Here is a 100,427-nt window from a genome sequence, read left to right as displayed (position 1 = left end):
CACGCCAAGCCGCTGCACCTGACCCGGGGCGCTCGTTTCGAAACATGTTTCGAAATCAATTTCATCACTCACTGGTAACCTCGCCGTTCAATGCGACGAAACTACCAACCTCAGAGCTTCTGAAAATGTGGGGGATTTTGACCGCTTACAGTGAACCATGCGAGCAAATCGACGTCGTTGAGACGTCCGGTGCCGAAGAGTCTGAACTTGATCGGAGCGCGCTGGTCGCCACGATCGGACCTGACGGACAACCAGGCTTTTCTGCCCCAGGCCTCGCTGCGCAGTTGGCGCGTCTCGTTCATCGCACCATTGCCAGATGTGCCTGTCAGGCGACGCATGACATTGTCGTCGCTCGCCAAATGCTAAGGCAAAGGGATTGGCCAGTCTTAAGATAACACACACGCACCTCAAAGCTCAAGTACTGCTCACCTGTCGAAAGCATTTCCGTTACGTATCAATCCGATATTATTATAACCAACAACAGAATGGCTGCTGGATGTTTGCGTGGAAACATTTCCAAAAACAGCTACAGCACCAGTGTTTCCTGTTACGTCTATCGGGTTGTAAGCAGCGTTAAAAGAATTACCCATTATCACCGAAGATAAAGACGAAGATATGAATATTCCTTTATAATTCTCCCCCACCTTCGCCGGTTCGATTAAATTTCCAATTACGGAAATCTTTAGGTTTGGGGTTTCTGTAGCCTTGATCCAGTGATAGGATTGCTTTTTATAAGACCGCCCGTAGGTCCCTGGTCCAGATAAATTGTTGATTGAGATCGCTTTCCAACCCGATCCCTTAACGACTAAGAAATCTCCTTGCGCTTGGGCCAATTGCCCGGAAATATCCACGCCTGCTGTGCAGTCCGCCGCAGGGGCCTCTAGGTTAAAGACTGGCGCATTGTCAAAGCCACCTGCCAGCCACTGATACGCGAAATACGTTCCGGTGAAGCGGACATTCGCAACACATGCTCCAGCCTTTATTTCGAATGCCGTACCTACACCATCCCAAAGAGCATCGAGCGAAGCCTCGTTAAATGTTGCGTTACCCTCAACCAGAAAGCCGTATCTATAACCAAAAACAGAACTTTTATTTAAAATTACACCTTGAACTTCAAATTTGCTTGAGCGCTTAGACCCATCGCCATTTCCCCATATGCGCATGAACGCACCATGGGCGGCCGTCCACTTTGCCAAAAATCTATCCTTAGTGTTAGCCCTGCCTTGAAAAAGGTTAACATCTGCAACAAACCCACTTATTGTCATCGTTTCAAGGTTGCTTGATAAATTGAAGCAATATCTAATACAGTATCCGTATGTACTTGTAATATGTATATTGCCAAAGACGTCATCACTTTCTGATGAACTTAAAAAATCATATGCGTTTACAATGCGAATACCATCTAGATCTACATTGACCATTTGCCTTCCCGTTACTTCCGTAAAAAGCGGGGGATAAGGGATAGGGATTTCAGCATCGCCCTTCTGATTAGGCCAATAAAAATTACAGTTCTTAATACGCACACCTCTTCCCAAGGTGAACGGCTGCACGGTTTTTGATGTTAGTAGAAAAGTGGTGCCTTGAGTACCGTAGGAGCTATCTGATGTGTTGCCATCTGCCGCCCCCCCCGCACAAGTCAGAGACGCTCGATCGAATGCTATTGTCTTCGTTCCAGTAATCGCAATTTGCCCGCCAGGAGCAAGCAACATGCCTTGATTGGCACTTGCCCATTCCAGCGCTTGCGATAGCGCCAAGTCGGCGCTCGCAACACCGTCCATCACAACGCCCCACTGTCGAATGTCTGCCCCGAGAGCCCCAAAACTTGCCAGCCAGCACTTGTTATCGGAAGTTGGAACCTGCGAGCCTTTGTCACCTAGACCGCGGTTGAGGGAGCACGCTCGATCTGAGGCGACATACATCAACGGCGGAGCATCTCCCGCCTTTGCAAATCCATCGCGAATTACGCGCCCCATATGTGACGGGATTGTGGATAGCACCTCAGCGTTGGCCGCGTGAAACAAAGCACCAGAGCCTGCTCCTTTACAATGATTTAGGGGTTCAGACTGCGAGCAAACGTCCTTATTTGCTTGCTTTGTCGCAAGCTCCCCGGAGCGCGCGTTAGCTCTTGGCGATATCAAAAACAAAGATGAAAAAAGAACGAGAAGAAGTTTCACCCTCATGACAGGTAGCTCCTGACCAAATCCATTAGAAGTGCTCCATGTTTAAATGCAAGCGTCTGATGTCAGGTCTATTAACGCGACCTTGAGGATAGGCATTTTCTTACGGGACGTTCGGAAAAATCGTGATCAGCGCGGTCATTTATCTTCGAGCATCCCCATCAGCGGGCATTTCTGATAGTTTCTTTCGCCATGAAATTTTGTGCCCACTTTTACTGATACGCCCAAGAGTGCTGAGATTGCATCTTCAGCCGCTGCGTAGGCGTATTAAACATCGCCAAAACCAGGCTCCCAAAGACAGCATCGGCGGATGCCACCACCCTGCAATCTATCACGTACATCGTGAGTTGAAGTGACAAAGCCACTCAATCCACGCGTAGGACAGAGCAGTTTATCGGGTGCGTCTGCCGGTGCGCTCGGACACATTGGCCAACCATTCTTGCGGATTAACGCTGTTGAGTTTTGCCGTCTCCCGCATCAAATACATGGCAGCAGCGCTGCTATCCACAGCAGCGGCACCTGCGAAAAGCGAATTTTACTGCCGAGGGAGATATTCGTCGAGCATTCTCCGCCGGAGTTTTATCGATATCCAGCCTGCCGTCATCAGTGTACCGTTGGTACAATGTCGTGTGAGTAGCGTATAGCCCGTAACTTTGGGTAAAACCCGAAGACTTACGCCTTCTCAAACGGTCCGTTTCTCCCGAGGTTACGGGCTTACAAGCAAGTCTTTGGCTGAAGCTAGTATCCGACTTAAAATCGGAGGGGGTGCCCCACCACAAGAGGACTCTAAGTGCCTGACTCGGAAGTTTCTCAACCGTAGCAATACCTTGCAGTTCTGCGGGTGAGCATGCGGATGGAGGCGATGGTGGCCCATGCCGTTGACGATGCGATGGTGGCTTCCCAGTCTTTGCGAAGCGGCGGCATCGGCCAAGCCAAGCGAAGGTGCGTTCGACGACCCATCGCCGAGGGAGAACCTGGAAGCCCTTTGCTTTGTCAGAGCGCTTGATGATCTCGATCGTCCAGGTTCCCGATCCAAGGAGGCCTGCACGGAGCTTGTCGCCGGCATAGCCTCCATCCGCAAAGACATGGCGTAGCCACGGCAAACGTTTGCGCACGGACTTGAGGACATCGACGGCACCATCGCGGTCCTGAATATCGGCGGTGTGGACGAGGATGAATATGAGAAAGCCGCAAGTGTCCGTCAGGATGTGGCGCTTGCGGCCCTTGATCTTCTTGCCCGCGTCATACCCGCAAGGGCCGCCGCTTTCGGTGGTTTTCATTGATTGGCTGTCGATCACACCGGCACTCGGCGAGGCGTCGCGCCCTTCGATCTCGCGCAGGTTCATTACCAGCACCGTGTTCATGGCTTCGAGCAGACCGGTGTTGCGCCACGCGTAGAAGTAGCGCTGCACCGTCGAGACCGGTGGAAAGCATTTGGGCAGAAGCCTCCAAGCGCAGCCGCTTGCCGCAATGTAAAGCAAGGCATTCATCACTTCGCGCATGTCCGTCGTGCGACGTCGACCTCCGCGCTTGGCTGGCGGGATAAACGGCGCCGCCAATTCCCACTCCCGCTCCGTCATATCGCTGGAGTAGCGCAATCCTTTCCGGCTATGCTCCTGCCGGGCAATACCAGTCCATGCCATTGATCACACCATCTCTCGCAGGACGGCGTGAATCATAAATGGCTGGTATTGCTCAACAACTTTCGGGGCGGGCTCTAAATCCGCGCAGGCTTGTAACGCGCCGGGCGAGGCTCATCTAGTCCGGATCATCTCCAGCACCGCACCGGCCACCGAGGCCGCCCGCTCCGGTATGCTGCTTTCGGTGTAGCAGCGCAATTCGGGAGCGTTGCCGCTGGGCCGCAGGTGGATGATGTCGCCACCGTCGAAGGTGATGCGCAGGCCGTCAGTGGTGTCGAAGGCGGTGGCTCTGCCCACCAGTTCACCGAACATTGCGGAGGTGCGCTTCAGCACATCTTCGCGGGTGCCGTCCTGAAGCCTGGCCAGCAGAGCTTGGCTCTCGGCGGTGGGATAGTTCTGCAGGCGTTCACTGAACGTGTATCGCGCAGGCAGTTGCGCCTGCAGTGCGCCGAGCGACACACCTTGGCGACGCGCGGTGACAAGCACGGCGAGCATGGGCAGCACGGCGTCGCGGGTTGGCAATGCGCCTAGTGTGGCGCCTTCGGACTGCACGGGCGTGGCAAGCAGAAAACCTCCGTTTGCCTCATAGCCGCAGACGCTCACGAAATCTGGCAGCAGTGCGTTAATCGCCTCGATCACGAAGGGCGAACCGATGCGGGTCCGACGCACTGCGGCAAAGGTGCCAGACAGTTCCACTGCTGAATTGCTGCTGACCGGCGTGGCCACGGCCTCGATCCCGAGCGCACGTGCGCACAGGATGCCTAGCACGTCGCCGCGCATCCATGCGCCGGTTTCGTCGGCCAGCAGCGGGCGATCGCTGTCGCCATCGGTCGAAAGGATCGCATCGAGACCGAGGTTGCGCGCCGAGTCGAATGCAAGCTTCTGATCTTCCGGCCGAACCGCTTCAGTATCGACAGGAATGAACTTTTCGGAACGACCGAGGCGCACGACTTCGGCTCCCAGTTCCCCAACGATAGAGGCGAGCACGTCGCGGCCGACCGCGGAATGTTCGTAGATGCCAAGTTTCAAGCCGCGCAATGCTTCTGCACCGAAGAAATCTACGTAACGCGCAGCATAGGGCACTGCCACGTCTATTACTGGGCCGCATTCCTCGGGCAGGGCGAGCATGCCCTCGGCGTTGAAAAGGTCGGGCAGCGTCACCGTCTGTGCACGCATCGCCAACTCGTCAGGCTTGAGCACCTCGCCGTCCACCCGGTTGAACTTGATACCGTTGCGATCGTCGGGGATGTGGCTTCCCGTCACCATCAGCGACGCCATTCCTTGCGCAAATCCGTAGGCTGCGACGGCGGGGGACGGCGCGAAACCGCAATAGGCAACTTGCCCGCCCATGTACCGGATCGCGGCGGCACACGCGGTCAATATGCGTGGGGTCGATGGACGGAGGTCTCCGGCGATTGCCACCGCGCTGCCCGAAGTGAATTGGCCGATGTCGCCCATGTGTTGCAGGAAACCGCACACATAGGCGAAACAGACTTCGTCTGTCATCGCTGTGACGAGCCCCCGCGCCCCACTAGTGCCAAAGGCGACGCCGGAATCCGCCATGATCGCGGCGATCGAAACGGTGCGCGTCATCGTTATTCCGCCGCTTGCGACATTTCAGCGTCGCGGATGGCTTCCGTTACCTTGCGGACCTTCTGGGAGTCGCCGCGGCGCAGGATCATCACTTCGCCTTGTGAAACGACGACGATCAGGTCGTCCACATCGACCAGAGTGACGCGCGGGCCGTCAGTGTGGATCAGGCAGTTGTTCACGCCGATCGGGAGTGCGTTGCCACGTACGGCGTTGCCGCCAGCATCCTTGACGCTGATAGCGTGCAGCGCATCCCAACTGCCAACGTCCGACCAGCCCATGTCCACCGGCACGCAAGCAACGAGCGGTTCGTGTTCCATGATGGCGTAATCGATGGATTCCGAAGGCGAGGCGGCGAATGCCTGCGGATCGGGGGCGACGTGCTTGTCCACGCGGACTGCGCCCTCGAGCGCGGCGGTGGCGGCCGCGAGCATGGCGGGCTGGTGGCGGCCGAGGGCGGCAAGATAGGCGTCGGAGCGGAACAGGAAGATGCCAGCGTTCCAGGCATGATCGCCCTGCTCCAGCATGACGGCGGCACGCTCGGCGTCCGGTTTCTCGACGAAACGCGCGACTTGGTGCACGCCATCGGCACAGATTTCGCCCATCTGGATGTAACCGTATCCGGTCTCTGGCGCATCAGGCGTAATGCCGAACGTGACCAGCCAGCCTTCGTTCACCAGCGGCAATGCTCGGGCAATTGCGGCGTGGAAGGCGGCGATGTCGGCGATGGTGTGATCACTCGGCATGACCAGCAGGGCGTCGTCAGGCCGGGCTTCGAGGGCCGCGAGTGCGATCGCCGGCGCCGTATTGCGACCAAAGGGTTCGAGGATGACGCGGTAATCGTCTATGCCTGCGGACTCCATCTGCGCCGCAATGATGTCGGCATGCGCCGCATTGGCGACAAGCACCGGGCGACCGATTGCCGCGGCGGCACATCCATCGGTGCGCGTTACGGTCAGCTGCAGCATGGTCTCTTCTGCAGTTAGGGACAAAAGCTGTTTGGGGCGCTCGGGTCTGGAAACAGGCCAAAGCCGAGTACCGGACCCGCCGGAAAGTATGACAGGAACGATCGTGGGGCTGCTGATCATGGGAACTCGCAATTGGATAAAAGGGATGCTTAGCTAAACTTTCTCGTCCATGCAAAGCGGCTTTGACACCATGGAAAAAGTGTATTTGCAAGGGTTTTCGGTTGATTTTTCAACTATAGTTTATGTTTAAAAAATAGATTTACAAAAATTTTAAGTTTAATTCGAAGTTTTCTGTGACTAGAGACGTCTAACGAAGACGGTCCGACAGACGTAAAGATGGGGCTTTGATCGGGCCACTTTGGCCATCTCGAGCATCATATCTATTCAGTCCGTACCGAGCGGATTACTGCCCGGAAACGCTAGTGGGACCTACGGTCAGGAAGGTTATAATACCGCCAATAAGGTCGGGCCAGCCGGCGGTGGCCAAACACGGAGTCGGTCAGACGACATCATGTGCAGTCAAAAGTCAGCCCTTAGGAACGTAGGGTCCTGCTGCAGACTCTCCACATCGAGTGCTAAAATCGCGTGGCCGCCGAAACTACGAATTCGCCACCCCGATAACCGATGCACCACAAGAGGTCACCACTGCTTTGGTGCACGTCAGGTTACGAAACAGCGTCTACCATTGGGCCCGCGTTGCCGTTCAACACGATCTACGCAGCAAAGCGAAATACGCTGCACTTCGTGCGCGCGGCCACGGCCACGGCCGGGCGCTGCGTTCAGTTGCCGATCGCCTTATCGCTGTTGCATGCACGATGCTGGAAAACCAAACTACTTTTGACCCGCTGCACACGGCCTGAGCCCGGCACCCAAAATCAACGGACTCCGCTACGGAGTATGCTCCGTAGCGTCGCTATTCTGCGCGCCTATCAGACAAACTGCCCTACGTTCGGCTCATCCCTTGCCAAACGGTGGGGAGTCCCCCCCGGATTTTAACTGTGAAAGAAGTGTTGTTCAGTCTTCAAGCGAAAAGTCGTCGACCGAGTAGGCGGCTGGATCGCGTATCCATTCCGTGATGGTGCTTTCCCGCCATCCGCAGCGGCGCTCGGAAATACGGACCTGTCCTGGAAAGGTGCCGGCCTCAATCTTGCGGTAGAGTGTCGCACGCGAGAGACTGGTGCGACTAACCACTTCGTTGATGCGCAGAAAGCGATCACGGGGCATGATGTTCATGTTGGATGTCCTTTCCAGTTTCCATTAAAATGAGACCGACGATAGGTTTATGAGGCCCAGCTATGCGCCATCCGTTCCTTTCCTTCGCTGCTTGAAACCGCGATCACTCTCCAGAAACGCCGACAGGATCGCAGGAACCAGATCGGCAACAGCAACTTCACGCCCGTAGGCGGCCGCGTAAGCCAGAGCGTACTCCTGAAGGTCCTGATGAAGATCCGGCGTGACGGAAACCGAAAGCTTCATCGGCGTCCTGTCCGGGAGCTGCGGAAGTTTGATCGAATTCATGGCCGCGCCTCCCATTCCTTCCAGGGTGCGAGCAACAGATCCTGCCGGACAATGAGACGTACAGGTGCGCCCGGACGAATCGTGATCGTCGGCCGGATGTCGAGGTTTCGCTGCGTGATCTGATCCCCTGCCCGGGACGTGCTGGTTTGCGCCGACTCCCGGATCGCCTGAACGAGATCACTTTCGCCGCTGATCGAGAGTTCGCTGCCCACCCCTAACAAGGTCGCGATCGCGACACCTTTCAGCTGTTGGCCGGAATGATAATCAACCTTGTCCACCAGTCCGGCCTGCCCGGACGGCCCGGTTGCGGGCATGTTATCCAGCCGAAGCGATCGCCCATCCGGCATGACGAGACGCTGCCACACGACCAAGGCCCGGCTTTGCCCATAGGCAACTACACTGTCGTAGTTTCCGATCAGCCGCGCTCCTTGCGGAATAAGCAGGACTTCACCTGTGGCGCTGTCGAACACCTGCTGCGTCACTTGCGCCACGACCATTCCCGGGACATCGGAATTTATCCCTGTGATCAAGCTGCCCGCGACGACGCTCCCGGCCATGAGCATGTTTGCCGAGGGCGCCGGCGAGAGAGCGTGCGGGTTGATATTCCCCAGCGTATCGAGACGCTCGGCAAACTGCGTTTTTCGGTCCTGTCCACCGCCTTCCGCGCTCTCGCTGTCCGATATCCCCGAAAGGGCCGCTTCGGTATTATTCGCTGGCGGGGCCGTTATCCCGACAGGGGCTTTTCCGCTCTGAACCATGAGCGCCGACTGAAAGGCAGTTCGAATCTCGCCCTCACGACGTTCTCGATCGACATCCCGAATGGGCGCCCCCTCGCTCGGCAAGATCGGGGGCGACAGGTTGCCCCTCTCTTGGGCTCGCAGGATCGGCCGCCCCAGATCGCCGGGCAGCGGCGGCCCGAGCTTCGGCACCTTTCCATAGCTCGTCGGAAGCGCTGCTATGGTCTCATTCGGCTTCCGGTTCGACTGAGACAGGTCGGTCGTCTCGAGGCCGCCCCGCCTGAAGGTTCCACCTAACGCAACCCAGACAATGCCGCCGACCACCAGCGCAGCGGCCGTAGATCCTGCAATGACGATGTCCTTGCGAAACCGGATCGCTCTGGGCACTCGGCCCCGGATTATGAGAGTTTCCGGATCGACCTTGGCGCCTCGGGGCGGAGCTGTATCCGCGGAGTTTCCACGGGATGCGTTAGCGCCGCGCCTCTCCGGTCCTTCACCGGTCAGGTCCTGAACGGTACGACCGGCGCCCTGACGATCGGACGGCTGCCGCCCCGCTGCCTTCGGTGCGGGGATTTCCGGCCCGCTCATGGGCGCACCCTTTTCGCCGGACCGCGTGTGATGCGAACCACCTGCTGCTTTCTGGTCCCAAGCCGCAATTCGGCCACACTGAAAACGCGATCGACCACATAGAAGCGATCCCGCATGCGGTAATTCACGAGCTCTGCAGCTCCCCCCTCCCCGATCAGGAACAGCGGCGGAGCCTCGTCGACGCCGATAGATGTCGGAAACTCGATGAAGGTCTGCCTGCCGTCATCGAACGCCCGTACAGGCCGCCAGGACGGCTGATCGCCAGTGATCCGGTAACCAAAATAGAGTCGTTCGATACCGAGCCCCGCCGCAACCGGCTCGGCTGCTTTCGCCGCGGCCCCCGACCTTTTGAGAGCGATCATCTCGTCGAGCGGATAATTCCAGGAGAGCGCCGCCATTCCGCCGCTAGCCGCGCTGGCCACGCTGACATGATAGACCCGCTTGTCGGTAGTAATGACGATGTTGGTGGCAAGACCTGCACTGAACGGTTTGACCAGGACATGGGTGCGCCGGTCCTCGCCGCTACCGCTGGTCGTGTCGCCGATGACCCAGCGCGCCGTATCGCCTGCCGCGACGGAAACCAGCGCTTCACCGGCCTGCAGCGCAATGTCGGTGATCATTCCCGGCTGGGTGTAGACCCGGTAGACTGCGCCGTCCGACCACAGGAACACCTGCCTCGCATTGATGTATGAACCGGTAGCAGGCTCCACCCAGCCGCGCCGCTCCGTGGCTACCTGCCTCGGCAGGCTCACGGCTAAGGCGCAGACAGGGTGCATCGCTGCAACGAGAGCCGCAGCGGCGGTGATGCGTGACCTCATGGCAATACCTCCTCGGTTTCGTGGGAAGAAGCACCTTCACCGATCTCAGGTGTCGGCAGTTTGGCCGGGCCCGGCTCGGGGCCGACGGAAGCGCCCTGCCCCGCGGGCTCCAGTTCCTGGCTCCAGTCGATCGCATCGACGTAAATCCCGAGCGGGTTGCGCCGCAGGGTTTCGGCATCGCGGGGCGGACGCTCGACAAGCGTCAGTATCGCCGTCCATCGGCTTGTCCCGATGGCGTTGCCGCGTTCGAACGCGCGTTCGGTCCACTTGACCTGAAAGCTGGCTTCAGACGCCCTTACTACACTGGTGACCTGCACGGACACGGTGCGCTCGCCGATCCGGGTCAGTGCGCCGGAAGCCCGAGCATACTCACTGAGCGCACGCCCCCCGCGTTCCGTCGAGAAATCGTAAGCCTCGAGCCAGTCTGCGCGCATGACGACGGGATCGAGCGAGACGCCGCGAACATGGGCAATGTACTTTGAAAGGGCCCACGCAATCTGCGGGTCGGTCGGCTTGTAGCCACGTTCCGCCTCACTGACTGAGCGTGCCGCGCCGAGGCGATCGACTTCGACCACGTAGGGCACGACGCGGCTCTGCGCGGAGAGCCAGACGAACCCCGACGTGACCGCGCATGTCAGGCCGAGACATCCGAACGCCATGATCCGCCATGCCCGGGCCTGGACCCGCGCGGATCCGATCCGCTCGTCCCATAGCTGCCCGGCACGCTGAAACGGGGTCTCCGGTTCGGGGGTGCGTCCATAGAGCGGGACACTGCGTTTGAAGCGCATGGTCAATCGTTCCTTTCGCTTATGTCAGGAGTGGTGGACCCACCGCCGCGATCACCCTGCTGGACGACGTGAACGGCAAGCTGCCTGCGGTGGCGTGCCTTCTCCTCGCTGCGCAGCGACTTCGCCCACGCAGGTTCCGTCTCTCCGCCGCCGGAAGCCGGCGACGGAGAGTTCGTGTCCGGTGTGTTCGGCGGGGCGGTATCAGCGTGGGACGCGGACGCGGGGGCCGCCGCCTGGCCGGGCGCACTCGCACGAGGCGCTGCGGAACCTGCCGGCGAATTCTCCCCATGGCCCGAAGCAGGTCCGCCCTGCGAGCCGGCATTTGTCGCGGCGCTGGAAACGCCGGATGAAGCTGCTGCTCCCATCGAGGTACCGGCCCGAATGCCGCCAAGTGCGGCGCCCCCAATCCGCACACCGGCAACGGCGCCTCCGCCGACCATCATCACCGTGCCGCCTGCCGCCATGGCGGTACCGGCCACCGCGCCTGCGCCGAGCTGCGGGGCGCCGGAGGCGAGGCCGCTGGCCACCGAAGGCGCGAAAATACCTAGCCCGAGGAGCGACAGGCTCGCGAGCACGAGACTCATGGCCTGGCCGATATCCGGCTCCTGCCCCTTCAGCGCCTGTGTCAGATCTTCGAAAAACGTGGAGCCGATGCCGACGATCATCGCCAGCACCATGACCTTGATGCCCGAACCGACAACGTGGCCGAGTATGCGCTCCGCCAGGAAACTGGTCCGGTTCCACAGCGCGAAAGGCACCAGGATGAAGCCCGCGAGGCTCACCAGCTTGAACTCGAGGATACAGACAAACATCTGCACAGCGAGGACGAAGAACGCGAGGATCACGATCAGCCAGGCGAGAAGCAGGATCGCGATTGTCAGGAAATTGTTGAAGAAGCTGGTGAAGCCCAGCATCTTGGAAGCTTGCAGGAGCAGCGGCCAGGACGCCGAAAAGCCGATACCGGCAAGCCTGCCGGGCTTCATCAGATCGTCCTGTCCGAGCGCTCCGCCGCCTGCCGTCAATCCCGCCTGGGAAAAGGAGCGGAAGAGGATGTCGGCAAGATCGGAGAAGTTGCCGATAATGAAGGCAAAGGCGCCCACGAACAGGATTTTGCGCACGAACCTGGCGAGAACATTGTCCTCTCCCAAAGTCCAGAACAGCGCGGCCAGGGTCACATCGATCGCGATCAACGTGCCGGTCAGGAAGCGTACATCGCCCCCGAGCAGCCCGAACCCGCTTTCTATGTAGCGGATGAACGTCGCCAGAAAGGCGTCGATGATGTTGAGATTAGCCATGCTTGCTGGCCTTCCTGCCGCAATGAAGAGGGGTGTCGCGGGGCGCGCCGCCGGAGGACGATAGGCACGCGCCCCGCGACGCGGCGGCGGGAGAGGCGGTCCGCCGCCGCTGGCTGGATCGAGCCGACCGGCTCGAAGCCGCTAGCTCGGCGTGTAGGCGCTGCCGGACCCAAGGAACTTCGTCGTCGCCGCCTGGGCCTCGGCCGCTTCCTGCGCCCGGTTGCTCTCGCGCACCGCGTCGGCGCGGTACTGCGCGGCCATCATCTGCTGGATCTGGAATTGCTGCTTGGCCGTAAGGGCGAGCAGCTGGTTGGCCGCCTGCTGGACCTGCAGGGCGCCTTCCGCACCCTGGCTGCGCTCGACGAGCATATTGAGCGTCGCGGCATCGGCGGCAACGTTTTCGGCGATCTGCGCCTGGAGCGTGACGGTCTTGCGGTAGGCCGCGACCTGCGCATCCATCCGTGCGCGTGACGCGGCGACCCTGCCGTCGAGCCTCAGCGATTGGCGATAGGCATCGGGATAGAGCTGCGTGAACTGCTGGTCCGCGGATATCACCTTGAACTCGATACCCTGCGCCTGCCCCATCAGCGCATCGATCTTGCGCAGGGTATCGGTGAGCGCCTGAAGCTCCGGAAAGCGTACGCTCGAGAGGTTCCGCGCCTGGTTAACGAGACTCTGGGCCTGATTCTGAAGTGACTGGATCTGATTGTTGACCTGCTGCAGCGCGCGGGCTGCCGTCAGGACGTTCTGTGCATGGTTGGTCGGGTCGTAGACAACCAGCGCATGCGCAGGGGCCTGATGCACTCCGATACCCGCGCCGACCGCCGAGACTGCGAGGAAAGCCTGAGCAATTGCGCAGCGGTGGCGGCGGAAAACGGACACCTTCAACATAGCGGTTCTCCTGGAGTTGGAACTTCGTCGTTAGATGAGAAGGGAATCTGCCTTTCCCGTCCTAATCCTGCGGCCTGGGAAACAGGCCGATCAGGTCGGCCGCCCACGCCGCTCTGGTCCCGGCAAGAAAACAGGAGAGAAAGGCGCTGGAACCGCTCTCGGCGAGCAGCGCATTGATCCGGGCCTGGACGGCAGGATCGGATGCGCCGCACAAGGTGAGCGCCAGCGGGCCGAGACCAAGCTCGAAGAGCCGGTTTCCCCGAGCCGATTGCAGGTAATAGTCCCGCTTCGGCGCGGCGCGGCTGATAAGCTCGATCTGCCGCGCATTGAGGCCGAAGCGCTCATAGATCTCGCGAGTCTGCGGTTCTTCCGCGCGGTCGTTGGGAAGAAGTATGCGCTGCGGGCAGCTTTCGAGAATTGCAGGCGCAATCGGCGAGCCCGCGATATCGGCAAGGCTCTGCGTCGCGAACAGGACCGAGACATTGCGCTTGCGCAGCACTTTCAGCCATTCGCGGATACGGGCGGCAAACAGCGGATGGTCGAGGAAGATCCAGGCCTCATCGAGCACGAGCAGTGTCGGCCTGCCGTCGAAGCGCTTTTCGAGGAGATGGAATAGATAGGTGAGGACCGGCGCAACCACACTGGCATGCCTCATCAGAGCCTCGGTCTCGAAGCACTGGACATCCGCAAAGCACAGCGTGTCCTCGGCCGCGTCCAGCATCCGGCCGTAAGGCCCTTCAACCGTGTACGGCGACAGCGCAGTACGCAGGGCATTGGATTGCAGCAGCAAAGTCAGCCCGGTGATGGTCCGCTCGGCGGCGGGCGCCGTTGAAAGGCTCGTCAGGGCCGACCAGACCTGGTCCTTCACCTCCGGTGTGACGGTCATGTTTTCCTGCGCCAGCACCGCGGCGATCCACTCTGCGGCCCAGGCGCGCTCCGCCGAATCGTCGATTTCGCGCAGCGGCTGAAACGCGAGTGCGGATGCGCCGTCCGTGCCGAGGCCGAGCGCATGATGGACACCGCCGCAGCCGAGCACCGCGGCCCGCGCAGAGAGGCCTTTGTCGAAAACGAAAATCTGCGCGTTCGCATAGCGCCGGAACTGCAGGATCATCAAAGCCAGGAGCACGGATTTGCCCGCGCCGGTCGGACCGGCCACGAACATATGCCCGACATCACCGACATGGGTCGAAAGGCGGAACGGCGTCGATCCGGATGTTCTGGCATGCAGCAGCGGCGCACCGCCAAGGTGATCGTTGGACGCAGGGCCTGCCCATATCGCGGAAAGCGGCATGAGGTGCGCCAGGTTGAGCGTATGCACCAGCGGCTGGCGCACATTCGCGTAGACATGCCCGGGCAGCGAGGAGAGCCAGGCCTCGACGGCATTCACCCGTTCGCGGATCGTCGTGAAACCGAGGCCGCCGAGAATGCGCTCCACCTGTCGCATGCGGCCTTCGACCACGTCCCGGCTTGGATCGCTGACCGTGATTGTCGTGGTGAGGTAGCCGAACGATACATGATCGCCCCCCAGGGCCTGAAGCGCGAGGTCGGCATCCGCGACCTTGTTGTCGGCATCGCTGTCGAGAAGCTGGGAAGGGCTGTTGTAGAGCACTTCGCGCAGCATGGCCGTCAGGGACTTGCGCTTGTTGAACCACTGGCGCCGCAGCGAGGTAAGCTCCTTCACCGCTTCGGCCTTGTCCATGGCAATGAACCGAGTGACCCAGCGATAAGGAAAATCCTGGCTGTTGAGCGCGTCGAGCATTCCGGGATGGCTCATGTTCGGGAAACCCAGGACCGAGATCGTGCGCAGGTGCCGGTCCCCGAGTTGCGGCTCGAGTCCCCCGGTCAGCGGCGTGTCGACGATGAGACCGTCGAGGTACATCGGCGTGTCGGGCACCCGGACCGGATGGCGGGAATCGGAGATGCTCGCATGCAGATAAGTCAGTAGCTCGTCGCTGGTGAGGCCCCGGACTTCCGGCATGAAACCGCTCATGAGATCGAGCGCGCGATCGGTCTCGGTCACAAAGCCGTCCAGCGCTTCTCGCCAGTCGCGCCCTTTCGCATCGTGCGCGCGCTCGACGAGACGGCGTCCTGCAGCGTCCTGGCTGTCGGCGGGCGGCAACCAGGTGAGGGTCAGGTAGAAGGCACTTTCGAAATGCATTCCTTCGGCCAGGAAAGCTTCGCGCCGCTCGCGCTCAACAAGCCAGCTGGCGGGATCGGGAAAAGCATCGTCCGGATAGGCCGTCGCCTCGCGGCGCTCCGCTTCAAAGAACAGCGCCCAGCCCGAGCCGAACCGCCGCAATACATTATTGGCCCGCGCCGCGATCGAGATCAGGCCGCCGGACGTCGAGGATTCGAGATCCGGCCCCCGGAAGGAAAGTACCCGGAGGAAAGAGCCGTCCTTGTTCAACATCACGCCGGGGGCGACCAGCGCCGCCCAAGGAAGGTGATCGGCAAGGCATGCAGGCTTCCTGTGATACTCGGCAAGATTCAGCATCCGTAGTATCCCTTCTGGCGGAGGTGGCGGAGAAGGACCGGCGCGAAATCGGGATCGCGCCGCGCGGCCAGAACGGCGAGGCTGTGCCCCGCCGCCCAAATAACGAGACCGGCCAGCCACTGCTGAAGTCCAAGACCCACAGCCACCGCAAGCGTACCATTGACGATAGCAATGCCGCGCGGCGCGCCGCCGAGCAGGATCGGGGCACTGAGGCTCGCGTGAATCGGCACCTCGAAACCATCGATGTGCTGGCCGGCCCCGCTCATGCGACCAGTGCTCCGCCGCCGAAGCTGAAGAAGGAGAGGAAGAAACTCGACGCGGCGAACGCGATCGAAAGACCGAACACGATCTGGATGAGCCGGCGGAATCCGCCCGCCGTTTCGCCGAACGCCAGGGTAAGCCCGGTCGAGATGATGATGATGACGGCGACGATCTTGGCGACCGGCCCCTGCACCGATTCAAGCACCTGTTCCAGCGGTTGCTCCCAGGGCATGCCCGAACCGGAAGCCGAAGCACGCGACGCAAGGGAAAGAGCTGCGGCGGTCCCCAATAGCGAAATCAATGTCGCAGGCGCGCGGAGCTGGCGAAAAGACAGTGACTTCATGGCGTCATTCTCCTTCTGGGGTTTTGGGGGTCAGCAGTTCCGTGAGCCGGTATTCGCCGCTTGTGCCGTCCAGCCCATCGAGCTGCGCGACAGCCGTCACCCGGCGCGCGAGGCCGCGCCCGGAGATGAACACGACGAGATCGATGGCCTCGGCGATGAGCCGGCGAGGCACGGTGACCACTGCTTCCTGGACGAGGCTTTCAATGCGATGGAGCGCCGCAGCAGCACCGTTTGCATGAACCGTTGCGATGCCGCCCGGATGCCCGGTGTTCCAGGCCTTCAGCATGTCGAGGGCCTCGGGTCCGCGCACTTCGCCGACGATGATGCGGTCGGGTCGCAGCCGCAGCGTCGATCGGACAAGGTCGCCAATGGTGACGTGCCCCGCCCTTGTGCGCAGGGCGACGGTATCGGCCGCCGGGCACTGGAGTTCGCGGGTATCTTCAATGATGACCACGCGCTCATCGATCTCGGCCAATTCATTGAGCAGGGCGTTGGCAAATGTGGTCTTGCCCGACGATGTGCCCCCGACGACCAGGATATTGGCGCGGTGGAGCACGGCTTGTCGGAGGATTTCCGCGACTTCCCGGCTCATGATCGCGTCGGCCACGTAATCGCCGAGCGAATGTATCCGAGCCGCCGGCTTTCGGATTGCAAAGCAGGGGGCCGTTGCCACGGGAGGGAGAATACCCTCGAAACGCTCGCCGGCCCCTTCGCCATGCGCTGGAAGCTCCGCCGAAACGATAGGCCGATCGACATTCACTTCGCCACGTACATGACTGGCGACGAGGCGAATGATCCGCTCGACCTGATCCGGCGCAATCCGCACCTCCGTATTCACTCTGCCTTCGCCCAGCAGATCGATGCGGAGCACGCCGTCCGGATTGACCATGATTTCGATGACGCGCGGATCGCCGAGCGCCGCTTCGATCGCGGGTCCCATGGCAGTGCGCAGCATGGCACGCTTGCGCAGGTTGGTTTCCGCGCCGGTCAACGAGCCTCTCCGCCCTCGAGCGTGCGCTTGCCCTTGCCGACCTGCCGTGCAACCTGATTGAGAAACGCTTCAAACCGCAGCGCTCCCGCCGCTCGGCCTGCCTGATCGCTTTCCGCGAGCGGGGGATGGATCGCGAGCTCGTAGCGGATGAACAGGGCCAGCGTTTCCAGTTCGATGTGGCTGTCGCGAACCAGCCGGTCGAGGCTGTTTGCGAGACGATCGAGCCGGCGCGCGAAACGTTCGTCGAGTTCGGACACCCCCTTGCGGTCCAGCCAATAGGCAAGCGCCTGCGCCAGGATATCGGACTTGGCCACGCCGCCCTTGCGCGCAAGCTCGACCAACCTGTCGCTCGTGGCCTTCGGCAGAAGGAATTGGTGACGGATCTTCGGCGCCATGGTCAAACCTCCAACTGGATCTGGTCGGGATGCTCGGGCGAGCCCATCGCGTAGGCCGCGCGTGCGAGCTTTTGCTGCGAGAGTTCCATAGCGCGCCTGTCCACAGCCGGATCTTCGGCTTCCGCTTCGAACCCGAGCTCATCGATACGGACCTGCGCCGCCGGCCCGGTGAGGGGAATGTTCAGTTCGAGTTGCTGGGCGTGCGCTCGGGCACCGCCGGTATCGTCGGACTGCTGCTTCTCTCCCTTGCCGGGCGTGCGCGGCAGCTCCGGTGCCGGTCCGGCGATCATCGATGCCAAGCGTAAGTCGCTGTCCCTGACCCGGTCCTGCCAGTCGTCGGGCCGCGGGGGAGGCGCGTCGTGATAGGCGCCCTTCGAAAGCTGCGGCGCCGGCAGCATGCGCTCGGAGAACACCGCCTCCTCGAAATAGCGAAGCTTGGCCGCGCGAACCGGGGGCATGCCGGAGGCAAGCACCAGTTCGTCACTCGCAGGCAGCTGCATGACTTCACCGGGCGTAAGCAGCGGCCGGGCCGTCTCCTGGCGGCTGACCATGACATGGGATAGCCAGGGAGCCAGGCGGTGGCCTGCGTAATTGCGCATCGAGCGTTGTTCGGTCGCAGTGCCGAGAGCGTCGGACAGCCGCTTGGCGGTCCGCTCATCGTTCGTCGCGAAGGCCACGCGGATATGACAATTATCCAGGATCGAATTGTGTTCGCCGTAGGCCTTCTCGATCTGGTTCAGACTCTGGGCGATGAGAAAGGCCCGCACTCCATAGCCTGCAAGGAAGGCTAGGCTGGTCTCGAAGAAGTCGAGCCGCCCAAGCGCCGGAAACTCATCGAGCATCATGAGTAGCTTGTGCCGCCGCGAACCGCCGTTTCCTCCGGCGCCGTGATCGTAAAGCTCCTCGGTCAACCGCCGACCGATCTGATTGAGAATGAGTCGGATCAGCGGCTTGGTCCGGCTGATGTCCGAAGGTGGAACGACCAGGTAAAGCGAAGCGGGATGCTTGCCCTCGACCAGATCGGCAATGCGCCAGTCGGAAACCGCCGTAACGGCGGAGACGGTGGGGTCACGGTAAAGCCCGAGAAACGACATGGCGGTCGAGAGCACGCCGGAGCGCTCATTGACCGACTTGTTAAGGACCTCCCGCGCGGCCGAGGCGACCACAGGGTGGACCATGGGGCATTCCGGCGTGCCGATGTGATTGACCGACATCATCGCATGCAGCGTCTTCTCGAAGTCTCGGCCCGGATCGGACAGGAACTTTGCGACACCGGACAGCGTCTTGTCCTCTTCCGCGTAGAGCACGTGAAGGATCGCGCCGACGAGCAGCGCATGGCTGGTCTTTTCCCAGTGGTTGCGGCGCTCCAGGGCTCCTTCGGGATCGACCAGGATGTCGGCAATGTTCTGGACATCGCGCACCTCATGCTCGCCGCGGCGCACTTCCAGGAGCGGATTGTAGCAGGCGGAGAGCGGGTCGGTCGGATTGAACAGCAGGCAGTGCGAAAAGCGGGAGCGCCAGCCGGCGGTCAAATTCCAGTTCTCTCCCTTGATGTCGTGTATTACGGCCGAGCCAAGCCAACTGAGCAGCGTCGGCACCACAAGGCCAACACCTTTGCCCGAGCGGGTCGGCGCAAAAGCCATGACGTGCTCCGGACCATCGTGCCGCAGATAGTCTCCGCCGACCCGGCCAAGGAATACACCGTGTCCGGCAAGGAGCCCCCCTTTGCGAAGATCGATCCGGTCGGCCCAGCGGGCCGAACCATAAGTGGTGACATTGCGCTGCTGTCGGGCGCGCCAGACCGATCCGAAGATCGCGGCGCCGCAACCGACCAGCCCGCTCGAGGCGGCCATACTCCCGGCTTCATCGAAGACGACAGGAGCGTAGGCATCGAACTGGAACCACCAGATGAACAGCGCCCAAGGTTCGTAGACCCGCCAGCTTCCAAGGTGAAACCACGGCTGGCCAAGTTCAGGCTGGTAGGAGAGCTCAGCCGCCGCCCATTGGGTCGCGGACCAAACGCCGAACAGGACAATACCGAACACCACCAGCATCTGGCTGACGAGAAGTTTGGTTGGGGTCATGAAAGCCTCCGCCCTTCGCGGCGATGGCCGCAGGAGCTGTGCTTACAATCCCGAAATTTCAAATCTGCGGACAGAGCCTGTCTGAGGCACCCAGGTACGTTTTTGCGGCAACTCAGGTTCGCTTTTCGTCTTCAAGGCGCGGGAATGATGCGAATCGATTCCCACCCATTCACGGCATCCACCAGCGAGATATTCGGGCAGCGATCGGCGCCGAGGCTGCGAAGGGCTGGATGAAAATGATCGCGAACAACGACTGGTCACCAAGGTCGTTCGAGCAATTCCGCCCTGGGTTTCGATCTTTCCTGTCCCCCAGGTGATGAACGCATCGACACGGCAGGCACCTCAAGGGCCGCCGGGCGTTTCCCACCGCGTGACATATCAATAAATAAGACAGAGGTTTGCAACCCAGCAATGCCGAAGGGAGCAGTCATGATACCCTCGCCCGTTCGCCGTCTCTGCGCTGCGTTCCTGGTCCTTTCCTTGTGTGCGAACGGCGGCCCGCCCACCCCCGCCGATCAATATGGCGACCTGTTCACCGCGGTCCAGGAGCAGCGGATCTTCGGCGACGGCAAGACCTTCGTCGACGCGGCGCCCCGGACGGCGCCGGCGGAGATCATGCGACTGTTCGCTACCGAGGCGCCGAAGACCAAAGCCGAGCTGCGGCGTTTCGTTCTGGGGCATTTCACCGTCCCCGGCGTGAACGACAAGGCGAACGCGTCGCTTCGTGTGCATGTCAGAGGACTGTGGCCGCAACTGATGCGCGATGATGCAACGTCCACACGGATCGAGAATTCCTCGTTGATCCGCGTTTCACACCCTTATGTGGTACCCGGCGGACGCTTTCGGGAATCCTACTATTGGGATTCCTACTTTACCATGCTCGGTCTGAAGGCGGACGGCCGCGCCGATCTTCTCGAGAGCATGCTCGAGAATTTCACCGACATCGTTGAGCGCTTCGGCCACATTCCGAATGGCACGCGAACCTATTATCTAAGCCGCTCGCAGCCGCCCTTTTTCGCTCTCATGCTCGACCTGTCCGAACAAAAGGATCCGGCGATCCGTGCGCGCCGCCTTGCCGCGCTGCGCCGTGAACATGCCTACTGGATGGCCGGCGAGACCTGCGTACGCGAAACGAAACAGCCCTGCGAACGCGTCGTGCCGATGCCGGACGGTAGTTTGCTGAACCGCTACTGGGACGATCGTGATACGCCGAGGGAAGAGTCTTTCGCCGAAGACCGTGACACAGCCGCCCAGGCTACCGCTCGCCCGGCTGAGACGATCTATCGTGACCTGCGCGCAGGTGCGGAAAGCGGGTGGGATTTCAGTTCACTTTTTCTGGCCGATCCGCAGGACCTGTCGACGATTCGGACGACCATGATAGTCCCGGTCGACCTCAACGCGCTGCTTTGGGTCATGGAAACCCGTATCGCCGATGGCTGCCGTCAGGTCGCGGATACGCGTTGCCGGATCGAATTCACCCGGCGGGCAGACCAGCGAAAGGCGTCCGTCGACCGCCACCTCTGGGTCAGCAGAGAGAGACGCTACGCCGATTGGTCGCTGATGGACCGCAAGCTCACGTGGGTGGTCTCCAGCGCAACTCTCTTCCCGCTGTTCGTCGGCATGGCATCTTCCGCTCAAGGCAAAGCGGTTGCCGACACGACGCGGGTCGAGCTGATTGCACCGGGCGGCCTGCGCACCACAAGGCTGCGGACGGGCCAGCAGTGGGATGCGCCGAACGGCTGGGCTCCGCTCCAGTGGGTCGCTATCGACGGCCTCGAACGCTACGACCAGAAGGATCTGGCGCACGATATTGCCAAACGCTGGATCCAGACAGTGGATGTGACCTACCGCGAGAACGGCAAGATGCTGGAAAAATACGATGTCGAGGAAAGACGGGCCGGCGGCGGCGGCGAATATCCCCTGCAAGACGGCTTCGGATGGACCAACGGCGTGACCAGTGCCATCCTGGAGCGGATGCCGGAGCTCGACCCGCGCTGAGGGGCTAAGTACTGCAGCCGCGTTCGCCGGTCTTCCTTTTCCCGTTCTGCCTGCCCGAACAGGCTCTAGGATATCTCCGGCCCTGCCCGGCCCCTCCCGAATTGCCAACTTATGCCGCTCTCGCGCATGATGCCGACCGCCTGCTGACCGAGCTGTTTCTCCAGCACCGGTCTCCAGGGGACAAGCGTAAATTCATGGCTCTTCTCGATCAGGGCATATGAGCCGGAGATCCCCCCGACCCGCCGCGCCACGCTGCCCTCGATCCAATCCCCGCGGCGTGTCTCTGCAAATCCCTTGCCCAGCTCATCCGAAAGCCCCGCCGCGATCCGCAGCAGCTCCCGTCGTTGAAGGGACGCCAAGGCGTTCTGCCTCAGCGCGAAGCTTTCTCCGTCCCCGTCGGCCAATCGCTGTTCGACCAGCCATTGCCGGCGCGCCGTCACGGCAGCACGCACTTCGCCGCCAAATCCGCCGTCCCGGACGTTGAGCCCGGATGGCGATGCCAATTCGCGATCGACCCAGCTGGCACCTTCGACGCCGATCAGCTTGTCGACAGGTAGAGCCGAGAGTACTTCGACGTCGACAGGACGATCCTGAACGAGCCGGTGCTCGAAGCGCTTCACCTGCTGCAAATGCTCCGGTGAAATGCGCCAGGTGCCGTCAGCCTCGCGCTCGATATCAACGCGCGCCCGCCGCATGGCCTCGAGACGCCTCACATGGGTCTCGGCGAACGCATCACTGACGCGGGGATCATGCCGCCTGTGCAAATCTGCGGAATAGCGCCCGGCATTCGCCTGCGCCACTTCCAGCACCGTTTGATCGATCGCCCTTACTGCAGGCAGACGAGGAACGATGCGGACCGTTGCCTTCGCGGGTACCGGATCGACAGCGGATGCAGCGCCGATATCCACATAATGCGCTCGGCCGTCGACGCCGTCGATCACCAGAAAATGACGGTCGCGGTGTTCGTCGGATAGGCCACGGGTCACGACCCTTCCCACAAGCGGTCCATTCTCCGGCAGGAAAATGCTCTGCTCGGGGCGATCAAGCCGGGCGCGGGACATTTCGCGCTGCATCTGGCGGATGATGTCCCCGCGCTCAGCCATAGTTCGGAGAGTTGCCTCGATGTCCTCGCCAAGCTGCCATCGGCCGCTCCCCCGATCATCCGCCAGCCCCATGCGCTGCAGGGTGCGAAGACGCCCGACTTCCAGAGAATGAAACACTGGGTCGGCAGCACTCGGCGCGAGGACATGCTCCTCGTTCATCCGGCTGATCAGTCGGCGATCAAGACTGGTGAGCCGTTCCTGCTCGACTTCCATGCGAAGCCGCGTTTGGATTTCGTGTTCGCTACGGGGACCAAGTTCAAGCGAAACGATCTCGGCAGCGCGCTCGCGAAATCCGTGGGCAATATACTCCCTGGCGATCACAAGATCGCGCGCCTGATCGTCGATGCCGCGCAGCACGACGTGGGTATGGGGATGGCCGGTATTGAAGTGATCGACGGCAACCCAGTCCAGCTTCGTACCGAGGTCATCGCCGACCTGCTCCATCAGGCGCCGAATGACCGGTTTGAGGTCCTCGAACCGGTCACCGTCTTCGGCCGAAACGATGAAGCGGAATTGATGCCGATCCCCCCTGCTGCGCTCGAGAAAATCCTTCCCGTCGACACGCTCGTTTTCGGGACCATAAAGCTCTCCGGGTTTCCCTTCCCGGGTCACCCCATCCCGCTGTATGTAATGAAGGTGGGCCCGGGCCGCTCCAAGCCCCTTGCCGCGCAGCGCCCCGAGCCGGGTCTTGACCACGACGCGCCGCGACCGATTGCCACCTAGCCTGTCACGTGCCGACAACAGCCGTCCTGTCGCTGCGCCGCGACCGATCCTGCTTCCATCGAAACCCCGCGACCTCGATCCCCGGCCCTTTCCGAGCACGCCGGCAGCCTGTGCGACACGCGTGGCATAGCGATCAGGCGCCTTCCCGCCGGTACCGCGCTGCCGGCCGAGCCTGGGCTCGAAATCGTCGTCTTTCGCCATTTCAACGCCTCCGAACCGGAATGCTCCGAACACGCTATGGGGGAGGCGCATGCCTCCGTCTAAGGTGATGTGCAGACACGAGAAAAGCAGTGCCGAGAGGCATTGCTTCTATCTTGCACTCCGCCCCCCGACCTGCCGAATTCCGCGCGACCCTGAAAAACGGGAGCTGCAAACACAACACAGCCCCTCTCGCTTCTTGCTTCCGCACCAGCAACACCACGCGTTACGCACTCAGGGCACATCCCGCCGGATGGCAAAGAGCGGGTCAATTCCGGTGTCTTCGACAGCCTCTCGCATTTCCCGAAGCTGCTCGAAGGCCAATCCATCTGCAGAAATCTGAGCGGGTTTTCGTTCTAACGGTTCAATCCTGGGACCGGTTATTTCCGCAAGATAGGCTACCGTTTCGCGGGGAAGTGGTCGCCCGGCGAGGTACTGTTCATAGCGCCTCGGACCGGCGTTATAGGCCGCGAAAAGGCCTGGATAACCAAAACGGTCGTACAGGAGGCGCAGGTAAAAGGTGCCCGCCAGAATGTTGTCGCGCGGATTGTCCGGATCGCTGCCGAGCGCAAGCCGATCGCGCATTTCTGCCCATGTCCCCGGCATAAGCTGCATGAGGCCGATCGCACCTTTCGGACTCCGGATCGGGCGGCCGGAAAGCCGGGTTCTGCCCCGGCTTTCCGCGCGCATCACCCGCTCGATCCAGCTGGCGGGCACACCGAAGCGATAAGAGGCCTCTGAAATCTGAGGCCGCCATCGCTCCACTTCGTCCGCCTGGAGCGGAACGGCGGCGAGCAGCGCGACAAGGGCCGCCCCCGCACCGATCATGTGCTTCAGCGGGCCCATATCAGCCTCGCAGGACCGATGATATCCGACGCCCTCGTCACCCCGAAATAGCGGCCATCGAACGATTTGGGGTGCTCAGCCATGAGCAGGAAATACTCATCGCCATGAAGCTGCCGGCACCCTTCCCACCATGGCAGGAGTCGACCGTTCCCATCCCGTTTCAGCCGTTGGACAAGCGGTTTGCCGTTCACAAAGAGACGCGGACCGAGCGCGCAGATTTCCTGACCCGGACCAGCAGCGATACGCTTCACGAGCGGAACCCGTTTGGGCAGATAGCGCCGGGCAGCGGCGAAGCCGCGCCAGGAGCCGGGCAGTCTCGCGATCACGGTTTCGCCGGGGCTGAATTGCCCTCCGGGCTCCACGAGATAGAGGCCTAACGGCGCGCTGGAACTTGCATTCCAGACAAGGCGTGGGTCCGCAGGAAAAGCCAGCGTGATACTGACCAAGCTGAGGGCTGCGCCTGCTGACACTAGAATTCGCCGGTTCCGATTGCGGCGCTGTCGAGCCTTGCGGAGTACGTCGCCGAAGGCGCGCAAGGGCGCCTCGGTTACAGAAGTCCGGTTCATGTTCATCGCCGGAACGCCGTGCCAGAATTGGCCTCGCTCCAGGCATCGAGATCGTCGATGTGGTACTGGACGAACCGGCAGTGGAACCTGAAGATCGGACCGCCACCGTTGCGGCGCAGCTGCCTCAAAAGGCGGTTCGATATCTTGAGGTACGCGGCCGCCTGATCGGTATTCAGGAAGGGCGAACCGCTCTTCGCGCGCTGCGCCCTGTCGATCTCGTGAGATCTTTCCATGATGTCCCTGTCTCTTTTTGCGGGGCGGCACCGTGCCGCCCGCGAGGGACATTCGATCTGAGGCAGAACCCGGCGGTCAGGCAGGGTCGGAAATGGCTATAGCCGATTCCGACCCCCATCCGGGAACACGCGGCAGGCGTGAAGCTGTTGGTGCTGTCGATCGGGCATTGCGTAGAGCGGATCGCGCGCATGAAAGCTCAGCCGAGCGCTGAATCGGCGGCGAAAAGGATCTTGTTTGGCGAGCATCACCGCCTCAGCGGACACATCATCTTGCCACCGGGCTACGCTTGATCACAGTCCTACAAGTGATCTCGTGATCAGCGCCCTACTTGCCGCCAAGCCGGCGCTCGGCGACCGCTTTAACCTCGGTCTGAAGCGCTTCGACCCGCTCCAGAAGCCACTCGAGCTCGACATCGCGCATCACGTAATGGGGAGAATAGCGGCCTTTCACATAGGCCTGTTGCAGCAACTCGTAGCACCGACGGGCAAACTTGGTATCGCGCGGCCATACGGTGATCAGATCACGTGAAATGTCCTCCGCGCGGTTGCGCAGAAAATTGATGTTGTGAGATTTGGGAGAGTACAGTTTTAGCACAAGCATGACCATGTGATAGAAATGCTCGGTCGCTTGATGCAGCTGAAAAGCAGCTTGATTATGCCAGCCCATTTCTGCACCCATTTTACCAAAAGCGAGGAACCGGCTTCCGCTTTCAAACCACTGCCTATAGTAATTCTCGGCCTCGACATGCGCGAGGCCGGTGTCGAGCGGCTTGGGGGCTTCGAACTGTTCGGCGGCAAGTTCGTAGAGCACGATGCCCTCGCGCACGACATCTACAAAGAAGGGACGCCCGCGCGACAGCTGGAAGTTCACGTCCTTCATCGAATGGACGACCAGACCGACCGGGGCGGACAGCCGTTTGGCGATATCGTATTCGCGGTTGAGGTGATCCTTGGCCCTGCCCCAATATTCTGCCTCGTCGGCGAGGCGCTTGTCGTTGACGACGACGAGAATGTCGTAGTCGGAGAAGTAGCCGCCGACCGGATCGGACACCCAGTCGCCGCGCGCATAGGAGCCGTATAGGATCACTTTCATGATCCGACCCTGGCGCTTCCACCCCTGGGTGGCGAGCGCCAGAACGTCCTCGAATTCGGCAAAGATGATCTCGACCACGCGCTTCAGATCGGCGCGTTTCTGCTCCGGCAAATGGTCGAGATCGGTCTTCATAATCAGCTGATTCTAGACTAGTTTCGGCAAGGAACAACCGTTCTGTCGACCCTGTCTCCAGATGACGGGGCGAGCGCTTGTCTTGCCGCCGAACGCCGCGAAACCCCGCGCCCGGAGGCGCGGGGGGCGGGACCTTCAGTCCGCTGGGTTCCAGATGATGGCGAAGCTGTCTTCATCGTCCCGGCCGGCGGCGCGGCCAAGGTTGGCGTAGAGCCGCCGGGGCCCGAATTCCGGAGCGGCAAGGCTCAGCGAAACGTAGTCGTTGCCGGAAGCTTCGCTGCGGCGGATCCAGCCTGCCCCGACTTCGGCGCCGCCGCAGGTGACGCGGTAATCGGGCTGGGTGTCGCCGGACTTGGCGGCGTTGGGGGTGATCTCGATCTCGGTGCGGATAGAGAGGGTGCGCAGCTGGCCCTTGAAGCTGCGGCCGTCGCGGGTGACATATCCGATTGCGGGCATCTTTCGTCTCCTTGAAGCATTCGCCGCAGAGCCATTTCCGGGCGATGGGCAGACCTTCGGGAACGGTCGCAGCGGGCATCCGAACCGCCAGGCCGCAGCGTCAGCGAAGGACCGGAAGACAAGGCCTTATTTGGAGCGAAGCGGCCGCGAGGAGCCTGCCGCAAGGCAGGCGGGGAAATAAGGACCGGGTCGATGGTTTTGGAAGACCGCGACCGTTCCAGGTCGATGCCCCTCCAGCCGGAAATGGCTCCGCAGTGATGTGCTTTTCTCAGGAGACGGACTTGTCCGCTTGGATATGTCAGCCGCGACGGCCGCAGCCTCGATGCCGGAACTGACGCTCACTCTCTGTCCGCACCGAGATGGAAATCGTCCTGTCACGCCAGGTCCGACGACAAGCTTGCCGCCCTACCCGGACCGCATGTCGCGCAAGACGTCTAAGGCAGGCTGGATCCACCGCAGCGACGCCTTGTCCCGACGGTTGCCAACTCGAGCCCTGCCGCCCCGGATTCGGGCATTGCGGTTCGTCCAGCTACTTCATGCGCCGCCGGACGGGACGATGAAGACGCGTTTGCCCGCACCGTCCGGTGGACCGAAGGTTCTTCTCCCGCGCCCTCGGGCACGGGGTTCCGCCGCGAAGACCGGGCGTTCAGTCGGCCAGCACTTCCTCGGGCGGCAGCGGATCGGGCGCGCCGTTCGCCAGGTAATCGCGCACGATGTCCGCGGCGGCGAGCGGCGTCAGCCGCTCGGGAGCGTGGGCGAGATCGCCCAGCGGCCACCATCGGAGTGCGGTCACGAACCGCGCCTCGCGGGGATCCAGCATCCGGGCATCGAACCGCCCGACCGGCACGATGCGGTACTCCTCGCGCTGGGAAAGCCGCCTGCCATCCCAGTCGAACGTATGGTGGCGCAGCCAGACCACCGGACCGGGCTGGCAACGCACGAGACCGAGTTCCTCGCGCAGTTCGCGCCGCAGGGCATCTACAGGGTCCTCGCCCGGCCCGATGCCGCCGCCCGGCATGACCCAGAACGCTGCGTCAACCGGCGGCTGGATCCGGATCAGCAGCACTTTTTGATCCGGGGTAAGCAGAACGGCGCGCACCGCACGCCGCTCCGTCACTGCACCAGGGAACGCATCGTCATCCATGTCCTGGTCCGTGTCACTTGAGGGCGTGCAGCGCAATCGGCAGATGAGCCCGGGCCGACCATCCGCGCCCGTGCGCCGCAAGCTGCGCGGGCGCGCGAAAAATCTCCCCCTTCCGCGCCGGGCAGTTGACCATCATCTGACTGCTGCAAGTGATCCGATCCACCGGCTCGCAATCGCTCAAACAAACCGGCTCCCCGCAATCGCAAAGCCCGGCAGGCCCTTAAAGGTCCTGCCGGGCTTTTGCCGGATTATGCGGCCCGTCGGGCGTTCAGCTGATCCGGAGCCGAGCTGTCATCACAAGCTACTCGGCTGGGCATGGGCACGCCCACCGGATCATCGCCCGGACTGAAGCTTTCGCCAGCAACAGTTTCCCCGGCTGCTTCTTCCGGTTCGCTCATCTGGGCCATGGCCCGGGCATGGGCGTCTACCGTGCCGACGCCGCCACGCGAGGTATAGGCAGTCGGCGGGAAGGCCATCCAGCGCGGCACCCAGCCCTCCTGTTTCGTCCGGCCGCCTTCGCCTGCGAGATGCGCGCGGATGATCGCCTTGAGCGTCTTGCCAGTCTCGCGGGCGTTCGCGGAGGCGACCTGTTCGCCCGCCACTTCCGCGACCATCGCGAGCAGCACCTCGCGGTCGCGCAAGCCCTCGAGGAAGGCATCGTCCGCCTCCCACCAGTCGGCCATCGATAGGCCAAGCATGGTGCCAAGCGCCTCGATTTCCGGAGTACCGGCGGCCAGGGTCTCGCCCATCACGAGAGCGAGGATATCGAGCACTTCGGCATCGGGAAGCGGTACGAGACGCGCGAGCAGGCCGCAGATATTCCGGCCTGGTGCGCCGTAACCATACCCGCTGGCGGTGACTGTCGCATCTTCGGCGTCCAGACCCAGCCTGGCGAGAACCTCGCGCCGCCGCGCGTCGAACACCGCCTCGGCGCGGCTTTCATCAAGGCTTTGCCGGACAGCATCGCTCTTCACCGCTTGCCGCTCGGGCCGTACGCGCCACAGCGCCGACCCGGCGATCACGTGCGCAGCGATCAACCGCAGGGCGAGAGCCGGACTGCCGAGCAATTCGGTCCGCACGGCGGCATGGCGGTGGAGGTCGACATAGGTCTGGGTGAGCGAGGTGAGTTCGGCGCGCATCGGGCCAGTACCGCCGCCGCTGACGCCCTCGCCTTCGCCCTCCGGTCCTGCGTTCCCGCCCTTGGCGAGACGGGCCGCTTCCTTGCGCGAGAGATAGCCCTCGTGGACGACGACTTCGCCGTTCCCGCGCACATCGAGATAGACCCGCCCGCCCTTGCGCTTGGCGGTCTTCTCGTATTCCCAGGCGTGGAAATGCTCGTCCGGCGCAACGACGACGGCATCGGCCCAGCCTGCCTCGATCAATGCCGCCCGGCGCTCCGCGATGGCGGCGTTCTGCAAGGGCCAGAAGGCTTCGCTTTCCGCGAAATAGGCATCCTCCGCGAACAAATCGGACACGGTCGCAAGGCCGCTGGCCGCGACATCGAACAGCGCATGACCGGTCGAAATCGAGGCTCCCCCCATCAGCCACGATTTCAGCTGATGCCCGCGCGGGGCATAAGCATCGGGATCGTCCACCAACATGAGCCAGCTCTTCTGCTGGCTCTTGGAGGCCAGCGTCAGATGCCGGATGGTCGCGGCATCGATTTCCACTTGGCGGTACATCTCGCGGATGCGCGGGAGCAGGTTGCCGAGCGCAAGCGCGCGGCGCACGGCGAGGTCTGGCAGGCCGAAGGTCGCGCCGATCTCGGCAATGCTGCGCCCTTCCTTCACCAGCCGGGTGAAACAGGCCCAGCGCGAGACCTCATCGGGATCGAGCCGGGCGATGTTCTCGATCAGCGAGGCCTCGATGGCGCTGGCATCGTCCGCATCGTCGAGCACCGCGCAGGGCAACAGGACGATTTCGGGATCGGGCTCACCGCTTTGCGCTGACGCCGCCTGCCGCTCGGCAGCGATGATGCAGGCGGCATGGAAGCGCCTGCTTCCGGCAACGATCTCGTAATGCTGCGCGTCCCGGCGGGCATGCGCCTGCGGATCGGCGGCCCCGGCGGCGAGAGGTTCTCCCGGCGGTGCACAGGGCCGCACGAGGACCGGCTGGAGGACGCCGCGCGCCCGGACAGTGGGCAGGATGTCCGACACGTCGGGAGCCTTGCGGGCATGGCGCATGTTGGACTTGCTGACGGCAAGGTTGCCAAGGGCAATCAATTCGAGTCTCATGGATAGCACTCCTGATGTGAGTGCCGGTCCGTCCTTCAGGTGGAATGGTCGGACGGACCGGCTTTCAGATGGGCAGGAAAACGCCTGCCCGCGTCATCGGCCCCTCAGCGGGGCAGAAGGCGGATGGCCGACGCGTCCTCGCGAACGAGACGGCTCAACAGTTCGGCGGCATCGGGGATCGATCCTGCAAGGCGCGATGCCTCGGCCCAGACCGACAGGCGGTGCCGGGTGGTGAAGACGAGGTCGCGGGCGATCTTCATGCCGAGCGGCAGGTCGATGGCCTCGATCTCGCGCAGCGAGAATATGCCGAGTTCAGCGCAGCCCAGACCGAGGTCCGCGAGCCCATAGAGGGTATCGTCGTCGGGATAGATTTCGCTGACCAGCCAGACTGCGCGGCCCGTGGGATTGAACAGCCGTACCAGGGGAAACGGATCGAAGCGGGGGTTGCGCGCGCAGTGCTCGAAGTTCGCGGCGAGCAGCGCGCCGATGCCGGGAGACAGCAGGGTCATGACACCGCCCTCCCCGCATCGGTTCGCGAAGCCGGCTTCGTTCGTGCATTCCTGTCCTCCGAAACGGAGCCGGGACCTGCCACGATATCCTCCGCAACCTCGCCATCCGCTGCGGCATGGCGCGCCAGCAGCCAGTCCGAGGCCTTGCTGGCCATCGAGGCGGCACGGAAGATCGCGCGGGCATCCTCGCGAAGGACTTCCAGCCATGCGCCGATGTAATCGGCATGGCGCACGGTCGGAACGATGCCAAGCGAGGCGCAGAGGAAGGCTGAACCCATTTCCGCAACGAGTTCCTCGCGGGCATAGTCCTTCGACCCGAAGCCGTTCGTAAGATCCCGCCCCAGCCGGGACTTGTGGCCGGTGGCATGGGTCAGCTCATGGAGACAGGTGCGGTAGTAATTGACCTGATCGTGAAAGGCCTGTTGCGGCGGAACCTGCACAAAGTCGGCGCCGGGAGCATAGAAGGCCTTGTCGCCTCCTATCCGGAAATCAACGCCGCTCGCGGCAATGAGCGCCTCGGCCACCGGCACGATCTCGCGCTCGGGCACGGCGACCGGCTGCGGCATGATATCGTCCGGCAAACCCTCGCACTGCGCAACATTGAAAACGGTGAAGCGCTTGAGGAAAGCAACCAACCGCCCTTCGCCGCCGCTCTCCCGCGCCCGTTCCTTCTCGGTCTCCGGCGTGAACCGGTCGGCATAGACCACCTGTGTGCCATGCTCGCCCTTGCGCACGTTGCCGCCCGCCGCGATGGCCTGCCGGAACGTCAGCCAGCCGGGACGCTCCCAGCGGGAGGCAAGCGCCGAAGCCCAGAGCAGGAGGATATTGATCCCCGAGTGACTGCGCGAAGTCAGGGCATTGCGCGGCAGGCACGGGATAGCCCCACTTCCCCCCGCCCCGCCGCAAGCCGCACTGCTCCATGGCTGGACCCAAGGAATGCGCCCCGCTTCCAGCTCGGCAATGATCCGCGCCGTGACCTCGTCGTAGAGCGAGAGCCGCTTCTCCTGCTTCCCGCGCCTGCTCCGGCCATCACCACGGATTTCATTCCCGCGCTGGCCTTCCTGACGCCCCGCCCGGACCTCTGCGAGGTCACAGGCCGAACTCCCGACCTGTCCGGGACATGAAGGAATGCCGCCGGAGTTACGCGCAGGATTATCCCCATCATTATCCCCACCGTTATCCCCACCGTTATCCGCAAGGTTGTGGACCGGATTATGAGCAGGGTTATCCACACCGCCCCGGCCTCCCCGCCCCGGCTTACCTCGCGTCCGGCCCTCGGGCCCGAGAGCATCGGCTCTGCCCCCTTCCCTGCACCGGTCTGAACCGACAAAGCGATGAACCTGATCCTGTGGCCCCGCGCATTGCGCGACCTTGCGATTGCTGCGCATGTCTCACCTCCTGCACCGCCCGAAAACCCATCATGGGCCTCCCCCGAAAAGGCGGGGGGTGGGCGGCCCGGACGACCGACAGGGCCCGCATCAAGCGGCGCCTGCACCTGAAAGGCCGGAACGGATGTGGAGGAGCCGCGACGAAGGAGCGGCTTGCAGGGGCCGATGGCGGGCCCAGACGGTTGTCGAGCCCACACCCCGACTTGATCGGGAGAGGCTCACAAATGATGCCGCGCGCGGGCGCAGCCTGCGCGCGTCATCATCGAGGCGGGGCATGCCCCGCCGACCACCACTTCCGCCTTTTCGCGCCAGCGATCGAAACCGACAGGCCGAGACCCTCAAGGGGCTCGGTGCCTGCGCGCGGGCATCATGGGCGATCACCCCGCCCGCGCGCGGCATGGAGCGCGGTCAGGCCGAAGGCTTGAGGCGCCGTGGTTCGCATCCATAACGAAATCGTGCTGTCGCTGTCTTGCTTCCGACAGCCTTCATCACCCGACTATAGCTAGAGCCGGAACGCCTGACTCGGGGCCAGGACAATCGAGCCATTACGTCGGATAAAGTTCTCAGCCCTACCGGGCGATCACATCTTACGATTAACCGGGCGGTTCCACCCGATCAGACCCGCCCTCAGGCCCCGCTCCAACCGATTGGCCAAAGACAGCCCAGCTCCTCCCCCGCCGCCGAATGCGCACTATCACAGGATCAGGGCAAATCTGTGCTCACGACACGAATGCCGCCGGTTCCGGACGCCCCGGAGCCGGCGCTTCCTGTGAGAGAGCCGGAAGCAGAAGCTACAAGCGCGTCATGCTCGGCAAAGACGCGTTCAATCTCCGCACGCTTGTCGAAGATCATGCGCGCCACGCCGCTGGTCATGCCGCCCTCATCGCCAACCCGGCCAAGCATGGCGGCCAGGTCCTCCAGCGTCGCCTTTTCCAGACTGCTGTGAAGCCCGCCTTTCGAATCGCGATAGGCTACGCATTCAAACGCTATGATTCTGCTCCCGCATTTGGCACGAGGGAACAATCTCGCGAGGATGGGCGATGTTCCGGCGGATGCGGCAGACGCTTGCCGGGAAAAGGTCGTGCGCACCCACTGGAAGTGATCGAACAGAGCGCTAGCCGAAAAGGGCCGCACTATTCTCGCCCGCGCATCACCCGCCAGCGACCCGATTGGTTTAGCAGGTAGATACGAAAAGGCCGCCTCGCAGGAGAAGCGGCCCTGAGATCGGCCCGGGGTGCGTACGCCATCAAACTTGCAGGTTTCCAATATCCAGCACAGCTGGGTGTTGCCGTCTCGCCAGAGAAGAGCGCGACCRCAAGCAGTTCCACATTCGGCCGTCTGCCGAACTTAGACTGCGAACCCGGGAAACGTACAAGGATGGCCGCGACCCGACCGACTCAGATGCGGTCTTGGCTGGCACAGTTCAGCGTCAAAGTCGCCGTTTCGCTCAATGGCTTGAGGATAAGCCGTCGCAACAGACGCTGCGCCGCCCGCTGGAAGCTCCGCAGCAAAGATTGAAGGCTGCCTCAGCAAACCGTCTGCCGGTTTCGTTCGGCCTGCTTGTCTTCGGTAATGAGCGGATTTTCCTGGCGCCCCATGGTCCAGTTCTTCCCGAGACGAACCGTTGCGTTGGGTGCGCACCAGATCTCGCCCGAGCTATCAAGCGCGGTGACCCAGATGAGATTATGCTCCTGACCGTAGTCGATCATTCCGATCGCGTAACCGTCGCCCTTGCCTACGACGTGGAGCGGGATTGTGGGGTTGAGCTGCGTGAACATTGAAAGCCTCTGGATGGCTACGAAAGCGCCGGCGCACCGAAGTGCGCCGGCTCCTGTTCGGCTTATTCGGGCTTTCCGGTGCCCGGTTCGGACGTCTTGGGCGCCTTGCCGTCTTCGATGCGGCCTTCGTTGCGCAGATCGCGGCCTTCCTGGGCCTTGCGCTGGCCTTCCGGAGACTTGTCGTGCTCGTTCAGCTCTTCCTTGATGTAGCCTGCGGCTTCCTTCGCTTCGCCCTTGATACTCATCGTTCTCTCCTTTGTCGTTGCCGCGATTGCCCGCGGCGACAAGGTCTAAATCCTCCAAACCGAATTTGGCTCCGAAGTTCAAAAGGCCCCGTTCCGCGGTGGTTTCGCCCGCCGTAAAGCGACCGGAACGGCTACGCCTGTTGCTCAGCGCCACTCCATCGAGCCCGCATTGCCGGACCACTGCGCGAAGGCGTCCGCCTTCATCCAGCCAGGGTGACATGGGCCTACTGCAAGTCGCCATGTCCGATCTTGCCATTCTGCGTTTGGGGACGTGGCTAAGCCGCCGATGCCCGGCAGGTTGGGATTAGCAATTGCAGGGGCTCAAATTGCCGCCTCGGCGTCTGCCGGCGACGCCTTGAGCGCCGATAAGTGAGCAACGTATCGATGAGGATGTTCAGCTTGGACGGCACCACAAGCACCTCGGCTATTGATAAAAGCCACGCAAAATTAAATTTCTAAAATGCAGCGGCACAATTCCGACAGCGGTAAATCAATATGCAAAGGAATGCAGCACCCCTACTTAATATAACTTAACAGCCATTTTAATAGATATGCCGGCCCGTCAATCTTGTACGCTGAGCGGACATCGATAAGGGATCCTCACCTAATCACCTCTGAATTCACGTATCGAGGACCTACATTGAAGAAACATATCTCAGCAATTGCACTCTCCCTGATCGCGGCGCCTGCCCTGGCGCAGGAAGAGAACACCGCAACCGGTATCAAGGCGGGTGTGATCGTCGGCTATGACAGCACAAACCTGAGCTATTATGATCTGGACGAGAGCAAGGGCGGCTTTCTGTATGGTGCGACCTTGGGCTACGACTATGATGCCGGTCCTGTGGTCGTAGGCATCGAAAGCGAGATTACGGGCGCTACGACCAAACAAAGCTACGACAATCTAGTGTTGGCCGATGACCGCTGGAAGCTTTCGGCCGGCCGCGATCTTTACGTCGGTGCCCGCCTCGGCGTGAATGTCACGCCCACCGTTCTGCTTTATGCCAAGGGCGGCTACACCAATGCCCGCGCTGACCTCACCATCCGCTATGATGGCGAGAAATACAGCGAGCATGACAATCTCGACGGTTTTCGCGTTGGCGCCGGTGCGGAAGTCGCAGTCACGCCTGCCACCTTCGCACGTATCGAGTATCGCTACAGCGACTATGGCAACTACCAGTACGAAGACGTGGAAAGCGCCATCGGCCTGTCACGTCATCAGGTCGCCCTGACCAGCGGCTTCCGGTTCTAAGCACCGTGTAATGACTGCTCGAAGCTGGGCGACGGAACGGACTTGTCCATATCTCATCGTCCAGCTTCGGCATTTGCCAGGGCTGCTGAAAATCGATGCGCCCATGCCGCAGCCCGTATCCTGTTAAAAGTGAATGTTGATATTTTTGAACCGGCTCCGGCGGGGAGCGCCGTCGGTTACCTGTCGGGTTATCTCCGCGGGGGCAGCAAAAGCTTGCTGGCCCATCGGCCATAAGCGCGAACGCATATCGACGAGATTATCCGCGCATGAGATCGCGATAACCACCCGCCGCCATGGCGCGTGCTTCGCGAACAAGACGACGCACGCGTGAGCGCAGGGAATCGGAACGGCGCGCTTTGGCATCGCCGACCGCAGTGCCGTAGAGCACCTCCGCCAGGTCACTGAGACTGGCGCCGGCAATAAGCCCGTCATGCACTCTCAGCATGTCGATGAAGCGCCCCATCTTCGGATCCCCCGGGAAAAGCGAGACGGCGAACCGCCGATTGTCGCACAGCGCCAGAAGCCTGCGAAGCGGGAGCACGCGTGGCCGTAGCGCAGAGATGCCCTCCAGCCGGTAGCGGAGGCGGACCGGTCCCGCTGCCAGCGAGCCAGCGGCGACATCCAGCCTGATCCGGCGGAACCCGTCGCTGATGACGACATGCTCCTTGCCGTCTTCGGACCGAACAAGCGCCAGCCACTCGGCGAATGTCGCGGGATCGATGGCGTCGCCGCTATCCCGCCCGGCCGGTAGTGCCTCGACCTCGATGGTGCCGGGGTCGATATCGGCCGACCAGATAAGCTGTGCGCCCGGGGCGGAAAGCTTGGGATCCTCGGCAAAAGTGGAGCCCCCACGCCCGAACGGCGCCTCCGTCCCATCCTGAGCGAGTGAGCTCGCTGGCACACGCATACCAGTCGATGTAACCTTGATCGCGGCGCAGCCATTCCCAGGCAAGCGCCGCCCGATCGTTACCGGAAAGCAGGCGATAGGAACGAGGATCGCGCCAGTCGCGGGCATCATGGCCTGGGCCGTGGACGTTTGACGTGCCGCATTCAGCAGCTCCATTCATGACGATTTCATGACAGAATGTGTCTTGCCGTCGGAGCCGCAACTTATAGGATAGCGGTCATCTGCAATCGCGCTTCGTTTCCGGAACGAAGACCGGAGCCGAATGCGCCAGAACGGGCAAGGGACGGTTCGGCGCAGACTGGCGGCTTGAGACGCCGCGGCGAACCGAGGCGAAGCATGGGCTTCATAAAAACATATAGGAGTTTCCGGAATCGGATCGAGAACGCAGCAAACCTTGATGATCTGGATTTTACCCTCGCCGAGATCACGAGGTTGATAGGATGTGATTACTACGCCCTTGGCCATCACGTCGAACAGGGCGAAGCCAAGCTGACGCTGCGATTGTGCAATTACCCGCCGAGTTGGGTGCAGTTCTACGACGATAACCACCTTAGCGGCCGCGATCCTGTCCACCGTGCGGTGGGTCGAACCCACGAGGCGTTCCTGTGGAGCGAAGCCGGTCAGTACATAGATTTCAGTCGTACCGACCAGCGGCACATGGAACTCGCGAAGCGGCACGGCCTCGGGGAAGGCTTCACCGTGCCGGCGCATATGCCGGGCGATATCCAGGCATCGTGCTCCTTCGCCGCAATCCCGGGCCGCAAGCTCGATGAGGACGGGCTCATCCTGGCGCGGCTGATCGCGGACGATGCGTTCAAGGCAGCGCGGCGGCTGATAGGCTACAAAGAATTCATGAAGCAGATGCGAAGCGCGCCCCTGACCCGGCGGCAGCGCGAATGCCTTGCCTGGGTCGCGGCCGGCAAGACCGATTGGGAAATCGGACAGATCATCGGGATCAGGGAGGGCAGCGTCCGGCGCCATATCAGCGGCGCCTGTGCCCGGCTTGGTGCGGTGAAAAGGCCACAGGCAGTGTTCCTCGCATGTCGCGTCGGAGCGATCAGCTATCATGAGGTTCGCTGCGCCCGATAGGGACGGAACCGTCCCTATCGGGCCGCGCCGGACGGCAGGCAGGATTGCGAACCCTTTTTTGGAGGTTCGCAATGATCTACTGCCTGCCCAATGCCCCCGGCGCCGCCGAACTGAAGGTCCTGCGCAGCATGTTCGAAGCGCGCAAGCGCGTGTTCATCGATCTGCTGCACTGGGACCTTGCGGTGATTGCCGGCCGTTTCGAACTCGACGAGTTCGACATGGAACCTGCCACCTATGTCGTGCTCAGCGGCGAGGACGGCGCCCACCGGGCGTCGGCCCGTCTGCTGCCGACCACGGGACCACATATCCTGTCGGCGCTGTTCGCCGGGCTGTGTGACGAGGAAATCCCGCGGGGTCCCACGACCATGGAGATCACCCGCTTCTGCCTCGATCGCGGGTCTTCGGCGGCGCGGCGCCGGCGTGACCGCGACGAGCTGATACACGCGCTTGTTACATTCGCGCTGCGCAGCGGCATCGAGCGTTTCACCGGCGTCGCGGAAATTGCATGGATGCGCCAGGTCCTGTCGTTCGGCTGGCGATGCCGCCCGCTCGGGGTGCCGCGAGAAATAGGCAGGCGCACATTATCCGCGATGGCCATCGAGATCGACGAGGACACACCGGCCCTGCTGCAGCGCTGCGGCCTCATTGCACCGTGCACAGGGCGGGAGGCATACGATGTCTTCCACTGAACATCAGGCCTCCGTGATCGCGAAAGAGCTTCTCTCGAACGGTTTCTGCCGGGTGACCGGGGCAATGCCGGCAGAAAAGGTCAAAGCGATCGACTGCGATCTTGCGCCCGCCTTCGAGAATGCGCCTTTCTGCGCCGGCCATTTCTACGGCAACCGCACCAGGCGGTTCGGGCGATTGCTGCTGCGTTCGGCTCATGCCGAGGCGTTTGTACGGCACGAGGCGATCCTGCAGGCGGCAGAGCACATCCTGGCTCCGGCCTGCGACACGATCCAGCTCAACCTGACGCAAGGGATAGCGATCCATCCTGGCGAGCTGACGCAGATGCCGCATCGCGACCAGGACATGTGGAGGCTCGGCCCGGGCGCTGCCGAATGCCTGGTCAACGTCATATGGCCATTCACGCCCTTTACCCGCGAAAACGGCGCCACCTGGATCTGGCCGCGTAGTCACGGTCCGGCCGCGCGCGAAGATCCGCCGGACAGCGAAGGGCTGCAGATCGAGATGGAACCGGGCGATGCGCTGGTTTTCCTGGGCTCGGCGCTTCACGGCGCGGGCGCCAACACCAGCGGCGACATCCGGCGCGGGATGATCGCGGGGTACTCTCTCGGTTGGCTCAAACCATACGAAAATCAGTGGCTTGCCTATCCACCGGCGGTTGCCCGGCGGTTTTCCCCCGAGCTTGCCGCGCTGGTGGGCTACCGGCAGCACCGTCCGAACCTCGGTAACCACGAGGGAATGTGTCCATCGGTCCTGCTCGGTAACGGCCCCGCGCCGGGCCGAGGCGCGGCTGACGCGCTGCTTCCGGCACAGGCGAGCGCTACAGCCGCATATGCGGCGCGCCAGCGGAGCGGATGATGAACGCCGGTCCCCGTTCCTCACAGGCTTACGACGACCTCAAGCGGCTGCTGCTTTCCGGAACGATCGCTCCCGGCGAGCGGCTCGATCCGGCGAGACTTGCAGACGATCTCGTCTCCGGCGTCACCCCGATACGCGAAGCATTGCTGCGGCTGACAGGCGAGCGGCTGGTTGAAATCCGGCTCAACACAGGGTTTCATCTGCCGGTGATGACGGAGACGATCCTCATCGACCTCTACCGCCTGAACTTCGAACTGCTGCGCCTGGGCCATGCCGTTTCGGGAAGCGGGGTTCCGGCTCTGCCGATGCACTGGCCCAGCGCCTCCTATGCCGACAGCGCCGCCGATCTGTTTATCGCTATCGCCGACTCGTCGCAGCGGCCGGAACTTCTCGCCCAGCTCGTCATGATCAATGACCGGCTGGCGAGCGCCCGCGCAGCGGAAAGCCTGCTGTTCGATGACGCCGCGCAGGAACTCAAGTCAATTAACGACACGAGACATGACGACCGGAAAGCATTCAACCGCGTCATCAGAGCCTATCATCACAAAAGAATAGCTAACGCACGCGCGTTAGTTTCGCTAGTTTACAATACAGTTTGAAATTTATGATAGATATAATCAAACTATAGAGAAACTATAAATTTTTTATAACCGGAAATTGAAGTCACCTTGTTTGAGCCGCAATATCGCGGCGCTTGAAGAAGGAGACTGAAATGGAACGCGAAGACACTGTCATCGACCTTGGCTCCGCCACTGCGGAGACCAAGGGTCCGATCGGCCAGGGCAACGATCTCGTGCTGGCTCTCGAGCAGCCGGGTCTCACTGACGACTGACCCATGAGGATGCGCGGCGGGAGCCGCGCATCCTTCTGCCCAGGACACGCTCGGGGAACGCATCATGCCGACATCGCTGCGCAGAGGCCTATCCTTCTGCATCCTTGGAGACCGCATCGTCTTCCTGGACCTGCCCGCCGACCGCTATTTTGGCCTCTCGCGCAAAGCGGAGGATGTTTTCAGGCGGGCTTTGGCAGGTCATCCGATTTCGCGGACCGAACGGGACATTCTGGTAAGGGCCCGGATCATCGACCCGGGCGACGCGCCGCTGAGCCTCGCCCCCTGCACTGCAGAAACTCCGCATCGCAGCGCATTCGACCAGATGTCCTGCCCCTCGCGCCGACGTGACGTCGCCGCTCTTGCTTGGCGCCTGCTCCGTGCGCGCGCGAGCCTGCGCCTGCGAGGCCTACCAGCAACCGCAGCGCCCCTCGCGCGCTGCAAGGCCGCGGCGACACGGGATGGAGAGACAGGCCCGGTCACCACGCGGCATGCTCTTGCTGCGGTCGCCAGTGCGCAGGAGGCCTGCGCCCGCATGTTCGGTTCCCATGACCTGTGCCTGCCTTATGCGATTGCGGCGGCGCGCAGTCTCCATGCAGCCGGAATTCCCGCCGATATCGTGATCGCTGTCGGAATGCCGCCGTTCCGGGCCCATGCCTGGGTTCAGTGGCGGGATGTTCTGGTCAACGAGCGACTGGAGATCGCCGCCCACTACACGCCGATCGCGGTACTGTGATTCAGAAATATCTCATCGCCATCGGGCTTGGTGAGGCGCGGCAACACCGCCTCCTCGGCCGTCTCTGCCGCGCCGGCCTTTCCGTCGTTCTGGACCGCCCCGGACTGCTCACCGCAGGCGGGACGCCTTCAAAGGCAATCCCGATCAGACAATCGGGCTGCATTCTCGGCTCGCTGTTTTCGCGGACCAGCGCGAAGCGAGTGCTGTCGCTGCCCGGATCGGAGACGGAGCACATCCTGGATAGCGGCGGCAGACACCTGCTCGACAAGTACTGGGGTGACTACATCGCACTGATACCGCTTGCCGAGGGCGCGGCGGTACTGCGCAGTCCGTTCGGCACGCTGCCCTGTCTTTATCGAGCCGCCAACGGGCACGCGCATCTGGCCTCGGATATCGACACCCTGCAGCTCGGTACGGAAGGTAAATGGTCCGTCGACTACGACGCGGTCGCCCGGCAACTTGTGTTCGCCGACATGCGGCTGCGGGAAACTTGCATCAAAGACGTCTGCGAAGTGCGCGGCGGCGAGCGGGTCCATTTCCTTCGCGGCATGGCCGAGCATCATGTCCTCTGGTCGCCGTGGGATTTCGTGTTTGCGGGGCGAGCGCCACCGGGCGCGCAGGAAGCCGCAGCAAGGCTTCGCGAGGAAACGATCCGCTGCGTCCAGGCGAAAACCGATGACGCGGATCGATGCCTGGTCATGCTGTCGGGCGGGCTCGATTCGTCGATTGTCGCTGCTGCGCTGACTGCCAGCGGCCGGGACGCCGAATGCCTCAACCTGGTCGCCCCGGCATCGGCCGGTGACGAACGCGTCTATGCCCGGGCCGCCTGCGAGCGCCTCACGCTCACCCTTGCGGAAAGGAGGATGGATGAAGGCTCACTGTTGTGGGACTTGCCGGCTACAACCCACCTGCCGCGTCCGGTCGCCCGCAGCTTCGAACAGATGCTTTATCGTACCGCCGGAGACATCGCAGAGGAGCTCGGATGCGACATGATCGTCGACGGCGGCGGCGGCGACAATGTGTTCTGCTCGTTGCAGTCGGCTTCGCCCGCCGCAGATTGTCTGCTTGATCGGCAAGGGCTGCGTGCGTTCGGGCGCACGTGCAACGAGGTAGCGGCGCTCACCCATGCGTCCGCATGGCGGGTAGCGAGAAAAGCTGTTCGGCGCGCGTGGGAACGTTCGCGTCCCTACCGCTGGCCCGCCGCCGAGCAGATGCTGTTACCGAAAGCCATCGCCGCAGCTCACCGCTCACCGCTGCATCCCTGGCTGTCGGCCGGCAATCCGCCGCGGCCAGGTCGGTCTGCTCAAATCGCGCAGCTCATCGGCGCCCAGAGTTTCATGGAGGACGGCCCCCACGGCGCGAAGTTGAATGTCCTGTCTCCGCTCGTGAGCCAGCCGCTCATCGAGCACTGCCTGTCGCTCGCGCCATACCAATGGATCGAGCGCGGATGCAACCGGGCCATTGCCCGCCGTGCCTTCGCGGACATGTTGCCGCCCGAAGTGATCTGGCGGCGCAGCAAGGGCATCCCGGACAGCTATATCGTGCAGCTTTACGAGGCCAACCGGGAGATGATCCGCGATCAGTTGCTCGGCGGCCTGTTGGCCGGGGCAGGCGTGATCGATATCGCGACCGTCGAAGCAGCTCTGGACGATCCGACTCCCTTCAGGGGACGAGAATGCAGCCGGATCGTCAGGTTAATGGACGCAGAGATCTGGGCCCGCACGATCACGGGCTGATCGAACCCCCTCCGTTCGGCGCCTTGCGCGCAAGCTCCTGCCAGCGCGCGTACTGTTCCCGTTTCCCGGGCGCCGGATCCTCATGATCCCGCAGCCAGAAGTTGAACCAGTCGATGGCGCGATCATAGACTGCAAGCCGGTGCGCTGGCTGCCACTTGTTGTGATACTCATCCGGGAAAACATAGACTTCGAGCGGTTTGCCCGCCTCGGTCAGCGCGCCGATGGCCGGTAGCCCGAGCGACGCCTCCCGGTCCGCCAACTGCATGAGTATTGGGGTATCGATCTTGCGCGCGTTGACCGAAAGCGAGATCGGCTTCCAGTATTCCCGGTCGTTGTCGACCGAAGGCGGGACGCCCCGCCGCAGAATTTCCTCGCCCCATGCAAAGCCCCCCAGCACTGTCTGGGTCAGCAGATCGTCGCAGCATGTGCTCATGGCCGCCGCCTTGAAACGGCGGGAATTGATCAGCGCGAACTCGATGGTTGAGGCACCGTCACTGAGGCCGCTGATGCCGACGCGTTCGGGATCGATCGTCCCGGTGGCCACGGCAGCATCGATGCCCGCCTCGATTGCAGAAAGCGTGTTCTTGCGATCGGCCCAGCCGTTCCAGTCGGTAGCTCGGCCCTGCTCGAATGTCCTTACGGAAGGGTCCTGGCTGCCTACGGACGGCGGGCGGTCGAAGCTCAGGACGGCGACGCCCTTCGCGGCCATGGGATAGATCGGATAGTCATCGCCGATCCCGCCTCTCAGGAAGCCGGTGCTGCGATACTGCACGATAACGAGAGGAAGCTTGCTCTTGCCGTCGTAATCCGGTGGCAGCACGAGGTCTGCCCACGCGGGAAAGCCGCGATCGCTGGTAACCTTGAGCCGCGTGACCTTCCCGAGGTTCAGGTTCGCAAACTCCGGGTTCGGGTCGAAAATGAGGCGGCTGCGCCCCGACGCAAGATCGACCCCCATGATGCGTCGGGGCGTGGCGGCGTTCTCGCGGCCGCATATGAGTTCGTCACCTGCAAAGATGCAGCCGGTCAGGGCATCGCTGGTACGCAGGATGGTGGTGAGGCGATTGCTGGAAGGCACCCAGCGGTAGAGGACGAATTCCTCGCTGTTCCATCCTTCGCGGGCGAGGAAGACGACGGACTTGCCGTCCCGTTCCCAGAACAGGCGGCCGATCTTGCCAGCGCAGCCCTCGGCTTTGCAGGCGATATCCCTGCTGCCGGGCAGTCGCGCCCAGACCCGGCGCTTGGCAAAGGGAAGGTCATTGACCGGCGCTGTCCATGCCGATGCGCCGTTAATAGACCGAACGGCAAGCTCGTAAGGGGATCCCGCTGCCGGCGGCGGATTTATGATCCGCTCTTCCTCTGGCGTCGCCTGGCGAACCCTCGGACCTGCGAGTTCCACCACGAAGGCGGTCCTTGCCAGATCCTTTGCCCACGGCTGCGGCTCCCAGGATTGCATGGGCAGGATACTCTTGTCGTAAAGCCAGCCGGTTCGGGCTTCACGGACGATCCTTTGCCTTGCCGCGTCCCGGCCCGGCCTGGTGAAGTAGGCAAGCCCGCCAGAATCCGGGAGCCACCTGAAATTCTCGACATTGCTGCCTTCATGGGTGAGCACGCGGCTGCCGCTTCCGTCGGCCTTCGCGGAAACGAGCTGGACAACGCCGTCCACTTCCTTGCGGTAAGCGATCGACGTTCCGTCCGGCGACCAGGCGGGAACGATCGTGTCGGGAAAGCCGGTGACGATGTAGAGATCGCGGAACACGCCCGCGAGGCGCGGGATCGCTCCCCCGCGGTCAATGATTCGCGGCGCGCCCCCGCCCCTGCGCGGCATGACGACCAGCGCCGAGCAATAGGCATTCGCCTTCGGGTCGCCCCGGGTGATGACGAAGGCGATGCTGTGCCCGTCGGGCGACAGCGCATAGGGGCTCTGGGGGTTAGAAATCACTTCGGTGTCGCCGACATCGCGGATCCGGGCGAGATCCATCGTGGTCATGGTCCGGCCTGATGCCCGGGACGACGACCCCGACGATAGCGCCGAAGGCGCCTCCGTTGACAACTTCGGCGACAACTCCAGCGACCGCAGTGCCTGAGCCGAAGGAAGGAGGTCGTCGCAGGTTGCTCGCGCCTGCCCCGCACTAGAAAGAGCGCCCGCCAGTGCGAGCAGGCTAGAAGAAAGCTTTACCATTTTTTGGACACCGTGAGGCTGAGGACGCGGCCGAAAGGCGAGTAGTTGGTGCTGTCGTAAGGGGTATCGGTATAGGCACGGACCGCGATGGGGCTGGGCTTGTCGTTGAAGGCGTTCTGGATCGAAGCGATCACCTCGATCCCGGCTAACAGGGCACTTCGCCGGTTCGCGGGACTCAGGCCCGTGTCGTTCCTGTCCAGGTGGTAACGCAAGGTCAGATCGACTGGCGCCATGGCGCCGATCCGGGGCGAGGAAACCGAGCGGATATCACGGACCGGACCGATGTAGTTCACCGCAGCGAGCAACGAAAACTGCTCGTCGCTCCAGCCGACCTCGCCGCGGGCCCGGAAATGCGGCGGGTTGAAGATCGTGCCTGCCATCTGCGTGACCGCCTGCCCGGCCGCGATCTGCTGCCTGCTTTCGATGTAGCTGCCGTTGAAGCCGGTGCGCAGCAAGCCTCCGCCCAGATCAAACTGATAGCCGGCCTGCACATCGACCCCTCGCACCGTCTGACGTCCGGCATTGATGTTGGAATTGTCAACAATGGCGATCACCGTGGCCGGATCGTAATCGGCCCCGGAATAGTTGGTGAAGGTTGCCCCTCGGCCCAGCGCGTCTGCCTGCTGGGCAGGGTCCGGATCGTGCGTGACGTAAGGGGCATAGACCGCGTTCGACAGCGACTGCGCGGTATAAGGGATCGGCGTGACGATCCGGTCGCGGTAACGGATCTCGAAATAGCTGATTTCAAGTTTGAACCCTTCGAGGGCCCGGGGATGAAGATCGAGCGTGGCCGACCAGTTGGTCGAGCGTTCGGGCCGCAGATCAGGATTGCCACCGGAGACCAGCAGGGCAGATCCGCCGCCGTTTCCGCCCAGCACCGGGGCGGCGTATAGCAAGACTGTCGCCGGTCGAAATTGCTCATAGAGCGTCGGCGTGCGGTAGGAACGCCCCCAGCTTCCCTTGACCGAAAGATCCTTAGTCGGCGAATAGATCATCCCGAGCTTGGGAGTTACGACTGAACCGACGCCGAAATAACGCTCATAGCGCGCGGCAAGGCTGACATCGAGCTGCTCGCCGAAGGCGGGAAGCTGACCCGCGCTAAACACGGGAACGGCAAGCTCACCGAAGGCATAGTAGCTGTCCTGCGAAGCCTCGATAGAGGCACCGGGCGCCGAGCCCATTCGCCGGAAGTCATTCCGACGATATCCTCCCCCAAGCGCAGCCTTCACGTTGCCGCCGGGAAGTTCGACAAGCCTGCCGGTGCCGGAGAGCTCGATATTCCGGGTCGTGTTGCGATAGACGCCGGAGCTGGCTTCGCTCCGAGTTCCGCGGATCGTGTTCACACCGCCGAACACGGAGCGATTCCAGCCGTAACTGCCGCCGAGCGTCACCAGCCAGTCGGCAGGCAACGCGAGGTTCAGCGACGGCGCCGCGCCCCAGGCCTCCGAACCTCGTGCGAAATCAACGCGGCTGATCGCAAGGTCGCCGGACGCATTGAGCGGCAACGTCTGTTCCCACCAGCGCTTGTTGTAAAGAAGGTCGAGATCGAAGGTGAGATTGGCGGCTAGATCCTGCCGCACGACGAGCGCGGCATTGTGGTGACGCAGATAGGGTGACAACGTGACCCCGGGGGTACGCGTTTCGGCATAGGAGCGCTGACTCGCCTCGATCGGGGTAGTGCGTGCGAACTCGTACGCGGCAAGCACGCTTCCCGACTGCCAGGTCTGGCCCGCCGTGGCGCCGTACTGCTGCTGGAAGTTGCCGCCGTCCGTCGAACCGGCAAGCCGTGCACTCGCTTCGAGACCGTCGAAACGGCGACGAAGGACGATGTTGGCTACGCCTGCCACCGCATCCGAACCGAACAGCGCCGAGGCCCCGTCGGGAACCACGTCGATGCGCTCGATGGCACCGAAGGGAATGGCGGAGACGTCGACCCCCTGGGTAACCCCGGCATAGCTCATCCGCCGGCCGTCGAGCAGCGTCAGCGTGGCATCGCTGCCAAGCCCTCTGAGGTTGATCGACGTCCCGCCGTCGAGATCGACGCCCCGCCCACCCGGAACATTATAGCCCACGCCGGCATTCTGGCCGCCGCCGAAGTTCTGCGGGATCGCGCGCAGGACGTCTGCAACGGACAACTGCCCTGCGTTGCGCATCGCCTCGCGCTCGTACGTGAGGGTTGTCGAGGCAATGGCCGCGCCGCGAATGCGCGTTCCCGTGACTACGATCCCGTCCCCGGCCCCGCCGTTCGGCTTCCGCGGCCCCACCACGAAGCCGGATCCGCTCGCCCTCGCCTTCAGTCCAGTCCCGACCAGAAGCACGCGAAGCGCCTCTTCCAGGCTGTAGTCACCATCAAGGCTCCGCGCACTGCGACCGGCGATTTCGGCGTCATTGGCGCTGATGTTGGCAGCGAATATCTGCCCGAGTTCGCGAAGCGCGCTCGACAGGGGCTGCGCCGGAACGTGAACCGATTGCCGCTCAAGTACTCCGGCACTTGCCTGGGGCTGCGCCGCGACAGGGGCGCAGCATGCCATTGCGGCTGCAGTCAGGCTGCAGCACGCCAGAAAACGGTAACGCACTTGGTGACCTCCCATCCCGAAGAACCGCTGTTCGCTGGATCCTTCATGACGGGAACGGCATGCGGCGGAATCTACCCTACCGCCTTTTTTGACTTTCTTCTGACCCCGGACGAACCAGAGCCAGAGTGCCCTCTTCCCGCGCCTTTACCACCAGGCCGAAGGTTAGCGCTGCCTGCCGGGCGAAGGCCTCCGGATCGGAGCGCCGGAAGGAACCGGTTATCCTCATCCCGGCCGCCGCGCCGCCTTCGATGACGACAGGGGTAGGACTGGTAAGGTTGAATGCCGCGGCGGCGGCGACGAGGTCCATACCGTCGAACATGATCATGTCGCGCGGCCACTGAAGCGTTGCGGCGATGATGGCACGAGGTTTGCCGAGGGTCCCACCGGCAAACGAAATGCTTTCCCCGGCCTTGAGATCGACACCCCGCCTTCCCGCAAGGACGCTTCGAACCTCGACCGCGCCTTGGAGAAGCGAGACATCGGCGGCGGCGCCCGGCAGGAGCGCGACATCGAAGAGGGTACCATGCGCCTCGACACTCCCCCCGCCCGCCTCGACAATGAACGGCCTGCTCGTATCATGAGCAACAGAAAAGCGTGCCCGGCCCGCAAGGAGACGCAGCCGCCGTCCTCCTTCATCGAAGGCCAGCTGCAGGCGCGCCCCGCGATCAAGGGTGACGTTCGACCCGTCGGGAAGGTGAATGGTTCGGGGCGCCTCGTCCATCGCCGCCGACACGAGCCGGTGGGAGCCCGTCTGCGCATCGAGACCGCCCGCGACCTTGATGGCCAGCATGGCGCCAACGCCGACAGCGAGGAATGCCGCTGCGGCCCGTGCCCAACCCTGAGGTGCAAATTTCCGCTGTCCAACGCCGTCGAGACCACGGCGTTTGCCTGTCGCGGTATTGGCGAGGAACATCGTCGTGTCCCAGGCCCGTAGCTTCTCTTCATAGGCCTGCGCGCGCGCCGGATCCATGCGCCAGGCCTCGAAGGCGGCGTACGAGGCTTCCGCGTCGGGCCCGCGCATGACCGCGAACCAGTCAGCCGCTTCCTGCTCGATGCTCATTGCGGCACCGGCCCTGATCCCGCCGCGACGATCACGGTTTCAAATGCCGCGACACGTGAGCGATCGCCTTGCTCATATGCTTCTCGATCGCTTTCACGCTCAGCCCGGTCCTTGTCGCTATCTCGCCATAACTATAGCCGTCGAGCCGGTGCGCGAGAAAAATCTCCCGGGTCCTGGGTTTCAGGCGAGCCATGATCGCCTCGAGGCGCGCGAGAGTATCCCTCGCTTCAAGGGCCGCAACGGTATCAAAACCCTCAAGTTCATCCACTCCATCGTTGTGGAATTCGGCGCAGCGCCGAATCGCCTGGCGCGCCTCGTCCCTGATGAGATTGATCGTCGCTCGCCTCAGGTACGCAGCCGGGGCGACGACTTCGAGCGGATCGTCCCTTCCTCGTCCGGCAAGCCTCATGAAAAGCTGCTGGACGATATCGGCGGCGCGGTCGGCCGAAGTATGACGGACCGCAAAACGCAAGAGCCGGTCACGATGCGTGTGATAAAGACCCTCGAGCCAGTCGGAATCGCGCCTGATGAGCCGGTCCTCCGGCGGCAGGGGCTCGCCCTCGCAGATGACGCGCGTTTCCGGACAGTTCTCCGATGCCCGGTTCAGCCGCATGACGATACCCATTCAGCAACGTACACAGCTGATACACTCCGCAAGTTGCGGGCGCTCTCGATGCCCATCTTCATGGGCTTTCTCCACACGGAGTACGCCCGACAAAAACCGGACGAAGCCAACGTTTTGAAATCGAGTACCGGCGCCTTTAGCCACGAAGGCCTGGACATTCACGCCAGCGGCCCGGATGCTTTCGCGCCGAGCGATAGTTTCAAGAGGAAGTTGGCACGCCTCTACGCTGACAATAAGCGCACGCCCGACACTACGCAGGTGCACTCACAATGCAAGTTCCGAAAGAACGGGACCCGGGCTGAAGATTCATTGCTTGAGCAAGTGCCGAGATCTTTAGCCGCATGCGGCCTGGACATACATCCCGGCAGCCCGAATAATCCATTCGGCCGACAATTCGCATCGACATAATGGAATGTTGGTCACCGCATTGACAAGGTATCATTACGGCGCCTGCGAGAGGATTAAATCTTTGCAAGTTTCGCAGCACGCTGCCCAATAATGCCCTATTCCCAGCATATCTTCGTGATGCACACCGAAGCCCGCGAGCAGCCGCCGAGGGAAGCCCATTCAGACGCCACTGCCAGGGCAGCCCTCTCTCGCCGAATAGAGTAATTCGACGGATACCATACCTTGGTCGTTTCGTGATCATTTGATCACGACGGCAAAAAACCGCGATGTTACGCCTTATCAACGTTTTCCTATCTATAGAGAAGTTAACGCCCCGTTTGGCACTTGATGTGAAATACGGCGGTCGTGACTGAGAGACGCCATCTCGTCTCGCCCGGCGCCTTCCTGGCATCGGAATGACTTCCTACGTGATGACAGGACAGAACACCGATGATGAAGCGCCTTGCGGCTGGCGGGACGATCATGATGATCGCACTGGAAATTCCTTCGCTGGCTTACTCCCAGACCGCTTCTCAGATCACTCCTCCGACCTTCGCGCCGCCACCGCCAAGGGTTGATGCTCCGATCGTCATTCCGCAAGGGCCTGGAGCGCAAGCGCCAGCAGGCGCCGAGGAAATCGAGCTGAGCCTAGGCGATGTCAGCGTCGAAGGTGCCGATCTCGACACCAAGGCCTTGGCCAATCTGCGCGAGGCTCTTGTCGGACATCCGGTCAAGCTTTCCGAAGTCTTTATCGCTGCGCGCGCCCTGGAGGCGGATTTTGCGCGCCAGGGCCATGTGCTGACGCGCATTACCGTCCCAGCCCAAAGCCTTAACAAAGGCGCCACTCTCAAGCTGATAGCTGTTCAAGGCTTTATCGAGCGTGTCGATGTAACCGGCCTGCCCCGCCCTGTGCAGCGACGCATCGCGGCAACGCTGGCTGCTCTCGAAGGCAGCACGGACATGACCCAGGCCGATCTCGAACGCCGCCTGCTTCTCGCGGGTGACGTGCCGGGTGTTACCCTGCGCTCCACGCTCGCCGCCGGCGAAACGCCGGGCGGTACCGTATTGGTGGTGGAAGGAACCTATAGACCGATCAACGCTTTGCTGTCGGTAGACAACAGCCTGCCGAGCGCCCTTGGCGGCAAGAATTTCGCGATCGGAGTGACCTTCAACGGGGTACTCGGCGCGGGCGAGACGGTCTATCTGCGCGCCGCAGGCATTCCCAACGTCACCCGTGACAACAGCTTTCTCGATCCGACACCGCGCAACCGGATGCTGGCTGCCGGCGCCATCGTGCCGATCGGCCATGATGGACTGCGTCTCAATGTCGAGGGCACGGATGCGCGAACGGCACCACGCCATGCAGACACCGCGCCCGGATTCGGCACGCACTTTAAACGGCTTTCAACGCGTCTGAACTATCCTATCATCCGCAGCCGCGCTCTCAACCTCGTCGGCGAAGTGACCTTCGACGTCCAGAATGAACGAGTGCAGATCATCGATCCGCTGACATTGCCGATCTCGCTCGACCGCCTCCGCGTGCTGAGGAGCTCAATCGACGGCCGCGCGGCCTTGCCCAGCAACGGCATGGCCCGCCTGCGAGTGGAGTTTTCGTCCGGCATCGACGCGCTGGGCGCCCGCTCGGCGGCAGAAGCCACTCCGGTCCAGCCGCTTTCCCGCGCCGGGACCGATGCAGACTTCCAGAAGCTGACCATCGATGCCGGGATCGATCAACCTGTTGCGCCGCATCTTGCGCTGTCAGCGAACGGCCGCGCGCAAACGGCGTTCGGGCAGGTGATGGCCAATGCCGAGCAAATCGGCATCGCCAGCGCCGACTGCCTCTCCCCGCTCTATTCGGGCACGCTTCAGGGAGATAGCGGTTATGTGGTGCGCGGAGAGATTCTCGCTCCGCTCGACCTCGACACGCGCGGCTTGTTCGCGCGCCTGGCCCCCTACATCTTTGCGGCGCATGGCGAGGTCCATCTGCAGCGCCCCACCGTGGTCGAACGCAGCAATACTGGCGCCACCGCCTATGGCCTCGGCCTGCGCGTGAACGGCCAGACATCCGGCGGCAGCGCCGGCGTTTCCGCCACATTGGAATATGGCCGCGCCAAAATCGAGGGAATCCGCCGCGAAACCGACCGCGTCTCCTTCAGCATCCTGACCCAGTTCTGAGGACCAGAACCATGAACCGCAATTTCGCGCTCGCCCTCCTCGCTTCCACCGCCCTGCTGCCGGTCACGGCCAAAGCACAGCAACTTCCGAGCGGCGGACAGGTCGCCGCCGGCAACGCTGCCATCAGCGCCCCTTCCGGTGGCGCCATGACCATCACCCAGGGCAGCGACCGCGCCGTGATCAACTGGCACGACTTTTCGGTTGGCGTCGGCGGACGGGTCGACATTCTCCAGCCCAATGCCGGTTCCGCCCTGCTCAACCGCGTGACCGGGGGCACCAGTTCCACGATCGCCGGCCAGATCAATGCCAATGGCCAGGTCTTCCTGGTAAATCCCAACGGCATTCTCATCACCCCAACCGGATCTGTAAAGGCGGCAGGCTTCGTCGCCTCGACGCTCGACCTCGGCGACGCGGAGTTCATGCGCGGCGAGATCAACGTCTTCGGTCGGGGCGGATCGGTCACGAACCAGGGGACCATCTCGATCGTCAAGGGCGGCTTTGCCGCGCTGATCGGCGGCAAGGTGGACAACAACGGCCTGATTCTGGCGCCGCTGGGCAAAGTGGCACTGGGCGCGGGCACCCGTGCGACGCTCGATCTGGAAGGCGACGGCTTCCTCCAGGTCGCCCTGCCCGCGAGCGACAGCGGCATCACCATGCCGGGCCGGATCGTGGCCGACGGCGGAGCGGTGGTCATCAGCGCCGCCCAGGCCGTCGATGCCGCGCGCTCGACGGTCAACCTTTCTGGCGTGGTCGAGGCCAAGGGCTTCGAGAGCAAGGGTGGCACCGTGGTGCTGACCGGCGATGCGATCGCTCTCACCGGCGCCAGCATCAACGTGTCGGGCACGCATGGTGGCGGCAGCGTCCTTATCGGCGGCGAGGCGAAGGGCCAAGGCAAGCTGGCGCGCGCCCAGACGCTGAGCGCCGATGGCGCCAGCAGCGTCAAGGCCGACGCGACCGGTGCCGGAAACGGCGGCGAAATCGTTCTATGGTCCGACCGGCACACCGACTTCGCCGGCAGGCTTTCCGCCCGCGGCTTAGGCTCCGGCATCGGCGGCAATGCGGAGGTTTCCTCGGCAGGATTGCTGAACTACACCGGCATCGCGGATCTGCGCGGCAGCCGTTTTGGCACGCTGCTGCTCGATCCCTACAACATTCTCATTTCAAACGGCGCGGACAGCGGCGGTTTCACCGCCAACGCCGATGACAGCGTCATCAACGCATCAACCCTGCAAAACGCACTGACCCTCGCCAACGTGACCGTCTCTACCGGAACGGGGGGCACGCAGGCAGGCAACATCACCGTGGCGGCACCGCTCACCTGGTCGTCGGGCAGTACGCTCACCCTCGATGCCGCGAACGCCATTGCCATCAATGCGCCGATTACCGTGAGCGGCGCCGGCGGAGTGGCTCTGAATGCCGGCACCACGGCGGTTGGAAGCGCCAGCATTCTCGATCTCAGTTTCGGTAACGGAGCGAGCCTCAGCTACACCGGAACAGCTAACAGCGGGCAGCGCCTGGCTATCAACGGCCAAGCCTATGGCCTGCTTTATTCGATGAGCGACCTAACTGGTGTGGTCTATGCCAACGGTAGGTATGCGCTTGCAAACGATCTTGCATCGACAGGAACGTATAGCAGCGCCGTCATCCCGTATTTTAGCGGCACGCTCGAGGGATTAGGCCATCATATCTCGAACCTGACGGTTGTCGGCAACAGCTCCAACGCTACTGGCGGCCTGATCGGAACCCTCGATTCGGGCGGCGTCGTTCGCAATATCGGCCTGCTTGGCGGGTCGGTAACCAATCAATACAGTTTTAGCAGTGGTGTCGGGGGCTTGATCGGCTTCAACCGGGGCACTGTGAACAACGCTTACAGCACCGGTTCAGTCACGGACGGGTCCTTTGGGTTCGCCGGCGGCCTGATTGGCTATAATTACCAAGGAAATGTAAGCAACATTTATGCTACTGGATCGGTGACAGTCGCAAATGGCTTCAACGCTATGGCCGGTGGGTTAATCGGCTACAGCGTTGATGGCACCGTGACCGACGCTTACGCCACCGGATCGGTGTCGGGCAGCTTCGACGGCGCCGTGGGGGGCTTGATCGGTTATGTCAACGGGGGGACAGTTAGCAACGCTTACGCCACCGGTTCGTTGACTATAACGAATGGCTCTTTCGGTACGGCTGGCGGCCTGATAGGCATCAACAACAACGCCAGCGTAACAAACGCCTATTGGGATTTGCAGACATCTGGACAGTCAGGCAGTGCCGGCGGCATCGGCCTCACGACTGCCCAGTTCCAATCAGGTGCGGCAATAGCGCTCGGGTCGGCCTTCGCCGGCGGAACGAACGGGCTCTATCCCTATCTTGCGAGCTTCTTCGCTGATGGCGCGCAAGCGATTTCCGGGACCGCCTATGACGCGAACAGTGCCGCAGCAGCAAGTGCGCAGGTCGGCGTCTATGCCAATGGCGGTCTGATCGGCGGCGGCACGATTTCGACCGGTGCCAACGGCTACTACTACACCATCGTCCAGGCCGGCACGCTCACAAGCGCCACCGGCATCGGCCAGACAGTAACGCTCAGCGGCCAAAGTGCGCCCGGCAGCCTCCGGTACAGCGACAGGCTGGCGCTTGACGGCTACGGCAACCTCTCCGGCCAAGCCCCGATTGCGGGTACCTTCCTCATCGACACCGCCCGGACGCGCTGGTCGGACCTTGATGCAACCTTCGGAGCAAGCGCTCATGCCGCGCTGGACGCTTCGCTTTCGGGGCTGAACCGGCAGGTGACCGCAACGGGCGATTTCACGCTCGACCAGACCCTGACCGTGGATGGCGGACTGAACGTTCAAGCCGGCGGTAAAATAACCGTGGCTGCTCCCATCAGCTGGGCGACCAACGCCGCCGTGACGCTGAATGCGGCAAGTGCCATCGCCATCAACAAGTCGATCGTCGCAAGCGGTGCCGGCCAAGTGACCTTGAACACCGCTACCAGCACGGTCAGCGGGTTCAACCTTCTGAACCTGACCTTCGGAAATGGCGCCGGCATCAGCTACACCGCCGCACCGAACAGCGGACAGAGCCTGTCGATCAACGGGGATGCCTATACGCTTCTCTACTCGATGAGTGACCTCGCCGGTTTGAACAATGCCACGGGCCGTTTCGCGCTGGCCACGAACCTGAACGCCTCCAACGCCTATACCACGGCAGTCATTCCCACCTTCGGCGGCACGCTGGAAGGTCTGGGCCATACCATCTCGGATCTCCGGATTACGCGCACGGCCGATTACACTGCGTTGATCGGAAATCTGCTAAACACCGGAACCCTCCGCGACATAGGATTGACCGGCGCATCGATTTCGGGCGGCGGCTATGCAGGCGGCCTGGCTGGCTACAACGCCGGCGTGATCGTCAATGCCTCGGTGAGCGGCACAATCAACAGCTTGGCCAACAACGCCGGGGGCCTGGTGGGCTACAATGGTGCCGGCCTCATCACCAATGTATATGCATCGGGTTCCGTCAGCGGCGGGCAAAACATCGGCGGTCTGGTAGGCTGGGCGCAGAACGGTGCCATCAGCAATGCTTACGCGACCTCGAAGGTAAGCGGCAGTTCTGCTGTCGGCGGTGTCGTAGGCAACAACCGGGGGGCTCTCACCCACGCTTACGCCACTGGACCGGTCAGCGGCACCAGCTCGAGCCAGGGCGGCCTTGTCGGTAGTAATGGTGGCGGGACTGTCCAGTCGAGCTTCTGGGACGTCGCAACCACCGGTCGACCCAACAGCTCCGGCGGCGGTACCGGGCTCACCACGGCGCAGCTCCAGTCGGGCAGCGCCGGGAGTCTCGGTTCTGCTTTTGCCGGCGGCACGAATGGCCTCTATCCCTATCTCGCCAGCTTTTTCCCCGACGGCGTTCAGGTGATTTCTGGCACAGCTTACACCGGCGGCGGCGTGGGTGCGGCCAATGCCATCGTCAACCTCTTTAGCGGCGGCTCGCTGCTGGCGGGCGGCACGCTGGCGACTGCGGCGAACGGTTATTACTACACCATCCTGCCGGTAGGCACCCTTGCAGACGGCGGCAGCGTCGGCCAGACCCTGACGCTGGGTGGGGCTTCCACGGTGAGCGGCGTTGATTATCGGGACGCAGTCTCAGTCGATTCGCGGGGTAATCTCCTCGGCCTTTCCGTCCAGTCCGGCCTCATGAACCTGACCACCAGCCAGACCCGGCTCTCCGATCTGGGCACGATGGTCCAGGCGACCCTGGGCGCGCTCACCTCGATCGATCCGGACATTTCGACCACGATCAATGCACGGGGCAACTTCACGTTCGACACGAGCTTCGGCAGTAATTCCAGCGCCGCCGACCTCTCGGTGAACACGGGCGGGGACCTGTCCATTCTCGCCGGCGCCAGCCTGACGGCGCGCAATATCAGTCTCAGCGCAGGCGGCAACTTCATCAATCTGGCGGGAGCTTCGGCGCTCGATGCCGCAGGTCGCTGGCTGGTCTATCTTCCCGATGCGCTGGACAACGATTATGGCGGTCTAGACAGTCAGAACACTGCAGTCTGGGCTACTGAAGCCGGAGCAGGCATATCGGCGAACGGCAATCGCTACGTTTTCGGCGAAAGTGCCGGCACGCTGGTGATGACGCCGCTCAATACGTCCAAGACCTATGGCGATACCATCGCCCCGAATTTCGCGTTCATGGTCACCGGTTATCGCCAGGGCGTCAGTGGCGCCTACCAAGGCGATAGTTCCGGCCTCAACTGGACGGGCATGCCCACCTTCGCCTCGACCGGAGCGGCCGCCTCCGCGAACGCTGGCGCCTATGACATCACGATGTCCGGACTGTCCGGCGCTAACGGCTATAACGTGAGCTTTGGCACCGGTACGTTGACGGTCACCCCGCGCGGCCTCAMCGTCACTGCCGATGCGCTCTCGCGCCTCTATGGCAATGCCAATCCGGCGCTGACCTAYTCCGTGGGCGGCGATGGCCTCGTCAACGGCGACACCCTGAGCGGTGCGCTGGCCACCGCGGCAAGTGCCACCAGCAATATCGGCGCCTATGGCATCACCCAGGGCTCCCTCGCGGCYGGCGGCAACTATGCCCTCACCTTCACCGGCGCCGACCTCACCGTCACCCCGCGCGGCCTCACCGTCWCYGCCGATGCGCTCTCGCGCCTCTATGGCAATGCCAATCCGGCGCTGACCTATTCCGTGGGCGGCGAYGGCCTCGTCAACGGCGACACTTTGAGCGGCGCGCTGGCCACCGCGGCAACCGCCACCAGCAATATCGGCGCCTATGGCATCACCCAGGGCACCCTCGCGTCTGGCGGCAAYTATGCCCTCACCTTCACCGGCGCCGACCTCACCGTCACCCCGCGCGRCCTCAMCGTCACTGCCGATGCGCTCTCGCGCCTCTATGGCAATGCCAATCCGGCGCTGACCTACTCMCTGGGCGGCGATGGCCTCGTCAACGGCGACACCCTGAGCGGTGCGCTGGCCACCGCGGCAAGTGCCACCAGCAATATCGGCGCCTATGGCATCACCCAGGGCACSCTCGCGKCTGGCGGCAATTATGCCCTCACCTTCACCGGCGCCGACCTCACCGTCACCCCGCGATCACCGGAAAGCACTGCAGGCAACCTTCTGCCTTACATATTCACACCGAACCTGCGTCCAGTGGTCAACAGCGTCAGTCTCAACCCTGTGATTGATAGCGAATCCGACTCGTCAATGACTTTGGTCTCCTGCCAAATGCAGGGCGGCATTCCATGTGCTAAACACTAACCGGGCAGGGGAGCGCCTGCGCTCCCCTGCCCCTTTTTGCAAGACACTCATCCGAACTCAGGTCGACAGATGACTCAGTCCGATAGCGGCAGGCTCGTGGCGACGGCGATGCCGCCATTCGGGTCGGTACGCCAGGAATATCGGATAACGTGGGTGACCTGCCCCCCGGCGGTCCCTCGCTCATAACGAGAGTCTTGCGGTTGAATATTGCGGCACGCTCGCCTGCACAAGCGCGTCGGGCGTGATGCTATCGTCCTGCACGAACGTCCGACGCGCTTGTGCAGGCGTTCGATTTCCCAACGATGAGTGGGGCCGAACATGGTTGTAGTCGTAGCGCCAGACGGCGAGTTTCCGGCGAGCGTCAGCTAGGCTGTCGAACAGTTCCTCGTTGAGCAGCTCATCGCGCAATGAGCCGTTGAAGCTTTCGATGAAGCCGTTCTGCTGAGGCTTTCCGGGATCGATGTAATGCCACTCGACCTTGTTCTTGCTGGCCCATTGCAGCATCGCCCGGCTCGTAAATTCAGTGCCATAGCACATTGGGAAACGCCGGATCGGGAGCCGCTATGGCCCTGATGAAGACAAGGTCGCGAAGCGGCCGCCGGCTTCATCAGGGCAAGCCATGGCCGGCCAGCATGTGTCTAAAGTGAAGTTGTCGAGACAACACTTTGGAGGCCAACCGACCATGACCAAGCTCATCCCTACGCCTGCCGGCGCCGTGCTGGTAGCCATCGATATGTCGAAGAACCGGCAGGAGGTTCTCATCGAGCGACCGGAAGGCGGGCGGCGCCGACGTATGACCGTGATGGCGACCAAGGAGGACTACGACGGCTTTGCCGAACAGCTCACCGCCATCGGTCGTCCTATCGTCGTTGGATTTGAAGCGACTGGAAATTACCATCGCACGCTGGCGCACAGGCTGCTGACCGCGGGGTTCGAACTGCGCCTCATCTCATCAGTCGCGCTCGCTCGAACCCGCGAAGCGCTCCATAATGGCTGGGACAAAAACGATTCCAAGGACGCGCAGGTGATCCTCCACATGCTGCGGATCGGCGCCACACAGCGCTACGTCGATCCGCTCGCTGCTGGGATCAACGACCTCCAAGAGCTGTCCAAGACCGACGAGGTCATCTCCAGGATGAAGACGCAAACCTGGCATCGCATCTTGACCCATTACCTCCCCCTGTATTTTCCCGAGATCGCGCGCTTCGCCGGCAATAGTCGGTCGGATTGGTTCCTGGCGATGATCGAACGGTTCCCGACCCCGGCCAGCATCACCTCGCTTGATCGGGAAGAATTCTCTGCCGCGGTATGGCCGCTGATCGGGCGCAAGGTCTCCAAATCCCGTTTGATCAACGATGTGTATGAGACCGCCTGCAGTTCTGCGGCGTTGCCGGTGCCCGAGGACTCGATCGCGATCACCATGTTTCGCATGGTCATCGCGCAAGGTCGCAGCCTCATACGCCAGCGCGACGAGATCGAACGGCTCGCCCATGCCCGGCTTGCCGAGCATGTGGATTACCGGCTGCTGCGCAATATTCCTGGCATCGGTCCGATCAACGCCCTGACGATCCTGGCTGAGGCAGGCGACCTTCGCCGCTTCAACCATCATCGCCAGTTCCTCAAGTTCTGCGGCCTCGATCTTGCAACCTGCCAGTCCGGCACGTTTCGCGGTCGCACGAAGCTATCCAAGTACGGCAATGCGCGATTGCGTCGTACATTCTGGATGGCAGCTCAGGTCGCCGCGCGTCAGCGCGACAACAGCTTCCGCGACAAGCTCGGACGATACACTGCCGGGCACGCGGACGATGCCGATCGCCGCCGCAAGGCGATGACGGCGCTCACCGCCAAGATGGCGCGCGTGGCTCACGCCGTCGTCAAGACGGGGACAGAGTACCGGCCGTTCATCGAACGGCCGGATGCCAGGTGGAAGGACCCCTCTCTGCAAGTGCCGTGAGGGCGCGAAAGCGACCCTGTAGATAATGTTTGGGCCTTCCACCTGGGTGCGTATCTCATTCTAAGGACGGTGAGGACCACGGCTGCTTCGGCGCCGCTGGATCCTGTGTTTGCTATGGCAGAGAGCGATCCCGTTGACGGTGGAAGCCATCTGGCTCAGAATGCATGCCGTGCCGATCATTGTCGGCGCATAGAGACCTGCTAGCCAAATCTCGCCGTTGCTTCCCTACCCAGGACGTTATCACTGACAATGCAAGCCGGTTTCCCGTGCAGGCGAACCAGCGCATCCAGTTCGCGCGCCACCCGAGCGCCGGAGATGCTGGTGTCCGCCGCCAGGCACAGGTTCTCCCGGCAACAATCATCATTGATCGCCAGAATCCTGTACTTTCGCGATGCCCCGAACGTATCGGAGACAAAGTCCATCGACCAGCGGCCGCCTGGGCGAAGTGCCCCCGGCACCGGCGTCCGACTGCCCCGGGCCCGCTTGCGGCCGCATCGTCGGCGCACAGACAAGCCTTCCTCCCGATATAGCCGGTAGAGCTTCTTGTGGTTCATGCTCATGCCCCTGCGCTCCAGCATGACGCCGATCCGGCGATAGCCGAACCGACGGCGCTGCCCTGCGATTTCCCGCATGGCTTCGCGGATGGCTCCGTGGTCCGGCGGGCGTTCGCGCCTGACCGTCTTGGGATCGACGCCAATCAGCACGCAGGCCCGGCGCTGCGAGACCTGGTAATCCCGCATCACACCGAGCGCCACGTCGCGCCGCTGGCCCGGCGTCGTCAGCCTTTTCCCAGCAGGTCTTTCAGGATCGCGTTGTCCAGCATGCTGTCGGCCAGGAGCCGCTTCAGCTTGCCGTTCTCGTCCTCCAATTGACGCAACCGATGGGCATCGGAAATTTCCATGCCACCGTACTTCGCCTTCAACTTGTAGAAGGTCGCCGTGCTTAGCCCGTGCTTGCGGCAAACCTCGACCGTCGGAAGCCCAGCTTCCTGCTCCTTGATCATCCCGATAATCTGCGCCTCGGTGAAACGGCTCTTTCTCATGCTTCTGCTCCTTCCTCGTGGACAGACTCTACATCAGAATGAGGGACCTTTCGGGGGGCAGGTCAATCGCCGGCATGAACGTCCTTGTTCAGCGATTGCTGGACCTGCAGGGCCAGCGACCGCATTCCCCGGCGCATATCCGTATGCCCCAGCGCAAGCCACACCCTCACGCCGCTCGGGATCGGGATCACCGGGCCAAGGCCTTGATGACGGCCCCTGCCATGGTCGGCGACGCCGAATTGTAGATGCTCACCCGGGCGCCGTGGGAAAGCTCGACCATGATCGCCGGCTGCACGGGCGTGGGCACGGAGCTCTTGTCTTCCAGCACGACAGCTTCGATGAAGCCATGGTCCTCCTGCGACGCGACGAGCGCCGCACTCAGCTTGCGCCGCCAGGTATAGACCAACGCAGTGGAAACGTCGTGCCGCCGAGCAACCTGTGACACACACGCGCCGGGGGCAAAGGCCTCTTCCAGAATGCGCTGCTGTTCCTCGGTACTCCAGCGACGGCGGCGTTCAGGCCCGCCGAAAACCGTGATCCGTCCCACAAACACCGCTCCTAAGTTCGCAAATAACTGCGACCTTAAGACCGATCCATCACTCCACCGGCAAGGCGCCGCTCAGCGGATGCGTACCGTCCTTCTGCGTCGTGCACTTCAAAAAATCTCAGGGTCGATCCACAACCACCCCTTAAACGGCAGCTTGCTACTGGCGGAACGCGAACTCTGAAAGACGGAGCGCAGGTGTGTAAGCAGGAGGCACCGTTGCTCACCGGTCCGCACAGTTACCAAAATTGCTATGCTATCGAACACCAAGCGCAAGTCTGATCTTTCGGCCAGATCAGATCGCTGGTAGGAATCGCATGCTAGTCCCTCGCAAGACTTGGCACCATACCGAACCTTGAGGCCTCGCTCCGGCGGGGCCTTTTTTTTGAAAAACTGGAATGCCGTCGAACTCAGCATCGCTCGTTAATCGATTGCGTAAGGAAAACCCGACGGTATACGATCACGGGCAGCTCAGCCTCTAAACAAGCAGGAGCTGCTAGCATCAATTAGGGCCGTAATCCTTGAATGATGCGGAGAGGCCGTCGTGGCGGCAATCGCAACGGCCTCTCCAACCAATTGCTCGTGCCGCAGCTCTTAAGCCTGTCGCCAGAGGTACACAACTGCTCAGCTCGTCGCTATTACCCTTGCTCAGAAAAAATTTGATAGCTAGCACCCGCCGATTGCGCTGCGAGGCCCCAATCCTCGCTGAGCTGCGCATATCATCCCAAGGTCCGAAAACTAGGGGGTGGCAGCGCTAGACGAATTGTGATCCGTCGAAAGAAGACCGAGAATAGTGCCCCCACCGTTCTCGGTCTTTTTGGCGCTGAAGAATGTCGCGCGAGTTGGCCCATCTCATCAGACCGTCTTGGACTTTTCTCTAGAACTTATGCCTCCTAGAAAGCGCTGTCGGTAGTCTCCACCAGGTCAGTCCGGCCTGCTCAGTCGAAGGGCCGTTCCCTGGCGACATAAGGCAAAAGTCGCGGCGCCCCCGGTGTTAGCGATTTCAGCGCAACCGGTTCTGATCGACAATCTGGCAATCTGCTATTCTAGGTTCGGAGATGCGGTTGCGTGCCTTCGATGGCGAAGGGTGCAGGCAAACGGACGTTTCCAGAATGGCCTACCGCACGCGCCCGACGATGACGATGACTTCTACGCATTCTATAGGCAAAATCGCAAAGCACAAAATCCAATGCGCTCTTTCGCATTGCCCTAGTCGTCGACCGATCCTTTCATGCCGAGCCACCCTTATCGACCTATCCCTCGATGTTGGCTTTGTAGGAAACGATTGTCGTCGGCTGCAGATCCCCAACCTGATTTGCCTCCTTGATCGCTGTCCGAAACGACGTTGCGAGATAGAGAGCCGCTGTTCCATTGGGTTTGAAGCGGTCGCCGTTGATCTCGGCGTCACGGCCGGAAAACGGCTCACGCGCGTAGATCGGGTTCAACGCCCTATAAAGCTTGCCTTGGTAGTTCATTGAGTCGGCTAGGCGTAAACGCCCGTATCCACCGCATCTATATATTCGAGCACTTCGTTGACCCTACCTGCCTGGACAAGCTGCATCGAGGTCTGGCCCGAAAAGCCCGGCAGCGGTTCAGATCGATACCAAGCGTAGGCGATAAGGTTCGACCCGAAGCGAGGGGTCGCCTTGTTGATGACTTCGATCATTTCCCGCAGCCGGCGCTGGGTTTTGTCGGAACGCAGCCGCTCCTTGCGCTGAACGGCGTCACGGCCGAGGCCTGCGGAACGAGCTACTTCGCCGCTGGTCGTGCGAAATTCCGCCGCGATTTTGCTCGGAGCAAAAAGCCCGTGATCGGTATACTCCAATCGACCCACGACACGTGCCTTACGCAATCATTTGGCCCTTCGTAGCGTCACCCATGGCGGCATCCAAGGTTTGAAAGCGTTTGAGGCCTGAGCGCGCCTTGATTTTCAAGCCGAAACCTTGGTCGCTGCTACTTGGCCTAACACAAAATGCTGCAAACCTTCGCCCAAACGCTGCGCTGCGCCCGATGCGGCGTCCCGCGGACTGCACCTGGCTACACGAGCGTCAGCTTCGGCCCTCTCCGACCGAAGTCAGGGCGAATGACCTCAGCGCCTCCCCGCAGCTGATCAAGGTAATCCGACCAATGCTGCATCATTCGAACCCGCTCATCCCAGTGATGGCCTCGCGTGTAGGCCCTGCGAACGGAATTCGGCTCCGCGTGGGCAAGCTGGCGCTCAATTGCGTCCGGGTTCCAAGTGCCCATTTCGTTCAGCAGAGTGGCCGCCATCGCGCGGAAGCCATGTGCGGTCATCTCATCCTTTTCATAACCCATCCGCCGCAACGCCGCATTGATCGTGTTGTCCGAGAGGGGCCGCTTGGTGGAGCGCATTCCCGGGAATAGATACATGCTGAAATTCTCCCCGTGCTCGATCTCGCCGATGATTGCGAGCGCTTGACGGGAAAGCGGGATCGTATGCGGGCGGCGCATTTTCATTTTGTGCGGCGGGATAATCCAGACCGAGCGGTCGAGATCGAGCTCCTTCCACTCGGCATGCCGTAGTTCGCCTGGGCGGACGAACGTGTGGGCAAGCAGGCGCAGCGCAATGCTGGTGTACTTCGCGCCGTCATAGTCGTGGATTGCCCGCATGAGCGCTCCAACCTGTTTGGGTGCCGTGATGGCCGGCCGGTGCACGACCTTGGGGGTTACGAGGGCGCCGCGCAGGTCGACACAGACGTCCCGTTCCGCTCGGGCCGTTGCAACCGCATAGCGGAAGATCTGGCCGCATAGCGCTCGCAGGCTGGTCGCAGTGTAGAACTTTCTCGTGCTTTCGATTTTCTTGAGTGACAGCAAAACCTCGTGCGAAGTGATCTGTGAGATCGGACGATTGCCGATGTCCGGCATGACGAGGCTCAGCTGCCACTCGCATTTCCTGATCGATTTGGCCGATTTTTCTTCCAGCCGCATCTTCTCCAGCCACTCCTCTGCCACGGACCGGAACGTATGGCCCGCTGCGATCGAGGCAGCCATTTTGTTTAGCTTGGCCTGATAGACCGGATCGATGCCCTGCTTAAGCTGCCGCCGCGCTTCAAGCGCCCGCTGGCGGGCCTCAGCAAGGCTGACTTCCGGATAGCGTCCGAACGAGGCAGTGCGTTGGAGTTGATGCAATTTGAAATTCATTCGCCAGTAGCGGGCGCCAGAAGGCTTAACGAGCAGGTAGAGCCCGTCACGGTCAGACAGTTTATAAGGTTTTTCCCGCGGGCGGGCGCGATCGACCGCCGTCGCCGAGAGACCAGATCTTTGTGATTCGCGCGTCATCGCGATGGTACCTCCAACAGCTCAACAGAACCGCAGGACCATTCATGGCGCCAACTCTGACTGAGATGTTGGTGAACATATCCGGAACTGCCCGGACATTATAACACCCAAGAATGGCGGAAAACAGCCATTCACGGGCCCTTTTGAGCACTTGTGAGAAACGCAATGGAGCGGGTAGCGGGAATCGAACCCGCATAGCCAGCTTGGAAGGCTGGAGCTTTACCACTAAGCTATACCCGCCCATCTCAGGGCCAGTCCGGATCGAGGGACTGTGTCCAGCGTCGTGGCAGCCGCTTGCCACGATAGGACCGGCCTCGTCAACGTCTTCCTTGCAACTTGTTGCGAAGGAAAACGGGCTTCGGCCTTAGTGGCCGGGATAATTCAGGAGCGCGTGAGGCGTGATGCCGGCGGTACGCAGGCGTTCCGCACCGCCAAGGTCGGGCAGGTCGATGGCGAAGAGGGCGTGGTCGACCGTCGCTCCCGCGCGGCGGAGCAGTTCGACGGCGGCCAGCGCGGTGCCGCCCGTGGCCAGCAAATCGTCGATCAGGATCACGCGGTGGCCCTCTCCCACGGCCTCGGGATCGACTTCCAGCGTGTCGGTGCCGTATTCCAACGCATAGTCGATGGCGATGACGGGGACCGGCAGTTTGCCCGGCTTGCGGATCGAGACGAAGCCCAGGCCCAACCGCGCCGCGATGGCGGCGCCGAAGATGAACCCGCGGGCCTCGACACCGGCGATGACCTCGGCGCCGGAAGCCTTCACGGTCTCCGCCATGAGTTCCACGGCCGCGGCGAAACCGGGGCCATCGCCGACCAGCGTCGTCACATCGCGGAACAGGATGCCGGGCTTGGGGAAGTCCGGCACGGTGCGCACCAGCGCCTTGATCTCGTCGAGGGTCATGACCCCACTCCTTAGGTGGCTTGGCGGACAAACGAAAGAGGCCCCCGCCATCGCTGGCGGGGGCCTCTTTCCTCAGGGTTCTGGCGGAAGCCTCAGTGCTTCTTGCCGGCCCAGATGTTCCGGTAGGACATATAGCCCAGGATCGTCGCGAAGAGCAGGAAGCCGAGCACCGGCCAGCCGGTCTGCTTGCGCTTTTCGAGCTTGGGTTCGGCCGTCCAGATCAGGAACGCCGAGACGTCCTTGGCCATCTGGTCCTTGGTGGCCTTGGTGCCGTCGCTGTAGGTCACCTGGCCATCGGCGGTGAGCGGCGGCGGCATCGCGAGGTTGAGGTTCGCGAAGTAGGGATTGTAGTGCAGGCCATCCGGCGTCTTCGAATCCGGGAACTTCTTCAGAAGCTCGGCCGGCTGGTTCTGATAGCCGGTCAGCAACGAATAGACGTAGGCCRGGCCTTCGTGGCGAGCCTTGGTGATCAGCGACAGGTCGGGCGGGGTGCCCTGGCCGCCATACATCACCGGCGGGAAGTAGTCGGTCGTCATGCCTTCGCGGGTGTTCACTTCGCCGGTCGCGTTATTGTAGACCGGAACCTGAAAGCCCTTGGCGATGGCCTTCACTTCGGCGTCGTTATAGCCGAGCGCAGCCAGGTCGCGGAAGGCGACGTGGCGGATCGCGTGGCAGACCGAGCAGACTTCCTTGTAGACCTGGAAGCCCCGCTGGAGCTGCTGGCGGTCGAACTTGCCGAAAGCACCGTCGCTGGCGAAGCTCACTTCCTTGGGGAGGAGGTGGAATTCGTGCTCCGCGGTGGCGGCCGGCGGTTCGGTGATCTGCTGGTAGGCCCCTTTGCCGAAGGACCACGCCAGGGCTACCGTGAAGAACAGCCCGACGAGGATCGAGAGAATGCGTGCCATGTCTATCGTCTTTCGCTCTAGCTGTTGATCACGCTTCGCCGTGAACGGCTTCGGTGGCGCCATGGGCGGGGCGCAGTTGCGCGCCTTCGTCATGGCCCAGCACCGATTCCGTAATGGAGAAGGGCAGCGGGTCGGGCTTCTCGATGGCCGAGACGATCGGGATGACGATCAGGAAGTGCGCGAAGTAGTAGAGCGCTGCGATCTGGCTGAACATCACGTAGGGTTCGGCCGCAGGCGCGCCGCCGCAATAGAACAGCACCGCCATGGCCGGGATCAGGCCGAAGAAGAAGAACTTGCGATAGAGCGGGCGATACGAGCCCGAGCGGACCGGCGAACGGTCGAGCCAGGGCAGGAAGAACCAGACGAGGATCGCGCCGAACATGGCCAGCACGCCCATGAGCTTGGCCGGGATGAAGAAGAAGTCCTGGGTGAAGGCACGCAGGATCGCGTAGAACGGCCAGAAGTACCATTCGGGAACGATGTGCGCGGGCGTGCTCATCGGGTTGGCCGGAATGTAGTTGTCCGGGTGGCCCAGCGCGTTCGGGAAGAAGAACAGCGCGGTGCAGAACAGGATCGCGAAGACGCCGATCGCCCAACCGTCCTTGGCTACGTAGTAGGGATAGAACGGCACCGTGTCGCTCTCGGTCTTCACTTCGACGCCGGTCGGGTTCGAGGAGCCCGGGATATGCAGCGCCCAGATGTGCAGGATCACCACGCCCACGATGACGAAGGGCAGCAGGTAGTGCAGCGAGAAGAAGCGGTTGAGCGCGGCATTGTCCGGGGCGAAGCCGCCGAGCAGCCACTGCTGGAGCGGTTCGCCCACGAAGGGAATCGCGCCGAACAGGCCGGTGATGACCTTGGCGCCCCAGAAGCTCATCTGGCCCCAGGGAAGCACGTAGCCCATGAAGGCCGTGGCCATCATCAGCAGGAAGATTACGACGCCGAGCAGCCACACCATCTCGCGCGGGGCCTTGTACGAACCGTAGAAGAAGCCGCGGAAGATGTGGACGTAGACGACGACGAAGAACGCCGAGGCGCCGTTGGCATGCGCATAGCGCATCATCCAGCCCCAGTTCACGTCACGCACGGTCTGTTCGACGGTGTCGAAGGCGACCTGCGTATTGGCCGCGTAGTGCATGGCCATGACGATGCCGGTGACGATCTGCAGGACGAGGCAGAGCGCGGCGAGGAAACCGAAGTTCCAGAAATAGTTCAGGTTGCGCGGCACCGGATAGCCGCCGCCGACCGAGTTGTAGACGAGGCGCGGCAGGGGCAGCCTGTCGTCCATCCACTGCATGAAGGGATGGCTCGGTTTGTATTCCTTGGCCCAGGGAAAGCTCATGTTCTTGATCCTCTCTCTTGGCCTCAACCGATCTTTACGACCGTGTCGGTGGTGAACGCGTAGTCCGGAACTTCGAGGTTCTTGGGCGCGGGGCCCTTACGGATACGGGCGGCAGTGTCGTAGGAAGAACCGTGGCAGGGGCAGAAGTAGCCGCCGAATTCACCGCGCGGCTCCCCTTCGCCGGCGCCGAGCGGGACGCAGCCGAGGTGGGTGCACACGCCCATGGTGATGAGCCAGTTTTCCTTGCCTTCCTTGGTGCGTTCCTCAAGCGTCTGCGGGTCGCGCAGCGAGGAAACGTCCACCTTGTTGGCTTCCGTGATTTCATGCGGCGTCAGGTTCCGCACGAAGACCGGCTGCTTGCGGAAGATTGCCTTGATGGCCTGACCGGGCTGGATCGACGAGATGTCGATCTCGGTCGAAGACGCCGCGAGAACGTCCGCGGATGCGGACATCTGGCTGACCAGCGGGACGACGATGCCCACGCCGGCGACACCCGCCGCGCTTACCGCGGCGATATTGATGAAATCGCGCCGCCGCACGCCATCTGCTTCTGCCATGATTGCCCTTGCCTTGTTATTGACAACCTACTCCCGGGATTCCGGTAGCAAGCCCAGATTCCTGACCAATTCTATTTTTTGTCTGGTATCCCCGTAAACGGCCCCCCGTTGACGGTTAGATGCCTCGGGAGCGACCCGAAACGAATACCGACTTTGCGGCCCTGATATACAGGGAAGCCAGCCCTGCCAACCGCCTTTTTGGTTGGGCAGGGATGGATCGTCATCAACAAATTCAAGGTATAACTGTTCGGCGGCGCCCTCTGGCGCGCCGTGAACGGGGCAAGCTCAGGCCAGTCCGATCACCGAAATCTGGCGTCCGTAGCTGGCCTCGGCCCGGTGGGTGGCCCGGCGGTAGGAATAGAAACGCTCCGGCGCTGAATAAGTATCGAGGGCCAGGCGCTCCACCGCGCCGATTCCGGCCGCTTCCAGCCGCGCGGCGACATAGTGCTCCAGGTCGAACTGCCAGTGCCCTTCCCGCCCGGACGAGAAGAAGCGCGCATTGCCGTCTTCCCCGGCCAGGAAGCGGCTGCGAAAGCCTTCGTCCACTTCGTAGGAAGCCTGCGAGATGCAGGGGCCGACTGCCGCGACGATGCGCGAACGCGCCGCGCCCAGCGATATCATCCGAGCGATGGTGCTGTCGGTGACGCCGCCGATGGCGCCTTTCCAGCCGGCATGGGCCGCGCCGACGACGCCGGCCTCCCGGTCTGCAAGCAGCACCGGCGCGCAGTCCGCCGTGACCACGCCGATCAGCACGCCGGGGCGATCGGTGACGAGGCCATCGGCATGGGGCCGCTCGGCTTCGGACCAGAGCGCCTCTCCCAGCATCACGCAATCGGGCGAATGCACCTGGTAGACCGAGGCCAGCGGTGCGCCGGGCAGCACGGCATCGGCGGCGCGGCGGCGGTTTTCCGCCACCGCCGCCGGTTCGTCCCCTGAACCGAGGCCGACATTGAGGCCCTCGACCTCCCCGCTGCTCACCCCGCCGCGACGGCCGAGGAAACCGTGCGGCAGCCCTTCCAGCACGCCCGCCCGGTTGACTTCGACAGCCTCAGCCACGGAATCGCCCGCCGATTCAGCCAAGGCTCTTGCTCACCTGTTCGCGCACATCGCGCGAGAGGTTGGGTTCGGCGGCGATCTTCTCCAGTTCCGCGCGCATCATCGCCGCGCGGCCGGGTTCGATCCGGCGCCAGCGCCCGAGCTGCGGCACGAAGCGCGCGGTGGTCTGCGGATTGATTGGGTCGAGCTGGCGGATCAGATTTCCGATCATCCGATAGCCCGCGCCGCTGGCGTCGTGGAAGGCTTTCGGGTTCACCGCCGCCGTCATGTAGAGCGCGCGGGCGCGATTGGGGTTGTTCAGCGTGAACTCCGGGTGCCGCGCCAGCGCCTCGATATGCTCCAGGACCTGCGGATGGAACGAGCCTGCCTGCAGCGCGAACCACTTGTCGATGACGAGGGCATTGCCCTGATAGCGGCGCAGGAAATCGGCCAGGGCCTCCTCGCGCTCGGGGCCGTCGAGGTTGCAGAGCACGGTCAGGGCCGACTGGCGGTCGGTCATGTTGTCGGCCGCGCGGTACTGCGCGATGGCGCGGCGCGCGCCCTCGGCGGCATCGCCTGCGGCGATCAGCACCAGCGCCTGGGCCTTGGTCTTGCGCGCGCCGCGGGCGGCGGCATCGCGGCTGTAGGGCAGCGCGGAGACGCGGTCGTGCAGCGTTCCCAGAAGTTCCGCCAGTTCGCCGCCCAGCCAGGCCTTGAGCGCCTCGCGCTCCTCATGAATCGCGGCAGGATCGGCCACGAGCACTTGCTCGGCCAGGTAAGCGACGCCCGGCAGGACCATGAGTTCGCCGCGCATCAGGTCATCCAGCGCCGCGTCGGCCAGCACCGCAGCGAAAGCCTCGCCGATCGCCCGGCGGCCTTCGGCGCGGGCGGCATCCGCAAGCCCGCCGCCCACGGCCGCTACCAGATGCTGCACGACCAGGCTCTGCATCGCCTCGTAACGGGCGAATGGATCGTCGTCGTGCGCGGCCAGGAAGACGAGATCCTCGTTCGAACGCTCCATGTCGATGGCGACGGGCGCCGAGAAGCCGCGGTTGATCGAAACGACCGGCGGGCGCGCGAAGCCTTCGAAGGCAAAGCTGTCGCTGCCCTTGTCCAGCACGACGAGCTGCTCGCCCGAATGACGGCCGCTGTCGCGATCGAACAGGGCGACGCGCAAGGGGATCGGCACGGGCTGCTTCTCGGGCTGGCCGGGCGTGGCGGGCACGATCTGGGTCAGCGTGAGCGTGGCGGTCTCGCCCTCGTGCGCCAGTTCGACGGCCACTTGCGGAGTGCCGGCCTGCGAGTACCAGAGGCGGAACTGCGCGAGATCGAGCCCGGTGCCGTCCTCGATGGCCTTGACGAAGTCCTCGCAGGTCGCCGCCTCGCCGTCGTGGCGGTCGAAATAGAGGTCGGTGCCCTGGCGGAACGTCTCCGGCCCGGCCATGGTCCGCATCATGCGGATCACCTCGGCGCCCTTGTTGTAGACGGTGGCCGTATAGAAGTTGCTGATTTCCTGATAGGAATCAGGCCGGATCGGATGGGCGAGCGGCCCGGAATCCTCAGGGAACTGGGCCGAGCGCAGGACGCGCACATCCTCGATGCGCTTTACGGCCTCACTGCCCATGTCGGCGCTGAACAGCTGGTCGCGCAGGACGGTGAAGCCTTCCTTGAGCGAGAGCTGGAACCAGTCGCGGCAGGTCACGCGGTTGCCCGACCAGTTATGGAAATACTCGTGGCCGATCACGCTCTCGATGCCGTCGTAATCGGCGTCGGTGGCGGTTTCCGGCTCGGCAAGGACGTAGCGGGTGTTGAAGACGTTGAGGCCCTTGTTCTCCATCGCGCCCATGTTGAAGTCCGACACGGCGACGACATTGAACAAGTCGAGATCGTACTCGCGCCCGAAGGCCTGCTCGTCCCACTGCATCGAGTGGATCAGCGAATCCATCGCGTGCCCGGTGCGCTGCTCGTCACCCGGGCGCACCCAGATGTTGAGGTCTACCTTGCGGCCCGAGCGGGTGGTGAAATCGGCATGGTTGGCAACGAGATCGCCTGCGACGAGCGCGAAGAGGTAGCTCGGCTTCGGCCAGGGATCGTGCCACTCCGCCCAGTGCGTGCCGTTCTCGCCCTCGCCCGTGGCGGTGCAGTTGCCGTTGGAGAGCAGGATCGGGAAGCGCGCCTTGTCGCCGCTCATGCGCACCGAATAAGTCGAGAGCACGTCCGGCCGGTCGGGGAAGAAGGTGATGCGGCGGAAACCTTCGGCTTCGCACTGGGTGCAGAGCATGCCGTTCGAGGCATAGAGACCCATGAGCTGGCTGTTGGCCGCGGGATTGACCGCGGTCTCGATCTCCAGCTCGTGCGCCTCGCCGCTGAGTTCCACCAGCAGGTCGGCACCGTCCATGCGCCAGTCGTTCACGGATTCGCCATCCACGCGGATCGCCAGCGGGGTGAGCTGGTCGCCGTTCAGGCGCAGGGTCGCGGTGCCGTTGCCTTGCGGATTGCGGCGGACCGAAAGCGTGGAGAGCACATGCGTCTCGTCGATGCCGAGGCGGAAATCGAGCGCGATCTGCGGCACCAGCCAGGCCGGGGCCAGATAGTCCTCCCGGTGGATGACCGGCGGCGCCTGGGGCGCGGGGGCAGCATCGGCGATCTGCGGATTGGCGTCGGGCGTGGCGGGGGTGCTGGCAATGTCCATGCCGCTAAACTAGAGCCTTGTGCATCGAATGCCAGTCATGGCGCGACGAATTCACACGCGAATCAAGAGGAGTGCCCCGCCGATGCCCGCCGCGATACCGAAGCGACTGTTCATCTTCGGGCTGGGCTATACCGCGCGGGTGATCGCGGATCGGGCCTCGGCCCGCGGCTGGGAAGTGATCTCCACCGGCAGCGAGGGTACGCTCTCCTTCGAAGACGAGGGCAATGTGCGCCTGGCCCTGGCCGATGCCGATCATGTGCTGTCCTCCGTTCCGCCCGGCAAGGAAGGCCGGGGCGAGCCGCTCGATCCCGTGCTGGAGCGCTACGGAGATGCCTTGAAGGGGCTGGCGCTCTCCTATCTTTCCTCGACCGGGGTCTACGGCGACACCGGCGGCGCCTGGGCGGACGAGAGCGCGCCGGTCGGCACGGGGCGGCGCACCGCCAGGGCCGAAGCGGACGGCGAATGGCTGAAGCTCGGCGCGCGGGTCTATCGATTGCCCGGCATATATGGTCCGGGCCGCTCGGCACTGGACCGGGTTCTCGAAGGCCGCGCGCACCGGATCGCCCTGCCCCCGCAAGTGTTCAGCCGCGTCCATGTGGCAGACATCGCTTCCGGCGTGATCGCCGGCCTGGAAGGACCGGCCGGGGCCTACAATCTGGCCGACGACCTGCCGTGCAGCCAGAATAGCCTGGTGGAGGAAGCCTGCCGCCTGCTCCGCCAGCCGCTGCCGCCGATGCAATCGGTGGAGGAAGCGCGGCTCTCGGCCATGGCGCGGGGCTTCTATGCCGAGAACCGCCGCATAGCCAACGGCAAGGCGAAACGCGTGCTTGGCTGGCGCCTTCGCTTCCCCACTTACCGCGAAGGGCTGCGTGCCCTCAGCGCCACGACCAGCCCGACCGTCGCCAGCGCCGCCCCGGCAATCGCCAGCAGCGACCAGCGATAACCCTCGAACGCGGTCGAGATCAGCATGGCGATGATGATCACCATCACCCCGTTGTAGGCCGCCTTGCCCGCTCCCAGCTGGCGGATCAGCGTGTAGTAGAGCGGGAACGTCACCACCGAACCGAGAATGGCCAGATAGGCCGTGCCCATCCAGTATTTCGGATCGGCGGGGATCACCGGCGGACCGGCCAGAACCCAGGCGATCGCGACATCGGCCAGCGTGCCGTAGAGCATGGCCCAGGACAGCAGGCTCACCATCGGCAGCGCCTTGCCGGTGTCGTTGGCCTGGATCACGTTCGAAACCGAAGCGCACATCATCGCGATCAGCGCGAAGATGGTGCCGAGCAGGACCTTGCCGCCCAGCGGGGCCTCGTGCGCTTCGTGAAGCAACAGCAGCGCCAGGCCGGCGATGGCGATCGCGCTGCCGATGGCAAAGCGCCAGGTGATCGGCTGGCCCAAAAGGAGGCGCGCCAGGATCGCATTGGGCACCAGCAGCAGCCCGATCATGACCGCGACGATACCCGAAGTGAGGTGCATCTCGGCGCGGTAGACGAAGTTGTAGTTCCCGCAGAACTGCGCCACGCCCACGGCCAGAGCCAGCAACTGGCCCGCGGTGCCGAGCCTCAGGCTCTTCTTCATCACCACCGCCACCAGGAACATCGCCGGCGTCGCCAGCACGAAGCGCCAGGCGACCGACCAGCTGGCGGGCACTTCCCCGATCTGCCCGGTGATGACGAACCAGGTCGACCCCCAGATCAGCGCGACCAGCAGGAACGGCAGCGCCACGGCAGGCTTCATGAAGCCCGGTACAGGCTCGGCCGCGCCGCTCACAGCCCGGCAATCGCTTGGGCGAGGGCCGCGACATGGTCTTCGCGCGAATCCCAGGCAGTGACGAGGCGGGCGGCGTGATCGCCCCAGTCGTAGAACGCGAAGCCCTGTTCGCGCAGCGCCAGCCGCTCCGCCGCGGTGGACGTCAGGAATATCTCGTTGGCTTCCACCGGATGCAGCAGGCGGTCCCCGGCGGCGACGGCGATCTCGGCGGCAGCCGCATTGGCCGCGCGGGCATTGTCCAGCCAGAGGTCGCTTTCCAGCATGGCGAGGATCTGCGCCGCCAGATAGCGGCCCTTCGATTGCAGGTGCCCTGCCCGCTTGCGGCGGAAGCGCACTTTCTCGGCCATGGAGCGATCGAAGAACACGATGGCCTCCGCGCTCATGGCGCCGTTCTTCACCATGCCGAAGCTGAGCGCATCCACGCCGCCCGCCGTCGTCTCCGCGCTGCCGCCGAGAAACGCCGCGGCATTGGCGAAGCGGGCGCCGTCCATATGCAGGCCCAGCCCCCGATCGCGTGCGAAATCGGCAAGGGCCGTCAGTTCGTCCGGCCGGTAGACGCGGCCATATTCGCTGGCCTGGGTGATCGAGATCGCATGGGGCTGCACCTGGTGCACGCCGTCGCGAATCGGGTCGATCACTTCGGCGATGGCATCGGGCGCGATCTTGGCGCCCTCTCCGCCGGCCAGCAGCAGCTTGGCGCCGTGGAGATAGAAGCCGGGCGCGCCGCCCTCGTCCATCTCGATATGGGCCTCGCGGTGGCAGATCACCGCGCCGTGCGGCTCGACCATGGCGGAGAGCGCCAGGCAGTTCGCCGCCGTTCCCGTCGCCACCCAGAGCGCCGCGCAGTCACGCCCGAACAGCGCGGAAAAGCGCGCGTCCAGCTCCAGGCTCAGCCCGTCGCCGTCGTAAGGCGAATCGGGAGCGTCTGCCGCCATCATGGCTTTCCAGACCTTCGGGTGGACCCTTGCGGCGTTGTCGGAGAGGAATTTCATGACCATATGCCCTGTAAGCGGACGCACGCGCCGTCAAGCGGACCTTTTCAGGAGACATGTCCATGGTAGGCGTCACCATCACCAAGCACGAGACCGCAACCGGCGGCGAATACCAGGCGCACCTTGCGGACAGCGACGCCACCGGCCAGCTGACCTGGCAGACTCGCGACGGCGTCCACTATGCCGACCACACCTTCGTTCCTTCGGAAATCGGCAATCGCGGCGTGGCGGCACGGCTGGTCGAGGCGATGGTCGCCGACGCGCGGGAGAACCACTTCAAGATCGCCCCTTTGTGCAGCTACGTGGTCGCGGCCTTCCGGCGGCATCCCGAATGGGAAGACGTGAAGGCCTGATTCTCCGAGCGCATGCCTCGGCGAAGGCGTCGTCTGCTTCGGCCGAGAGGCGTCGTCTGCCTTAGCTGAAGCCGCGCGCGAGCCAGTCCTGCGCGAGGCCGGCCAGGAAGGCAGAACCGCGCGGGAGGGCGCTTTCGTCCACCATCATGCGGGTGGAATGGATGCCGCAGCAGTGCTTCCAGTCCGCGCCTTCCGGGGCAACGCCCAGGAAGAACATCGCGCCCGGCACCTTTTCAAGCACATAGGCGAAGTCCTCCGCGCCCATGATCGGATCGGGCAGGCGCCGGAACGCCTCGCTGCCGAACAGGTCCCGGGCCACGCCCTCTCCCAGGGCCACCGCGCGCGGATCGCAGATCGTCACCGGGAAGCCTTCAAGGATCGTCGTTTCGCCGGTCAGCCCATGCGCCCCGGCGATTCCCGCGACCAGCCGCGGCAATTCGTCCTTCAGCCGCGCGCGATTTTCACGCGAGAGCGTGCGCATCGTCCCGGTCAGCCGCGCGCTGTCGGGAATGACGTTGTGGGCGCTGCCCGCCTCGATGCGGGCGATCGTCACCACCACCGGATCGAACACGCTGAAACGCCGCGCCACCATAGTCTGGATCGCCGAGACCACTTCGCAGGCGACGGGCACGGGGTCCGCCGTGTCATGCGGCATCGAGGCATGGCCGCCGCGCCCGGTAACGGTGATGCGCAATTCGTCGGCCGCCGCCATCAGCGGTCCGGCGCGCCCGCCGATGACGCCATGCGGGGCATTGGGCATGATGTGGAGCGCGAAGGCGGCATCGGGCAGAGCCCGGTCCTGCCCCTCGCCGCCCAGCAGCCCATCTTCCAGCATGAAGCGGGCGCCGTGATGGCCTTCCTCCCCCGGCTGGAACATGAAGCGCACTTCGCCGGGCAGGCTTTCCGCGCGGGCGGCCAGGATTTCCGCCGCCCCCGCCAGCATGGCGACATGGGTATCGTGCCCGCAGGCATGCATGACGCCGGGCACGGTCGAGGCGAAGTCCAGCCCGGTTTCCTCGGGCATGGGCAAGGCATCGGTATCGCCGCGCAGAAGCACACAGCCGCCGCTTCCCGCGCCGCCCTTCAGCGTGGCGACGAGGCCCGTGGTCGAGGGCCCCTCGCGCCATTCGAGCGGGAGATGGGCCAGCGCCGCGCGGATCTTGTCGCGCGTCCTGGGGTTGTGAAGCCCGATCTCGGGTTCGGCGTGAATGGCGCGGCGCAGCGCGACGATGCGATCGGCGAGGCCCGCAGCCTCCTTGGCCAGAGTGTTCGCGGTAGAGAGCATCGGGGCATGATACCCCTCCAGCCGCGCCTGTCGAGCGTCAGGTCACGGCCGAATCGGCCACAGGCAGATCGCCCTCGGGATCGGGCATGATGCTGATCTCGTTCCGGTCGATCTGCTGGAGCGTGCGCCAGGCCATAAGGCCCATGACGATGTAGGACACCGCGCCGCCCACCGCGACCGCCCAGGCCGCACCGCTGGGGCCCACGGGAAGCAGGAACACCAGCCCCACGGCCAGGCCGATCAGCGCGATCAGGCGGGCCACCAGCGAATGCCGCGCCCGGCCGGTGGCATGGAGCACCGGTTCGAAGGCGACACTGGCAAGGTCGAAACTGGCCGCAAGCGTCAGGGGCACGAGGATCGCGGCGCCCTGCTCGAAATCGTCGCCGCCGATCACTTCCAGCATCTGCTTGCCCAGCAGCACCGCCACCGTGACCACCACGATCCCGGCCAGGCCGGCGATCTTGCTGGTCTGGAGCGCCAGCTTGCGGAACTCCGCCGCGGCCGAGGAGACGCGCGCACGCGCCACTTCGGCATAGACCGAGCGCGTCAGCAGCGAGGACAGCTTGCTCAGCGCCTGCGACAGCTGCGAGGCGAGGCGATAGAGACCCGCCGCCTTGGTGCCGACCCAGGCGCCGACGATCAGCAGCGGGCCGTTCTTCATCGCCGCATCCAGCGTGGACGCAACGTAAGTCTGCATAAAGAAGCGCGTGACGCCGGGATTCTCGTCGATCGCCTTGCGCCAGTTGCGCAAGTTCGAAAGGTTCACGGCCTCCGGACAGAGCCGGCGCGCCATGATCCAGTAGAGCAGCGCTTCGAGAATATCGATCGCCGCCCAGGCGAACAGGAACCGGCCGACGCTGGGGCCGGTCATCCAGATGACGAGCGACGCCGCCAACCGGCCGCTGGGCACGATCGCCTCTACATAGACGGCCATGTCGAAGCGGTTGAGCGCGCGGACGATGCCGGTGGGCGCGGAGACCAGCGCCCAGAGCGACCCCACGCAGAACCAGAAGGCCACGTCGATGAAGTGCGGGTTCAGCTCCAGCATATGGGCGAAGCCGTAGATCAGGACTGCCGCCAGCCCGCAGCCGATGATCGCGCCCACGGCATCCAGCAGGCCGCAGAGCATGCCCAGGCGGCCCAGCTTGCCCCAGTCCTTTTCATGGACGTGCTCGCTGCCGTAGCGCACGACCACGCGCCAGGTCTGGAAGCTGGCCAGCGCGATCAGCGCCTGCGCCGTTCCGAAGATCAGCGAAAAGTGGCCGAAATCCTTGAGGCCCAGCGAGCGGGTCTGGATGGCGAGGTAGGCAATGCCGCAAACGGCGCCGAAACCTTTGCCGCCCAGCAGCCAGGCAGTGTTCTGGAGTATCCGCCCTAGCGGAGATTTGCTCTCACGGCGGTGAAATTTGGCGGACATCGCGGCTGCATGTGAACGAGGGGGAAGGGACTTGCAAGCTGTGCCGATCAGGGATGTCCCCATGCTGAATGAATTAATACCCGCGACCCCGGCTCAAGCCTTTCCCGCCGCATCTTTTCCTTTTGGCCGGCAATCCCTAGATGCGGGGCATCTCCCCCCTTTGACGAAGCGCGAAAATCCATGATCGAACACGCCATCCTCCTCAGCGCCGGCCAGGGCTCGCGCCTGCTCCCCCTCACCGCCGAGCGGCCCAAGTGCATGATCGACTTCACCGGCAAGTCGCTGATCGAATGGCAGATCGAAATGCTCGCGCGCGGCGGGGTGAAGCGGATCGACGTCGTCACCGGCTTCATGACCGACATGCTGGAAGAGCATCTGAACCGCATCGACGATCCGCGCGTGGAAGTGACGGTTCGTTTCAATCCGTTCTTCAAGGTGGCCGACAACCTCGGCTCCTGCTGGATCGCGCGCGAGGCCATGCGCGGCGACTTCCTGATCCTGAACGGCGATACCCTCGTTTCGGAGGAAATCGTGAACAAGGTCCAGCAGGGCGCTACCGATCCGAACGGCAAGCCCTGGCCGATCACCGTCACCGTCGACGTGAAAGCCGAGGGCTACGACAGCGACGACATGAAAGTGGAGCGCGAGGCGGACGGCCGGCTCGTGCATATCGGCAAGACGCTGACGGCCCGGCAGTCCAACTCCGAATCGATCGGCTTCCTCGCCTTCCGCGGCGAAGGGGCGGACCTGTTCCGCGAGACCGTGCGCCAGGCCATGCGCACGCCCGAAGGCGTCCAGCACTGGTATCTCAAGGTGATCGATTCGATCGCGCCCACCGGCAAGGTCGGCACCGTCTCCATCGAGGGCCTCGACTGGGCCGAAGTCGATTTCCTCAACGACATCGAAATCGCCACGAAGCTCACCGATACCTGGTGAGCCGAGCGTCTTGATCGTCCCGGGTCATGTCCGGGACGATGTTGGGCCAGCGATCAGCCGAAGTGCCCCTTCAGCCAGGCCACGAGCGCTGAAAGGTCATCCCCCTCCAGCGCCACGGCATGGCCAAGATCGGGCACTTTCGGCCAGCCGCAGTCCACGAACTCGCGGCCCTGCCACTCGCGCGCGCCCTCGTAGCGGGGGATGACGTGGAAGTGGACATGGGGATCCACCATCATCAGCATGAGATAGTTGAGCCGGGCATAGCCGACCGCCTTCCCCAGGGCCGCTTCGATCGCGGCCGTGGCGACCTTGAGTTCGGCATGCGCCTCTCCGGGAAGATCCCCGAAGGCGGTGGCATCGGATTTCGCCGCCAGCACCAACGATCCCAGCGTCGGCTGTGCCGGACGGGCCAGCACCACCCAATGCGCGAATTCCGCGACGAGGGTATGCGGGTAGCCGAACTTTTCCATCGTCGCATTGGCTGCGACATTGCCCTGCATCGCGTTCATGGCGGTTCCTTCTTCAGGCGTCCGAGAGCCAGGAGGTGATCGTACCGCCTCGCGCCCGCACGATCCATGCCTGGACCAGCCGCACGGCGTGGATGAGGCAGGAAATCGCCGTCCACCAGGCCACCGCGATCAGGCCGATGTCGGGACGCGCGAACAGCATCGCCACGAACAGGATGACCATGTTCGGGTTGCGGCGCGCGGTAATCAGGCGGAACTGGCTGTCGAACTTGCGCCATACGTGGATGTGCATGAGGCCGTTCTGACGCATGAACACGCCCTCGATCAGGCGCTGCACCACGTAGCCGCCCTGGATCGCGCCCTGCACCCACCAGAACGTCGCATCATCGTAGGCCAGGCCCCAGGTCGCCAGGCCCGTCGCCCAGAACCACCACCAGAACGGCGGATGGACGAGATCCATGCCGTGGTCGGCCACATTGCCCCATTCCGAGGACGTGATCGTGCAGCGCGCCAGCTTGCCGTCCACGGTATCGAGCACCATGAACACCAGTCCCAGCGCCATGCCCAGCCAGTAGTGCCCGTAAGCGAAGAGCACCGTGGCCAGCACGCAGAAGGCCGCGCCCACCGCCGTCACCATGTTCGGGGTGATGTGCAGTTTGGCGCAGATCCGCGTCAGCACCAGCGCCCATTCGGGCCAGAGGTACTTGGTCAGCACATCGGTCACGCCCTTGTAGGCGCCGAAGTAGCTGGCACGCTCGATGGTGCGGACGGTCTCGGGCGTGAGCGCCATGAGGAACGGCGTTTCACGCTTGCGGAGCGTCTTGTTCTCGATGGTGGGCCCGCTTTCGTAGGTCACGATATCGAGGCCCGCCGTATCGGCGAGCGGCGTGCCGCCGGCCATCGCGGCGGTGATTCGCGCGGCCTGGCCGGCGTCGGCCGCATGCGCCAGGGCGGGGATGCCGCCCAGCGTCAGGACCATGCCGGGCCGCGCTGTGACGTATTTGAACCAGGCCGGATCCCACGCAAAGGCGGCATTGGACAGGATGGAAGGGCCGGACGAGGCGTCCTTGCCGAAGGAGGCGCCGTTCGCCCGGGCGATGCGTGCAACGCGCTCGGCCATCGTCAAACCCCAGAGCTGGACGGGGTTCGCGCCGATGGTTGCGGCGTGGGGGGGATTGTCCTGAGTGACCATGTTTTCGGCCGTAATCCGTGGAACCGCGTGACGCAACGGCGGGACTTGCGGAAAACGCGGCAGATTTTGCCGGTCTTGCAAGTGGCGTAAAAACGCCATACAACTGTAACCTTAATGTGTCAGTGAATGTTTCCTGATGATTTTCGTCTGCGGCATCCCTACATAGGGCCCGTGTACGGAACCATTTACGAATTCGAAACGCTGCCGACCTTCGGTGAGCACGGCAAGCGCAAGGCCACTGGTCCTGCGCGTGTGGCGCGTCGTGGGCGCGCCGTTCCTCTCGTTGGCATCATTCGCAATCCTCGTAGCCACCGGAACAAGGGCCGGGCGGCAGAGATGGAGGATTGCTCCAACATACTGACCGAGACCCCGCGCACCCGCTCGGAACTCTACAGCGTGCTTGACGGCTTTGCCCGTCGCGGTGTGGACTATCTCGTGGTCGACGGCGGCGATGGCACCGTTCGCGATGTGCTGACGTGCGGCGCGGACATCTTCGGTGACGAATGGCCCACGTTCATCATCCTGCCCAAGGGCAAGACGAACGCGCTGGGCGTGGACCTCGGCCTGCCGACCCACTGGTCGCTGGCAGAGGCGCTGGCGGCTGCGCACAAGGGCAATACCCTCACGCGCCGTCCCTTGCGCATTTCCGCCAATGACGGCAGCAGCGGCTGCATGCAGGGCTTCATCCTGGGCACAGGCGTATTCACGCTGGCGACCGAGGCCGGCCAGGAAGCCCACCGCCGCGGCGCCTTCAACAGCTTTGCCGTGGGCCTCAGCATCCTCTGGAGCATCATCCAGTCCCTGTTCGGCCGCGACGGCAATCCGTGGCGCGCCTGCACCCCGACGCGCCTGGTCGATCGCCACACCGGCCGCGACCTGCCCTATGACGGGCCGGGCCGTGCGGACGAACGCTTCATGGTCGTCGCCACCACTTTCGAGAAGTTCCCGCTCGGCGCGCGTCCCTTCGGCCGCGATGTCGCCCCGGGGATGAAGCTGGGCGTCATCGACTGGCCGGTGCGCTGGGTCATGGCCCTGCTGCCGGCGATCCTCTTTGGCCTTTCCGGCAAGTTCCTGGAACGCCGCGGCACCCACCGCGTCTGCGCCAGCGCGGTAGACCTGGAAATCGGTGGCTCGTTCATTCTCGATGGCGAGGTTTTCCCTGCGGGCGACTACCTGCTCGAGGAAGGGCCGCAGCTGACTTTCGTGGTCCCCTGATCCGCCGGATCCGGCTCCTCTCCTCTCACTTTTTGGCCAGGTTTGTGGCACCGGCATGCTTGCTTTTACCACGCCGGTGCCCGAGCATGCTTTCATGACCCAAGACCTGGAAGGGCGCATTGGCCAGGCGCTGCAGCGCGCCGTGGTGCCCGAAGTCCGTGCTTTCGCGGAACGCCTTGCGCTGGCTGCCGGCAATGCCGTGGCCGTGCTGTTCTACGGCTCGAACTTGCGCACCGGATCGCTGGAAGGCGTGCTGGACTTCTACGTCCTCACCGAAGGCCCCCAGGCCGAGAAGATCTGGCCGCGCGTCAGCTATCACGAATGGACCTTCGAAGGCGTGCCCTTGCGCGCGAAAGTGGCGACCATGGCGCTGGATACGTTCAGCGCCGCTGCGGCCGGCGAGCGGCTGGACACCACCATCTGGGCCCGCTTCGTCCAGCCGAGCGGCATCGCCTGGCAGCGTGACGAGGCCGCGCTCAGCCGCGTCACCGCCGCCGTATCGGGCGCGGCCCGCACCGCCGCCAGGCTGGCCGTGGCGCTCGGGCCGGCGACGGGCACTGCGGAGGACTACTGGCGCGCCCTGTTCCGCGCGACTTACGCCGCCGAGTTCCGGGTGGAGAAGGCCGGGCGCGAGGATTCGATCCTTTCCGTCAACCGCGAACATTTCGACGGCTTGCTGCCGCTGGCCCTTGCCGCCGACGACATCGCCTTCGAGCGTCTGCCGAACGGCGCCTTCCGCCCCGAACTTTCCGAGCGCGACCGCACCCGGATGCTGGACTGGTGGAAGCGCCGCCAGCGGCTGGGCAAGCCCTACAACGTCCTGCGCCTGCTGAAAGCCTCGACCACGTTCGAAGGCGCCGCGCGCTATGCCGCCTGGAAGATCGAGCGCCACACCGGCGTGCCGGTCACCATCACGCCCTGGCGCGAGCGGCATCCGGTGCTTTCCGCGCCCGGTGTGCTCTGGCACGTCTGGCGCACCCGCAAGGCCATGGAGCGCAAACCGGCATGACCCCCTCTCCCTTGCCTGCCGCGCTGATTCTTGCAGGTTCCCGCCCCGGCGCACCCGATCCAGTCGCAGTGGCCGAAGGCCTGAGCCACAAGGCCTTGGTAGAGCTGGAAGGCCGGCCGATGCTGGCCCATGTCGTCCAGGCCTTGCGCGATGCCGGCATCGCGCGCCTGGCGGTGGTCGCCAACGATCCCGCCGTGATCGCGCTCGCGGAACTGCTGGGCTGCGAGACTATCCCCGCCGCCGCCGGTCCCAGCGCCAGCGTGGCCGCGGGCTTCGCGCGGCTCGGCGCGCCGATGCTCGTCACGACCTCCGACCATGCGCTRCTGCGCGGCGAATGGGTGCGGGACTTCCTGCTCGACACCCCGGAGGAAGCCGACGTTTCCGTGCTGCTGGCGCGGCGGCAGGCGATCGAAGCGGCCATGCCGGGATCGCGCCGCACTTATCTGCGCTTTGCCGACGGCCACTGGTCGGGCTGCAACCTGTTCCTGCTGAAGACGGCCCGCGCCGAAGCCGCGATCGAGACCTGGAAGCTGGTGGAGGCGGACCGCAAGCGCCCATGGCGCATCGCCGCCAGGCTCGGCCTCGGCATGTTGGCAAGCTATGTGCTCGGCCGCCTGACCCTGGCGGCCGCGCTTGCACGACTGGGAACCCGGATCGGCCTCAAGGCCCGCCTCGTCGCCGCGCGCGACGGATTGGCGGCGGTCGACGTCGACAAGCCCTCCGACCTCCTGGACGCACGCGCCATCCTGGCCGAGCGCCGCGAAGCCGCCGCCGGATCCTGAGAACGCGCACGCGCCGGAATGCCCCCGAGAGGGCATTCCATCCGGGCTGTTACATGTAGCGCATCTGGATGCGGATCGACTTCACGTCATTGCCCACCGGGACGCCGACCTTGGTGTAGCTGGGCTTGCCGAGGTTGAAGATATTGATCGAGGGGTTGTTCGACATCGCGCCGCCGTCAGTGCTGATGTCCGTCGAGCCATTGCCGTTCACGTCGTGGCGCACGGCGATGCCGTAAGTGCCCGGCGCCGAGACGGGGACGCAGAACGTCATGGTCCCGCCCCTGGCGGCCACTTCGATCCGCTTCAGCCACTTGCCCTTCGCCAGCCACTCGCCGGACGTGGCGCGGTAGGACTGGACGCGCAGGCGTCCCTGGGACGACTTGATGCCGTCCACCGTAACCATGATCGCGGGGCCGCCGCCGGAACGGCACTGGCTCATGTCATTGCGGATTTCGTCGCGATACTGGGCCGCGGCCGGCGCCGACAGGGCCAGCGCGGCCAGGCCGGCGGCAGCTGCGATGGGGGCCTTGGGGAACTTCAATCTCATCTCCGGTTCCGTCACTCGTTCACGAGGGTTGCAGGGAAGCAAGCCCGTGAAATGTCTGGCGCCGCACTGCCATCGAGGCCGTGAATGCACTCTGAACTGGCGATCCACAAGCACCGCGCAGGAGCGGCTGCACGGAGCGGAGCCGGGTCCGCTCGGTCGATTTAGGGAACTTCCTCCATATGGCGTGTGGAAAACGGGCCGGGCGCGCTTGTACCCCCCAGATATGGTGGCCTATCCTTCGCATCGAGGAGTACCGTTCTTAACCATGACCACGCCGCTGATCTCGCCCTCCATCCTTTCCGCCGACTTTGCCCGCCTGGGCGAAGAGGTTCGCGCGATCGACGAAGCCGGCGCCGACTGGATCCACGTCGACGTCATGGACGGCCATTTTGTACCCAACATCACCATCGGCCCGGCCGTGGTGAAGGCGTTGCGCCCGCATTCCGCCAAGGTCTTCGACGTGCACCTGATGATTTCGCCGGTGGACAGCTATCTCGAAGCCTTCGCCGAAGCCGGTGCGGACTACATCACCGTGCATCCCGAAGCCGGCCCTCACGTCCACCGCACGGTGCAGACGATCCGCGGCCTGGGCAAGAAGGCGGGTATCTCGCTGAACCCGGCCACCCCGGCCAAGATGCTGGACTACCTGATCGACGATATCGACCTCGTCCTGATCATGAGCGTCAACCCCGGTTTCGGCGGCCAGAGCTTCATCTCCAGCCAGCTTCGCAAGATCGAGGCCGTGCGCAAGATGATCGAGAAGTCGGGCCGCGACATCCGCCTCGAAGTGGACGGCGGCGTCGATGCCAAGACCGCACCTCTCTGCGTTTCGGCGGGTGCCGACGTGCTCGTCGCCGGTTCGGCCACGTTCCGCGGCGGCCCTTCGCAATATGCCGCCAACATCCGCACCCTGAAGGGGCTCGATTGAGGCGGTGAAGCTAGACACCCCTCCGCGTCCCCGAAACGGGAACCCGGACGGGCTCCGGGCCATTTCCCCGGGAAGTGAGGCAGCCGATGAGTCGGGCGACATGCTTGCAGGCGGGCTCACAGGCAAGTCGGGGGGCGGGCCTCAGGGCGGTAACGAGGAGGGTGTCTTGAATCAAAGCGTTACCGGATCGCCGGCCGTGACACGTTCCGAAACCGACATCACCGATATCACCGCCTTCACTGGCGACGACTTCCACGATTCCGACCTCCTGCCGCCCCGCGCGGAAGTCCAGGTGGAAGTCGCGCAGATCGAGGGCGGCCGGGCGCTGGCCCTGGCCGACTTCTCGCCGCCTTCGGTCGGGCCGGGCGAGCGGCTGATCCGCTTCGCCTATCGCCTGGGCATTCCCGGCACCATGCTCTCGGCGCCGATGGGCAAGAAGGCCCGCACCCGGCTGCTCGCCACGGTCAGCAACACGCTACCGGGCAATGCCGCCGCCGGAACCGCCCTGCGCGCGGGACATTTCCTGATCCACGGCGCCCGCACGCCGGTGGCCCAAGTCGATTTTGCCGGCCCGTCGCGCGTGACGCCGCCGCTGGAGCGCGTGGTCCACAGCTTCTCCTGGCTCACCGACCTGGAGGCCTGCGCCCCGCGCGAGCAGGGTACCGCGGTTGCCGAGCGCATTCTTACCGCGTGGCTCCAGGCCAATCCCAAGCCGCCGGCCAAGCCGGGCAAGGGTCCGGCCTGGGACGTGGGCAACACCGGCGCGCGGCTGATGAACTGGCTGGCCCATGCCCCGCTGATCCTCTCCGGCGAGAAGACCCTGCGCAACCGCACTTTGGCACACATTTCCGAGACCGCGCGCTGGCTGGACCGTCATGTCGGCCGGGCGGAAGACGGGATCGCCGAAGTCGCCGGGTGGAGCGCCATCGTCGCTGCCGGCCTGCTGCTGCCCGAAGGTCGCCCGCGCCGCCTCTACGGCGAGGCGGGGCTGATCAAGGCCCTGGGCGAACTGATCGGCGACGACGGCGGCGTGCTCTCGCGCAGCCCGCTGGCGCAGATGGAAGCGATCGCCCTCCTGGTGCGGCTGCGCAACTGCTATCACGCCACCCGCCGCGACGCGCCCAAGGCGGTCGAGCGGGTGATCGAACTGCTCATCCCGCCGCTCCTGGCGCTGACTCACGGCGACGGTTCGCTGGGTTCGTGGCAGGGCGGCTGGGCGATCGACGGAGAGGACGTCAACGCTCTCGTCAAGGCGACCGGCGTGCGCACCCGCCCGCTGCGCGACGTGCGCCAATGGGGCTATCAGCGCGTGCTGGCGCACAAGTCGATCCTCCAGTTCGACACTGCGCCGCCGCCGCTGCCCGCCCATGCCCGCTACGGCTGCGCTTCCACGCTGGCCTTCGAGATGTCCCACGCGGGCCACCGCCTGATCGTCAACTGCGGCGGCGCGGCGAGCGGCGGCGGGCTGGTGCCGGTGCGCCTCGAACAGGGCCTGCGCGCGACCGCCGCCCATTCGACGCTGACGCTGGACGATGCCAATTCCACCGCCGTCCTCATCAACGGAGCCATCGGCGGCGGCGTCAGCGAGGTCGATATCGATCGCAAGACGCTGACGCAGGAGAACGGCGGCAACGCCACCCGCATCGAGGCGAGCCACAACGGCTACGAGGCGCGCTACGCCCTCACGCACCGCCGCATCCTGATCCTGCGCGACGACGGCAGCGAACTGCGCGGCGAGGACGTGCTGATCCCCGCGGGCCGCAAGGCCCAGCGCGGCAAGGTGGGCTTCGCCATTCGCTTCCACCTCGGCCCGGAAGTCGAAGTCGCCCTCACCGAAGACGGCCAGGGCGCCGGCATGGCCCTGCCCGACGGCAGTCTCTGGCAGTTCCGCAGCAGTGCCGGCGAAGTGATCCTGGAAGATTCGCTCTGGGTCGACGGCCAGGGCCGTCCCCAGGCGACGCAGCAACTGGTGATCCAGGGTCTCGTCTCGCGCGGAGGCGGGAATTTCGGTTGGTTAATCAAGAAAATGGGGTGAAATGCCGCGACCGGCCCCACGGCTTGTGGCACCCTGAGCTAGCGGCCCCTCTTGCGACCCGGGCGCTGCCGACCTAGAGGGCGCGGAAAATCCCTCTCCGCTAGTTCCAGAACGAGGCCATCCGCATGACCGATACCGTCCAGATCCGCCGCGCATTGCTGTCGGTTTCCGACAAGACCGGCCTCGCCGATCTCGGCAAGGCACTGTCCGCCCGCGGCGTGGAACTGGTTTCGACCGGCGGCACCGCCAAGGCGCTGCGCGATGCCGGCCTCGCGGTGAAGGACATCTCGGAAATCACCGATTTCCCCGAGATGATGGACGGCCGCGTCAAGACGCTGCACCCCAAGGTTCACGGCGGCCTGCTGGCCGTGCGCGACAATCCGGAACATGCCAAGGCCATGGCCGATCACGAAATCGGCGCGATCGACCTCGTAGTCGTCAATCTCTATCCTTTCGAAGCGACCGTGGCCAAGGGCGCCGACCGTGACGAAGTGATCGAGAACATCGACATCGGCGGGCCTTCGATGGTGCGCTCGGCCGCGAAGAACCACGCCTTCGTCGCCATCGTCACCGATCCCAAGGACTATGCGGGCCTGATCTCCGAACTGGAGACCACCGACGGCGGCACTACCCTCGCCTTCCGCAAGCTGCTGGCCGCGCGCGCCTTCGCGCAGACCGCCGCTTACGATTCGATGATCTCGCAGTGGTTCGCCTTCACTGACCAGGGCCTTGAGTTCCCCGAGATGCTGAGCGTCAACGGCCGCCTCGCCACCACGCTGCGCTACGGCGAGAACCCGCACCAGAAGGCCGCGCTCTACACGCCCGTAGGCCCCTTCACCAAGGGTCTGGCCCAGGGCGAGCAGGTGCAGGGCAAGGAACTGTCCTACAACAACTACAACGACGCCGATGCCGCCTTCGAACTCGCCGCCGAGTTCAAGGGCCAGGACCCGGCCGTGATCATCGTCAAGCACGCCAACCCTTGCGGCGTCGCGCAGGGCTCCAGCCTGCTCGAAGCCTGGCAGGGCGCGCTGGCTTGTGACGACGTTTCGGCCTTCGGCGGCATCGTTGCGGTGAACACCACGCTCGACGGCCCGACGGCCGAAGCGATCTGCCAGATCTTCACCGAAGTCGTCGTCGCCCCCGACGCGGACGAGGAAGCCCGCGCCTTCTTCGCCAAGAAGAAGAACCTGCGCCTGCTGCTGACCGGCGGCCTGCCCGATCCGCGCCGCCCCGGCCTGACCGTCAAGCCGATCACCGGCGGCCTGCTGGTGCAGGGCCGCGATGCCGGCGCCATCGGCCTCGATGACCTGAAGGTCGTGACCAAGCGTGCGCCGACCGAGCAGGAACTGAAGGACTGCCTGTTCGCCTGGACCGTGGCCCGCCACGTCAAGTCGAACGCGATCGTCTATGCCAAGGACGGCGTCACTGCCGGCATCGGCGCGGGCCAGATGAACCGCCGCGATTCCTCGCGCATCGCCGCGATGAAGGCGGCCGAGGCCGCCGAGAAGTTCGGCTGGGCCCAGGCCCGCACGGTCGGCTCTGCCGTCGCTTCGGACGCGTTCTTCCCCTTCGCCGACGGCCTGCTGGCCGCTGCCGAAGCGGGCGCTACGGCTGTGATCCAGCCGGGCGGCTCGATTCGTGACGAGGAAGTCATCGCCGCTGCCGACGAGGCGGGCCTGGCCATGGTCTTCACCGGCATGCGCCACTTCAAGCACTGAGGTTCGATATTTCAGGGCCAGATTCGATCCAGGAGGCGAATATGTGGGTGATGTGGCTTGGACCGCTGGTCACCCTCGCCTTCCTGATCGGGCTGGCCACGGCGGCCGTGCTCGTGCGCCTCGGCCGCATCCGCAAGCCCCACCAGGTCATCGGCGCGCTGGCACTGCCGTTCGGTTGCGCCGCGCTGCCCGTGGCCGGACTGGTTGTGGTCTCCGTCGCCTCGGCAGTGATCGCGCGCACGATCCCTTGACGAGATTGTGACGGTTCCCCCCGTCCACCCCGTGCGATCAACGGTTCATCGCAGAATGGGGCGCGGCTCGTCGCCATTCACTGGACGTCAAGGCGATTCGCTCCAAGTGAGCGGCACGCAATCGTACATCATCAATATGAGCTGATTTTCGTCATGGGACTCTTCAAGGCCGACTTCTACCGCTTCTTCGCCCTCGGCTTCGCCGGTGGTACGCTGCTGGTGCTGGGCGTGATGGGCATCGGAACTCACTCGATCGGCAACGGCCTCGTGCCCCCCGCCGAAGCGGCTGCGCAAGTGAACTGACCCAGGCAGGCCGATCCGGGGCCTATCGGACCCCGCGGCCTGATCGGGCGCCGCCCCAGGCGCCCCTCCAGCTTTCAATTGCACGCAGCCCTGCCAATGCCCATATGGGCGGCATGGCTAATGCGCATCATCATCACGAACATTCCGGCGAAGGCCTTGTAGAGGCTGCCCGCGCCGCCCTTCTCGATGCCGGCGAACAGTGGACCGAGATGCGCGCCGACGTCTTCGGCGCTCTGGCGGAACGCGAACGTCCGGCTTCAGCCTATGACCTGGCCGAAAGCGTCTCGGCCCTGCGCGGCAAGCGCGTGGCGCCCAACAGCGTCTATCGCATTCTCGACCTCTTCGTGCGTACCAATCTCGCCCGCCGGGTCGAGAGCGCCAACGCCTACCTCGCCAACAGCCATCCCGGCTGCCAGCACGACTGCATCTTCCTGATCTGCGATGTCTGCGGCCAAGCCGTCCATATCGACGACGACAAGCTGACCGGCGCCCTCATCGCCGCCGCCAGACAAGCCGGTTTCGCCGGGGTGCGCCCGGTGGTCGAACTGCGCGGAACCTGCGCCACCTGCAGCTAGGTCGGCAGGGCCTGCGAACCGGCCGCTGACGCTGGCCGGCTTCCGCAGGATTCGCATGTCTGGCGGGGGTCGAGCGGCGCCGGAAGTTGCCGGCGATGGCTCGGAGAGTCGCAGCAAAGCAACAGGTGCCACGTTTTTCCTGTCCTTTCGGACGGCTCCGGCATATTGCCCACTGCTTAATTCGACACCAGAACATGTAGCGTGTAGAAGCAGAACATGACAGCCAACCCGGCAACGCCACTCCTCGACACCGTCGATACGCCTGACGATCTCCGCAAGCTCAAGCCTTCGGACCTGCGTCAACTGGCCGACGAACTTCGCACCGAGATGATCTCTGCCGTCGGGCAGACGGGCGGCCATCTGGGCTCGGGCCTGGGCGTGGTCGAACTGACGGTGGCGATCCACTACGTGTTCGATACGCCGGTGGACCGGCTGATCTGGGACGTGGGCCACCAGGCCTATCCCCACAAGATCCTCACCGGCCGCCGCGACCGCATCCGCACCCTGCGCCAGGGCGGCGGACTTTCCGGCTTCACGAAGCGTTCGGAAAGCGAATACGACCCCTTCGGCACGGCCCATAGCTCCACCTCGATCTCGGCCGCGCTCGGCTTTGCCGTCGCCAACAAGATCAAGGGCACGCCCGGCCGCGGCATTGCCGTGATCGGCGACGGCGCGATGAGCGCCGGCATGGCCTACGAGGCGATGAACAACGCCGCGGACGCCGGAAACCGCCTGATCGTCGTCCTCAACGACAACGACATGTCGATCGCGCCGCCGGTTGGCGGGCTGTCGTCCTATCTCGCGCGGCTCGTTTCCTCGGGCCGGTTCCTCGGCCTGCGCGACCTGGCCCGCAAGTTCGCGCGCCGCCTGCCGCGCCCGCTCCACGCCGCCGCCCGCAAGACCGACGAATTCGCCCGCGGCATGGCCATGGGCGGCACCCTGTTCGAGGAACTGGGCTTCTATTACGTTGGCCCGATCGACGGCCATGACCTCGATGCGCTGGTTCCGGTCCTGGAAAACGTGCGCGATGCCGCCGAGGGCCCGATCCTGGTCCATGTCGTGACGCAAAAGGGCAAGGGCTACGCGCCCGCCGAGGAAGCGGCCGACAAGTATCACGGCGTGCAGAAGTTCAACGTCGTCACCGGAGAGCAGGCCAAGGCCCCCGCCGGCCCGCCGAGCTACACCGGCGTCTTCGCCAAGGCGCTGGTCGCCGAGGCGGAACAGGACGACCGCATCTGCGCCATCACCGCCGCCATGCCCTCGGGCACGGGGCTCGACAAGTTCGCGCAGCAATTCCCGAACCGCAGCTTCGACGTCGGCATTGCCGAGCAGCATGCGGTGACTTTCGCGGCCGGCCTGGCCGCGCAGGGCATGCGCCCGTTCTGCGCGATCTATTCCACCTTCCTCCAGCGCGCGTTCGACCAGGTGGTCCATGACGTGGCGATCCAGAACCTGCCCGTGCGCTTGGCCATCGATCGCGCCGGCCTGGTCGGTGCCGACGGTGCGACTCACGCCGGTTCGTTCGACGTTACTTACTTGGCCACCCTGCCGAACATGGTGGTCATGGCCGCGGCCGACGAGGTGGAGCTGGTCCACATGGTCCACACCGCCGCGCAGTATGACAAGGGCCCGATCGCCTTCCGCTATCCGCGCGGCAATGGCGTGGGTCTGGCTCTACCGGAAACGCCGCAGCTTCTCGAAATCGGCAAGGGCCGCGTGGTCCGCGAAGGCAGCAAGGTCGCCTTGCTCTCGCTGGGCACCCGCCTGGGCGAAGCGCTCAAGGCCGCAGACCTGCTGGACGCCAAGGGTCTTTCCACCACCGTGGCAGACTTGCGGTTCGCCAAGCCGCTGGACACCGAGCTGATTCGCAAGCTGATGCTCAGCCACGATGTGGTCGTCACCGTGGAGGAAGGCGCCATCGGCGGTCTCGGCGCCCATGTGCTCACCATGGCCAGCGACGAGGGCCTTACCGACGCGGGCCTCAAGATCCGCACCATGCGCCTCCCGGACGTGTTCCAGGACCACGACAAGCCCGAGACGCAGTACGACGAAGCCGGCCTCAATGCGCCGCAGATCGTCGACACTGTGCTGAAGGCGCTGCGCCACAACAGCGCCGGCGTGAACGAAGCCCGCGCGTAAAACGCGTAAGATCGAGGCGTGCCTGGGTTGCCGGGCACGTCCCTGGTGACGCCGCGCCCTTTTCCGTCATCAACGGGCTAGCGATATCCGGGTGAAGCCATCGCGGGCGGCCTTGCGCGCCTCTGGATCGCTTCGGACCATCACCTGCTACCGAGTATTTTCGAGGGCCCGGGGATCATCCCCAGGCCCTCGTTTGCCTTACCAGTCGTAAGCCTTGGGCAGATAAGTCCGGTCCAGGCTCTTGTAGCGCTGCTTCAGGCGGCTCTGGTGGTTGTCGAGCGGCTGCTTGATCCCGTCGATATAGACTTCGACCGGGGCCGAGGACAGTTCGAGCGGATCGCCGTCCCAGATGACGACGTCGCCCACGGCGCCCGGCGCCAGCACGCCTTCCTTGCCGCCCATGCCGCTGATCTCGGCCGGAACCGAGGTGATCGCGGCCAGGGCCTCGCCCCATGTCAGTCCCGCCGCGCCCGGCAGCTTGTTCAGGGCCACGAGGTTGCCGGCCTGCTGCGGCGCATAGCGGGGCTGGTTGCTGCCCGCGAACATGCCGATGCCGACTTTGACGCCGGCCTTCTTCATGCGCCCGACGTTCGACTGGGTCGCCGCAAGGCTTTCGAAGCTGGCGGGAAGGTCCCGCAGCGGCATCGCGATCACCGGCACTTTGGCCGCCGCGATCTGGCTCGCCACAAGCCAGCCTTCGGTCGCCCCCACCAGGACGAGATTCAGCTTGGGAAACTCGCTCTTGAGCGCCAGCACGCTGCGGATGTCGGCGGCCCGTTCGACCCCGACGTAGAGCGGTTGGCGGCCGTCGATCACCGGGGCCAGCGCCGCCGCGTCCGCGCGGGTCAGCAGGGCATCGCTGCTGCGCGCGGCCGTGGGTGCGGCCGCCAGTTCGCGTGCCTCCCGCAAGGCACTGCGCAGGGCGACATGGGCCGCGACGCGGCTGCCGCCGGCGAGCTTGGCCCCCGCCTCGCCCAATTGCACGAACTGGAAGGCGCGCGGCAGGTTCACCGCATCGGAGCCGGCGCGAAGATCGATCAGCGCCCCCTGCCCGGCGAAGATCGAATCGCCGTTGACTGGCGCGACGCTGGCGCGGGTGACGCCGCCTTCGCGGCTCACGGCGATGTGCTCGCTGGCGGGATTGATCGCGGGAGTCACGTCGAGCGCGGCGTTGAACGGCGACTTGTCGGCCTCGGTATCGTTGCTGTTGGGCACGCCTTCCACGTCCCAGAGCCCAAGATCGGTGACGGCCGAGAACAGGCCCGGCGTCACCCACTTGCCGGTACCGTCGACGCTCTGCATCCCGGCGGGAACGGCAACGCCGGCGCCCGCGGCGACCACCTTGCCGGCCCGCACGACGACGGTGCCGTGCTCGATCGGAGCGCTGCCATCACCCGTGCCGACGGTGGCATTGGTGATGGCGAAATCCTGCGCCGCGGCCAGGCCGGGAAGGAGGGCGGGAAGGGCGGCTGCCGTCAGGGCAGCAAGAATGGCGGCGCGGCGGCTCATTTCACGTCTCCTTCGCCGGGCTGCCCCAGTTCGAAATCGCTGACCGGGCGCCGCCGGGCATCGAGGGCGTCGAACATCAGGGCGCCGTCGATCCACACTTTCTCGGGCCGCGAATAGACCGAGAGCGGATTGCCGTTCCACAGCACCACGTCGGCCATCTTGCCCGCTTCCAGGCTTCCGGTCCTCTCGCCGATGCCCATGGTCTTGGCGGCATTATAGGTGAACCAGCCGATGACCTTGGCATCGGGAATGTCGATGCCGATGCGGCGACCGTCGGCCTGGGCCTTGGCGGCTTCCTGGTTGAGGCGCTGGATGCCGTTCTCGTCGTCCGAGTGGATCACCACGCAAGTCCCCGCATTGGCGAGCAGCGCGGCGTTTTCGGGGATGCCGTCGTAGGCTTCCATCTTGAAGCCGTACCAGTCGGCCCAGACGGCCACGCAGATGTCGTTCTCCCGCAGGAGATCGGCGATCTTGTAAGCTTCCACCGCGTGGTGGAAGGCGGTGACCTTGTAGCCCATCTCCTTGGACATATCGATCACCTGCGCCATCTCGTCCGCGCGGTAGCAGTGGTTCTGGACCAGGATCTCGCCCTTGAGCACGCCTTCCAGCGTGTCGTTGCCAAGGTCGCGTTCGGCATGGTCGCCGTCCATGTACTGGCGCGCGTCGATCCAGGCCTGGCGGTCGACCGAGAAGTTGCCCATCCGGGTCGAGGGCTTCTGGCCCTTCTCGCCATAGACGCGCTTGGGATTCTCGCCGCAGGCCATCTTCAGCGAATAGGGCGCGCCGGGAAACTTCATGCCCTGCACGGTGATGCTGGGCACGTTCTTCAGCGTCACCGCGCGGCCGCCGATCAGGTTGCCCGAACCGGGCAGGATCTGAAGGCTGGTGACGCCCCCGTTGGCAAGCGCGCGGGTGAAGCCGGGATCCTGCGGCCAGACCGAGTGCTCGGCCCAGACATCGGGCGTGGTGGGGCTGGTCATCTCGTTCCCGTCCGCCAGCGCTTCGACGCCGGGCGAAGGATAGACGCCGAGGTGCGAGTGGATGTCGATCACGCCGGGAGTCACGAACTTGCCGGTACCGTCGATGCGGGCATAGCCTTCCGGGATCGGCATGTCGGCGCCGCCGACGGCCTGGAGCTTCCCGTCCCTGAACAGCACGATGCCGTTGTCGATCCGGCCGCCGCGGCCGTCATAGACAGTGGCGCCCACCAGCGCGGTGGGCGTGCCCGGATAGGACTTGTAGGTGGAGGGATAAGGATCGGCGACGATCGGCGCCGCCTTCTTGTCCTGCTTCTTCGCATCGGCGCCCGTAGCGCCCAGCGCCAGTGCCGCGCCCAGAACGAGCGTGGACGACCAGCGCCGCAATGCCGGCGATACCCTCATGTCGATTTCCCCTGTTCAAATAAGATCCGGCCCGGGAAACGCTGGGTTTCCCGGGCCGGTCGATGGTCAGTGCGGCTTGGTTACCGGGTGAAACCCGGCTTCCTGAGCCTCCAGCCCCATTTCGCTCTGGCCCGCGAGATCGCGGTCGATCGCGCGATCCTCCAGCGTGTCGATGTGCATCCAGCGCCGCACCAGCGGCGAGAGCGCCAGGACCACCACGGCAACGCCGATCGTGGTCCAGCCGATCGTGGAATAGATCCCCAGCGTGACTTCCTTGTTCATCACGCCGCTTTCGCCGCCGGTGGCCTCGCCGATCTTGCCGGCCACGAAGTTGCCCACGGCGGTCATGTAGAACCACGCGCCCATGATGAAGCTGCCGAGGTGCAGCGGCGAGAGGCGGGTCATCGCGGACAGGCCCACGGGCGAAAGACACAGCTCGCCAGTGGTGTGCAGCGCATAGATCAGGAACACGAAGAGCACCGAAGTCATCGCCGCCGGATCGCCGCTGTTCGCACCCCAGACGAAGACCAGGAAGCCGAGGCCGACCTGGATCAGCGCCAGGCCGAACTTGGCCGGAGCCGAAGGCTCCAGGCCCTTGCGGCCGAGAAACTGCCAGAGCGCCGCGAAGATCGGGCCGAACAGCACGATGTAGATCGGGTTGATCGACTGGAACAGGCTGGTCGGCACGCCGCCGCGGTCCACGAACTTGTCGGTATAGAGGCTCAGCGAACCGCCGGCCTGCTCGAACAGGCCCCAGAAAATCGGGTTGAGCGCGATCAGGAACAGGATCGCGAAGATGCGCTCTCGCGGTTCCTTGGGCAGCTTGAACGCCTCGTACAGCGTGTAGCCCAGCATGGCGATGCCGGAGACCACCAGCAGCGACTGGATCACGCTGACATATTGGATCAGGGTCCAGATCACCGCGACCGAACCGAGGCCGATGGCGTAAAGCGTCAGTTCGCCCTTCTTCGCCAGCGGCCTGGGCGGTTCGCCCCGGCCCTTCAAGGCGGGACGGCCGGCCACGAAGATCAGCAGGCCAAGCAGCATGCCGATGCCGGCGAGGCCGAAGCCCCAGGACCAGCCAATCGTCTCGCCCAGGTAGCCGACCAGGATCGTACCCAGCGCGGCGCCCGTGTTCACGCCCATGTAGAAGATCGTATAGGCCGAATCGCGGCGGGAATCGGTCATCTTGTAGAGCTGGCCGACGATCACCGAGATGTTCGCCTTGAGGAAGCCGGAGCCGACGATGATCAGCGCCAGCGCCAGCCAGAACACGTTGATGGCCGGGTCCGCCTGCTTCACCGCCGGATCGGCGACGCCGTGCATGCCTTCATAGGCCATGAACAGGTGACCCACGGCCAGGACGATGCCGCCGAACAGCACGGCCTTGCGCTGGCCGAGGTAACGGTCCGCCAGATAGCCGCCGAGCACCGGGGTGATATAGACCAGGCTGGTATAGGCGCCGTAGATCAGGTTGGCGCTGCCGTCATTGAACAGCCAGAACTTGGTCAGGTACAGGATCAGCAGGGCGCGCATGCCGTAGTAGGAGAAACGCTCCCACATTTCGGCATAGAACAGCACGAACAGACCGCGAGGATGGCCGACGAATTCGTCGCTCTTGCGCGTGGCGATGACGCCGCCGATGGCCAGCACGGCAAACAGGAGAATGGCGCCGATCGCGGCAATCCAGTCTCCCTCGTTCCAGGTTGCTATTTCTTTCATGCGCCCTTCTTTTGTCCTGTCGCCCGAAAAGCTTGTCTCGCAAGCTTGAAAGCGGGAACGTTAGCGGCCAAATCGGGCATGTAAATGGGGTGAGGACACGCAAAAGGGCGGCCTGGCAGGCGGGAACCGACGGGTTTTCCCTACCTCCGGTGAGCCATTGCGCGAAAACCACCGGAATGGCATTTTCTTGAGATGACGGAACCAAGTCACGCGAAATATTATGATTCGCAGTGACCTCGGGAATTTTCCGAAGGGCATTTTGAAAGGGAAGCACGCGATGATCAGATCCGAACTGCTGCTTGCTATGGCCAAGGAGAACCCCGAGCTGCGCGCAGAGGATGTCGAGCGCGCCGTGGACACGTTCTTCGACGAGATCGCCCAGCGCCTGGCTGACGGCGGCCGCGTGGAACTGCGCGGTTTCGGTGCTTTCTCCACCCGCCACCGCGAAGGCCGCACCGGCCGCAACCCGCGCACCGGCGAAAGCGTGGACGTGCCTGAAAAGCGCGTGCCCTATTTCAAGCCCGGCAAGGAAATGCGGGCCCGTCTCAACGTCGAGTAAAGTGGTGAACCGGACGGCATAACGCGTTCATCGCGGTTGCCCCGCCGCGCGCGATCTGCCAGATCGCGCGCACCGATCATCGTGCGGACGTGGCGGAATGGTAGACGCAGGGGACTTAAAATCCCTTGATCCTTGATCGTGCGGGTTCGAGTCCCGCCGTCCGTACCAGGATTGCTTTCGAAACCGGCCGTCAGCGGCCGAAGCCGCGCAGCCGGATCCGGCGAGGCTTCGCCCGGCCGCCCGGCCCGGACTTCATTACCCGCGACCGGAACAGCCGCGCGCCGCCGCGCACCAGCAGTGCCACCCAGAGCACCTGCCAGCCGATGGCCAGGATATGCGGCAGCAGCGCGGGATCCCGTGCCGCGCGCGCGAGCATCGCGAAAGGCGAGCTGAAGGGCACGAGCACCGCGGCGATCTCCACCGCGCTGCCCGGCTGGGTCATCGCGAAACTGGCGAAGAAGAATACCATGAGCTGCGCCATGGTCACCGGCATGGACAGGGTCTGCACTTCGCGCACGGTCGTCGCCATGGAGCCGATAGCCAGGAAGACCGAGCCGAGCAGCAGATAGGCCATAGCGAAGTAGATCACGCCCAGGCCGATCAGCAGCGGCCAGCCGACGGCCGGATCGGGCAGTCTTTCCGGCGATATCCCTCCCCCGAGCCAGAGCAGGCCGCCCGCCGCCGCCCAGGTTGCGATACCTACCAGCGAGACGCCGAGCATGGCAAAGAGCTTGCCCAGGAACACCGCGTCCATCGGCACGGCGGCCGCCAGCACTTCAATGATCTTGTTGCCCTTTTCCTCCACGAGGTTGGACAGGACCATGCCTGCCAGCATCATCGTCAGCAGGAACAGCAGGGTCTGCGCCCCTTGCGCCGTGGCGAAGCGCCCCYTGCGTTCGGCCGCACTGCTGCGCACGACCGGCTGCAGCGCCACGGCCGGATAGCTCAGCGCCGCTCCCGAATGAACCTGGGCGGAGAGCATCGCCACCGGCCCGCCCCAGGCCTGGATCAGGCCCTCCGGACCGGTCAGGACCGGCGCGGCCGGCGTCCCCGTCAGTATCGCGGCGGCGCTGGCCTTGTGCGAGGACAATGCCTGTCGGGCATCGTAGCGTTCGCCTGGGGCCAGCCTGCGGAGCACCACCAGCCTGGGCAGGTCGTCACCGAGCGCGGGCGCAAGCTGGGCGCGGGCGCGTTCGAACGCCGCTGCGTCCGCCGCCTGCATGACCACGCCCAGCACCGGGCGTTCCTGGCTGGCATCCACGCGCGATCCAAGGCTGCCCGCCAGCACTGCGATGATGGCGGGGAACAGCGGCCCCAACAGGAAGAAGAAGAAGCTGCGGCTGAACAGGATCGCCGTGAAGTCGCGCCGGGCAACGACCCAGGCGGCAGCGAGAACGGAAAGACGGCCGGAACCCTGCCTCATCGCCCGTCCTCCAGTCCGGGGCTGGCCGCAAGGTCGCGCGCGGCGGCCTCTCCGGCAATGGCGACGAAAGCGTCGTGCAGACCCGCCCGCTCGATCGACAGCGAGAGAATGCCCGCATCGCCTTCGATCAGGGCGCGCAGCAAGGGCTCCACACCGCCTTCCGGCAGCGAGAAGTGCCACACCGCCCCCTCGCGCCGGGCATCGGCCGGCAGCGCCGCTCTCCACAAGCCGTCCTGCGCGCGCGTTTCGAGGCGGACTTGCTGGGGGATGCGATCGCGGGCCACGTCCACCGGGCCGGCGAAGGGCACCTTGCCGCCGGCGATGATCGCCACGTCGTCGCAGAGCCGCTCGGCATGGGCGATGACGTGGGTGGAGAAGATCACCGTCGTCCCGCCTTCGGCCAGTTGGCGGATCATGCGCTCCAGCTTGCCCTGGTTCAGCGCGTCGAGACCCGAAAACGGCTCGTCCAGGATCACCAGGCGCGGCTGGTGAACCAGCGTGCCCAGGATCTGCACTTGCTGCGCCATGCCCTTGGAGAGCTGGCGAATCTGCCGGTCCGCGGCATGGCCGAGGCCGTGGCGTTCGAGCAGTTCGTGCGCGCGCCGCCGCCCTTCCCGCAGCGGCAGCCCGCGCAAGGCGCCAAGGAAAGCGATGGCCTCGGTGGCTTTCATCGCGGGATAGAGGCCGCGTTCCTCGGGCAGGTAGCCAATGGCGTGGGCAACGTCGTGCGGGCGCTCGGAGCCCAGTATCCTGCGGATGCCGGCATCGGGATCGATGATGCCCAGCAGCATGCGCAGGGTCGTGGTCTTGCCGGCGCCATTGGGCCCCAGAATGCCGTAGACGGCCCCCATCGGCACCCGGAGATCGACACCGTCGACGGCAGCGAACCCGTCGAAACGCTTCACCAGCCCCTGTGCCTCGATGGCGAGGGAGGGCATGGGGGAAGACGCCGGGGAAAGTGCTTCCGAGTTGCTGGCCAAGGACCAATCTCCTACTGCGACGTTCATTCAAGGCACCCGCTGGCCGTTTCCAAGGCCTGCCTATGAACCGAAGAGTCCGCAAGCTTGGTTAACGATGCGCTGAATGTCCTGACCCGCGATCTCGAGGCGCAAGCCCGCGAGCTGGGATTCTGCGCCTTCGGCATAGCCTCGGCCGAAGAGGATGCGGACCGGGCGGCGCGGCTGGAGTCCTGGCTGGCGGAGGGCATGGAAGGTTCGATGGGATGGATGGCGGAGCGCGCCCATCACCGCCGCTCGCCGCAAGGGCTCTGGCCCGAGGCGCGGCGCGTGATCGCGCTGGGCATGAGCTACGCCCCCGCAAGCGATCCGCTGCAGCTGGCCGAAGTGCCGGAAATCGGCCGCATCTCGGTCTATGCGCAAGGCGCGGACTATCACGACTGGGTCAAGAAGGCGCTCAAGAACCTGGCGCGCTGGCTGGTTTCGGAAGCCGACCGGCGCGGGCTGGGTCCGGCGGGCGTGAAAGTCTTCACCGATACCGCGCCGGTCATGGAAAAGCCGCTGGCCGCCGCCGCCGGGCTGGGCTGGCAGGGCAAGCACACCAATCTCGTCAGCCGCGAGCATGGATCCTGGCTCTTCCTGGGCGAGATCTACACCACGCTGGACCTGCCGCTGTCCGCCGAGGGTCGCGATCGCTGCGGTTCGTGCCGGGCCTGCCAGGACGTCTGCCCGACCCAGGCCTTTCCGGCGCCCTACCGCCTCGATGCCCGGCGCTGCGTCAGCTACCTCACCATCGAGCACAAAGGCCCGATCCCGGAAGAATTCCGTGTGGGGCTGGGCAATCGCATCTATGGCTGCGACGATTGCCTGGCCGTCTGCCCGTGGAACAAGTTCGCAGAGACCGCCAGCCGCCTGAAAGCCTTCCTGCCGCGCGCGGAACTGACCGCGCCCGAACTGGCCGACCTGCTGACACTGGACGATGCAGGGTTCCGCCAGCTGTTCTCCGGCTCCCCGATCAAGCGCATCGGCCGCGACCGCTTCGTGCGCAATTGTCTCTATGCGGCCGGAAACAGCGGGAGCACCGCGCTGATGGCGCAAGTGCGGCCCCTGCTGGACGACCCGGACCCCGCCATCGCCGAAGCCGCGCAATGGGCCGTCATGCGCCTCGGCACCTCCCCGCCGCCCGGCGAGGAGGATGGTCCGGCGGTTACAGCAGTTCCTTAAGCGGCTTTTCCTTGTCGGCCAGCGCCGCGAGATCGGGTTTGGCGCCCGCTTCCACCAGCTTGCGGCCCTGGACGTAGTCCTTCACCGCGTTCACGCAGTCGAGCGCCAGGACCTTGCCTTCCTTGAGGTAGATCACCGAGAAGCTGCGATCCTCGGGATTGCCGCGGATCACCGTCTGGTCGAAGCCCAGGTTGATCCCCGCCGTCTGCAGCCGCAAGTCGTACTGGTTGGACCAGAACCACGGGAACGCCTTGTAGGGCTTGGCATCGCCGCAGATCGCCTTGGCCACGCACGTCGCCATGTCGTTGGCGTTCTGCACCGATTCCACGCGCATCACCGTGCCGCCCGCGAAGTCGCAGGCGAAAG

At 63.9% G+C, this 100,427-nt stretch carries 88 protein-coding genes, 2 tRNA genes and 3 pseudogenes; 29 read left to right on the top strand and 64 right to left on the bottom strand.

Going from position 1 to position 100,427, the window contains the following annotated elements; translation table 11 throughout:
* Positions 1-110 precede the first annotated feature (110 nt).
* From AB4Z00_RS23495 to AB4Z00_RS23410, 18 genes are all read right to left on the bottom strand, one after another.
* Positions 111-302 (bottom strand): hypothetical protein, encoded by a 192-nt coding sequence (locus AB4Z00_RS23495; protein ID WP_442047441.1) that lies wholly within the window; start codon positions 300-302, stop codon positions 111-113.
* A gap of 123 nt (positions 303-425) precedes the next feature.
* On the bottom strand, positions 426-2,180 hold the full coding sequence (locus AB4Z00_RS23490; protein ID WP_442047440.1) for a hypothetical protein: 1,755 nt from the start codon (positions 2,178-2,180) through the stop codon (positions 426-428).
* Between the two features lie 807 nt (positions 2,181-2,987).
* Positions 2,988-3,820 (bottom strand): IS5 family transposase gene (locus AB4Z00_RS23485; protein ID WP_442047439.1). Its coding sequence is split into 2 segments (ribosomal slippage): positions 2,988-3,088 and positions 3,088-3,820, totalling 834 coding nucleotides; the frame shifts between segments, so codons are not numbered across the junction.
* A gap of 111 nt (positions 3,821-3,931) precedes the next feature.
* A complete protein-coding gene (locus AB4Z00_RS23480; RefSeq protein WP_442047438.1) occupies positions 3,932-5,410 on the bottom strand; it encodes a phosphomannomutase in 1,479 nt (492 codons plus the stop codon).
* Between the two features lie 2 nt (positions 5,411-5,412).
* A complete protein-coding gene (locus AB4Z00_RS23475; protein ID WP_442047437.1) occupies positions 5,413-6,495 on the bottom strand; it encodes a mannose-1-phosphate guanylyltransferase/mannose-6-phosphate isomerase in 1,083 nt (360 codons plus the stop codon).
* An 894-nt stretch (positions 6,496-7,389) separates the two neighbouring features.
* Entirely contained in the window at positions 7,390-7,608 is a 219-nt protein-coding gene (locus tag AB4Z00_RS23470) for a helix-turn-helix transcriptional regulator (protein WP_133084893.1), read from the bottom strand.
* Positions 7,609-7,668: 60 nt separating this feature from the next.
* Positions 7,669-7,893, bottom strand: a complete 225-nt coding sequence (locus AB4Z00_RS23465; protein WP_442047436.1) for a DUF2274 domain-containing protein — start codon at positions 7,891-7,893, stop codon at positions 7,669-7,671.
* Positions 7,890-9,218: a TrbI/VirB10 family protein gene (locus AB4Z00_RS23460; protein ID WP_442047435.1), complete on the bottom strand. Its 1,329-nt coding sequence runs from the start codon at positions 9,216-9,218 to the stop codon at positions 7,890-7,892. The genes AB4Z00_RS23465 and AB4Z00_RS23460 overlap by 4 nt, the downstream gene beginning before the upstream one ends.
* Positions 9,215-10,036: a P-type conjugative transfer protein TrbG gene (trbG, locus tag AB4Z00_RS23455; RefSeq protein WP_442047434.1), complete on the bottom strand. Its 822-nt coding sequence runs from the start codon at positions 10,034-10,036 to the stop codon at positions 9,215-9,217. The genes AB4Z00_RS23460 and trbG overlap by 4 nt, the downstream gene beginning before the upstream one ends.
* Complete coding sequence (gene trbF, locus AB4Z00_RS23450; RefSeq protein ID WP_442047433.1) at positions 10,033-10,824, bottom strand: conjugal transfer protein TrbF; 792 nt, start codon at positions 10,822-10,824, stop codon at positions 10,033-10,035. Before trbF ends, trbG begins: the two co-directional genes overlap by 4 nt.
* Positions 10,825-10,826: 2 nt before the next feature.
* The gene (gene trbL, locus AB4Z00_RS23445; RefSeq protein ID WP_442047432.1) at positions 10,827-12,119 is read right to left on the bottom strand and encodes a P-type conjugative transfer protein TrbL; all 1,293 of its coding nucleotides are present in this window, start codon (positions 12,117-12,119) and stop codon (positions 10,827-10,829) included.
* A gap of 141 nt (positions 12,120-12,260) precedes the next feature.
* Positions 12,261-13,010: a P-type conjugative transfer protein TrbJ gene (gene trbJ / locus AB4Z00_RS23440; protein WP_442047431.1), complete on the bottom strand. Its 750-nt coding sequence runs from the start codon at positions 13,008-13,010 to the stop codon at positions 12,261-12,263.
* 61 nt (positions 13,011-13,071) lie between these two features.
* Positions 13,072-15,504: a conjugal transfer protein TrbE gene (trbE, locus tag AB4Z00_RS23435; protein WP_442047430.1), complete on the bottom strand. Its 2,433-nt coding sequence runs from the start codon at positions 15,502-15,504 to the stop codon at positions 13,072-13,074.
* Positions 15,498-15,770 carry a VirB3 family type IV secretion system protein gene (locus AB4Z00_RS23430; RefSeq protein WP_147222279.1) on the bottom strand — a complete coding sequence of 91 codons (273 nt, stop codon included), beginning with the start codon at positions 15,768-15,770 and terminating at the stop codon, positions 15,498-15,500. Before AB4Z00_RS23430 ends, trbE begins: the two co-directional genes overlap by 7 nt.
* The gene (locus AB4Z00_RS23425; protein WP_442047429.1) at positions 15,767-16,108 is read right to left on the bottom strand and encodes a TrbC/VirB2 family protein; all 342 of its coding nucleotides are present in this window, start codon (positions 16,106-16,108) and stop codon (positions 15,767-15,769) included. Before AB4Z00_RS23425 ends, AB4Z00_RS23430 begins: the two co-directional genes overlap by 4 nt.
* Before the next feature lie 4 nt (positions 16,109-16,112).
* Positions 16,113-17,099, bottom strand: a complete 987-nt coding sequence (trbB, locus tag AB4Z00_RS23420; protein WP_442047428.1) for a P-type conjugative transfer ATPase TrbB — start codon at positions 17,097-17,099, stop codon at positions 16,113-16,115.
* Positions 17,096-17,494, bottom strand: a complete 399-nt coding sequence (locus AB4Z00_RS23415; protein WP_442047427.1) for a CopG family transcriptional regulator — start codon at positions 17,492-17,494, stop codon at positions 17,096-17,098. The genes trbB and AB4Z00_RS23415 overlap by 4 nt, the downstream gene beginning before the upstream one ends.
* A gap of 2 nt (positions 17,495-17,496) precedes the next feature.
* A complete protein-coding gene (locus AB4Z00_RS23410) occupies positions 17,497-19,578 on the bottom strand; it encodes a conjugal transfer protein TraG (RefSeq protein ID WP_442047426.1) in 2,082 nt (693 codons plus the stop codon).
* A 429-nt stretch (positions 19,579-20,007) separates the two neighbouring features.
* Between AB4Z00_RS23410 and treF the strand changes: the two genes are divergently transcribed.
* Positions 20,008-21,576, top strand: a complete 1,569-nt coding sequence (treF, locus tag AB4Z00_RS23405) for an alpha,alpha-trehalase TreF (protein ID WP_442047425.1) — start codon at positions 20,008-20,010, stop codon at positions 21,574-21,576.
* A gap of 65 nt (positions 21,577-21,641) precedes the next feature.
* Here the strand turns inward: treF and rlxS are convergent, their stop codons facing one another.
* The 4 genes from rlxS to AB4Z00_RS23385 form a co-directional block, all read right to left on the bottom strand.
* Entirely contained in the window at positions 21,642-23,603 is a 1,962-nt protein-coding gene (gene rlxS, locus AB4Z00_RS23400) for a relaxase/mobilization nuclease RlxS (RefSeq protein WP_442047424.1), read from the bottom strand.
* Positions 23,604-23,834: 231 nt separating this feature from the next.
* Complete coding sequence (locus tag AB4Z00_RS23395) at positions 23,835-24,446, bottom strand: lytic transglycosylase domain-containing protein (protein ID WP_442047423.1); 612 nt, start codon at positions 24,444-24,446, stop codon at positions 23,835-23,837.
* Positions 24,434-24,892, bottom strand: a complete 459-nt coding sequence (locus tag AB4Z00_RS23390) for a S26 family signal peptidase (RefSeq protein WP_442047422.1) — start codon at positions 24,890-24,892, stop codon at positions 24,434-24,436. The genes AB4Z00_RS23395 and AB4Z00_RS23390 overlap by 13 nt, the downstream gene beginning before the upstream one ends.
* Positions 24,893-25,014: 122 nt before the next feature.
* Positions 25,015-25,245, bottom strand: coding sequence for a helix-turn-helix domain-containing protein (locus AB4Z00_RS23385; RefSeq protein ID WP_442047421.1), 231 nt, complete (start codon positions 25,243-25,245; stop codon positions 25,015-25,017).
* 138 nt (positions 25,246-25,383) lie between these two features.
* Between AB4Z00_RS23385 and AB4Z00_RS23380 the strand changes: the two genes are divergently transcribed.
* On the top strand, positions 25,384-25,536 hold the full coding sequence (locus AB4Z00_RS23380; RefSeq protein ID WP_442047420.1) for a hypothetical protein: 153 nt from the start codon (positions 25,384-25,386) through the stop codon (positions 25,534-25,536).
* A gap of 34 nt (positions 25,537-25,570) precedes the next feature.
* On the opposite strand, the gene AB4Z00_RS23375 is transcribed toward AB4Z00_RS23380, so the two are convergent.
* The 9 genes from AB4Z00_RS23375 to AB4Z00_RS23335 all read right to left on the bottom strand — a co-directional run bounded on the left by AB4Z00_RS23375 (position 25,571) and on the right by AB4Z00_RS23335 (position 34,224).
* Entirely contained in the window at positions 25,571-26,470 is a 900-nt protein-coding gene (locus tag AB4Z00_RS23375) for a HEPN domain-containing protein (RefSeq protein WP_442047419.1), read from the bottom strand.
* Between the two features lie 135 nt (positions 26,471-26,605).
* On the bottom strand, positions 26,606-26,926 hold the full coding sequence (locus tag AB4Z00_RS23370; RefSeq protein WP_404916565.1) for a DUF736 domain-containing protein: 321 nt from the start codon (positions 26,924-26,926) through the stop codon (positions 26,606-26,608).
* A 646-nt stretch (positions 26,927-27,572) separates the two neighbouring features.
* Complete coding sequence (locus AB4Z00_RS23365) at positions 27,573-28,070, bottom strand: NUDIX domain-containing protein (RefSeq protein WP_442047418.1); 498 nt, start codon at positions 28,068-28,070, stop codon at positions 27,573-27,575.
* 248 nt (positions 28,071-28,318) lie between these two features.
* On the bottom strand, positions 28,319-30,304 hold the full coding sequence (locus tag AB4Z00_RS23360; protein ID WP_442047417.1) for a ParB/RepB/Spo0J family partition protein: 1,986 nt from the start codon (positions 30,302-30,304) through the stop codon (positions 28,319-28,321).
* 104 nt (positions 30,305-30,408) lie between these two features.
* Positions 30,409-30,813 carry a DUF2958 domain-containing protein gene (locus AB4Z00_RS23355; protein ID WP_442047416.1) on the bottom strand — a complete coding sequence of 135 codons (405 nt, stop codon included), beginning with the start codon at positions 30,811-30,813 and terminating at the stop codon, positions 30,409-30,411.
* Positions 30,810-31,853: an ArdC family protein gene (locus tag AB4Z00_RS23350; protein WP_442047444.1), complete on the bottom strand. Its 1,044-nt coding sequence runs from the start codon at positions 31,851-31,853 to the stop codon at positions 30,810-30,812. Before AB4Z00_RS23350 ends, AB4Z00_RS23355 begins: the two co-directional genes overlap by 4 nt.
* A 1,050-nt stretch (positions 31,854-32,903) precedes the next feature.
* Positions 32,904-33,074: a hypothetical protein gene (locus tag AB4Z00_RS23345; protein ID WP_442047415.1), complete on the bottom strand. Its 171-nt coding sequence runs from the start codon at positions 33,072-33,074 to the stop codon at positions 32,904-32,906.
* Between the two features lie 653 nt (positions 33,075-33,727).
* Positions 33,728-33,979, bottom strand: coding sequence for a hypothetical protein (locus tag AB4Z00_RS23340; RefSeq protein ID WP_442047414.1), 252 nt, complete (start codon positions 33,977-33,979; stop codon positions 33,728-33,730).
* A gap of 62 nt (positions 33,980-34,041) precedes the next feature.
* Positions 34,042-34,224: a hypothetical protein gene (locus AB4Z00_RS23335; protein ID WP_442047413.1), complete on the bottom strand. Its 183-nt coding sequence runs from the start codon at positions 34,222-34,224 to the stop codon at positions 34,042-34,044.
* Between the two features lie 640 nt (positions 34,225-34,864).
* On the opposite strand from AB4Z00_RS23335, the gene AB4Z00_RS23330 reads away from it, so the two are divergent.
* Positions 34,865-35,473 carry an outer membrane protein gene (locus AB4Z00_RS23330; protein ID WP_442047412.1) on the top strand — a complete coding sequence of 203 codons (609 nt, stop codon included), beginning with the start codon at positions 34,865-34,867 and terminating at the stop codon, positions 35,471-35,473.
* Positions 35,474-35,729: 256 nt separating this feature from the next.
* On the opposite strand, the gene AB4Z00_RS23325 is transcribed toward AB4Z00_RS23330, so the two are convergent.
* Both AB4Z00_RS23325 and AB4Z00_RS23320 read right to left on the bottom strand, forming a co-directional pair.
* The gene (locus AB4Z00_RS23325; RefSeq protein WP_442047411.1) at positions 35,730-36,014 is read right to left on the bottom strand and encodes a DNA -binding domain-containing protein; all 285 of its coding nucleotides are present in this window, start codon (positions 36,012-36,014) and stop codon (positions 35,730-35,732) included.
* A gap of 190 nt (positions 36,015-36,204) precedes the next feature.
* Complete coding sequence (locus AB4Z00_RS23320; RefSeq protein ID WP_442047410.1) at positions 36,205-36,540, bottom strand: transcriptional regulator domain-containing protein; 336 nt, start codon at positions 36,538-36,540, stop codon at positions 36,205-36,207.
* A 176-nt stretch (positions 36,541-36,716) separates the two neighbouring features.
* On the opposite strand from AB4Z00_RS23320, the gene AB4Z00_RS23315 reads away from it, so the two are divergent.
* The 7 genes from AB4Z00_RS23315 to AB4Z00_RS23285 all read left to right on the top strand — a co-directional run bounded on the left by AB4Z00_RS23315 (position 36,717) and on the right by AB4Z00_RS23285 (position 42,315).
* Complete coding sequence (locus AB4Z00_RS23315) at positions 36,717-37,469, top strand: autoinducer binding domain-containing protein (protein WP_442047409.1); 753 nt, start codon at positions 36,717-36,719, stop codon at positions 37,467-37,469.
* 71 nt (positions 37,470-37,540) lie between these two features.
* Complete coding sequence (locus AB4Z00_RS23310; protein WP_442047408.1) at positions 37,541-38,158, top strand: acyl-homoserine-lactone synthase; 618 nt, start codon at positions 37,541-37,543, stop codon at positions 38,156-38,158.
* Positions 38,145-39,014 carry a phytanoyl-CoA dioxygenase family protein gene (locus AB4Z00_RS23305; protein WP_442047407.1) on the top strand — a complete coding sequence of 290 codons (870 nt, stop codon included), beginning with the start codon at positions 38,145-38,147 and terminating at the stop codon, positions 39,012-39,014. The genes AB4Z00_RS23310 and AB4Z00_RS23305 overlap by 14 nt, the downstream gene beginning before the upstream one ends.
* Positions 39,014-39,613 (top strand): GntR family transcriptional regulator, encoded by a 600-nt coding sequence (locus tag AB4Z00_RS23300; RefSeq protein ID WP_442047406.1) that lies wholly within the window; start codon positions 39,014-39,016, stop codon positions 39,611-39,613. Before AB4Z00_RS23305 ends, AB4Z00_RS23300 begins: the two co-directional genes overlap by 1 nt.
* A gap of 113 nt (positions 39,614-39,726) precedes the next feature.
* Positions 39,727-39,846, top strand: coding sequence for a benenodin family lasso peptide (locus AB4Z00_RS23295; RefSeq protein WP_442047405.1), 120 nt, complete (start codon positions 39,727-39,729; stop codon positions 39,844-39,846).
* A 64-nt stretch (positions 39,847-39,910) separates the two neighbouring features.
* Positions 39,911-40,579 (top strand): lasso peptide biosynthesis B2 protein, encoded by a 669-nt coding sequence (locus tag AB4Z00_RS23290; protein ID WP_442047404.1) that lies wholly within the window; start codon positions 39,911-39,913, stop codon positions 40,577-40,579.
* Positions 40,576-42,315, top strand: coding sequence for an asparagine synthase-related protein (locus AB4Z00_RS23285; protein ID WP_442047403.1), 1,740 nt, complete (start codon positions 40,576-40,578; stop codon positions 42,313-42,315). The genes AB4Z00_RS23290 and AB4Z00_RS23285 overlap by 4 nt, the downstream gene beginning before the upstream one ends.
* Here AB4Z00_RS23285 and AB4Z00_RS23280 read toward each other — a convergent pair.
* From AB4Z00_RS23280 to AB4Z00_RS23265, 4 genes are all read right to left on the bottom strand, one after another.
* Positions 42,305-44,302 (bottom strand): Atxe2 family lasso peptide isopeptidase, encoded by a 1,998-nt coding sequence (locus AB4Z00_RS23280; RefSeq protein ID WP_442047402.1) that lies wholly within the window; start codon positions 44,300-44,302, stop codon positions 42,305-42,307. The two genes, AB4Z00_RS23285 and AB4Z00_RS23280, sit on opposite strands and share 11 nt — an antisense overlap.
* A gap of 185 nt (positions 44,303-44,487) precedes the next feature.
* Entirely contained in the window at positions 44,488-47,025 is a 2,538-nt protein-coding gene (locus tag AB4Z00_RS23275; RefSeq protein ID WP_442047401.1) for a TonB-dependent receptor domain-containing protein, read from the bottom strand.
* A gap of 121 nt (positions 47,026-47,146) precedes the next feature.
* Complete coding sequence (locus AB4Z00_RS23270) at positions 47,147-48,130, bottom strand: FecR family protein (protein ID WP_442047400.1); 984 nt, start codon at positions 48,128-48,130, stop codon at positions 47,147-47,149.
* Positions 48,131-48,161: 31 nt separating this feature from the next.
* On the bottom strand, positions 48,162-48,755 hold the full coding sequence (locus AB4Z00_RS23265; RefSeq protein WP_442047399.1) for an RNA polymerase sigma factor: 594 nt from the start codon (positions 48,753-48,755) through the stop codon (positions 48,162-48,164).
* An 837-nt stretch (positions 48,756-49,592) separates the two neighbouring features.
* On the opposite strand from AB4Z00_RS23265, the gene AB4Z00_RS23260 reads away from it, so the two are divergent.
* Together AB4Z00_RS23260 and AB4Z00_RS23255 are read left to right on the top strand one after the other, a co-directional pair.
* Positions 49,593-51,317, top strand: a complete 1,725-nt coding sequence (locus AB4Z00_RS23260; RefSeq protein ID WP_442047398.1) for a ShlB/FhaC/HecB family hemolysin secretion/activation protein — start codon at positions 49,593-49,595, stop codon at positions 51,315-51,317.
* Positions 51,318-51,328: 11 nt separating this feature from the next.
* Entirely contained in the window at positions 51,329-57,097 is a 5,769-nt protein-coding gene (locus tag AB4Z00_RS23255; RefSeq protein ID WP_442047397.1) for an MBG domain-containing protein, read from the top strand.
* Positions 57,098-57,277: 180 nt separating this feature from the next.
* On the opposite strand, the pseudogene AB4Z00_RS23250 reads toward AB4Z00_RS23255, so the two are convergent.
* A pseudogene (locus AB4Z00_RS23250) lies at positions 57,278-57,625 on the bottom strand (integrase core domain-containing protein); the annotation flags it as partial.
* A 154-nt stretch (positions 57,626-57,779) separates the two neighbouring features.
* Here AB4Z00_RS23250 and AB4Z00_RS23245 point away from each other — a divergent pair.
* Positions 57,780-59,073, top strand: a pseudogene (locus AB4Z00_RS23245) (IS110 family transposase).
* A 187-nt stretch (positions 59,074-59,260) separates the two neighbouring features.
* Here AB4Z00_RS23245 and AB4Z00_RS23240 read toward each other — a convergent pair.
* From AB4Z00_RS23240 to pepN, 13 genes and pseudogenes are all read right to left on the bottom strand, one after another.
* Positions 59,261-60,093: pseudogene (locus tag AB4Z00_RS23240) on the bottom strand (transposase); the annotation flags it as partial.
* 62 nt (positions 60,094-60,155) lie between these two features.
* On the bottom strand, positions 60,156-60,257 hold the full coding sequence (gene tnpB, locus AB4Z00_RS23235; RefSeq protein WP_442047443.1) for an IS66 family insertion sequence element accessory protein TnpB: 102 nt from the start codon (positions 60,255-60,257) through the stop codon (positions 60,156-60,158).
* A 23-nt stretch (positions 60,258-60,280) separates the two neighbouring features.
* On the bottom strand, positions 60,281-60,640 hold the full coding sequence (gene tnpA, locus AB4Z00_RS23230; RefSeq protein ID WP_442047396.1) for an IS66-like element accessory protein TnpA: 360 nt from the start codon (positions 60,638-60,640) through the stop codon (positions 60,281-60,283).
* Positions 60,641-61,890: 1,250 nt separating this feature from the next.
* Positions 61,891-62,112, bottom strand: a complete 222-nt coding sequence (locus tag AB4Z00_RS23225; RefSeq protein ID WP_442047395.1) for an RES domain-containing protein — start codon at positions 62,110-62,112, stop codon at positions 61,891-61,893.
* A gap of 8 nt (positions 62,113-62,120) precedes the next feature.
* Entirely contained in the window at positions 62,121-62,471 is a 351-nt protein-coding gene (locus tag AB4Z00_RS23220) for a hypothetical protein (RefSeq protein WP_442047394.1), read from the bottom strand.
* 203 nt (positions 62,472-62,674) lie between these two features.
* A complete protein-coding gene (locus AB4Z00_RS23215; protein WP_442047393.1) occupies positions 62,675-63,937 on the bottom strand; it encodes a tyrosine-type recombinase/integrase in 1,263 nt (420 codons plus the stop codon).
* A 166-nt stretch (positions 63,938-64,103) separates the two neighbouring features.
* Positions 64,104-64,177, bottom strand: a tRNA-Gly gene (locus AB4Z00_RS23210).
* 124 nt (positions 64,178-64,301) lie between these two features.
* Positions 64,302-64,838, bottom strand: coding sequence for an adenine phosphoribosyltransferase (locus AB4Z00_RS23205; protein ID WP_442047392.1), 537 nt, complete (start codon positions 64,836-64,838; stop codon positions 64,302-64,304).
* A 92-nt stretch (positions 64,839-64,930) separates the two neighbouring features.
* Positions 64,931-65,743, bottom strand: coding sequence for a cytochrome c1 (locus tag AB4Z00_RS23200; protein WP_442047391.1), 813 nt, complete (start codon positions 65,741-65,743; stop codon positions 64,931-64,933).
* A 28-nt stretch (positions 65,744-65,771) separates the two neighbouring features.
* Entirely contained in the window at positions 65,772-67,085 is a 1,314-nt protein-coding gene (locus AB4Z00_RS23195) for a cytochrome b (protein ID WP_442047390.1), read from the bottom strand.
* Positions 67,086-67,108: 23 nt separating this feature from the next.
* Positions 67,109-67,642 (bottom strand): ubiquinol-cytochrome c reductase iron-sulfur subunit, encoded by a 534-nt coding sequence (gene petA / locus AB4Z00_RS23190; protein ID WP_132269763.1) that lies wholly within the window; start codon positions 67,640-67,642, stop codon positions 67,109-67,111.
* 285 nt (positions 67,643-67,927) lie between these two features.
* The gene (gene pgeF / locus AB4Z00_RS23185) at positions 67,928-68,698 is read right to left on the bottom strand and encodes a peptidoglycan editing factor PgeF (protein ID WP_442047389.1); all 771 of its coding nucleotides are present in this window, start codon (positions 68,696-68,698) and stop codon (positions 67,928-67,930) included.
* A 16-nt stretch (positions 68,699-68,714) separates the two neighbouring features.
* Positions 68,715-71,369 carry an aminopeptidase N gene (pepN, locus tag AB4Z00_RS23180; protein WP_442047388.1) on the bottom strand — a complete coding sequence of 885 codons (2,655 nt, stop codon included), beginning with the start codon at positions 71,367-71,369 and terminating at the stop codon, positions 68,715-68,717.
* Positions 71,370-71,451: 82 nt separating this feature from the next.
* On the opposite strand from pepN, the gene AB4Z00_RS23175 reads away from it, so the two are divergent.
* On the top strand, positions 71,452-72,312 hold the full coding sequence (locus AB4Z00_RS23175) for an SDR family NAD(P)-dependent oxidoreductase (RefSeq protein WP_442047387.1): 861 nt from the start codon (positions 71,452-71,454) through the stop codon (positions 72,310-72,312).
* Here the strand turns inward: AB4Z00_RS23175 and AB4Z00_RS23170 are convergent.
* Both AB4Z00_RS23170 and AB4Z00_RS23165 read right to left on the bottom strand, forming a co-directional pair.
* The gene (locus tag AB4Z00_RS23170; RefSeq protein ID WP_442047442.1) at positions 72,222-73,109 is read right to left on the bottom strand and encodes a DMT family transporter; all 888 of its coding nucleotides are present in this window, start codon (positions 73,107-73,109) and stop codon (positions 72,222-72,224) included. The genes AB4Z00_RS23175 and AB4Z00_RS23170 overlap by 91 nt on opposite strands.
* Before the next feature lie 29 nt (positions 73,110-73,138).
* Positions 73,139-74,134 (bottom strand): threonine aldolase family protein, encoded by a 996-nt coding sequence (locus AB4Z00_RS23165; RefSeq protein WP_442047386.1) that lies wholly within the window; start codon positions 74,132-74,134, stop codon positions 73,139-73,141.
* A 62-nt stretch (positions 74,135-74,196) separates the two neighbouring features.
* On the opposite strand from AB4Z00_RS23165, the gene AB4Z00_RS23160 reads away from it, so the two are divergent.
* Entirely contained in the window at positions 74,197-74,487 is a 291-nt protein-coding gene (locus tag AB4Z00_RS23160) for a GNAT family N-acetyltransferase (RefSeq protein WP_132269755.1), read from the top strand.
* Between the two features lie 61 nt (positions 74,488-74,548).
* Here AB4Z00_RS23160 and AB4Z00_RS23155 read toward each other — a convergent pair whose 3' ends face one another.
* Entirely contained in the window at positions 74,549-75,772 is a 1,224-nt protein-coding gene (locus AB4Z00_RS23155; protein WP_442047385.1) for a M20 metallopeptidase family protein, read from the bottom strand.
* 37 nt (positions 75,773-75,809) lie between these two features.
* On the bottom strand, positions 75,810-77,189 hold the full coding sequence (locus AB4Z00_RS23150) for a lipopolysaccharide biosynthesis protein (protein ID WP_132269751.1): 1,380 nt from the start codon (positions 77,187-77,189) through the stop codon (positions 75,810-75,812).
* Between the two features lie 180 nt (positions 77,190-77,369).
* Between AB4Z00_RS23150 and AB4Z00_RS23145 the strand changes: the two genes are divergently transcribed.
* Positions 77,370-78,125 (top strand): sugar phosphate nucleotidyltransferase, encoded by a 756-nt coding sequence (locus tag AB4Z00_RS23145; protein WP_431567103.1) that lies wholly within the window; start codon positions 77,370-77,372, stop codon positions 78,123-78,125.
* 53 nt (positions 78,126-78,178) lie between these two features.
* On the opposite strand, the gene AB4Z00_RS23140 is transcribed toward AB4Z00_RS23145, so the two are convergent.
* Both AB4Z00_RS23140 and AB4Z00_RS23135 read right to left on the bottom strand, forming a co-directional pair.
* Positions 78,179-78,634 (bottom strand): HIT family protein, encoded by a 456-nt coding sequence (locus AB4Z00_RS23140; protein WP_442047384.1) that lies wholly within the window; start codon positions 78,632-78,634, stop codon positions 78,179-78,181.
* Positions 78,635-78,647: 13 nt separating this feature from the next.
* On the bottom strand, positions 78,648-79,784 hold the full coding sequence (locus tag AB4Z00_RS23135; RefSeq protein WP_442047383.1) for a CDP-alcohol phosphatidyltransferase family protein: 1,137 nt from the start codon (positions 79,782-79,784) through the stop codon (positions 78,648-78,650).
* 171 nt (positions 79,785-79,955) lie between these two features.
* On the opposite strand from AB4Z00_RS23135, the gene AB4Z00_RS23130 reads away from it, so the two are divergent.
* The 3 genes from AB4Z00_RS23130 (at position 79,956) to AB4Z00_RS23120 (ending at position 82,790) form a co-directional block, all read left to right on the top strand.
* Positions 79,956-80,999: a diacylglycerol/lipid kinase family protein gene (locus tag AB4Z00_RS23130; RefSeq protein ID WP_132269745.1), complete on the top strand. Its 1,044-nt coding sequence runs from the start codon at positions 79,956-79,958 to the stop codon at positions 80,997-80,999.
* Between the two features lie 94 nt (positions 81,000-81,093).
* Complete coding sequence (locus AB4Z00_RS23125; protein WP_442047382.1) at positions 81,094-82,008, top strand: hypothetical protein; 915 nt, start codon at positions 81,094-81,096, stop codon at positions 82,006-82,008.
* Positions 82,005-82,790, top strand: a complete 786-nt coding sequence (locus tag AB4Z00_RS23120) for a nucleotidyltransferase family protein (RefSeq protein ID WP_442047381.1) — start codon at positions 82,005-82,007, stop codon at positions 82,788-82,790. Before AB4Z00_RS23125 ends, AB4Z00_RS23120 begins: the two co-directional genes overlap by 4 nt.
* A 49-nt stretch (positions 82,791-82,839) precedes the next feature.
* Here AB4Z00_RS23120 and AB4Z00_RS23115 read toward each other — a convergent pair whose 3' ends face one another.
* Positions 82,840-83,337 (bottom strand): DUF2141 domain-containing protein, encoded by a 498-nt coding sequence (locus AB4Z00_RS23115; protein ID WP_442047380.1) that lies wholly within the window; start codon positions 83,335-83,337, stop codon positions 82,840-82,842.
* Positions 83,338-83,602: 265 nt separating this feature from the next.
* Here AB4Z00_RS23115 and rpe point away from each other — a divergent pair, with 265 nt between their 5' ends.
* The 7 genes from rpe (at position 83,603) to dxs (ending at position 91,286) form a co-directional block, all read left to right on the top strand.
* Positions 83,603-84,265: a ribulose-phosphate 3-epimerase gene (gene rpe / locus AB4Z00_RS23110; protein ID WP_132269737.1), complete on the top strand. Its 663-nt coding sequence runs from the start codon at positions 83,603-83,605 to the stop codon at positions 84,263-84,265.
* Between the two features lie 4 nt (positions 84,266-84,269).
* Positions 84,270-86,300, top strand: coding sequence for a heparinase II/III family protein (locus AB4Z00_RS23105; protein ID WP_442047379.1), 2,031 nt, complete (start codon positions 84,270-84,272; stop codon positions 86,298-86,300).
* A 125-nt stretch (positions 86,301-86,425) separates the two neighbouring features.
* Positions 86,426-88,018 carry a bifunctional phosphoribosylaminoimidazolecarboxamide formyltransferase/IMP cyclohydrolase gene (gene purH, locus AB4Z00_RS23100; protein WP_442047378.1) on the top strand — a complete coding sequence of 531 codons (1,593 nt, stop codon included), beginning with the start codon at positions 86,426-86,428 and terminating at the stop codon, positions 88,016-88,018.
* Positions 88,019-88,059: 41 nt separating this feature from the next.
* On the top strand, positions 88,060-88,269 hold the full coding sequence (locus tag AB4Z00_RS23095) for a hypothetical protein (RefSeq protein ID WP_132269731.1): 210 nt from the start codon (positions 88,060-88,062) through the stop codon (positions 88,267-88,269).
* A gap of 153 nt (positions 88,270-88,422) precedes the next feature.
* Positions 88,423-88,572 (top strand): hypothetical protein, encoded by a 150-nt coding sequence (locus AB4Z00_RS23090; protein WP_165921541.1) that lies wholly within the window; start codon positions 88,423-88,425, stop codon positions 88,570-88,572.
* A 104-nt stretch (positions 88,573-88,676) separates the two neighbouring features.
* Positions 88,677-89,147, top strand: coding sequence for a Fur family transcriptional regulator (locus tag AB4Z00_RS23085; protein WP_442047377.1), 471 nt, complete (start codon positions 88,677-88,679; stop codon positions 89,145-89,147).
* 216 nt (positions 89,148-89,363) lie between these two features.
* The gene (gene dxs / locus AB4Z00_RS23080) at positions 89,364-91,286 is read left to right on the top strand and encodes a 1-deoxy-D-xylulose-5-phosphate synthase (RefSeq protein ID WP_442047376.1); all 1,923 of its coding nucleotides are present in this window, start codon (positions 89,364-89,366) and stop codon (positions 91,284-91,286) included.
* A 198-nt stretch (positions 91,287-91,484) separates the two neighbouring features.
* On the opposite strand, the gene AB4Z00_RS23075 is transcribed toward dxs, so the two are convergent.
* The 3 genes from AB4Z00_RS23075 to AB4Z00_RS23065 form a co-directional block, all read right to left on the bottom strand.
* On the bottom strand, positions 91,485-92,795 hold the full coding sequence (locus AB4Z00_RS23075) for an amidohydrolase family protein (protein WP_442047375.1): 1,311 nt from the start codon (positions 92,793-92,795) through the stop codon (positions 91,485-91,487).
* On the bottom strand, positions 92,792-94,177 hold the full coding sequence (locus AB4Z00_RS23070) for an amidohydrolase (RefSeq protein ID WP_314469071.1): 1,386 nt from the start codon (positions 94,175-94,177) through the stop codon (positions 92,792-92,794). The genes AB4Z00_RS23075 and AB4Z00_RS23070 overlap by 4 nt, the downstream gene beginning before the upstream one ends.
* Positions 94,178-94,243: 66 nt before the next feature.
* Positions 94,244-95,899, bottom strand: a complete 1,656-nt coding sequence (locus AB4Z00_RS23065; RefSeq protein ID WP_132269723.1) for a peptide MFS transporter — start codon at positions 95,897-95,899, stop codon at positions 94,244-94,246.
* Positions 95,900-96,176: 277 nt separating this feature from the next.
* On the opposite strand from AB4Z00_RS23065, the gene AB4Z00_RS23060 reads away from it, so the two are divergent.
* Together AB4Z00_RS23060 and AB4Z00_RS23055 are read left to right on the top strand one after the other, a co-directional pair.
* A complete protein-coding gene (locus tag AB4Z00_RS23060; RefSeq protein WP_132269721.1) occupies positions 96,177-96,458 on the top strand; it encodes an integration host factor subunit beta in 282 nt (93 codons plus the stop codon).
* Between the two features lie 83 nt (positions 96,459-96,541).
* Positions 96,542-96,626 (top strand) — tRNA-Leu (locus AB4Z00_RS23055).
* Positions 96,627-96,648: 22 nt separating this feature from the next.
* Here AB4Z00_RS23055 and AB4Z00_RS23050 read toward each other — a convergent pair.
* Positions 96,649-97,881, bottom strand: a complete 1,233-nt coding sequence (locus AB4Z00_RS23050) for an ABC transporter permease (protein ID WP_442047374.1) — start codon at positions 97,879-97,881, stop codon at positions 96,649-96,651.
* A complete protein-coding gene (locus AB4Z00_RS23045) occupies positions 97,878-98,819 on the bottom strand; it encodes an ABC transporter ATP-binding protein (protein WP_243841284.1) in 942 nt (313 codons plus the stop codon). Before AB4Z00_RS23045 ends, AB4Z00_RS23050 begins: the two co-directional genes overlap by 4 nt.
* A gap of 126 nt (positions 98,820-98,945) precedes the next feature.
* On the opposite strand from AB4Z00_RS23045, the gene queG reads away from it, so the two are divergent.
* The gene (gene queG / locus AB4Z00_RS23040) at positions 98,946-100,061 is read left to right on the top strand and encodes a tRNA epoxyqueuosine(34) reductase QueG (protein ID WP_442047373.1); all 1,116 of its coding nucleotides are present in this window, start codon (positions 98,946-98,948) and stop codon (positions 100,059-100,061) included.
* Here the strand turns inward: queG and AB4Z00_RS23035 are convergent.
* A partial coding sequence (locus tag AB4Z00_RS23035) for an oxidoreductase C-terminal domain-containing protein (protein WP_442047372.1) occupies positions 100,045-100,427 on the bottom strand: 383 nt, incomplete at its 5' end. The genes queG and AB4Z00_RS23035 overlap by 17 nt on opposite strands.

The sequence above is a fragment of the Novosphingobium sp. YAF33 genome, from assembly GCF_052113265.1.
In the GTDB taxonomy this organism is placed as follows: domain Bacteria; phylum Pseudomonadota; class Alphaproteobacteria; order Sphingomonadales; family Sphingomonadaceae; genus Novosphingobium.
This window is presented reverse-complemented; position numbering and strand designations above follow the sequence as displayed.

What these genes read in the sequence shown, in the direction of transcription:
- AB4Z00_RS23495 (WP_442047441.1), bottom strand. Translation starts at nt 302, where the DNA reads ATGAACGAGACGCGCCAACTGCGCAGCGAGGCCTGGGGCAGAAAAGCC.
- AB4Z00_RS23490 (WP_442047440.1), bottom strand. Translation starts at nt 2,180, where the DNA reads ATGAGGGTGAAACTTCTTCTCGTTCTTTTTTCATCTTTGTTTTTGATA.
- AB4Z00_RS23480 (WP_442047438.1), bottom strand. Translation starts at nt 5,410, where the DNA reads ATGACGCGCACCGTTTCGATCGCCGCGATCATGGCGGATTCCGGCGTC.
- AB4Z00_RS23475 (WP_442047437.1), bottom strand. Translation starts at nt 6,495, where the DNA reads ATGATCAGCAGCCCCACGATCGTTCCTGTCATACTTTCCGGCGGGTCC.
- AB4Z00_RS23470 (WP_133084893.1), bottom strand. Translation starts at nt 7,608, where the DNA reads ATGAACATCATGCCCCGTGATCGCTTTCTGCGCATCAACGAAGTGGTT.
- AB4Z00_RS23465 (WP_442047436.1), bottom strand. Translation starts at nt 7,893, where the DNA reads ATGAATTCGATCAAACTTCCGCAGCTCCCGGACAGGACGCCGATGAAG.
- AB4Z00_RS23460 (WP_442047435.1), bottom strand. Translation starts at nt 9,218, where the DNA reads ATGAGCGGGCCGGAAATCCCCGCACCGAAGGCAGCGGGGCGGCAGCCG.
- trbG (WP_442047434.1), bottom strand. Translation starts at nt 10,036, where the DNA reads ATGAGGTCACGCATCACCGCCGCTGCGGCTCTCGTTGCAGCGATGCAC.
- trbF (WP_442047433.1), bottom strand. Translation starts at nt 10,824, where the DNA reads ATGCGCTTCAAACGCAGTGTCCCGCTCTATGGACGCACCCCCGAACCG.
- trbL (WP_442047432.1), bottom strand. Translation starts at nt 12,119, where the DNA reads ATGGCTAATCTCAACATCATCGACGCCTTTCTGGCGACGTTCATCCGC.
- trbJ (WP_442047431.1), bottom strand. Translation starts at nt 13,010, where the DNA reads ATGTTGAAGGTGTCCGTTTTCCGCCGCCACCGCTGCGCAATTGCTCAG.
- trbE (WP_442047430.1), bottom strand. Translation starts at nt 15,504, where the DNA reads ATGCTGAATCTTGCCGAGTATCACAGGAAGCCTGCATGCCTTGCCGAT.
- AB4Z00_RS23430 (WP_147222279.1), bottom strand. Translation starts at nt 15,770, where the DNA reads ATGAGCGGGGCCGGCCAGCACATCGATGGTTTCGAGGTGCCGATTCAC.
- AB4Z00_RS23425 (WP_442047429.1), bottom strand. Translation starts at nt 16,108, where the DNA reads ATGAAGTCACTGTCTTTTCGCCAGCTCCGCGCGCCTGCGACATTGATT.
- AB4Z00_RS23415 (WP_442047427.1), bottom strand. Translation starts at nt 17,494, where the DNA reads ATGGCGCCGAAGATCCGTCACCAATTCCTTCTGCCGAAGGCCACGAGC.
- AB4Z00_RS23410 (WP_442047426.1), bottom strand. Translation starts at nt 19,578, where the DNA reads ATGACCCCAACCAAACTTCTCGTCAGCCAGATGCTGGTGGTGTTCGGT.
- treF (WP_442047425.1), top strand. Translation starts at nt 20,008, where the DNA reads ATGATACCCTCGCCCGTTCGCCGTCTCTGCGCTGCGTTCCTGGTCCTT.
- rlxS (WP_442047424.1), bottom strand. Translation starts at nt 23,603, where the DNA reads ATGGCGAAAGACGACGATTTCGAGCCCAGGCTCGGCCGGCAGCGCGGT.
- AB4Z00_RS23395 (WP_442047423.1), bottom strand. Translation starts at nt 24,446, where the DNA reads ATGGGCCCGCTGAAGCACATGATCGGTGCGGGGGCGGCCCTTGTCGCG.
- AB4Z00_RS23385 (WP_442047421.1), bottom strand. Translation starts at nt 25,245, where the DNA reads ATGGAAAGATCTCACGAGATCGACAGGGCGCAGCGCGCGAAGAGCGGT.
- AB4Z00_RS23375 (WP_442047419.1), bottom strand. Translation starts at nt 26,470, where the DNA reads ATGAAGACCGATCTCGACCATTTGCCGGAGCAGAAACGCGCCGATCTG.
- AB4Z00_RS23370 (WP_404916565.1), bottom strand. Translation starts at nt 26,926, where the DNA reads ATGCCCGCAATCGGATATGTCACCCGCGACGGCCGCAGCTTCAAGGGC.
- AB4Z00_RS23365 (WP_442047418.1), bottom strand. Translation starts at nt 28,070, where the DNA reads ATGGATGACGATGCGTTCCCTGGTGCAGTGACGGAGCGGCGTGCGGTG.
- AB4Z00_RS23360 (WP_442047417.1), bottom strand. Translation starts at nt 30,304, where the DNA reads ATGAGACTCGAATTGATTGCCCTTGGCAACCTTGCCGTCAGCAAGTCC.
- AB4Z00_RS23355 (WP_442047416.1), bottom strand. Translation starts at nt 30,813, where the DNA reads ATGACCCTGCTGTCTCCCGGCATCGGCGCGCTGCTCGCCGCGAACTTC.
- AB4Z00_RS23345 (WP_442047415.1), bottom strand. Translation starts at nt 33,074, where the DNA reads ATGACCAGCGGCGTGGCGCGCATGATCTTCGACAAGCGTGCGGAGATT.
- AB4Z00_RS23340 (WP_442047414.1), bottom strand. Translation starts at nt 33,979, where the DNA reads ATGTTCACGCAGCTCAACCCCACAATCCCGCTCCACGTCGTAGGCAAG.
- AB4Z00_RS23335 (WP_442047413.1), bottom strand. Translation starts at nt 34,224, where the DNA reads ATGAGTATCAAGGGCGAAGCGAAGGAAGCCGCAGGCTACATCAAGGAA.
- AB4Z00_RS23320 (WP_442047410.1), bottom strand. Translation starts at nt 36,540, where the DNA reads ATGAATGGAGCTGCTGAATGCGGCACGTCAAACGTCCACGGCCCAGGC.
- AB4Z00_RS23315 (WP_442047409.1), top strand. Translation starts at nt 36,717, where the DNA reads ATGGGCTTCATAAAAACATATAGGAGTTTCCGGAATCGGATCGAGAAC.
- AB4Z00_RS23310 (WP_442047408.1), top strand. Translation starts at nt 37,541, where the DNA reads ATGATCTACTGCCTGCCCAATGCCCCCGGCGCCGCCGAACTGAAGGTC.
- AB4Z00_RS23305 (WP_442047407.1), top strand. Translation starts at nt 38,145, where the DNA reads ATGTCTTCCACTGAACATCAGGCCTCCGTGATCGCGAAAGAGCTTCTC.
- AB4Z00_RS23300 (WP_442047406.1), top strand. Translation starts at nt 39,014, where the DNA reads ATGAACGCCGGTCCCCGTTCCTCACAGGCTTACGACGACCTCAAGCGG.
- AB4Z00_RS23295 (WP_442047405.1), top strand. Translation starts at nt 39,727, where the DNA reads ATGGAACGCGAAGACACTGTCATCGACCTTGGCTCCGCCACTGCGGAG.
- AB4Z00_RS23290 (WP_442047404.1), top strand. Translation starts at nt 39,911, where the DNA reads ATGCCGACATCGCTGCGCAGAGGCCTATCCTTCTGCATCCTTGGAGAC.
- AB4Z00_RS23280 (WP_442047402.1), bottom strand. Translation starts at nt 44,302, where the DNA reads ATGACCACGATGGATCTCGCCCGGATCCGCGATGTCGGCGACACCGAA.
- AB4Z00_RS23275 (WP_442047401.1), bottom strand. Translation starts at nt 47,025, where the DNA reads ATGGCATGCTGCGCCCCTGTCGCGGCGCAGCCCCAGGCAAGTGCCGGA.
- AB4Z00_RS23270 (WP_442047400.1), bottom strand. Translation starts at nt 48,130, where the DNA reads ATGAGCATCGAGCAGGAAGCGGCTGACTGGTTCGCGGTCATGCGCGGG.
- AB4Z00_RS23265 (WP_442047399.1), bottom strand. Translation starts at nt 48,755, where the DNA reads ATGGGTATCGTCATGCGGCTGAACCGGGCATCGGAGAACTGTCCGGAA.
- AB4Z00_RS23260 (WP_442047398.1), top strand. Translation starts at nt 49,593, where the DNA reads ATGATGAAGCGCCTTGCGGCTGGCGGGACGATCATGATGATCGCACTG.
- AB4Z00_RS23225 (WP_442047395.1), bottom strand. Translation starts at nt 62,112, where the DNA reads ATGAACTACCAAGGCAAGCTTTATAGGGCGTTGAACCCGATCTACGCG.
- AB4Z00_RS23215 (WP_442047393.1), bottom strand. Translation starts at nt 63,937, where the DNA reads ATGACGCGCGAATCACAAAGATCTGGTCTCTCGGCGACGGCGGTCGAT.
- AB4Z00_RS23205 (WP_442047392.1), bottom strand. Translation starts at nt 64,838, where the DNA reads ATGACCCTCGACGAGATCAAGGCGCTGGTGCGCACCGTGCCGGACTTC.
- AB4Z00_RS23195 (WP_442047390.1), bottom strand. Translation starts at nt 67,085, where the DNA reads ATGAGCTTTCCCTGGGCCAAGGAATACAAACCGAGCCATCCCTTCATG.
- petA (WP_132269763.1), bottom strand. Translation starts at nt 67,642, where the DNA reads ATGGCAGAAGCAGATGGCGTGCGGCGGCGCGATTTCATCAATATCGCC.
- pepN (WP_442047388.1), bottom strand. Translation starts at nt 71,369, where the DNA reads ATGGACATTGCCAGCACCCCCGCCACGCCCGACGCCAATCCGCAGATC.
- AB4Z00_RS23175 (WP_442047387.1), top strand. Translation starts at nt 71,452, where the DNA reads ATGCCCGCCGCGATACCGAAGCGACTGTTCATCTTCGGGCTGGGCTAT.
- AB4Z00_RS23170 (WP_442047442.1), bottom strand. Translation starts at nt 73,109, where the DNA reads ATGAAGCCTGCCGTGGCGCTGCCGTTCCTGCTGGTCGCGCTGATCTGG.
- AB4Z00_RS23165 (WP_442047386.1), bottom strand. Translation starts at nt 74,134, where the DNA reads ATGAAATTCCTCTCCGACAACGCCGCAAGGGTCCACCCGAAGGTCTGG.
- AB4Z00_RS23160 (WP_132269755.1), top strand. Translation starts at nt 74,197, where the DNA reads ATGGTAGGCGTCACCATCACCAAGCACGAGACCGCAACCGGCGGCGAA.
- AB4Z00_RS23155 (WP_442047385.1), bottom strand. Translation starts at nt 75,772, where the DNA reads ATGCTCTCTACCGCGAACACTCTGGCCAAGGAGGCTGCGGGCCTCGCC.
- AB4Z00_RS23150 (WP_132269751.1), bottom strand. Translation starts at nt 77,189, where the DNA reads ATGTCCGCCAAATTTCACCGCCGTGAGAGCAAATCTCCGCTAGGGCGG.
- AB4Z00_RS23145 (WP_431567103.1), top strand. Translation starts at nt 77,370, where the DNA reads ATGATCGAACACGCCATCCTCCTCAGCGCCGGCCAGGGCTCGCGCCTG.
- AB4Z00_RS23140 (WP_442047384.1), bottom strand. Translation starts at nt 78,634, where the DNA reads ATGAACGCGATGCAGGGCAATGTCGCAGCCAATGCGACGATGGAAAAG.
- AB4Z00_RS23135 (WP_442047383.1), bottom strand. Translation starts at nt 79,784, where the DNA reads ATGGTCACTCAGGACAATCCCCCCCACGCCGCAACCATCGGCGCGAAC.
- AB4Z00_RS23125 (WP_442047382.1), top strand. Translation starts at nt 81,094, where the DNA reads ATGACCCAAGACCTGGAAGGGCGCATTGGCCAGGCGCTGCAGCGCGCC.
- AB4Z00_RS23115 (WP_442047380.1), bottom strand. Translation starts at nt 83,337, where the DNA reads ATGAGATTGAAGTTCCCCAAGGCCCCCATCGCAGCTGCCGCCGGCCTG.
- rpe (WP_132269737.1), top strand. Translation starts at nt 83,603, where the DNA reads ATGACCACGCCGCTGATCTCGCCCTCCATCCTTTCCGCCGACTTTGCC.
- purH (WP_442047378.1), top strand. Translation starts at nt 86,426, where the DNA reads ATGACCGATACCGTCCAGATCCGCCGCGCATTGCTGTCGGTTTCCGAC.
- AB4Z00_RS23095 (WP_132269731.1), top strand. Translation starts at nt 88,060, where the DNA reads ATGTGGGTGATGTGGCTTGGACCGCTGGTCACCCTCGCCTTCCTGATC.
- AB4Z00_RS23090 (WP_165921541.1), top strand. Translation starts at nt 88,423, where the DNA reads ATGGGACTCTTCAAGGCCGACTTCTACCGCTTCTTCGCCCTCGGCTTC.
- AB4Z00_RS23085 (WP_442047377.1), top strand. Translation starts at nt 88,677, where the DNA reads ATGGGCGGCATGGCTAATGCGCATCATCATCACGAACATTCCGGCGAA.
- dxs (WP_442047376.1), top strand. Translation starts at nt 89,364, where the DNA reads ATGACAGCCAACCCGGCAACGCCACTCCTCGACACCGTCGATACGCCT.
- AB4Z00_RS23075 (WP_442047375.1), bottom strand. Translation starts at nt 92,795, where the DNA reads ATGAGCCGCCGCGCCGCCATTCTTGCTGCCCTGACGGCAGCCGCCCTT.
- AB4Z00_RS23070 (WP_314469071.1), bottom strand. Translation starts at nt 94,177, where the DNA reads ATGAGGGTATCGCCGGCATTGCGGCGCTGGTCGTCCACGCTCGTTCTG.
- AB4Z00_RS23065 (WP_132269723.1), bottom strand. Translation starts at nt 95,899, where the DNA reads ATGAAAGAAATAGCAACCTGGAACGAGGGAGACTGGATTGCCGCGATC.
- AB4Z00_RS23060 (WP_132269721.1), top strand. Translation starts at nt 96,177, where the DNA reads ATGATCAGATCCGAACTGCTGCTTGCTATGGCCAAGGAGAACCCCGAG.
- AB4Z00_RS23045 (WP_243841284.1), bottom strand. Translation starts at nt 98,819, where the DNA reads ATGCCCTCCCTCGCCATCGAGGCACAGGGGCTGGTGAAGCGTTTCGAC.